We start from the raw sequence: 115,343 nt of genomic DNA on the forward strand, positions 1-115,343 counted from the left end.
GGCGTAGGCTCGCCCGGCTGCTTCGCGGCGCGAAGCGCAGCGCTGCTGCTGCGCTTCGGCCGCGGCAACCGCTTCGAGCGCCGGTACCAGGCGCTCTGCCGCCTGCAAGCGCAGCAGCTCCGCTTCGAGCGCGGCCACCTTCGGCTGGTCCGCGAGCAGCTTCGTATGCTGCTCTTGCTTCACGCGCAGCGCTTCCTGCCGCTCGCGCACTTCCTTCAGCTCCGCATGCACGCGCTCCGCTGCCTCCAGCGCTTGCCGCGCAGCAGCCGCTTCAGCTCCGGCTTCGCTGCATCTCAGCTCCGCAGCGGCTAATGCCTCTGATGAAGCATCACCCAGTCCTTGCTGCTCAGCAGCAGCTTGGTTCATAGCAGCCTCCGCTGCCTTAACTCTCTGCTGCAACCGGAGGGCAAGACCGTCACCGAAGCGTTCCAGCCTGAACAGCCTCTGCAGCATAGATCGGCGATCCTTGCCGGTAAGTGACAGGAATTCAGCGAACTTCCCTTGGGGAAGCACGACGGCTCTTGTGAAGTCCTGCATTCCTAGTCCAATCTGCTGCTCTACACATCGTGTCACGTCGGAGAGCTTGTCAGCCAGGACAACTTCACCGCCATCTGTTATCTCAATGAATCTGGAGACGGTATTGCTTACCGTCACATCTCCAGAGCGCTTGAACTGCCGCTCGACACGGAACCTCTTGCGGTCATCTCCCGCATGAAGCTCGAAGGTGAAGGAGACCGCTAACGTCTTCTCGGACTGGTTCATGATGCCTTGGGTGCCCCCTGCTGCGCGCTCTACCTTGCCATATAGAGCTAGAGTTATCGCATCCAGCAGGCTTGACTTGCCGCTCCCAGTCGGACCGAATATGCCGAACACGCCTGCTTCCGTTAGCTGTTCGAAGTCGACCTCCTGCTGCTCGCGGTAGCTCTGCAGGCCGGACAGCTTAAGCTTAATTGGCCTCATATCGTATCCTGCCCCTTAGCTGGCTCTGCAGCCTCCTGTTCCATGTACTTGTCCTCTTCTTCAGCGACCAGCTCCATGAACAGTTGAACGGTATCTTCATCCGGCTCTGCTCCGCCTGTCTGCTTCCGATAGAATCTCTCGAACAGCTCATGAACCGGCATGGTCTCTCGGCTGACAGCACTTGCAGCTGAGTCATCCTCCTCGGCTTGCTCAGGATAGATTGGACGAATATGCAGCAGTCCATCTCGAGCACGCCTGAGCTGCTGAATATTTTCCATAGTCATCACCTCGGTCATATGAATCTCAAGATCAATCCAGGCATTAGGATCTGCTTGCTGCTCCAGCCACTCGTATACTTGAGAGATACCGCCCTTCGCCTGCCATCTAACGAGAGGCTTGCCGCTGGATAGGAACAGCTCCTTCGGCTCAGCGTGTCCGCGTGGCGCAAGATCCAGTATCGTCACAGACTTGGCCTGTCCGCTCTCTGAGAAGCTGTACGCTAGCGGAGATCCGCTGTAGCGCATCGACTCATCGCCGTCCACGCGCTGAGGCCGATGCAGATGTCCGAGTGCTACATACTGTGCACCGATCCTAAGAGAGGAAGGATCGACGGTATAGGCGCCTCCAATCTGAATAGGCCTCTCGGAATCGGTCTCTAATCCGCCTAGTACATAGATATGACTCATTGCTAGATTAACCGTATCGGCACGATAAGCTCTGCCTAACTGCTGCATCAGCTTGCCTACCCGCTCCGAATAAGCGCTTCGCAGCAGCTGTTCATCCGCATCTTCGCTCAGCAGCTCCTTAAGTCGGGACTCCGATGGATAAGGCAATGCCGCAATGACAGCCGTCTCCTCTGTGCGAGGCACATAGATCTGGAGCGGCTCTGCGCAAGGCATCCCCACTAGATGTATGCTTCTCTGCTCGGCTAACGGCGCCGCGGCAGCGACCCGGTCCGGATGATCATGGTTGCCGGCGATGACAGCAACAGTGCGCCTGCCTCCATCTGCTAACCGCGTAATCGCCTCATAGTAGAGCTGCTCAGCAGCTGCCGGAGGGTTCACGGAGTCATAGACATCCCCTGCCAGCATGATGAGATCCACTTCTTCATCGTTCACGATCTGGACCATCTCTTCAATCATAGCAGCCTGTTCCTCCAGCCGGCTCCTACCCTCCAGAGACCTCCCCAAGTGCCAGTCTCCCGTATGCAATATTCGCATAGTACCTCCTATAAGTTTTGCGTAGCAAAACTGGCTTCGTAAGCATTATCTTAAGTTTTGCACAGCAAAACCAGCTTCGTTAGCATTATCTTAAGTTTTGCGCAGCAAAACTATCTCCCAAAGCCTCTTCTTGAATTTTTGCGAAGCACAACTCACTATCTAATCTGAACCGACTGACCGCCGTCGAAGAAGAACACGTAGCTCTCGTCTATCTGAGCTCCCAGCACTTGCTCGATTGCCTCGGCATACAGCTCCAGCTGGAAGCGATGCCGCTCAGCGGCCTGATCCCAATTATTCATATAGATTCGGTCAGTCTTGTAATCTAGCAGCACTAATCCATGCTCATCCTTGAACAAGCAGTCAATTACCCCTTGAATGAGAATCAACTCGCCTTCAAGCTGCTGCCCTTGTTCCGGGTATACCCGTTCCGCGGGGAACATACAGCTGAACGGAACCTCGCGTCGTACCCACTCTGCTGAGCGAAGCCTCTGACCGAGCTCTCCTTCCAAGAAATCAGCGATCATACGAGCATTAACCGCTTTGGCTTGCGCAGCTGTTAATAATCGTTGTCGGACTAAGTCGTCTATTAATTGCTGGACAGTTAGCTCGTCCATCATCGCTTCGAAGTCCACATGCTGCATGATTAAGTGACTAACCGTCCCTCGCTCAGCAGCGGTCACGGACTTCTCCTCCATGAAGGCGGGACGCCGAAGACGGAAGGTATCATTCCCTGGCCAGGATTCTTCGTCTCTACTCTTAACACCTGAATCAGAGTTCGACTGCCCCTGAAGCACAGACAGCATGGAGCCTCCCGACTTGTCTGAATTCCAAGCATCAGCTATCGAATCCGAATGCAGACGCTTCATCTCGGTAACGGATGATTTGGCAGGCACCGTTGTCGACTGCTTATATGGATACTGCCATTCCAGTCTGTCTCGCAGATCTTCCTCCAGCTCAACGTCGTCAAGCACGACTAAGGAAGAGATCGCTTGAAGCCGTTCTTCTATATCTATATCGTAGGAATCATCCTCTGTCGATGCCGCTGCTTCGGTACCGAATAGCTCAGAAGGCACTACCGCTGCCTTCCACCTGCGCAGAGGTACTGTTACCGCGTTACCGTTCGTTAAGGGCACAGCTCCCGTAGCATCTTCAGCAACAGCCGCAATCTCCTGATTGTTCCCATTCGGATCTGCCTCTTGGCCTTCGTGCCTGACTGGCGTTGCAACTGCATCCGTACTGTATACATTCACGAGAGTAGACTCTAACAATTGAGAAGCAAGCGGTCCGAGCCAGTCAAGGAAGGTTCTTGCTGACGCGAGCCGGTAATCCGGCAGCTGCCCCTGTGCATCTATAGCGGTCTGCCAGCTCTGTCTCTTCTTCTCTGCATCAGACAATGTCCCTACAAGGTAGAGCTTCTCCTTCGGACGCGTTAGAGCGACGTATAGAATACGCATCTCCTCCGCTAACATCTCCATCTTCATTCGGCGCCTAATTGCTAGATATGGAAGAGTTGGGTAGCTTGTACGCAGGTCTAGATTAATGAACTTCGGACCGAATCCGAGCTCCTTATGCTTAAGGAATGCGCTGCGCACATCTTGCTGATTGAACATCTTGCCTAGCCCAGCGCAGAATACAACTGGGAATTCAAGTCCCTTGCTCTTGTGAATGGACATGATGCGCACGACGTCCTCTTGCTCTCCAAGTGCTCTGGCTGCTCCAAGATCGCCCCCATTATCCTTCATCCGTTCAATGAATCGTAGGAAGCGGAACAGTCCGCGGAATGAGGTCGCTTCATACTGTCTCGCTCGATCATGCAGGGCACGGAGATTCGCTTGACGCTGAACGCCGCCAGGGAGGCCTCCGGTGAAGTCGTAGTAGCCTGTCTCCCTATAGATCGAACCGATCAGATCTGTCAGTGACCCTTGTCTTGCCTCGCTTCTCCATCTATCAAGCTGGTTAAGGAACAAGGAGAGCTTCCTCCGCGTCTCCTCCTCCAGCAATAGGTCCCCTGCTGCTGCCAATACAGCATCGTAGTAAGTTCCCTTGCTTGCTCGAATACGCACAGCAGCGAGCTCTTCCGCATGAAGGCCGAAGATAGGAGAACGCAATATGCCTGCCAGAGGAATATCTTGATACGGATTATCAATGACTCTAAGAAGGGACATGATGGTCTCGACCTCTACCGCATCGAAGTACCCGCTGCTAAGCTCGGCATAGGCGGGAATTCCGGCGCTCTGAAGCTCTTCAATGATAACAGGAGACCAAGCAGAGGTTGCCCGCAGCAGAATGACGAAGTCACGCCATCCAACCTGACGGCTCGCTCTAAGCTTAGGGTCATACACCTGGAACCCCGTACTCATTAATTCATGAATGCGGCTTGCTATCCATCTCGCTTCCAATTGGGCTGTCTGCAGGTCAGCAGCTGATTCCTTGGGAGGACCACTCTCATCCTCTTCAGTAGTCGTCTCCGCCTCTTCCTCTTCAGAGCCAGTTGCTCCTCTATTAATAAGAGCGAGCTCAACCGAGTACTGCTCCGAATCTGCAGGAGGATAGGATGCCCCGCATACAAGCTCAGCCCGCTTGTCATAATCCATCTCAGCGACTGATTCTCTCATGATAGCGCGGAATACATCGTTCACTCCGTCTACGACTTCTTCCCGGCTGCGGAAGTTGCGTGCCAGATCGATGCGCAGTCCAGTTAAGTCAGTTGCAGTCATTGAAGCGGAGGATGAATCTGCTGGAGCATAGCTCTTATACTTCTGCAGGAACAGATTCGGCTCGGCCAAGCGGAAGCGATATATACTCTGCTTCACATCGCCTACCATGAATCGATTGCCTCTTCCAGGCTTACAGATTAGGGCAACGATAGCTTCCTGAACCCGATTCGTATCCTGATACTCATCCAGCAGAATCTCATCGAACTGATTCTGGTAATCCAGAGCAGCTCTTGAAGGAGTCGAACGATCGGGAGAAGAATGAGTGTCTCTTAGTATCCGCAGGCAATAATGCTCCAGATCGCCGAAGTCGAGCAGACCCTTGTTCCTCTTCGCCGCCTCGTATTGCCTGCCGAAGTCAATAACGAGCTCAGCTAACGCCTCCATCAGTGGAGCAAGCTCCGTCAGCTCTTCCGCGAATTCCTCTGCTGTCCGCCCGAACAATTCAGTCGTGAGACTTGTCAGCATAGACTTGGCTCCATCACGCAGTGACTTCACTTGCTCTTGCAATCGCTTATCATAGCTGTCCCCTCGCAGGGGCTTCAGCTTGCCGTAGCTGATTGCTTGGAAGGCTTCGCCGCACTCCAGCCACGAACGTTCGGATGTCTTCTCCACGAGGCTGCCCAGCATATAGAGATCTTCCGTAATAGCTTCTGCATAGGGGGCAGGGCCAGCAGGCAGTCTGGTCAGCTCAAGAGCTTGCACCAGCAAGGATTGAGCTCCCTGGAGGGTCAGCTGAACATCCTGCTGCAGACAGGCCGCCCATTCGCTGCTGCTGAGCTCCTCCGAATGTTCCATTCGGAATGCCGCTGCCGTCGTTCGGAGCCATTGCTCCGGCCAAGGGTCACTATGTGCAAAATCATGCAGCTGCAAGACAAGCCTGTATAGCGGCTCATCACCTCGTTCGCCGCCATAGCGGTCAGCGAGCCGGAGGAAGGCTCCTCCATCGCCTGTTCCCTCGTACCTGGCCTCGAACAATTGATCCAGTACGTCAATCCGCATAAGCTCGCTCTCGGTCTCATTCGCAATCCGGAATCCGGGATCAAGCCCTATGAGCGGATAATAACGCCGAATGACATCCAGGCAGAAGGAATGCAAGGTCGTGATGGAGGCTCTATTCATTAACGCAAGCTGACGCTGCAGGTGCTCTGACCCCGGTTGCTGCTCGAGGGCCTTCTCTAAGGCGATTCGAATTCTCTCCTTCATCTCTGAAGCAGCTGCCTTCGTGAACGTGGCTACAAGCAAGCGATCGACGTCGGTATTTGATGATATTTTACGAATAATACGTTCAACTAACACAGCCGTCTTCCCAGAGCCAGCTGCAGCTGCAACCAGCACGTCTGAGCCCTCCGTCACGATAGCTCGCCATTGGTCATCCGTCCACGTGCTGCCCTCAGGCTTGGCCATGACCGCCATTGCTCCCATATTCACTGCCTCCTTACTTATCTTCAAGCTGCTGCCATAGCTCTTCCTTGCCTGGCTTCTGCAGCGTCACATAGTCGTTGCCGTCGAATTGCGGATCGAATTGACAGACGGGCTTGTAACTACAATACTGGCAAGGAGACTTCCCTCCTAGGCGATATGGCTCAATCGCAACCTTGCCCTGACTCATCTCATCACCAATTCGGCCTATCGTCTTGCGCACCGAGCCTCGAAGAATAGTCCACTGCTCGTCCGTCACGACGGATGAGTTGCTGTAGAAGGTTCCGTCACTCTTCAGTGCTGCCGGTAGCAGCTCCGAATGCCCCGTCTCCAGCTCAGCGTCCATCATGCGCACCGTCTCTGCATCAGCCGAGATGAGCCCCTTGGTCTTGAATCTCTTCCTGAGCTGAGCTCTCGATTCAGCCTCACTGAGTGCATTAGCAGCTGACAAGAGCGGATTATGCACGTGAAAATATAACACACCCGCCGGCTTCGCCTTCTGCCCCAGCCACTCGGAAGCATGGGTAATAAGCACGTCCAGATACGTGAGCATCTGGAGGGAGAGTCCATTGACTACCTCATCCAGACGCAATTGTGTCGAGCTGGACTTATAATCAAGAACTCTAAGAAGCAGACCTTCATCCGTCTCAGCAGCATCCACTCGGTCAATTCGGCCTATAATCTCGATGGATCCTCCATCGGATAACGGAAGGACTAGAGAAGGCATAAGGCCGCCGGGGCCAAAGTCGACCTCTACTCCAACAGGCTGGAACTGTGCCCTTCTCGCATGCTCTCCGAGCATAATAGCGGACTGGCTTACAATATCTGTAAGCTTACGCGCAATGTATTGGAATCTTGCACTGCTAAGCAGAATCTGGGATTGAAGCTTCGGAATAATGTCCTGAACTGTTCCAGCAGCAGCGGCCCGGAGCTCGGCATGATTCATACTGCCCCAGCTATTCCCCAGCTTACCGGACAAGCGGCTCAGCGCTGCATGATAGAGCTGGCCTACATCTGGCGCAGCCAGTCGATACAATCTTCGTTCCTTCAGCTTAAGGCCATAGATGGCGAAGTGCTGGAACGGACAAGATACGAACCGTTCCATACGGGATACACTGACACGAAGCCTCTCCCCGTATAGATCTCGGGCTGTGCTTGCTCGCAGCAGCGGCTCCTGGTTCACATATCCAAGAGAATTCATGAGCAGGGACAGCTTACCCTGCCATTCCGGGCGGATGGCGTACCAATTGTAGAGCTCCCACCAGAAGGGAGCGATATCCTCACCCGACCTCCAGGCTCTTAGCTGCGTGAGCAGATAGGACAGCGCTCTGCCTGGATGGGCAAGGTAGCTCTTCTGCTCCTGAGGGGGCATCTTCGGAACAGGCTCCCCCGCAAGCGTGCTCGGTGTAAGCCCAGGGAACAGCTGTCTAAGCTGCCTAACCACTTCAGAGGGGTGAAGACTCTTCCCTTCTTCGTCTGCAAGTGCCCAGCTCATCCATAGGTGGCGGCTTGGCGAGGTCACTGCCTTGTAGATAAGGAACCGTTCATCCAGCAGCCTTCTCCTTACGCCAGGAGCCATCATGATTCCTTGCTCAGCTAGCTGCTCCCTCTCCCCTTCGGTCAGAATCCCGTCTTCCTTCACCCGCATAGGCAGAATGCCGTCATTAGCTCCCAGAATATAACAAGCTGCGAGCTGCCCGGAGCGAGTCCGATCCATACTCCCTATAAGCACTTGATCTAGCGCGGGAGGCACAGAGGCCAACTTCAGACTCTCTAGACCTGTCTCTACCATCCCGGCGAACAGCTCTGGTGTCATCGCTTCATCGCCAGTCATCTCTACGAGCTGGTCAAGCAGGAGCATCACACCGTCCCATAGCAGACGATGGCTTCTCGCACGCTCCGGCTGGCCAGCTGCGAGGTCATCACGGCTCCAGCGCTCTAGACGGCTAGCTGCATTCGATTGATCCAGCAACCGGTATAGCGCCTCGCACATATGCCGCACAGTTCCTGCTCCGGCAAGCGCCTGTCCGAATCGGTTAAGCGGAGGAACGATAGCCTCTCGCGCTGCCATCATCTCTTCATACTCGCGCCCAGACTCTCTGCTGACAGTCCCTTCGTCCCCTTCATCTTCAAGAGATTGAACGGAGAAGGGCTGCCAGCGCTTCTTGTCCAGCCACTTCCAGCCGTCTATTCCAGCCGCAAGGACATAGTTCTCTAACCGGTCGAACAATTCACGCGGCAGGCTGGCATCCAGCGGGAATAATAGCTCTGTCTTAATGCAGCGGAATACCGCCTCATAGTGCCAGCCATGCAGCACGGTCTCCAAGGCAGAACGGATGAATTCCACGAGCGGATGATGAACCGCACTCTTCTTCTGATCAAGGAAATAAGGAATGTTATATTCCGTGAATACAGACGCTATGTAGTCCGTATAATCCTCTGCATTCCTAACCATGACAGCCATATCCCGCCAGCGAAGTCCATCTTCGCGCACCCTCCTGAGCATATCTCTCGCTGCGCCCTCCACCTCTGCCCGGCGATTCGCTGCGGCATGCAAGGATAGTCCACAATCGTGCAGATGAGGATCAAGTACTGGATTAGACATAGCTGTTCGAGTTCCGTAATGACGCTCCAGATGGGCTAACATTGGTGAATGCTCATACCTTGGAGGAATGCAGTTGCCTAATATAATTGGTTCCAGCAGCTCCGCTCCAGTCTTCTCAGCGAGCTCTGTCAGCGTAATATAAGTGGAGGCCGTCGGGTGATACAGCTCCAGCTCATGAGGTGTAAGACCCTGATCATACGGCCGGTCCAGCGTTAAGGCAACGGTAACTTCAGCTGCGGAAGCGATGAGAGCTTCGAGCGCTTCGTACTCCTTCGGAGTGAAGCCGTTGAAGCCGTCGATCCAGATTCTAGCTCTCTTCATAGATGGAGCGATTCCGAAGCCCGAAGTCAGATAAGTCAAGTAATCTTCCGAATCTATATATAGTCCGTTCAGTTCTTGCTCTACATGCTCATAGATTAGCCTCAGGTCATGAAGCTTGCTCCCGAGCAGGGAAGAGACATGCCCGTCAGCAGATGCCGCCCCAATTGCTGGGAGAGTAGCTGATTGTATTCCATATCTCTTCCATTCCGTCAACAGCTCCTCAAGTCTTGCTATGAAGCCCGGCTGCTCTGCTCCATTCTGGAACAGCAGCAGATTGTCCCGCAGACGGTGGACCAGCTTATACAGCAGCATACTCTTGCCGTTATCGCCAATTGGAACCAAGGATGTGCCCCCCGTCTCCTGCATGACCCGGAAGGCTAATCTTCGGAAGCTCAAGGCTTGCGCGCGAATGGTCCCTCCCAGCCTGCCATCCTGCAGGAGAGCATACTCCGTCTGGAATGTAGCCTGCTCCGGAACCAGCATGATAAGTGGAGGGCCATCAGGACGAGCCATGAGCTCAGCTCTTATCTGTTCCGATATATAAGTAGATTTGCCTGTGCCTGAACGGCCGAGCACGAATTGAAGCGACATCAGGGACTCCCCTGCCTTTCCGTTGCGATGATTCTATTATTCTATCACACTGCTCTATATTTTTCACCGAAAAACAAACATATGTTCTATATTTATATTTACCATCAGAGCTTAAAAAAAGGCTATTGCAATTACCTAAATTCCAAGTATAATACTTGGTATATAGACGGAAATGGAGACAGTGCCATGACAAATGCCCGCTTCTTCACAGAGCAATGGATGAATGATTACTTGGACCTATATAACTACGCCGTTCAGAGCGGTGACGAGCAGTGGCAGGAGGATATTCTTCTGAAGCTGAAGTCCAGTGGCAGCATGATTGAGGAAGAATTGCGGAGCATTCGCCGGAATGCGTTATGGCAGAGCTTCGATCTCATTAACCGAAGAATGCTGGAGCTATATAACCAGATTAAGTCTTCCGAACACCTGAACGACGTTCATCATCTTCAGGAAGCGGTGTGGGAGCTCAAGATGCTAAGAGTAGCCATTTCAAGCAAGATTAACGGGAATGAACGATAGAATGTCATTATATACAAAAAAAACCCGCATGCGGATGTCCGCTTTGCCGGATTGTACGTAAGGGCGGCATGCCGTTCACGGCTCTGCCATATGAATAACGGCTGCATGCAGTCTCTCTGCTCTGCAGATATCCTTCGATTCAATGGCTAGATTGAGTCGAAGAGGGAACAGTCTTACATCGCTGTTTGCTTCATCTCACGCATCATACCCATCATCATCGTCATCATCTCATCACATTGCTGCATCTTGGACATCATCATATCCATATCCATGTCCATGTTGTTCATCTCCATCATGCCGTCCATCATCATCTTCATGTTGTTCATCTTGCACATCATCTCTTCCATACACATGGCCATCATCATCTTCATGCTCATGTTTTCCATGAATGTACTCACTCCTTTCTTTAGTGTTTTTCTTTCATTTTTCTTCCTCTAGTAGAATACCTTACCTTTATATATATTTCAAGCTTTTTGTTGCATTTAATCTTCACAATATGATATATTTATTAATTCATATATTTCAGGTAGGTTTTATGAGAAGAAGCTCCCTATTCTTATCGGAATAAGGAGCTTCTTCTCCTTGCACCTCTTACATACGGCTTCGCACTTCGAATATCGCGAACTTCAAGTAATGGCCTTCACTCACACCGAGCAGCTGCGGGTGATCCTTGCCAGCCGTACGCCATTCCACTAGGCGAAGGAGCTTGCCGGCATCGGCTGCAGCCTCCTGTATCGTCTCGAGGAACAGCTCAGGCCGCATATGGTAGGAGCATGAGGCGGTGACGAGATATCCTCCCTCGTTCACAAGCTTCAGTCCCTGCAAGTTAATATCCTTATAACCCCGGCAAGCCCCGGCTACAGCATTCTTCGTCTTGGCGAAGGCGGGCGGATCGAGAATCACTACGTCCCATGTCCGTCCTACAGCTGACAGAGGCTTCGACGTATCCACTCCAGCCTTGCTTCGCTGCACCCTCTCTTCCAGTCCCTTCGACTGTGTCCTCAGGTAATCGAAGGCGTCAGCCACCACGAATTCAACTCGATCGCTGAAGCCATTGCGCTCCACATTACGGCGGGCTGTCTCAATGGCATGCTCCGATACATCAAGGCAAGTAACCCTCTTCGCCCCGTATTTGCATGCGTGCAGCGTGAAGCTTCCAGTATGTGCGAAGCATTCCAGCACAGTAGCCCCGTCCCAATAAGGGAAGGTCACGATCTTGCCATTCGCATTGACAGGCAAGCGCTGACCAGTTGGCTGCTCCTCGACCTGAATGCCGCTGCGCGCTCCCCATCCTGTCATGAGCGGCTCAATAGACGCTCTATTCTCACGCTGATCGTAGAAATATCCAGTCTTCTGCCCAAGCGCAATATCCACCTCAAGGTGCAGGCCATTCTCTTCGATCTCGATAATGCCAGGGCAATCCCCGTACAGCACGCCCGTTCTCTCCTCCAGCCCTTCCAGACGACGCACGCCGACATCACTGCGCTCATAGATTCCCTTAGGCTTGAACACTTGGACTAGAGCAGCCACAATGTCGTCCCGGCAGCGATCCATTCCCAAGGTTAGCAGTTGAATGACGAGAACTTCTCCGAAGCGGTCAACCGTAAGACCCGGCAAGTAATCCCCTTCCCCGTATACGAGCCGGCAGTCCTGATCTGGAACGAACCTGCGCCGATAATCGGCACATTGCTGGAACCTCTCTGTGAAGAATTCGACCGACATTGCTTCGATTGGCTTATAAGCTATAATTCTTACCGTAATCTGTGACTCCGGATTCCAATAGCCGGTCGCCATGTACATTCCCTGATGGTTGACAACCTCAACGAGCTGTCCAGACTCAGCCGTTCCCTCCATCTTGTCGATCTCACTCTTGTATATCCAAGGATGCCCTTGCTCTAGCCTCTTCTTCCTGCCGCGAGCCAGCCATATCTTCGCTGTATTCATTGTCATTCGTACACCCTCTCTGCATGCTTGTCTTAGCCTTCGCATATGTATAGTTACGCTAGATCATTGTGTCACTTATGTCAATTCACTAAGGAGAACTCTCTATGCTCTTATCTATAGTAATGCCCATGCTGCTTGGCTTCGCCATCTTCCTCGCGGGAATGAAGCTCATGGAACTGGCGCTTCATCGATTCGCTGGCCCCCATCTTGCCCGAGTATTGCGGCGGTCAACGTCAACGCCTATTCATGGGTTAGTTGTAGGTACGGCAGCCTCTGCCGTACTTCAGAGCAGTACAGCCGTTACCGTGATTACAATCGGACTAGTCAACGCTCGGCTGCTTACCTTCTCAAGGACACTTGGTATTGTGCTTGGCACGAACGTGGGCACCTGCTTGACGACGGAGCTGATTGGGCTGAACTTAAGCAGGTGGTCCATGCCGCTTACCCTCATGTCTCTAGCACTATGGCTGCTGACTGCCTTGCTAGGCGAGATGAGGCTAATTCCCGCTGCCTACAGCATGCCATGGCTAGCGCCTCTTCGTTCCTTGTCACTCGTATTATGCGGATTCGGTCTGCTCCTATTCGGAATTGCTATGATGCAATCAATTGGTCCAGCTGTTCAGAGCAGCTCTATGTTCAGCTGGTTCGTGAATCGCGCGGATGACAGCTTGTTATGGGGAGTTGCCGCAGGAACAGTCATGACCGCCATCGTGCACAGCAGCGCTGCTGTAATCGCCATGATGATGGGACTTGCTACGATAGGAGCCATTCCACCTGAACTCGGCATAGCCGTTATTCTAGGCTCGAATATCGGCACCTGCTTCACTGCGCTGCTAGCTTCGCTTGGAGGCTCCAAGCCTGGACAATTCGTCGCTTGGTCCCATATCGCCTTGAATGCAGGAGGCGCAATCTTATTCCTGCCGCTTATCGGCGAGCTGACTGCTGTATCAGACTGGATCTCAGCCACGCCATCTTCCATGCTGGCTCATGCTCAGACCCTGTTCAATGTTGCCTGCTCGCTCATCGCCCTTCCTCTCTGCTACCTCCCTATAATGCAGAGGTTGGATCAGAGAGAAGGATGATGGGGGCTGCCCTAGTAGCAATCCGGTCAGCTCCGGCTGCGAGCATCTGATAAGCGCTCTCTCGGTTCAGGATGGCGCCGCAGGCAATAAGTCCCATTCCTCTGGTCTTGGCTTCGCCAATTCGCTTAAGATCGATGAGAGATACGCTGCCCTCATAATAGCTCGATTCATTCTGAATGTAACTCGCTCCTGCGGCTTCAGCAATAGAAGTGACTTCAGAGAGCTGCTGCGCTGTGAGCAGATGCGCCTGTATGGCAACCTTGATAGCCGCTCTGCCCTCTGCAGCTCTTACGACGGCCGTTATATCATTCGACAATAGGCCGAAGCGGCCTTCCTTGACTGCACCGACCGGGACTGTCATCTCAATCTCATCAGCACCATCATCTATCGCTTCCATGGCCTCGTACACCTTAACACGAGTAGTGGAGCCTGTTGGCGTTCCGCATACAGCGCTTATGAATACATTCGTTCCTGATAGCTGTTCCTTACAGGCATAGACCCAATAACCGCTTATATTAAGGGACCTGATTGCATAGGTTACTGCTTCTTCACATACTCTTCCCATCTCGATTGCAGTTGCACTAGGCTGCAGGCAGATATGATCAATAAACCGGGCGATCGAATCGCCCGGCTTCCATGTCTCCCGCATGTTATTCTACCTCCACACCCAAGAGCCGCAATGCTCCAGCAACGATTCGGTCGTTGTTGTCATAGCCGGATTGCTTCTGCTTCCTCCAAGCCTCGCGAGGCTCGAACCAATCGACCCCGCGAATCTCTTCTACTTGCGCTTGCAGAGAGCCTCCAGTTGCTTCGACGAGATAATAATGCACTTCCTTGTCGACAATCCCTTTGGACTCATGCTGATACTGATACTTGATCTGATTAATAGGTGAGATAATGACACCCTGAAGACCTGTCTCTTCCCTAATCTCCCGAAGAGCAGTCTGTTCAACGGTCTCTCCAGGCTCCATCTTGCCCTTAGGCAGCGACACCTTGCCATAACGGTCTTGGATAAGTTGAATCTGCAGCTTGCCTTCCTCTAACTTGCGATAGACAACGCCGCCTGCTGATATTTCCTTCACAACTGCTTCCCCCTTACCTTACGCTCTGACTGCCCCAGACTCGCTGCGCAGACTTACCGTCGTCTCATCCCATACACGGATAAGATCAGCACGGCATTCGTTCACGCCTGCCTCGGTAATCTTCACTCGGCACAGCTGTCCGATGAATTGCTCAGAGCCTTCGAATACGACCTGGATATAATTATCCGTATATCCCATAATGAGTCCGCTGCCCGGTGCTCCCTTATAGTCTCGCTCCGGAATGACATCCAGCACTTCTCCTACATATCGCTTCGCATAATTAAGCTGCATTCGCTCCGACAGGTCAATCAGCTTGTGAACACGTTCGTTCTTCACTTCCTCATCCACCTGATCTTCCATTCGAGCTGCCGGTGTCCCTGTCCGCTTGGAGTAAGGGAAGACATGCATCTCAGCGAACCCGAGGTCCTCCATGAAGCGATAGCCCTCCTCGAACATCTCCTCGGACTCACCCGGGAATCCGACGATGACATCGGTAGTAATAGCTACGCCGGGCATCGCCAGCTGGAGCTTCTTAATGGTCGCTCCGAACTCCTCTGTCGTATACTTGCGGCGCATGCGCTTCAGCACGGAGTTCTCACCGGCCTGCAGAGGTATATGGAGATGACGGCACATCTTAGGCGACTTGTTCAGCACCTCAATCATGGCGTCATCAATCTGGCTGGCCTCTATAGAAGAGATCCTTACCCGCTCGAGTCCTTCCACCTTATCCAGATCCCATAGCAGACTAGTCAGATTGTATCCTTCAAGGTCATCTCCATAGCCGCCAGTATGAATGCCTGTTAATACAATCTCCTTGTATCCAGCTTCTACTAGCTGGCGAGCCTGTTGAAGGATCGTCTCTGGACTCCGGCTGCGGGATAGCCCTCTCGACCAAGGGATAATGCAGAAGGTGCAGAAGTTGTTACAGCCCTCTTGAATCTTCAAGAAAGCTCTCGTCCTGTCGGCGAAGTCAGGTACATCCAGCTCTTCGAATTCACGTGTCTTCATTATATTCCGCACCGCGTTCACTGGCTTGCGATCGGCCTGAATCTGCTGAATATAGCCCATCAGCTTATCCCTATCCTGGGTTCCAATAACGAGGTCCACTCCGGGTATAGCGAGGATCTCTGCCGGTGAAGTCTGTGCGTAGCAGCCGGTTACGGCTACGACAGCATCCGGGTTCCTGCGAATGGCTCGACGAATAATCTGTCTGCTCTTCTTGTCTCCTGTGTTCGTGACGGTGCAGGTGTTGATGAGATAGACATCCGCCGTCTCCTCGAAGTCAACTTGCTGATAGCCTTCATTCTTGAACAGCTGCCAGACGGCTTCTGTATCATAGAAGTTCACCTTACAGCCAAGTGTATATAATGCTACTGATGGCGCCAATGCTATGCTCCTCCCATTTCTCCAGATTCGTAGAGCAGACAGGTTAGACCGACTAGACCTGCTGTCTCCGTCCGCAATATGCGGCGGCCAAGCCCCACTAGGACTGCTCCTGAAGCAACTGCTTCCTCCGCTTCCCGCTCTGTGAAGCCGCCTTCCGAGCCGACTATGAGCAGTATGCTAGGTTCGGCTGGCCGTGTCTCTCTAGCCTTCCACTCTCGAAGCACATCGCCAAGCCCTTGGCCTGTGCTCTCATGACCTTCTCGTTCGTAGCAGAACAAGACTAGGTCGTACTTAGGATAGGAAGCCGTTAATTCACGCCAGCTGCGCACGGGTTCAATGGATGGAATGCGGTTGCGATGAGCTTGCTCAGCCGCTTCCTTCGCAATCTTGCTCCAGCGCTCTAGACGCTTCGCTTCCTTCTTATGATCATATTGAACAACCACTCGCTCGGATTCGAACGGGATGAAGGCGCAGGCACCAATCTCCGTTCCCTTCTGAATGACAAGCTCCATCTTGTCACCCTTCGGTAAGCTCTGAGCAATCGTGACCCTCCATGCCGGCTCACTGCTCATCTCTAACCATTCAATTAGCTGTGCATCAACTCTAGCCGGGCTAGCTTCTGTCACTTGAACAAGTGCCGTCCGCTCCGTCCCGTCGCTGACGATGAAGGAGTCACCTTCGCTCATTCGCATGACGCGAGCCGCATGATGAGCATCCTCGCCTGTAAGGAACGCACCAGCTTCAGTAAGCTGCTCCTTGCTTACGAAATAACGCTGCATAGTATCTGTTCAACCACCTTATATTCCTATTCCTGCAACAGTAATCGTCCAATTTCCAGCCTACATCATATCATGCTTCAGGATGCTGAATCTACGGCCAACTATATGAAGCCCAGCGGTGTGAAAAAATGTCCAAACCAAGCAAAAATACTAGACGTTAACTTCACTGACAGTCCCAAGTAAGGATCTAATGTAGCTGCTCTAAGCGGCGGGATGAACACCAACAAAAGGAAGATAAACATCCCCCATTGCAAGTTCTGATCGACCTTAATTCGTGTCTCTAATGGAAGCAGCTCATGTACAATACGGAATCCATCAAGCGGCGGAAGCGGAATTAGGTTGAAGAAGAACAGCAGCATATTAATCGTCCACATATAGTAGAAGAAATGAATAAGAGCAGCGTACACTCCTCTTGAGCCCGCATGCAATAGTCCCGTCTCGTTCAAGATGTAAATGGACAAGATACTAAGCACAGCCAGTATCAAATTACTGACTGGACCGACCGCAGACACGATAATGCTCATCAGCCTGGGATTCTTGAAGTTGCTAGCCTTGACCGGGACAGGTCTCGCCCAGCCGAAGCCAGCAATTAATATGAGTATGGTACCGAATACGTCCAGGTGGACGCGCGGATTAAGGGTAACCCTTCCCTGGTCATATGCCGTGGGGTCTCCGAACTTATAAGCGGTATAGGCATGAGCGAACTCATGCACCGTGAATGCAATAATTATCGTTAACGCAATGAATGGCAGATCTTCAATGGGATACCACAGGAATTGTTCCAGAGCTATTCACTCCCTTGCGGTTTTCTCGCAATGATGGCTAGCCAGTTCTCATCCCGGCGCTTCTCAACAATCTCGAATCCACCCTGAATGAGCCCCTGTTCGACGGCCTCTTCCTTGTTCATGAATATTCCGGACGAGATGTAGAGACCTCCAGGCTTAAGCGCTGCGTATACATCATCAACGAACATAAGGATGACATCTGCCAGTATATTGGCTACAACCAGGTCAACAGGCAGCTTCACTTGAACAGCTTCACCTGACTCCTTGAAGTCTTCTCTAAGCACACCTAATAGATCGCTTAGTCTAACCTCTACGTCATTCTGCCAACCATTCAGGCGGACATTCTCAGTTGCACTGGATACCGCCACCGGATCCAGATCTAGGGCAAGCACACGCTTCGCGCCCAGTAGCATGGAGCCGATCGCTAATATGCCTGAGCCCGTCCCTACATCGATGACTTCTTCCCCGCCCTTCATGACGGACTCTAACGTCTGCAGGCATAACGATGTCGTCGGATGTGTTCCTGTTCCGAAGGCCATACCTGGATCAAGCTCGATAATCTTCTCTTCCGGCCCAGGCTCATACGCCTCCCAAGTCGGCTTAATCGTTAAGTGATTGGTCACCCGTATCGGCTTGAAGTACTGCTTCCATGCATTCGCCCAATCCTCTTCATCTACGATACTAACCGTAATCTTGTAGTCGCCTGGATCAATGCCGAACTCACGAAGTTGATCAATGGAAGGCTTCAGCTGCTCAACAAGCGGAGCAGGATCAATCCCCTCGGAGAAATACCCCTTAATGACCGCATGTCCCTCCGGAATATCATTAAGCGGCGTTTCATACCATTGACCGAATGACGTATCCCGCTGTTTCTTCAGTGTGCCTGATTCTTCTATAGATACACCGCCGGCGTCCATCTCATGAAGAAAGTTAGATATCATCTCTATGGCTTGCTCCGTTGTTGCAATCGTTATCTCGTGCCACTTCATATACGTGCCCCCTCATTGCTTGAAACCTAACCACTATTGTACACCAGAATGGCACCTCGGTTCAAAAAAACAAGCCAAAAGAGCCCACTAGACCACTTCTTCGTCTAGGGGCTCTATTCGTGTAACCCGCTGCTATTCCAAATATTCTCCATCCGTCTCAAGGTGACCGCCGGTCTCCCTAATCAAGTGGAGTGCCCGATCTGCAACCGCCTCATCCACCGTTGCGGTCAGCATGCCGCTGTCCAGCAGTCCCTTCACTTCGAATGCTCGCAATGCCTGCAGCTTACTCAACGCTTCGCGAGCTCCTCCAGCTTCATTATAAGTCGCTTTGATCTGTACCATAATGCTGCCTCCTACGATCGCTCTGCTCGAGCATCTGCAGCCTTAGCCCGTTCATTCGCTGTCTGGTCATCGCGATCTGCCAGCTCTTCAGAGAATTCCACGTCTTCATTTTTGGCAATTGGCAGTTCTGCGAAGTTTTGCTTCTCCAGGTCGTTCTTGCCGTTATTATGCTGCTTATCCATGGCATACAGCCCCTTCCCATAACATTCGTGACTACATCCAGCACTTCACTAGGATGTACCGCATTAGGAAGAATTATGCCTTGTCATCTATTAGGGTTACCCTTGGAACGTGAAGTTCATCTCTGCATCGGCCAGCAGCGGATGCTTGTTGTCCTTATCAGAGACGATAGGATCAGAGGTTGGCCAATCAATGGAAAGTGCTGGGTCATTCCAAGCAATCCCGCGATCATGCTGTGGCGAGTATAACTCATCCACCTTGTACTGAACTTCGGTATGGTTCACAATCGTACAGAATCCATGAGCGAAGCCTCGAGGCACCAGCAGCTGACGCTTGTTCGCACTGCTTAGGATGAACCCCTGCCACTGGCCGAATGTGGGAGATCCACTTCTAATATCAACCACTACATCATAGATTGCTCCTGCCGTTACTCTTACGAGCTTCGTCTGTGCCTTGGGATTCAATTGATAGTGCAGCCCTCTAATAACACCGGCTTCTACGGACAGCGAATGATTATCTTGTTGATAAGCATACATGATTTGGTTAGCATGTGCCGTGTGCTCGTTGTAGCTCTCCATGAAGAAGCCTCGATGATCGCTGAATACCTTCGGTTCAAGCAGCTTGACACCTAACAGCTTAGTTTCCATTACTTTCATTCAGACAATCTCTCCTTCTCTCATAACCTCTCTTCTATGCGATAGAATATGCGACTCACACCCTTCTGGCAATATGCCTTAGCTCCTAAAATAAAGAAAAAAAGGCATTCCGGGTTATTCACCCCGGAATGCCTTCTTCATCTTCTCAAATATCGTCTCGTGATGCTCGCCGCCGCCGTTGCTGCCACTCTCGCCGGCTATGCCGCTGAATTGACGGAGCAGGTCCTTCTGCTCGTCGTTCAGAGACGTTGGCGTGACGACCGTCACCTTGACATGCTGGTCGCCTTGGCCGTAGCCGCGCAGCTTCGGAACTCCCTTGCCCTTGAGACGGAAGTAAGTGCCCGTCTGCGTACCCGCCGGAATCTTCAGCTTCACCTTCTCCGTTAACGTAGGAATCTCAATCTCATCGCCTAGTGCAGCCTGAACGAATGTCAGCGGCACCTCGCAATAGATATCATCTCCCTCGCGCTCGAAGAACTCATGCGACTTGACGCGGAGTACGATATACAGGTCGCCAGCTGGACCGCCGCGCAGGCCGCCTTCACCTTCGCCTGTCATTCGAATCTGTGCGCCTTCGTCCACACCGGCTGGAATCTTGACGTTAATCTTGCGCTGGCGCTTCACCTTGCCCGCACCGTGACAAGTCCCGCACTTCTCCTTAATGATGCGGCCAGAACCGCTGCAATTGGAGCACGCACGACGATTGACCATACGTCCGAATGGCGTGTTCTGTACGACTTCCTGCTGTCCGCTGCCCTTACATACCGTACAGGTCTCCGGCTTCGTTCCCGGCTTGGCGCCGCCGCCATGACAGGTGTCGCAGGTCTCGGTCCGCGGAATCGTAATCTCAGCATCCTTGCCGAATACTGCTTCCTTGAACTCGATCGTCATCGTATATTGAAGATCATTGCCGCGCTGCGGGGCATTAGGATCTCTGCGACCGCCACCGCCGCCGCCGAAGAACATGTCGAAGATGTCCCCGAAGCCGCCGCCCATGTCACCTTGACCGCCGAAGCCTTGATTCGGATCCACATGGCCGTATCGGTCGTACGTGTCACGCTTCCCGTCATCGCTTAGCGTATCATAGGCTTCCTTGACTTCCTTGAACTTATCCTCTGCATCGGCTGCCTTGTTCACATCCGGATGGTATTGACGCGCAAGCTTGCGATACGCCTTCTTAATATCATCCGCGCTTGCGTCCTTGCTTACCTGCAGTACGTCATAATAATCCCGCTTGTCTGCCAACGATTACTCACCCCATGAGTTCATTCTAATCGCAAAATGAGAGGTCACAAGCCAGGACACGCCTGCCTAATGACCTCTCGCCTGCTATCTTATTTCTTGTCGTCTACCACTTCATAGTCAGCGTCAACTACATTATCTCTGCCCTTCGCTGCACCGTTGTCACCCTCTGCTCCGCCTTCAGCCGCTTGCTGAGCCTGAGCAGCTTGCTCATAGAGCTTCACAGATAGCTGCTGTACAATCTCGGTAAGTGCTTCTGAAGCTGCATTAATTTCTTCAATGTTGTCTGTTTCAAGAGCTTTGCTTACTTTTTCCTTCGCTTCGTTCGCTCTGTCAATCTCCGAAGCGTCCACCTTATCGCCAAGATCCTTAATTGTCTTGTCTACAGAGTAGATCAGCTGATCCGCACTATTCTTCGCTTCAACCAGCTCACGGCGCTTACGGTCTTCCTCTGCGTTCAGCTCCGCGTCCTTCATCATCTGCTCAATCTCAGCATCGCTTAGACCGCTGGATGAAGTAATCGTAATCTTCTGGCTCTTGCCCGTACCCTTGTCAAGCGCAGATACGTTAACGATACCGTTAGCATCAATGTCGAACGTAACTTCGATCTGCGGAACGCCGCGCGGTGCGAGAGGAATATCACCAAGCGTGAAGCGGCCCAGCGTTTTGTTGCCGTTAGCCATGGAGCGCTCACCTTGCAGGACATGAATCTCAACGCTAGGCTGGTTATCCGCATAGGTGGAATAGACTTGGGACTTGCTTGTAGGAATCGTTGTATTGCGGTCAATCATCTTGGTGAATACGCCGCCCGCCGTCTCAATACCAAGGGACAGTGGAGTTACGTCGAGCAGAACGACGTCCTTCACATCACCAGTCAGTACACCAGCTTGAACAGCTGCGCCAAGCGCAACCACTTCATCCGGGTTAACGCCCTTGTGAGGGTCCTTGCCAATTAGCTTCTTGATCGCTTCCTGTACCGCAGGAATACGAGTTGAACCGCCAACAAGCACGACCTTGTCGATCTCGCTAGTAGACAGGCCGGAATCGCTCAGAGCTTGACGAGTAGGACCTAGCGTACGTTCTACAAGAGGTGCAGCCAGCTCTTCGAACTTCGCACGGGAGAGGTTCATCTCCAAGTGCTGAGGAACGCCGTCTACCATCGTGATGAACGGCAAGGAGATCGTTGTCGACAATACGCCTGACAGATCCTTTTTCGCTTTTTCCGCTGCATCCTTCAGACGCTGTACCGCTGCCTTGTCCTTGGACAGGTCGATACCCTGATCCTTCTTGAATTCAGCCACCAGGTGGTTGATGATTACTTGGTCGAAGTCATCTCCGCCCAGCTTGTTGTCGCCGCTTGTCGCTTTTACTTCGAAGAAGCCATCGCCGAGCTCAAGGATGGATACGTCGAACGTACCGCCGCCAAGGTCATAGACGAGAATCGTTTGGTCTTCTGTTTTCTCAAGTCCGTAAGCAAGTGCTGCAGCCGTAGGCTCGTTGACGATACGAAGCACTTCAAGACCGGCAATTTTGCCCGCATCCTTCGTGGCTTGACGCTGGCTGTCATTGAAGTAAGCTGGAACAGTAATAACCGCTTGAGTAACAGTCTGGCCAAGATAAGCTTCTGCATCGGATTTCAGCTTCTGCAGGATAATCGCAGAGATTTCTTGCGGTGTATATTCTTTGTCGTCGATTTTTTCCTTATGGTTCGTACCGATATGGCGCTTGATGGACATAACCGTACGATCTGGATTCGTAATCGCTTGGCGCTTAGCTGTCTCTCCTACAACCCGCTCTCCATCCTTCTTGAAGCCTACAACTGACGGGGTTGTACGGTTGCCTTCCGGGTTAGGAATAACAACGGCCTCGCCGCCTTCCATTACTGCTACACAAGAGTTTGTTGTACCAAGGTCAATCCCGATTACTTTACTCATTTGCTAGAACCTCCTATTGGTCGTTATACGTATTTTTTAAGAGCTTACCTTAACCATAGCTGGACGCAGAACCTTATCCTTCATCATATAACCCTTCAGCACTTCCTCCACCACGATACCTTCTTCATATTCCTCCGAATCCACCTGCATAATCGCTTGATGGAACTCTGGATTGAACGGCTCGCCTACGGCTGCGATGGCCTTCACGCCTTCGCTGTCTAAGATCTGTTCGAACTGTCGAAAAATCATCTCTACACCCTTGGCAAGCGACTCATAGTCCTTATTCGTCGCAGCGGAAGTAACGGCACGGTCGAAGTTGTCCACGACCGGCAAGAGCTGAGTAACCAGCTTCATGGAAGCATACTGGCCAAGCTCTTCCTTCTCCTTCATCGTGCGGCGACGGAAGTTGTCGAAGTCCGCCTGTACGCGTAAGTAACGTTGTTGATTCTCCTCCGCCAGCTTCGTCAGCTCGGCAAGTCTCGTCTCTTCCTGAGAAGATCCTTCTCCAGCAGCGGTCTCCTCGTCAAGCTTAGCGTCTTGAGTTACAGGCTCTTGCTCTGTATGTGTTGGTTCTGCCATATCTTGTTCATTGGTGTTAGCTTGTGATTGGGTCACGTCGATCTCCTGCTCCTCTGCGATGTTCTCGTTTGAACTCAAGATGTATTCACCTCCTTATATTCATGGGGCTGCTCATTGGTTATTTGTACCACCTTGCCATCATGACGGCCATATCCTTCGATATGACATCCAGCAGGGAGATGACCTTCCCATAATCCATTCTAGTCGGACCGAGTATGCCTATCGTACCGAGCGACTTACCGTCAGCAGAGTAGGTTGCGGTGATCAAGCTGCAGTTGGCAATGGCTTCATGAGCATTCTCTGTCCCGATTCGAACCTGAATGCCGGATGGCAGTGCAGTGAACATCTTCATAATCGTTGGTGTCTCATCAAGCAAGTCGAGTATAGTCTTTACTTTGTCGACGTCTTTGAATTCAGGCTGCGTCAGCATATTCGTTGTTCCGCTGAGGAAGACTCGGTGATCGTTATCATTCTGCAGCGCTCTGCCTAACACGTCAATGATGTCTTCGCAATGGTCCACATATCGCTCAAGCTCCTGACCTACTTCAGAATGGAGCTTAGACTTCAAGCGGATGAGCGGAACACCAATTAGCTTCTTATTGAGCACTTCTACAACCTTCTCCATATCTTCCATCTTCACGCCAGGTGGAAGGGAGATCGTCCTATTCTCTACATGACCCGTATTCGTAACGATAATGGCAACAGCCGAATCATCGCCAAGAGGAACGAGACCGAAGTGCTTCAGACTGTTGCTGAACATCTCTGGACCGAGCAGAATGGAGGTGTAGTTCGTCAAGTTCGACAGGACGCTTGCCGCATGCTGAATGACTTGCTCCATCTGGTTCATCTTGTCGGCCATGAACGATCGGACCGCGTTCAGATCATGATCATCGACACCCAGCTTCAGCAGATGGTCCACATAATACCGATACCCCTTAATGGAAGGAATACGCCCGGCAGATGTATGAGGCTGCTCTAGATAACCAAGCTCTTCCAGATCGGCCATCTCATTACGAATCGTAGCCGGACTGAAGCCAACATCTCCCCGCTTCGATATGCTTCTGGAGCCGACAGGTTCAGCTGAACGGATATAATCATCCACAATGGCGTTAAGAATCATGCGTTGTCGATCAGAGAGCATTCGAAATTCCTCCTTAAGTGTAGTACAGCGCGAAGGCTGCCCATCATAGGCTGGCTTGGATGTGTTAGCACTCATATGAGCCGAGTGCTAATCGTTAATACAAAAATACCAAACCAACTTGGGGTATGTCAAGTCAGTTCAGCATTTTAAGTACAGCTATTTCGTCACAGGCATGCTGCTTCGGGCAGTTCACGCAATCCTTCCATACCTTCTCGGGGAAAATCTCCTTATCCACGATCTGAAAGCCGTTCTTCTGGAAAAAAGGAACCTCATAGGTAAGAGCCATAATCTTCGGCACACCTTGCTCTCTGGCCTGTTCAATCAAGCTGTCAACGAGCTTGCTGCCGATGCCAAGACCCTTGTAGTCGTCCGAGATACCAAGGGATCTTACCTCTACCAGGTCATTGCCTAGCCTGCAGAGCGAGCCGCATCCTACAACAGTCTCGCCTACCTCAGCCACAACGAAGGTGTCGATGAGATGCTCCAGCATCTCTCTGCTGCGAGGCAGCATAATCCCTTGTTCTGCATAGCCCTTAATCAAGTCATACAATACGTCTACGTCCTCTGCAGTCGCTCTTCTGCACGATGCGTGCATCGTCGCTCCGCCGGCCCCTCTGCTGCTCACTGCCCCCGCCCCCATCCGCTGCCCGTTATCCATAGATTGCAATATGAATAAATATACAACAGAATGCATGTTATCTCAACAGTTTTTTGCAAGGCGTAATCGAGATGTGGTTAGAGGTCGTTCATTATAATCAGCCGGGGGATGAGGTCTCTGTCAGCCCGATGAAGGACCCGAACACTTCATTGCCAAGCAGGATGCCCTTGTTCGTCAACCGATAGCGGCGGTCATCCTGTTCAGTAAGCCTCTCGACTAATCCATCCGCCATGACTCGGTCCAGAATATCGCCGAAGTAGTCTTCAAGCTTCTTCCCCTCGAACTGTCTCTCGAAGTCTGAAGCGCGTACGCCATCAAGCAACCGCAGGCCCACCATCATGAAGTCTTCGATGGCTTCAAGCTCTGACACCTCCGACACATCCAGGCGAGGTAATTGCTGTCTTGCTGCATCAATATAGGCGCCTACGCCCTTCACATTGACGTGACGCTGTCCCTTCGCATAACCGTGCGCTCCTGCGCCGAGGCCATAGTAGGGTTCATTCCGCCAGTAGGTCGAGTTATGCTTGCTCTCATAGCCTGGCTTCGCGAAGTTGCTGATCTCATAGTGGGAGTAGCCTGCTCCCTTCAGCCGTTCGATCAGCAGCAGGAACATGTCAAGCTCCTCCTCCTCGGGAGGGAGAACGAGCTCATTGCGCTCATATAAGGTATGGAAGAGTGTATTCTCCTCAACCTTCAAGCTATAGAGCGAATAGTGAGGCAGCCCAAGGGCAAGCGCCTTCTCTACACTCTCAGCCAGCATCTCCAAGGTCTGACCGGGCAGATTGAACATGAGGTCGATGGACAGATTGGAGAAGCCTGCGGTGCGGGCATTGTCCAGGCTGCGATACACATCCTCTACATTGTGAATCCGGCCGATTCGCTCCAGCAGTTCATTATTGAAGGATTGCACTCCGAAGGACAGACGGTTCACTCCTCCTGCCTTCATCGCTTGAAGCTTCTCCAGATCGGTCGTTCCAGGGTTCGCCTCCATCGTGAATTCTACGTCAACCGCCAATGGGAAGTATCGCTGAACCGATGCCAGGAACCTCGTCATCTGAGGTGGGGTAAGTACGGTCGGCGTCCCTCCGCCTACGAACACCGTGTGGATGATGTCCGGAGGCATACTCTCTACCGTCCTCTTCATCTCTTCCTCTAGGGCGTCCAGATAGTCGTCAACAGGCTGACCCTTCAGTACGAAGGAATTGAAGTCACAATAGTGGCACTTGTTCGTACAGAAGGGGATATGAATATAGAGCGCTCGCGGCGCATGCATTAGCATTGGTGAATTCACTCCTTACAAATAGAGAAAAGGGAGAGCCTCGCTCCCCCTCTTCCGCTTAATCTTCGTCTATCTTCAGAACGGCCATGAACGCTTCCTGAGGAACTTCAACGCTGCCGACTTGCTTCATCCGCTTCTTGCCTTCCTTCTGCTTATCAAGCAGCTTCCGCTTCCGGCTAATATCTCCGCCGTAGCACTTGGCAAGAACGTTCTTGCGCATCGCCTTAACAGTCTCACGGGCGATAACCTTCGTACCGATGGATGCTTGAACGGGCACCTCGAACATCTGACGAGGGATAAGCTCCTTCAGCTTCTCACAGATTAGGCGTCCGCGATGATAGGCGCGATCCCGGTGGACGATAACTGACAAGGCATCCACTTGTTCGTTGTTCAGCATAATATCCATCTTCACCAGATTGGATCTGCGGTAGCCGGACACTTCATAATCGAAGGACGCATACCCCTTCGTGCTTGACTTCAGTTGGTCGAAGAAGTCATAGACGATCTCTGAGAGCGGAATCTCGTACGTGATCGTAACCCGGTTCGTATCCAGGTACTCCATATTGACGAATTCGCCGCGCTTGTTCTGACAGAGCTCCATGATTGCTCCAACGAAGTCGTTCGGAACGATAATCGCAGCCTTCACGTATGGCTCTTCCACGTAGTCCAGCTTGCCTGCTTCCGGATAGTTGGATGGGTTGTCAATCTCCATGACATCGCCGTTCGTCAGGGTCACGCGATAGATAACGCTTGGAGCTGTCGTAATGAGCGGAATGTTGAATTCCCGCTCAATCCGCTCCTGGATAATCTCCATATGAAGCAATCCGAGGAATCCGCAGCGGAAGCCGAAGCCTAGAGCCGTCGAGGATTCTGGCTCATAGCGCAGGGAAGCGTCATTCAGCTCAAGCTTCTCGAGTGCCTCGCGCAGGTCGTTATAATCTTGGGTCTCGATCGGGTATAGCCCGCAGAATACCATCGGATTAATCCGGCGGTAGCCCGGCAGCGCTTCCGGGGCAGGACGCTTCGCTTCGGTGACGGTATCCCCCACCCGGGTGTCCTTCACATTCTTAATGCCCGCGACGACGAATCCAACGTCACCTACAGCCAGCTCGTCAACGATCGACATCCGAGGCTTGAACGCCCCAACTTCGATGACTTCGAACTCAGCGCCCGTTGCCATGAACCGAATTTTCTTGCCTGCCTTAATGCTTCCATCCATGACCCGTACATAGACGATAACACCCTTGTAGGGATCATAATGCGAATCGAAGATTAGTGCCTTGAGGGGCTCATCCGGATCGCCTGTCGGGGCTGGAACCTTCGCGACCACCTGCTCCAGTATCTCCTTAATTCCAATGCCGGCCTTCGCTGAAGCAAGCACTGCATCACTCGTATCGAGACCAATGACATCTTCAATCTCTTGCTTCACCCGCTCGGGCTCTGCGCTTGGCAGGTCAATCTTATTAATAACCGGAATAATCTCTAAGTTATTATCTAATGCCAGGTACACGTTCGCTAGCGTCTGAGCCTCGATGCCTTGCGCCGCATCGACGACGAGCAGTGCGCCTTCGCAGGCAGCCATGCTCCTCGACACTTCATACGTGAAGTCTACGTGTCCCGGTGTATCAATCAGATTAAGCAAGTACTCCTCGCCGTCATCGGCGCGATAAGACAAGCGAACCGCTTGCAGCTTAATGGTAATGCCGCGTTCACGCTCCAGATCCATCTGGTCAAGCACTTGCTCCTGCATCTCTCTTGAGGATAATGCCCCGGTGAATTCGAGAATTCGGTCAGCTAGTGTAGACTTGCCGTGGTCGATATGAGCTATTATGGAAAAGTTTCTAATCTTCTTCTGTCGTTCACGAACGTCAGTCATGCTTCGGCCCCCACACATTCCATTTGATGCTAATCATTCTTTCTATTATATCAGCAATGGGGATGCCCAGCAATGCGTCATTCGGTGACAGAATCGAACAGCGATACGATGAACCGGATTCCTCCACTTGATACGGACTGCAGCAAGCCAGCCGTTGAGTCCGCAACCTTGTTCACAGCAGGCTCGTATACTTCACGAGGAATGCCCGGCAAGTGTTCGTTCCCGTTCTGCACGGGCGCAGTGTCCTCCATAGCAGCCAGCTGCTTGACCCGCTGGAGCTCTTGCTCCAGCTCTTCCACCTTCTGTTCAAGCTCAGACTGAGGAGACTCCTCCTTCTGAGGGATAAGTCCGGCTTCCTCATCCTGGACGATGGCAACCGGGGCTGCCTCGTTGTCAGCCAGTGGACCATACACACGTTCAATGCCAGTTGTCGTCAGTTCAATGCCATACATAATAATGATTACTAGAGCTCCGCCGAGCAAGGCCCATTTCCACTTGGATTTTCTCATCGTTAGACAGCTCCCTTCCTATTAGCTTTCTTTTGGAACAGCCACTTTCTCTGCATCCCAATAGATATCCGCTATGACCTTAGCCAGCACATCTGCTGTCCGGTAGCATTCCTCAAGCGTATTATCTACGCCGCCAATCTCAATTAGCACACTGTCACTCGCGAGTGATTGATTATATTCTCCATTACCTGTTGCGGACGTTTTTCCCCATATGCCTCTAGACAGTCCTGCGTAATTTTTGTCCAACGCTTTATGAATTTGGGTGGCGAACTTTTCGTTCTGCTCCCAATTTGGATTTTTGTGACCGATGATGAAGTACACTTGTGCATAATCCTTGCCGCCGATGGTCGTTGTCGTCAGCTTCCTGTGCTGGGAATCACGGTGGATGTCGAAGAGGAACTTGATATCCTTGTTGCTGGCGAGCGCCTCCTTGACCGTCTTGTTGGAGTACTTGTAGGACATTACCCATCGATAATCCTTAATTGACGTTGGATAGTCTGTGTTCGAATGCATCGCTCCGATGCCTTGCTCCTCCAGCTTCTGAGCGAGCCGCTTGCCTACGAGCGTAATGTTCCTCGTCGTTGAATTCGGATCCTTCGACCCCGACTTCACCTCAGGATAGAAGGATTCGCGGTTATGCGAATGATAGATGAAGGCGATCTTACGGCCTCCGGTCGTCGGCTTGCTCGGTTCCGCCTCAGGCTCGCTGGAAGGTACAGGATTCGCACTCGGCTGAGGAGTTGGCAGCCCCCCGCTAGAGGGATCCTCGATTCCGCTCCCCGGCTCAACACTTGATTGATCTGGGATTGGTTCATTATCTTCAGGCCCTACAGCTGTATCTGTGCCCGTCCCTCTCCGAATTAAGAAGGAATCATTAAGCCCCATGCCAGGCAGCTCACCCGCGAGCAAGCTGTGAGGGTCGCTTGGATTAATGTCTGTCAGCAATCGGATGATGAAGGAGCTGACCTGCTTGCCCGAGAAGGTCTCCTGCTCGCTGCTGCCCTGGAACGAAGGCATCTCCATCTCCAGCATATCCGCAAAAAAACCGCTTGATACCGAAGCGGCAAAGCCTCTCATCGAGGAGACAGGTACAGATGACGACGGCTTGCCCGCAGCAGCGGCTACCGCTACCGCGATGAACAAGATCATAGAGCAGCCTGTAAGCAAGGCGAAGGTACGCCCTGTAACGAGCAGCCCTCGGATTTTTCTGCTCTGGCGAGCCAGATCAAGTGTTATCATTGTTCGCTTCATTCGTAGACCTCCCGTTAGCATAAGCTCCAGTTGCCATTAGCCAGGCACTATTAACTTATGAGAGAGTCGGAATTCATAGAACGAGGAGGAGCTGTTTTTTTCACTAGATTCATAGATTGAGTTAGGTGCAAGAGCGGTTGGCAATGCAAATAAGGGCCGCCCATCTCGGACAGCCCCTCTTATTAATGCGTATATGCGGCAACGTTGGACGTATCTACCGCTTCATGAAGAGCTGCGTTCAGCCCGCTGGCGATAATGTTCGCAATATCCTCTATGAACTCGTCGATCTCCTTCGGCGTAACGAGCAGATCATGTCCGAGTGGATTCAGCACTTCCTTCACTAGAAGCAGCCGTTCATCCTCCGCAATCGTGTTCATCAGCCCGAATACCTGATCATTGTTCGCCTTCTCTGATTCCATATGCTGGCGCATAAGGTCGAACGCATTATTCACTATGGTTGAAGCATAGACGACAGTCGGGACCCCGATTGCGATGACGGGCACCCCTAGAATCTCCTTCGTCAGCCCTCGCCGCTTGTTGCCGATGCCGGAGCCAGGATGAATACCCGTATCCGCTATCTGAATCGTCGTATTCACCCTCTCCAGCGACTTCGAAGCTAGAGCATCGATGGCGATAATAACGTCCGGCTTGGACTGTTCGACAATCCCTTGCACGATCATGCTTGATTCAATCCCTGTTATGCCAAGCACTCCAGGTGCAACCGCGCTGACAGCCCGGTAGCCAGGCGCAACCTGATCAGGCATGAGCTCGAAGAAGTGACGCGTAACCATAACATTCTCCACCACGAGCGGCCCGAGCGCATCTGGCGTCACATTCCAGTTGCCAAGACCAACAATGAGCACCTTGGACATAACCCCAACCCCGATCTGCTGGAGAAAAGCTTCAAAATGCTTCGCAAACTGAGTAGCCACCCGGTCCTGAAGCCCTGTATCCTGATTGCGAAGACCAGGAACCTCCAAGGTCACATAGTTCCCTTGTATCTTCCCAATCGCTCTGGCGCCTTGCTCATTCTCAACCTGAAGTACCGTAATCGTGATGCCGTCTTCCTCATGCGTCTCACTCTTAATTCCTGGAATGGGGTTCGTTCCTGCCGCGGACTGCGCCATCTCCTTCGCCTCTAGAGCAAGGTCTGTTCTTACGTTATATTGCTGCAGGTCAAGCTCCGACATACTCACTCAATCTCCCTTCACACTTTGCGCTATAGGATATTGTCTGCAATAGGAGCTTTTTCATACTTTGCCTTTCCTGTCCGCACTGTGCTTTCTATTGCATTTTGAATAGGCGCATGGTAATATATTTTAAGTTGTGTTGTTAAGTACAGGAGGTGAAATCCATGCCAAACATTAAATCTGCAATTAAACGCGTCAAGACGAGCGAAAAACGTCGCGCTCTTAACGCTTCCCAAAAATCCGCTCTTCGTACGGCCGTTAAATCTGCTGACCAAGCGATCGCTGGTACCGATGTTGAAGCTGCAAAAGCTGCATTGATCGAAGCGACCAAGAAATTGGACAAAGCAGTAACGAAAGGCCTGATCCATAAAAATGCAGCTTCCCGTAAAAAATCACGTCTTGCTAAAAGACTGAACGCCCTGTCTGCACAAGGCTAATTATGGGAAGACAAGCGTAATGGCTGCCGCCCTCATAGGTCGGACAGATTATGCGGTAAAAAAAAGCTTCACGATCCTTTAGGAACGTGAAGCTTTTTTTTTTGCTATTTGAATATCATCTAGTTGGCTGTTGGGCGCTTCTCCGTCCCCAGAGCTAGTAAGTACAGCTCCAGCCCTAGAGTCTTGTCCACCTTACCCGTCTTCATCCGATAATCCAGATCTGCTATGTCGGCGAGGTGAGCGCCAAGCTTGGCTGGGGTGAACTTACGGCTCTTCTCTGCTGCTAGCTTAACGGCATACGGATGAAGCCCAAGCTGTCCCGCCATCTGCTGAGGGGAATAGCGATGCTGCTCCAGCTCCTTGATCTGCAGCATAATGCGCAGCTGCCTGGCAATTAGCGCGGCAATCTTAATCGGCTCTTCCTTCCTCACGAGCAGCTCTCGGTACATCCTCAGCGCCCGGTCAATCTGGAGCATCGCAATCGCATCCACGAGCGCGAACACATCCTCCTCTACCGTCGAGGCGATGAGATCCGACGCTGCCTGTACGGTAATCGTCCCGCCTTGGCCAGCGTGCAGGCAGAGCTTGTCCACTTCAAGCGCGAGCTGCCCCATATTCGTACCTACCCGGGCAAGCAGCAGGTCCGCTGCATCCACAAGCAGGGTGCGATTCTGCTCTGCCGATCTTCGAATCACCCACTGCTTCAGCTGACTTGCATCCATCTCCTGGAAGGCAATGAGGCAATCTCGGTCCTTCAAGTACTTCACTATCTTCCGACGTTCATCCAGCTTCTCCGCATGCACCACGAACAGCAGCACGGTGGAATCCAGCGGGTTCTGTATATAATCAAGCATCCTCTCAGCGGTATGCTGTACCTTCCCGCCTTCCTTGCCTCCAGCTGCGAGCACCATGGAGTCTCGGACAATAATTAACTTCCGTTCCACGAAGAACGGGAGAGTCTCTGCTTCAAGCGCCGCTTCCTCAATAGGTGTCTCTGCGGTATCGAACTTCACGACTCCGAGCTCTTGCTCGTCCGCGCTGAAGAGCGAGGAGGCCAGCCCCTCGGCGAATTGCCGAATGCGGTAACGGTCCTTGCCGTAGACCACATAAGCCGGCTTCATCTGTCCCTTCTTAATTGCCTCTGCAGCTTGCTTCGCGTCCACGTACATTCCCCCTGTTCCTAATATTATAACCGATTCAGACGCTGGTGTAAGCCTGGGGACGGCAACAAAGGGATGACGCCGGCTTGCGGCTTCATCCCTCTGTCCCTGAACATCTATATAAACATCCGTATGGCGGGTCCATGGTACCGCCCTAGAGATGGTCATACGACGTCAGCTTCGTCGCAGACTTCCTTATACCTTACTATACGCACATGAACCGTCAAGTGTGCGAATATCCCCGCAACATTCGCGGCAGAAGGCCTTAAGGAGTTGCTCTGGTCTCCTTGCCTTGGGCCACATCTATAATGAACTTCTGCGTACTGCCGCCCTGCAGAGCAGAGATCTCATAGGTTAGCTGCTTGCTGTCATCAGACCAGATCAGGTTCGCGAACTTGCCGTTCTTCCTCTGGCTGTTGAACAGCTCTTCATTCGAAGCGGTATAGATACGAAGGGAGTTGTCAATAATCTCAGCACGAAGCTTACCATCAGGAGAGACAGCTAGATGAATTGGCGGACTTGGTACCGCTTCGCCGCTCCCACCTGAAGATTGTTCATCCATGGAGGTAATCCCAGGTTGATCCACTCTCAGCTTATCGCCTTCTGCAGACCCTTGGTCGGGAGCGTCTGCTGGGCCGCCTCCCTCATTGCCCATATCCGTACTGTTCTGTTCAATCTCTTCTATACTGTCCAGCATGAAGCTTCTGCTCCCTTCATCCGAGCTGAGAGGCTCAGACTTGTCTGTTGCGGTCGCCTGCTTCTTGAATGCGTACGTATCCACATTAGCCGACTCTTGAGTAGAAGCGGTATTCATGGCTGCATCATTCGAATCGCCCTTCATGGAGGTCAGATTCGGAATCTGCGGGCTAAGCACGAGGAATGCCGCTGCTACTAGACCCGCTGCCGCCACTCCGCTTAGCGCCTTCCAAGAGAAGCGGCCAGTCGCCTTACGGGCAGGAGCTTCCTGTCTGGAAGGGACGGCTGTCAGAGTACTATTGCCGCTCTCCTCCAGTTCTTGAAGCCTTGGGAGTATGGCATCTACAAGCGAGTAGCTGGGTGTTACCTTAGGCAAGTTGTCTAGATCCGCTGACAACTTCTGTAACCGTTCATACATGGCTGCACAGTCCGGACAATGTCTGGTATGCGAGCGCAAGAGCTCTGCTTCACGCTCGTCGAGATCGCCATCTAGCTGTCTATGCATATATTCCATCACCTCTTGGCAATTCATCCCCGGACACCACCTTTCTGATAATCATGGAGTAATGCTTGAAGCTGCTGTCTCGCTCGGAATAGATAAGACTTCACCGTATTAAGCGGCAGATCAAGCGAGTCTGCAATCTCGTTATAAGAGAAGTCCTGTAAGTAACGAAGGACGACGACTGCTCGATGATGCTCAGGCAGCTTGTCAATCGCGTTGCGGATGTCTTGCACCGCATAGGAAGACAGAACTTCCTCTTCCACATTCTGCTTCTCATGGAACACCATATCGTGCTCGTCAATCGAGACAGTCGGCTTGGTGCGTCTGAACTTGTCGATGCATATATTCGTTACGATTCGCTGGATCCATGTCTTGAACTGAGCCTTCTCTTCATAGGAGCTGATCTTGGTGTAGATACGAATGAGCGCCTCTTGGGAAGCATCCATCGCATCCTGCTCGTTATTCAATATATAGTAGGCTGTCCGATAGACATGGGTTTCAATCTCACGCAATAGGGTTATTAGTGCGTCGCGATCGCCCGACTGAGCGGCTCTAATGAGGCCAGGCTCTACCACGAAGGATCCCCCTCTCTTGCATACATACAGACGAGACCACTCTTCTATATGTTGCACTTTGTCTGAAATAAACAATATCAAAAATTAAGAGAGGCGTATATAGTGAATTGGAGTCAGCGATTATCCTTGAAACCCTTGACCAGCAACGTATGTCGAGTGACCCGATAGGCAATCTCTCCCTGCTTGTCCGTCCGGAAGCTATGTGATCCGTATTCGCTAAGCTTGCGAAGCACATCGGGATGAGGGTGTCCGTACGTATTCGAAGCCCCAGCTGATATGACAGCTGACGCGGGCCTCAACCGGGACAGCCATGCCTCAGAGGTAGAGAACCGGCTGCCATGATGCGCTACCTTAAGCATATCTATGCCATCTGTATCAGGAGGATAAGCTAAGGCTGGATGATCCTCCAACTGACCAAGCACCGCAGTCTCTGTCACCGAATTAATATCCCCTGAGAACAGGAAGGTTCGTCCGTACATGGCCAGCTCAAGAACCACACTCTCTTCGTTCTGTTCCTCCAACTCACGGACGGTTGATTCGCTGCTAGCTGCCTTCGGCGGAGGCCATAAGATACGAACAGCCGCATGTCGCTCTGGCTCCCAGGTCTGGCCAGCATGTACGCCGTACATCGGTATGCTCATAGAAGCCGCTAGCCGGAGCAGAGCTTCAGCATCATCAGAACGCTTAATGGTCCCATTCCACCATATCTCCTTCACGGGTATGGATTGCAATACAGCCGTCAAGCCGCGAATGTGGTCACTATCGAGATGAGTGATCACTAGCACGTCGAGCTGATGGACTCCCCGCTTCATGAGGAGAGGCACGATGACCTTGCGTCCCACCTCATACGGATCCCGCCGCTCCTTCCACTCTTCCCCGGGCTTGCGGAAGGATAGCGTGCCTCCGCCATCTACTAGAATGCTGCGAAGTCCGGGTGTACGAATATAGATGGCGTCCCCTTGACCGACATCTAATACACTGACTCGGCCGGTTCGATCAGCGAAGTCCGGATAGTACGCATAAGCAAGCAGCAGCAGGGCAGCAAGACCGGCAGCTGCAAGCGCCTTATTATACCTGGAAGCCTCACTATTACCAACGCTTCCTGGCTGGGTATAGCCGCTTCCATCCGAATTCAAGGGGAGTGTATCGTCGGCATCCACAGCCGCATCGAGCGAGCTCTGCCTTCGGCGAAGCAAGGCCAGGACGGTGCCGAGCAGCCCGTACCAGCCTACCATCCACCAGAGCGAAGGGGTTCTCCATATGCTGCGAAGCTTGTCAGCATGGCTAAGCCAGTCAATAGCCTTGAAGGTCCAATCATTCGCATACATGCCGGCAGCAGCGAGCAGCACTCCAGCAGGCTCCCATATCTCGCCCAGCAGGAGCGCTGCCGCTCCGAGAGGCATGACGACGAAGCTGATGAACGGTACGAGCACGAAGTTGGCTGGAAGCGACAACAAGTGGAACTGGTTGAAGTAATAGATCGTAACCGGGAAGGAGAACAATTGCGCAGTTAGCGTTACCGCTCCTAGGTCAAGCGCCCACTTCCCTCTGCGCCAGCTTGGCATAGCTCGTCGAATCGGCGGAACTCCTATGATTAATCCTCCTGTTACGATGAAGGACAGCTGGAAGGATACATCCTCGAGATAATAAGGATCCCACACTAACATGAGGAGGGCCGCTGCCGCTAGAATGTGCAAGCCGTCCTTCAGCATGTGCATCCGGGCGGCCAGCAGCCCGAGCATCGCCATGATGCCAGCCCGGACGACCGAAGGGGTTAGTCCGGATAGAAGGACGTAGAACGGCACTGCTGCGATGAGTACGAGCAGCAGCCGCTCCCGCGTGAAGCGGAGCAGCCGCAGAGCGCTCCCCAGCACGTAGAGGAACACCGCTACGTGCAAGCCAGAGATGGCCAGTATATGCGTGAGGCCCAGCCGCGAGAACTGGCTGAACTGCACAGGGTCCAGGTCCTCGCGGATGCCGAGGACCAGACCCTTCATGTACCCGGCCTGCTCCGCCGCCGGGTACAGCTCATCCATGCCCGCGCCCAGCCTCGCGCGGGCTTGGTCCACGCGGCCGAGCAGTGCGGCCGCGGTCCAGGGCGGGCCCGGCGCGGCTTCCACAGCGCCGATGCCCGTGGCCTTCAGCAGCCAGTGGGTCCCCTGGCTGCGGAGATAGCGGCGGTAGTCGAAGCCGCAGCTATTGCTTGCACCCGCCGGCCGCGCCAGCTTGCCGGCGACGACGACGCGGTCGCCGCGCTGCCAGCCAGCGGCGATGCTCTGGTGCGGCTGCTCTGCAAGCCGCACCTGCACGAGCAGCCGCTCGCGGAGCTCTCGCGTCGAAGGCTCGCCTTGGACGCGGACGGTGTCGGCCGTCATGCTGAACTCGGCGCGGTCGCCATCGACGTCGACCGCGGACATAATCGTGCCCGCTGCTTCCACTTCTATAGCGGCAGCGGCGCCCTCAGCCTCGGCGGCAGCCAGCAGGTCCGGCATTGCCGTCACATTGCGGGCATCTACCCATGCGCGTTCGCAAGCGGCGAGCAAGAGCGCAGCCGCGCAGACAGCAGCCAGCCTACCGGTCACACGCCCAGCTAGAGCCCACGCTAACAGCAGCAGCATGCCCGAGCCGCAAGCTAGCAGCATTCCCTCTCTGTTCAAGGCCGCGGCTGACGCGCTGCCCGCTACATAATATACCGTGAACCAGACGAGCGGTCGACGGTTCATCCTATCCCCTCCTTGCTCTAGAAGTCTGCTTCACTGCTCAATAACCCCATACAAAAAGAACCTCCCGCACGCATCGCCCCAATGCGCATGAGAGGTTCTTCCTCTATAAGATATGCAGTTCGTTCCTTAATGGTTAAGATAAGCGCCAGCAATTGCTGACTAAGCCTTAATCATTCACTGACATGCTGTCTTGGGACATCGGCTTAGCCATACTCATTCACTGTCCTATTGTCTTGGAGCTGCGGCATGAGCCATACTCATTCACTGACATGCTGTCACGGGACAGCGCCTGGAGCCCTACTCATTCACTGACATGCTGTCACGGGACAGCGCCTGGAGCCCTACTCATTCACTGTCCTATTGTCTTGGAGCTGCGGCATGAGCCTTACTCACTCACTGACATTCTGTCTTGGGACAGCGCCCGGAGCCTTACTCATTCACTGTCATGCTGGCCTGGGACGGCGGCTCGTATTGAGCCAGCTCGCGGAACAGGATGCCCCGCTGGACCATAAGCTGAACGACCTTGTCGCTGTCCTTCGGATAGGACCGGTGGTACACGATCTCCTGAATTCCGCTGTTAGCCAGCATGTTGGCACAGGTCCAGCAAGGCTGGTCGGTTACATACACCGTAGAGCCTTCACGGTCGGCACGGTCGGTGAACAGCAGCAGATTCTGCTCGGCATGAATGGTACGAATGCAGCGCTGCTTCTTCACCATGAGCTGCTCTCCGTCGACTAGCTTAAGCTCCAGCTCCTCAGCGATCATGCAGCCTGCCTCAGAGCAGTCCTGAACGCCCATAGGGGCGCCGTTATAGGCTGTTCCGAGCAGCTTCTTCCCCTGCACGAGCAAGGCTCCTACATGACGCCTTGGGCATCTTGAGCGAGTGGATACCATATAGGCGATATCCATGAAGTATGTGTCCCAATCCTTGCGGATGGCGTCTCCCGCAGCTCCGTTCATTCCCATCCATCCTTCCCATTCGGTGTTAAGCTTCTAAGTTGTGTGCAGCGGCTGCCGTTGAACCGGTCTGGCTGGCCTTCAGCGCTTGTTCAAGATCATATAAGATATCATCAATGCCTTCGGTTCCAATCGATAGACGAATCATTCCCGGCTTAACGCCAGCTGCGAGCTGTTCCGCCTCCGACAGCTGCTGGTGGGTCGTGCTGGCCGGATGAATAATGAGCGACTTCGAGTCGCCTACATTCGCCAGATGGGAGAAGAGCTCTACTGCGTTAATCACTCTCTTGCCCGCTTCAAGTCCGCCCTTAATGCCGAAGGTTAGTATTGCACCCTGGCCTCGCGGCAAGTACTTCTGGGCCAAGTCATACGAAGGATGACTTGGCAGTCCCGGGTAACTCACCCACTCGACCGCTTCATGACCTTCCAGGTATTCGGCTGTTCGCTGCGCATTCGAGCAGTGCCGCTCCATCCGCAGATGCAGGGTCTCGAGACCTTGCAGCAGCAAGAAGGAGTTGAACGGTGACAAGGCAGCTCCGAGATCCCGGAGCAACTGCACTCGCGCCTTAATAATATAAGCTATCGCACCTACAGCTTCTGTGTAGACAACACCGTTGTAGCTTGGATCCGGCTCCGTAAGGCCAGGGAATCTTCCGCTGGCTGCCCAATCGAAGGTTCCGCCATCGACGATGACTCCGCCGATTGATGTGCCATGGCCGCCGATGAACTTCGTAGCTGAATGTACGACAATATCCGCGCCATGCTCAAGCGGGCGGCACAAGAACGGACTCGGGAACGTATTGTCAATAATGAGAGGAACGCCATTGTCATGCGCAGCTTCAGCCACTGCGGCAATATCTAGCACATCCCCGCGTGGATTGCCGATGGATTCCGCGAAGACGGCCTTCGTGCGATCATTAATGGCTAAGCGGAAGTTGTTCGGATCGGATGGATCAACGAATCGAACGGTAATGCCAAGCTTAGGCAGCGTAGTAGAGAATAGATTGTAAGTTCCGCCATAGAGAGAGGCCGATGCGACGATCTCATCTCCTGCTCCAGCGATATTAAGGATAGAATAAGTGATTGCCGCTTGTCCAGATGCTACGGCAAGTGCAGCCGGCGCCCCTTCCAATAGAGCGATACGCTTCTCGAATGTGTCCGATGTCGGATTCATAATTCGGGTGTAGATGTTGCCGAATTCTTGGAGAGAGAACAGGTTCGCCGCATGGTCCGTATCCCGGAATCCATAGGATGTGGTCTGGTAGATCGGTACCGCACGAGCGAGTGTAGTCGGGTCTAGTTCTTGGCCTCCGTGGACGGACAGCGTTTCGAGAGAGAGCTTGCGATCTTCTGGCATCTTGAACACTCCTTCATCTTTTATCAGCTGGGACAAGTTTCCTTCGCCGTCTCTATTCTCTCACAATCAAGGAACGGCGACAATGCTGTCTTTGATCCCCTCGAACAGCTTCTCACCAATGCCCTTCACCCGCGTAATCTCCTCAATTCTCGTATAGAAGCCATGCAGCTCCCGATCGTCCACAATCGCCTGCGCCTTGGAAGGACCTATCCCCTTCAGCTCGTCCAGCTCCTCGGCTGTTGCCTGATTAATATTAAGCTTGCCCGCGCCGGCCGCAGCAGCTCCTTGAGCAGAATTGCCCTCCCCCATCTGACCCTTCCTCTGTCCGTGTACCCCTTCCTCATTCAGCCCCTCATTCGGCTCATGCCCCCCCTCCTTCTCTCTCTCATTCGGTCCCACCATCTCCACCTCATTCCCCCCTTCCTTCTGAGTCCCGCTCACCTGGTGCTCCGCCTCTCCGTCGCCAAGCACATCAGCAACCTGCCGGTCGAGTCGAATCCAGTCGGTCGTCTTCTCTTCCTTCGGCTCCTGCAGCGCAGCGATGAACAAGCAGCCTGCCGTTACAGCCAGCACAGCAATAAGCAGCAGTCTGCTGCTGCTTGGTTTATTTGTATATTTTCCCATAGTGGGCCTCCATTCGTTCTTATAGATCTTGCTTCTTGAGAAATATGTCATATGAGCCAAGCAAACGCGAATAGTTCTATAAGAGGATTCTGTTAATCGGAAGGGGCAACTGAGATGAAGGTCGGATTGATTGGAACGGGCTCAATGGGAAGCCTGTTAGTCGAAGCACTCGTTGAATCGGGAGCGCTGGCGCCTGAGCAGATCAGCATTAGCAATCGCACCTACGGGAAGGCCAAGGCCATCGCAGACCGACATCCTGGCATGAGAGCGTATCACGCCAATGTAGAGGCAGCAAGAGGCGCAGACATCGTCTTCCTATGCGTGAAGCCGCTCGAGTTCAAGAAGGTCGTTGATGATCTGAGAGCGGTGCTGCAGCCAGAGCAGATTATCGTCTCTATTACGAGTCCCGTTCTCCTGTCCCATCTCGAGGAATGGCTGCCTTGCAAAATAACGAAGGTCATCCCGAGCATCACCAATCTCGTCTGGAGCGGCTCGTCGCTGTGCATCCACGGCTCTCGAATGCTTGAAGAGGATTGCGATGCGCTGGAAGCGTTGCTCTCTCACATTAGCGAGCCGCTGAGAGTGGAGGAAGGCTATACGCGAGTCGTCTCCGATCTATCTAGCTGCGGGCCGGCCTTCCTCTCCTGCATCCTTCAGCAGTTCATTGATGCTGCCGTTGAGGAGACGGGCATCGACCGTAGAGAAGCTACGGCAGTAGCGAGCCAGATGCTGCTTGGAACAGGACTGCTGCTCACCGAGGGCGGACTTACGCCAGCGCAGATTCAAGAGCGAGTAGCCGTTCCCGGAGGCATCACGGCCCACGCACTGAATCTGCTCAGCCGTGAGACGGAAGGTCTATTCCATCAGGTTATCCGCACGACACATGCTAAGTATCGCGAAGATGTAGCTAAGGTGACGGCCGCTTTTTGCGCAGAAGAGGTGAACGGCCAATAGCGTTCTTCGCTAAGGGCTGCCCACCTCTTCCTGCTCAACCTATCCTATTAATTAGCTACGATATTGACCAGCTTGCCCTTCACGGCAATCAGCTTCCTAATCGTCTTGCCTTCAATTAGTTCCTTGACCTTGTCGAGCTCCTTGGCGATTCTCTCCATTTCCGCTTGCTCGGTATCCGCGGCAATGGAGATGCGCTCAATAATCTTGCCATTGACCTGAATAACGATCTCTACTTCCTGGTCAATCGTCCAAGCTTCCTCATACGACGGCCAAGGCGCATAAGAGATGGATTCATTATGTCCAAGCTTCTCCCACAGCTCTTCGGCCATATGAGGAGCCAGCGGCGACAGCATCTGCACGAAGTGATTCATCGCTTCACGCGGCAGGCTCTCCGCCTTGTACGCCTCATTCACGAAGATCATCAGCTGCGAGATAGCGGTGTTGAAGCGCAGATTCTCGTAGTCATCCGTAATCTTCTTAATCGTCCGATGCCAGACCTGCTTGAACGCCGTGCCTGCTTCCTCTTCCGAGAGCTTGCTGCTCAGCGAGCCGTCCTCTGCGACGAATAGACGCCATACCCGGCTTAAGAACCGGTACATGCCTTCTACCCCGTTCGTGTTCCACGGCTTCGTCGCCTCGAGCGGGCCCATGAACATCTCGTACATCCGCAGCGTATCTGCTCCGTATTCCCCTACGATATCATCCGGATTAATGACATTGCCGCGTGACTTCGACATCTTCTCATTGTTCGTCCCGAGAATCATGCCTTGGTTCACCAGCTTGTGGAACGGCTCCTTCGTCGCCACGACACCAAGATCATAGAGCACCTTGTGCCAGAAGCGTGCATAGAGCAAGTGAAGAACCGCGTGCTCAGCTCCCCCGATATAGAGGTCAACCGGCAGCCATTCCTTCTGCTTCTCCGGCGAGCAGATCTCCTTGTCATTCTTCGGATCGATGAAGCGCAGGTAGTACCAGCAGCTGCCCGCCCATTGCGGCATCGTATTCGTCTCGCGGCGTGCCTTCATCCCCGTCTCTGGATCTACCGTATTCACCCAATCTGTTACATTCGCAAGCGGTGATTCCCCAGTGCCCGAAGGCTTGATTGCATCCACATCAGGCAGCACGAGCGGCAATTGGTCTACCGGTACCGTCTTCATCGTGCCATCCTCCAGGTGAAGAATTGGAATCGGCTCCCCCCAGTAACGCTGGCGGCTGAACAGCCAATCACGCAGACGGTAAGTAACCTTGCCTTGGCCGGCTCCCTTCGACTCCAGGAATTCAATCATCCGAGCGATAGCCTCTTCATTGTGAAGGCCGTTCAGGAAGTCCGAGTTCACGTGAGGGCCGTCTCCAGCATAAGCTTCCTTGCTCACCTCGCCGCCGCCAACAACCTCAATGATGTCGAGAGAGAATTGCTTCGCGAATTCCCAGTCCCGCTGGTCATGGCCAGGAACCGCCATGATTGCACCTGTACCATACCCCGCAAGGACATAGTCGGCAATCCAGATCGGCACCTTCACTCCATTGACCGGGTTAATCGCATAAGCGCCAGTGAATACACCGGACTTCTCCTTCGCCAGATCGGTGCGCTCCAGATCGCTCTTCCGCGCTGCCTTCTCTTGGTAGGCGCTGATCTCAGCCTGCTGCTCTGGTGATGTAATCTGCGCAACCAGCTCATGCTCCGGTGCGAGTACGCAGTAGGTTGCTCCGAAGAGCGTATCTGGACGAGTGGTGAACACAACCAGGTTCGCATCCTGTCCCTCGATGGCGAAGGTGACTTCCGCTCCCTTGGACTTGCCAATCCAATTGCGCTGCATATCCTTAATGCTCTCCGACCAGTCCAGCTCCTCAAGATCCTCAAGCAGACGCTCGGCATACTCTGTTATTCTCAGTATCCACTGACGCATCGGCTTGCGGACGACCGGATGTCCTCCGCGCTCGCTCTTGCCATCGATGACTTCTTCATTAGCAAGTACAGTACCTAGTGCCGGACACCAGTTCACCGGTACCTCAGCGACATAAGCCAGCCCCTTGTTGTAGAGCTGGATGAATATCCACTGCGTCCACTTGTAATAATCCGGATCCGTCGTACTGAATTCACGGTCCCAGTCGTAAGAGAAGCCAAGCGACTTAATCTGACGGCGGAAGTTGTCAATATTCTTGAACGTAATATCACGCGGATGCTGACCGGTATCGAGCGCGTGCTGCTCTGCCGGCAGGCCGAACGCATCCCAGCCCATCGGATGAAGCACGTTATAGCCTCTCATCCGCTTGTAGCGGGATACGATATCGGTTGCGGTATATCCTTCCGGATGGCCGACATGAAGCCCGGCTCCAGATGGATAAGGGAACATATCAAGGGCGTAGAACTTCGGCTTGCCCGGATCCTCGGTTGTACGGAAGGTCTTGAACTCATCCCAGTACTTCTGCCACTTCGGCTCTACGACTAGTGGGTTATAGCCTTGATTCTGCTGCTCTTGGCTCATGAATACTACTTCCTCTCTGCGATAACTTACGATATGGCTGCACATAAAAAAAGCCTCTCATCACTAGCGACTAATCGCTAGGGACGAGAAGCTGCTGCTCCCGTGGTACCACCCTAGTTAGCGTATGGCATACTCTGCCTATAACGCTCACTCCATGCCCTTAACGCGGGCGAGTCGGTGCGCTTCCCTTGCCGATGCGGCAAGCTGATCACACAGCTCCAAGGCGAGATTCACTTCTTCGCAGGTCCGGCTTCCACCAACCGCCGGCTCTCTAAGCCATACGAACAAAGCTACTGCTCCTTATCAACGCCAAAATATCCATCAAAATGGTTAGTTCTGATTATAAAGAAGGACCTCATCCCTGTCAAGACGACACGCGTACGACGATGCTGTCGAACAGCTTCCCGTCTACGTAGATCAGTAACCGCCACATCCCGCTCTCAGGCAGGAGTATGGAAGAAGGGAACATCCGATCTGCTCCATAGCTCGCCGCGCCTGTTGATGAAGCAGAGAAGACATCCATCATGTCATAGCTTCCTTCCTTCACTGCCTTAATAACCAATTGTCCATCCAACCGGTCTTCTTCTCCCCACAGGTACCACATATATTTATTAGAGCGATTAGCAAGGAATGGTATGTCTAGAATAGCTGCCCTTCCCTCCTTGCCTCTTAGCGTATACTTAGTACCATTGCCTAATTGGAACGAGGGGCTCTCTCCCCATGAAGGCTCCCCAACCTGAATAATGACATCCCCGTAGAACTCTCCATCAAGCTTGAACTCATACCTCCACAGCCCGCTAATAGGCAGACCGCATGAGAAGGTATATCTCCCTAGCGTGTCATACCCGCTGCTAGGCTCCGAGATCCGGCTCTCATCTGCCGCTTGAACTTGCAGCCCGCTCTCTAAGTGAGTGGCTATGATTGATAATGTCTTGTCCTTGTACTTCTCGAAGGGCTCCTTGAACGAGACCATATACCCCGACTCGCTCCCAGCTGCAAGGTTAGGATCAGGGAACATCTGGAATAATGGCACGTTATGCTCGCTATAAGTACTTCTAACCTCTTCCTGAGGGCTTATCGTATTCTCTAGATTCCATGTAAGCACAAGGACAATGGATACAACTACAGCGGAGATAGTAACGAATGATAGCCTTCTTCTTTTCATTCGACGAGGGGTTGATTGCCTAGTACGATGGACTACTTGATCTGATATAGCACGAGTGAAGGGATGCTTGGCGAATGGCGTATCTTGCAATTCCTTGGCCCAAGGGGGATGCTCATGCCTCATAGCTGTCTTCTCCTTCCAGTATGGAGGATATCCTGCGCCGAGCACGGTGCAGCCTTGACTTCACAGTACCCTCAGATAGATGAAGCAATTGAGCCATCTCCTGCATGGACATGCCATAATGGTACTCAAGCAAGATGACTTCGCGGTAAGCACGAGGCAATTCGAGCACGATGGTCCATATTCGCTTCGATCTCAGCTGGTCCAGCAGCTCGCTCTCTGCAGATGGTACCGAGCCTGTGGCTGAGATGAATGACATAAGCGTAACCTTGCGTATATAAGAACTCCTCATATAGCTTAACGCCTTATTCCGTGTGATCGTCAGCAGCCAGCTCTTCATGCTGCAATCCCCTCGGAAGGAGAACATGTGGTTGAATACTGCTATGAACGTCTCCTGAGACACATCATCAGCCGCTTCCCTGCTCTTGGTTATGAAGTAAGCGAAGTTCCAGACGTCTTGTCCGTACTGCTCCATCAGCTCCTGAAGAATACGCTCTCTGTCTGTACTGTGAGCTAGATGCTGTAGGTAGTGCAGCGTCAATGGTGTCACCTCCATGAATTAGACGCTGATTAACCCCATAAGTTCCCATTCCCATTAAAAAAATTAGCCGCAAGGGGTATACTATAAGTCAATCAAGATGGATGCAACCAGAGGAGGAAGAAGTCATGCTGTTCGTTAGTAATGAGAATCATACCGATCCTGCGCTCAATCTAGCGCTCGAGGAGTACATATTGAAGTCACTGCCTGGAGAGGAATCCTATCTGCTCTTCTATATCAATGAACCTTCTATTATTATTGGCAGAAATCAGAATACAGTTGAAGAGATCAATTCGGAATATGTAGAGGATGCCCACATTCACGTCGTTAGACGGCTGTCCGGCGGCGGAGCTGTGTATCATGATCTGGGTAATCTTAACTTCAGCTTCATTACGAAGGATGATGGCCAGTCCTTCCATAACTTCCGCAAGTTCACCGAGCCGGTCATTAAGGCGCTCCGGAAGCTTGGCATTGAAGCGGAGCTGACAGGGAGGAATGATATTCAGGTCGGCGAGCGCAAAATCTCAGGCAACGCCCAGTTCGCGACGAAGGGCCGTATGTTCAGCCACGGCACCCTGCTGTTCAGCTCCGAGATCGACAACGTCGTCTCCGCTCTGAAGGCAAACCCTGAGAAGTATAAGTCCAGGTCAACGAAGTCCATTCGGAGCCGGGTCGTCAATATTACAGAGCTGCTAGAGGAGCCTATAACGATTGAGCAGTTCAAGGAAGTGCTGCTGCAATCCATATACGAAGGTAAGGATGTTCCACACTATACCCTTACATCTGAGGACTGGCTCGCCGTTGAGGCGCTGGCTAACGAGCGGTATCGCAGCTGGGACTGGAACTACGGCCGCTCGCCTTCCTTCAACCTGCGGCAGAACAAGAGGCTGCCTGCCGGAACCTTCGACGTTCGGCTGCAAGTGGAAGAAGGTCGAATTACGGCCGCTTATGTGTACGGGGACTTCTTCGGCGTGGGAGATGCGAATGAATTCGCGGCAAGGCTAAGCGGAGTCCGCTATGACACAAGTGAAGTCAGCGATCTGCTCGATTCCATTGATCTTACCTATTACTTCGGCCCTGTGACGAAGGAGGAATGGATGGGGTTGTTGTTCTAAGCGAACATCCCCTTCACGGTGCGGTACACCCAGCAGCCGATGCTTGCACCTACCGTATTCAGAATGACATCGTCTATATCGAAGCTTCCCCGACCCGATCCCATCTGGAGCAGCTCGACCAAGGTAATCCCAATGATGAAGAACAGGATCGTCCGCCAGTAGCCCCACTTGAAGATGATTGGGATGGCGAAGCCGAAGGGGATGAACACCGCTATGTTGCCGCCTATGTTAATCAAGAGTAATTCCATATTGAAGTGGTCGTGGTGGATGAAGTATCTCTTAATCGTCGCAAGAGGCTTCAGATTGTATCTCAGCGTACCGTCATGAGACTGTCCCGATCTCCCGAAGCCTACGAACATCCAATAACCGACGAGCAGTCCGTAGGCTGCGGTGACGGCTGCAGTGAATGATCGGAGGAAGAAGGACAGCCACGGATGAAGCGTTGAATGAGATCTCTCTGTCTTCATAGGCTTGATGCGAACGTCCGCATCTGTATCCCTCCCTAATACGAGTTATAGAATAATTATATCTACCCGGACTTCACAGGGAGAACCGGTTAATGTGATCCCATAGCTGGAGCCGGGTAAGCACTTCCTTCTGCTTCGGACCCATGAGGTCGAAGTGCGGGTATTCGGAGCGCCTATGGATATACTTAGGAGGAAGGCCCTGCTCCTTGCACCACTCGGAGAGCTTGTCCAGATCAGAGCAGCCAACCTTCGTTACCGTCTTCATGCCTGGATAACGGGGATCCAGCCAGTAATGCGTCAAGAAGGCGATCTGTCCGCTGCCTGCTCTCTCCTTCCACTGCTTCATCTCAGCTCTTGTAATACCGAATGCCATGACTGACCGCCGCTCCTTATGAGGGTATGATATCCTTCACCCGGCCGACTTGGCCATCTGTTAATCTTACCTTAATGCCATGCGGGTGGTTCGGGGAATTCGTCAGGATGTCCTTGACAATACCTCTTGTAAGCTTGCCTGTTCGCTGGTCTTGCTTAAGCACAATATGGACCTCGAGCCCAGCTCGAATGGAGGATCGGATCGTTCCGCTCATGATGAATACCTGCCTTCTGAATAGGATCTATTTCATTAATACTGGATCTCTAGAATTCTAATGACGTTCAGTGTCTCAGCATAACATATCGAATGCATGGATGCACTTCTAAGGGACAACTGTTATACTGAACATCAGACGATGTATAACGAAATGAGGAAATAATAACAATGTCAACCGTATTTGGTCAGATGGGCATTATTCCAGAGCTGACACAGCTTCTTCAGAACGACGGAATTACGGAGCCTACACCGGTTCAGAAGGCAGCCATTCCGCTCCTGCTCAGCGGGAAGGACGTCATTGCCCAGGCTCAGACGGGCACAGGAAAGACGATTGCGTTTGCTCTTCCTATTTTACAACGGATTAATGTGGAAAAAGAACAGGTGCAAGCTCTGATCTTAACCCCTACAAGGGAGCTTGCTATTCAAATAACGAGTGAACTCAAAAAGCTGGCTCCTGCCCTTGGAGCAACGATACTGGCGGCCTATGGCGGCCAAGATGTGGATGCACAGATTCGGAAGCTCAAAAATTCCCCTCATATAGTCGTAGCTACGCCGGGAAGGCTGCTGGACCATATGCGCAGAGAGACGGTATCGCTTGGCAAGCTGTCCATGCTCGTGCTCGATGAAGCCGACCAGATGCTGCACATGGGCTTCCTGACGGAAGTGCAGAGCATTATTGAGCAGACTCCGCGCGCCAGACAGACGATGCTGTTCTCCGCAACGATGCCTGAGCAGGTGAAGCAACTGGCTTCAGCCTACATGAAGACACCGGAAGACATTCGAATCAAGAGCTCGAACATTACGCTCGACAGCATTAAGCAATACGTCGTAGAGACGTCCGATCGTGGCAAGGAAGAAGCGATGGTCAAGCTGATCGGCATCCATCAGCCTTATCTGGCTGTCATCTTCTGCCGAACGAAGGCTCGTGCGAAGAAGCTGAATGAAGTGCTGCAGGATGCGGGCATCGCATCGGACGAGCTGCATGGCGACCTAACCCAGGCGAAGCGGGAGCAGGTCATGAAGCGGTTCCGCGATGCGAGGCTGCAGGTGCTCGTTGCGACCGATGTCGCAGCACGCGGACTTGATGTGGAAGGCGTCACTCATGTATTCAACTTCGATGTACCGCAGGACGGCGAGCTCTACATTCACCGAATCGGCCGGACAGGCCGGGCAGGTGAGCAAGGCATTGCGATTACGCTAATGACCTCTCACGACCGTGGAGCTATTGCTCATATCGAGCGGGCAATTAACGCGAATCTGGAGCGGCGCGATCTCGAGACGAACCGCGTGCTGCAGCGTCCTGCTGAGAGTAAGAGCAGAGCGAAGGGCAAGGGCGCTCGCGGAGAGCTGGATGGTACGCCGGACCGCCAAGGCTGGCGCGGCTCCGTTCCAGCTGGCAAGTCGGCTGGTCGCGGTCGGTCAAGCGACAGAGGCGGCCGCAGCGGCGGCAGAACCTCTGCAGGTCGCGGCGGTCGCTCCGCTGGTGGTGCTGAGACCGCACCAGCTTGGGGACAAGCAGCTGACGGCGCCGCTCGCGGCAGATCCACTGGCGGTCGCAGCGGTCGCTCCGCTGGCGCGGCTGAGACCGCACCAGCTTGGGGACAAGCAGCTGACGGCGCCGCTCGTGGAAGATCGTTAGAGGGTCGCGGACAAGGCGGGAAGCCAGCTCGAGGCGCAGCAGCAGGCCGCAGCAGAGGCCAAGCCGGTGAGCGCGGCCGCCATGCTGATGCTGGCGGAGGTGCACGAGCTGCTCGCCAAGGTGCAGCAGGCCGGTCAGCAGACGGAGCAAGTGCTCGCGAGGCGATCCCAACGGCAGGCTTCGCACCTCGGGATGCGGTTCCGAACCCTTGGTCCAGAGAGAAGCGCTCAGAGAGCTCTTCCTCCGGCGGTCGTGGAGGCCGCAGCAGCAGCGGCGGATCCGGCTCCCGTCGGAACAGCGATGCTCCTTCTAACGGCAGCCGCCGCAGCGGCGGTCCAGGGTCTGGCCCTAAGCGCGGAGACCGCGGCAGGTAACAATTCCGCTCCTGCGAATGTATGGGGAGCGTCACGCTCTTATTGCGCAATAGGGTCCGTACATCTGAAAATTCACAAACTCAGAATTTAGAATATCTACAATCCGACACGATTTCTTAGCGTCGTTCAAAAGCCAACCATTGGTCCTATTTGTTTGGATAGCATAAATAAACCTGCAGAGTTTTTTTGAAAACTTCTGCAGGTTTATTACTAATAGTAGGATCCCTCAATCATAAAATTGAGCTAATTAACGCTCTGTAACTAATAGATCATCAAACTTCGAATGCGCCCGGCTGCTGTAATAACCCATGCCACCGCTAACAAATTCGGTATCCACAGCGGACACCTTTGGTACAGAGCCTCCCCAAACATATAACTCCAGTGTGCCATTGCTGCCGAACACACCCTTGATTTGATAGATCGTTCCCAGCACCCAATTAAAGCTTGCTTCATTCAACACCTGCTCGACACCGTTCTTGATCTTAACGATCTGCAGCTTGCTCGTGTTCTGATTGTAACGCATCAAATAGTAGTTGCTATTGTTTTGGTATTTACCGATAATCCCTATTTGTCTGTTGCCGCTTGTGCCCCAGGCTTCCACCTTCATAGGTGAATATACGATATAGTCATTGCTGCTGTAGGTTCCTACATAACCGCTTGAATCCGTACTCGACTGGATCTGTAAAACAGCATCCGGCTGCGTGGTGCTTCCATTCCAAGTTGGTTCGGTCGTGACTCCTGCCCATGGTGCTGATGTATTTATTCTCGTCCAGCCGTTGTAGTTGCCGCCTTCAAAATTGTAATGATACAGTACCTTTTGGGATAATTCATATCCCTGGGCAAGACTCAGCCCGTAGTCGAAATAACCATCAGGTTCATAAATATTATAGGATGCACTGCCGTTTGCATAAGTCCAGTAGCCATTGTACAGCTTGCCAAGAAGATCGCTGAAGCCCACCTTCATCCGCTTCTCCAGATCCGCTTTCTTGGCGGTCTGAGAGCTGCTGGACCAATTGCCCATAAAATCAATGAGATACACATTGCCCAGCATGTGATTGGCTCCATGCTCAGCGTAACCGAGTGAATCACGTAATCCATAAGCATCAACACTGTCAAACTCTTGTGCCATGCCGAGCTGTCCAATGTAGTCACCTTCGGTCGCTATTTTATTGAAGGTATGCTTACCCACTGCTTCATAATAAAAATCAAATGGATCTGAGACAAACGAGCTAAGCTTCATGCCGCGGAAAAACGGTTTGTTAGCGCTATCATTATTCACAATGTTCTTAACATACGATTCAATTGTTGCGTTAGCTGTCATGTTGAAGGTGTTATATACATTGCTGAGACCACGATTTGACAGCTCTGTTTTGAAGCTGGCATGGCTGTAATTTGTAAGGAAACCGCTTACATTTTCAATCCCCATCATATAGGCACCCGCCATAAAAGAACCTAGCACTGCCTCTGTCCAATTGGGGTTGCCTTGCGGCCAGCTATTGGAATCCAAATCCAACGTCGTACGTGTATTCGCTGCTCTAAGCTGACCTGCGGAGTTATAATCAGCGCTCACATAGGCTGTTGCTGCTACTGCTGCCTTAGCCATCGTCAGCATGGCATTTTGTTCCGACGCTGTAAATCTGGATTTCAAGCCAGGTGTGTGCCAAATCATGTTTAATGTCAACAAATAAAATTGCTGCTGGCGCATATCAATGCCGCCATGCATATCAGGCATATGATTGGTGTTGTTGAGTGTTAACTTGATCCATTCCACCATCTTGTCGGTATGCCGAGTGTCTGTAATCCCGTTTGCTGCATACGCCCTGGCAATGGTAAACAAGGATTGCGCTCTCTGAAGCTCTGGCTCTGATCCGCCATTTGTATTTGCAAAGAAATTAGGAATGCTGTAATTAATACTGTAGAAAGCTCTTGTCATGATGGGCCCTTCTGGAGCGGGTACGTTTAAAGGCAATGCATAGGTGGTTATTGGTGCTACTGTTGCAGGAAAGCCAATTGCAGCAGCTACGGTAACACTGCTAATCACTGCGACTAATTTGGTTTTAAGACTATTTTTTTTCTTGTCTTTTCTCATTACGATCACCTCTTCATTTTTTTTCAATACGGTCATCAGGTTTGAAATGATTATGTGTAAAGATTATGAATGACGGATCACCTCCTTAAAGGTATCTTCAATCCCCTCAAGGAATGAGGGGATTGAAGGATATTAACAAAAAGAATACTAGTGGTTAAACACTCTGAACAGCATAACTGCAGCTTCAGCGCGAGTAGCATAGCCGTTTGGATTCAACTTATACTGATCGCCTTCCACCAAGCCGCTTTTCACAAGAGCAGCAATACTTGCTTTTGCGTAAGCTTGCACGCGGGCCTGGTCCTTAAACACTTCCAATTCCTCCTCCTCAGCAGCTTCAAGCTCCTTGCCTGCGATTTGCATAGCTCTCTCTACCATGACCATCATATCTTGGCGTGTGATCGAAGCTTTTGGATCTAACAGATTGTTCCCGACACCTGTGCTGATTCCCAATTGCTTGGCGATACCAACAGCTTCATAATAGTAGTCTGATTCGGAAACATCATCAAATTGACTAACTACATCCGCTTGCAAGCCAAGTGCTCCGACCAGCAGCTTCAAGAAATCAGCGCGAGTGACCTGCTGCGAAGGCATAAAGGAGGTAGCGGAAACGCCGTTAATAATTCCTTTGGATGCCAGTACTTCGATTTGGTGTTTAGCCCAATTCAGATTTGTGATGTCGTTAAACGTCTTGATTTCAAAGACAACAGCATACTGACTGAAATGATTGGTGCTGAACACGACTTTTCCTTGAGAAGCGTCATATTTGCCTGTTGGTATGCGAGCAATAAGACCATTACCGTCAATATACCAAATGTTGAGATGCTCCAGCTTCTCTTTCTCGGCATCCGTTGGCTCGTAATCCATACTCACGCGTACAGGCGCAGAACCATTCTTCCAGTTAAACGGGCTGCCATTAAGCAGAACCTGCAACTGAACAACAGGGTGATTACCAATTTTCCCTTTAAGCTCGTTAGACAAGCTGGCTGGATCAACCTTTGCAATCAAAATCTCAATCTTTTGATTGTTGTTGATATCTTTTGATTTGAACATATCATTTGGAATCAAGATCGTACCGGAAGCCGTCCGTATTTCAATTTGCTTAGCCGGCTGATTCCCTTGCTTAGCTTCATTAAAGAAAGCATTAGGCAGCTCTTGTCTGAATGCAGTGACAGGATTTGCTGCTTCTAGCTCAAGAATTACCGTTTTTGTCCCTTTAGCATCTGCTGTTGTTAGTTCAAAAGCAGAGTTAAGCCGTGATAATTCTACCATTCCATACGCCGTATTATCGATTACTTCAGTTACAATCTCCAGCTTCCCTGAATCTGATCCAGTTCCTGAACCAGTGCCAGGGCTTGGGCTTGGGCTTGGGCTTGGGCTTGGGCTTGGGCTCGGATTTGTATCTGGATCAGCCAGTGTTTGCACGGATATGGTGTTGCTTGGCGTAGAGCTCTTGCCTGTCGACAGCTTAGCAACGACGTAGAAGCTATAGCTTGTATTCGGCTCAAGCTCAGTGACTGTATACGCGTTGCCCGTTACGTCCGCAGCGTTGACTTTCACTTCATTTCTGTACACATCGTAGCTGATTTCACCATCGCCTTGATGTACAGAAGCATTCCAGGTTAGTTGAACTCCATCCTTAGTAATACTGTCAGCGGTTAAGCCTGTTGGCTTCGAAGGCGCAGCACCAAATATTTGGGTTTCAATGATGCTGTTCCATCCCAAGCCTTTGCCTGCAGCAGAGTTACCAAAGCACACGATACGAACATATCTAGCAGAGGTTGTATCAAACGAGTGGACTTCCAAGCCTTGTGTCGTTCCGCTCGTTTCCCCATCTGCTATTACTTTTGTCCAGTTCACACCATCATTGGAAAGCAGAATTTCGAAATAAGATTTTCTAATATGGCCATTGAAATAGGCAAGAGCGACTGCATTAATTTCTTGCTCAGTGCCGAGATCATATTGAATCCATTGCGGTTCCTGGCCAGCTCTATTCTCAGTAGACCATCTTGATTCCACTCTCAAATCTCCGTCAATCGTATTGGTTAACGGTTCAGTGACAAGACTTGCTGTAATGTCCTCAACATACAGGAATGGGGTATTGAGCACGACTCTCACTTCCTCCGATGCCACACCGAGACCATTGCTATTGCTAGGCACAATAATAAAATAATAAGGTTGTACAGTCATAGGCAAGGTGACTTGATAACCTGTATCTGTGACGTTCTCGATGATTTCGGTATACGCTCCGCTGGATTTTCCATACTTGATCACATAGGACGTATTCTTCGGATCCGTCGTAAATTGAAGGGTAACTTTGTTTCCATCAACTATGACATCTTCAATATCCGGTGTCACTGCATCGGGCTCTCTAGGTGCAGTAGACATTTCATTTGATTCTGCACTTTCTCCAATCGCGGTTTCGGCTGTCACTGCCACGTAATACACCGTATTGTTTGTCAGACCCTTTAATGCCGTCGTAGTCTTGTTCGTCACTACACTCGTTGTGTAGACACCAGGCTGAGTACCATACTTAATGTTGTACTGCATAGCTCCCTTTACCGCTTCGAACTTGACAATCAGCTCGCCGTTACCAATCTGGAGCTCCTCCAGCACCGGCACATTAGGGATCGTATTCTGAATAAGCACCGCGTCAAATTTGGAGCTGCCGCCTCTATTGAATAGACCAATATTCCCTTCTGTAAACATATCGTCTGATGTGCTTAGCTCGAGCACTCCATCCACATAAAACTTGATTTCATTGCCTGTGAAGGAAGCTTGAAAGCGATATGCTTGATCTGCTGAGAGAGTCATAGCCTTTTCCTCAAGCACGCTCATCGTTCCATTCACATTTTTCTTAATCGCAAGCTTGCCGTCACCATAGGACAATAGATAGTAGTTGTCTGCATCGGAAGCCCGGCCGATCAACCCTGCTTCTCCCGTGGCCGAAGGCTCAATCCACACCATATGGCTGATATCCTTAAACCTCATCTTCGTGTACGCAACAGCAGGTGTTGAAGAAACGCCGCTTTCTGATAATACCTTCTCGTTAGGATCAAATGGCTTTGCCCCTGCTGCGCTAGTTAATGGAACCTTCGTATTAAATGGAAGAATAGTATCATTCACTACGGTCCAATTGCCGCTAGCAAGCACCCACTGATCGGTTATTAATTTCGACGCATCATAATTAAAGGTATCATTAAACACCGCTACATTCATTAACCCCATGCTGATCATCGTTTCGACAAAGTATTTGTAGCTGGTCATGTACTCCATATACGTACCGCTCCACGATTGGGTATAATAGCCGTTAATCGCTTTCGCATAATAGTCTGAGACGCCAACCTTATGCCAGCGGTCAATTTCGGCTGCTCTTTCCTGATTCTCAGGTGAGCTCCAAACGCCATAATAATGAAGCAGAATCCGATTGAGCAGCGACGGATCAATGCCAAGCACGACATAACCTATGCTTTGACGACTGCCGGCCTGATCCGTGGAGAAAAACTCTTGGGCCATTCCACGCTGGCCAATATAATAGCCGTCCTCTGCAACCAATGACCACATGAAACGCTGTGTTTCATGATAAAGCTTGAGCGGGTTGGCAATAAATTCGTCCAGTGTTACTCCCTTAAATGCCCACTTATTGCTGTGTACGATGCTTTCCATCAGATTTGCCTTAGCAGCCAGCGATCCGAAATTCGACGTGGACTCGAAGGACTTTCTAATGGCTGTCAATCCTTGACTGTTCAGCTCTGCATTAAAGGTCTCAAAGTCGTATTCCTTCAAAATCGAATTAACATTCTCCAGTCCGAGTACAAATGAAGCCGCCATGAAGATCGTCACGTTTGGTTCAGAATAATTCGTGTTGCCGCCATTCCATGTGTTGGTGTCTCCATTCACCGCTATGCGTTGCGCACCGCGACGATTGTCATTTTCATCAAAGTCGCTTAAGGTATATGCGGTGCTGATCAAACCTGCTTTGAGCATAGTAATCAGCTTGGAGATTTCAGCTTCTGTAAACTGAGACATGATCTCCTGATCGTTCCACAGAATCGCAATCGCATAGATTAATGGAGACTGCTGCCTCGAATCAAGTCCCCCTTGCAAATTCGGCATATTCGCTTCGTTCGTGATGGCTTTCTTGATCGTACTTACATAACGTTCGATGTACGCCGGATCACGATCTCCGGATGCAATAGCCATGGCGATAGTTGCCAATGCGCCAGCTGCCATTGTCTCTGGCTGAGAGCCTGAAGCTGAAGCAAGATTGCCAAACACGACACCTGCTGAATCAATCATAGCTTGATCCAAATAATACTCACTTGGCGGCGCATAAGGAAATGCGGTCTTTTCACTAGTAATTTGTCCGCTCTCTAGAACACCCGCTATATTCCCTGACAGATCCTTGATCGCCTCAGCGTCAATTCGGAAAGTATTACTTCCGCCCTGAAGCGGCTGTGCCAGAATAATAGTCAAGGTATTGGTACTAAGCTTGACTTGATCTTGAGCTCCCAGCTCCACATACTGGCTTCCCCCGTCACTGGAGCGGTTGACAGCTGCTTTCAGCTCTTCCTCATTCAACTCATTGACGGTAACGTTCTCATTAAACACCAATACTACTTTTTTGTTAAAGTTAATGACATAGGCTCCTTCAATGACAGGGGCAATTTGGTCTGATGTAATTTCCCCCGAAATCCATTCTAAGATAACCACATTTCCTGCGACATCCTTTAACGTGTTGGCAGCAAGCTTTACTTTGCTGCCGGAAGCTAATTTATCAGCCATGGAGACCACTAGCTCTCCACCTGATAGGCTTACGGTATCGGATACATCAAGAGCTTCAAAGTTCTCACCGTCCTCAGCGTACATAACGGCGTCTTTCAATTGTGCAACATTATCCAATGCAAGGAGTAATGGCTCATTCGCTTTGATCGTGTAGATTTTGTTCGTTGCATCAAGCACACCAGCATCATTAATCAGCGGTGCCGCAACGTCATAGCTCAGCACCTCAGATGTCCATTCTGTATCTTGTACATTCCCTAGCTCATCTTCCAGTAGATTAGCATTGAACATCAGCTTTGCGCCTGCTGTCGCTAGACGTTCATGTAATTGGATGACCAAATGGTCATTCATCACAGACACTTCATCCAGCTCATCAAGCGGCTCCCAATTTTCATTTTCTCTTGCCAGCTGAATGCCGGATTTAAGAGCAGCTTCGTCGGCCGTATGATTTACAATTCTTTCATTAAAAGCAACTGTGACTGACTTATTCTCATTGGTTACTGTAACCCCTTCCACCTCAGGTGCCGATTCATCATAGTTCAGCACAAGCTGTGGAGCGTTGACTCCGTTTTCCTTCGTTGATACAAAACGGTTTGCACTGTTATTGCTGCCAAGGAGCAGGAGTGATACTACTTGGTCTCCAGTAGCTTGTTCGTTGACATACTCCGTCAGATCCCACTCATACCAGTAATCCGTGCCACCAACCTGAGTCTCACCAACGATTAAATCAGGTGTAGGTGCAGCTAATGGCTGATTGGTATAAGTCAGACCACTCTCCGTCCAACTATCATTAGCAACCGCATATAAGCTAAGCGGCTCAGGCGTTGTCAACGCAGTGGGAAAATGAAGTCGAACCTTCGCACTGTTGAACTGCTTTGCATTGGCAACGTCAAACTTCACATAGAATCGACGATTAAACGTGTATCCTCCTTCTTTGAGCATCACTGTAGTTGCAGATCCATAATTGTTATTCACATTTGCAGCGCCGCTATCTACTCCAGCGTCAGCAGCAGGAAGGATGACACGATTGTTTTCGTATTCAGGCGGTGCATCATTACCTTGCAGCAGACCACTGGTAGTATCCGTGGCAATTACATTACCAGACTTATCCTGCAGGGCACCTCCGAGTATCTTGATGCGGTTCTTATTACCAGATAGCGGGCTTGCAAAGGTTATCGTCAGGCTGTTTCCGTTTATGGATACGATTGCCGATTCACCAAGCTCAGCAAAGTCCACATCATTAGCACTAAACGAAATACGGCTCTTCAAGGCACCGCTAGTAGCATCTTGAATGGGTTCATCAAAGACCAAATTCACCGTTTCAAAGCTGCTGTTTAGGGATGAGGATTGAATGACCGGAGCCACTTCATCCGTTGTTACCACAAGATACGGCTGTCTTTCCGGATTTCCGGTTCTCTCCCGGTCAATGAAAGCTCGCCAGTTGGCCGCTTGACTCGTAATTGCCAAGCTTGCGAATTGTTCGTTGTTCGCTTTCTCCTGCTTAATATAATCTGTAACATCTACCTCAAGGATTTCCCCTGCGGATGGAGAAAGAGTAAGAGGAGTTATTAAATCACCCAAAGGTTCTCTCGTCGTCCAAGTCATCGCAGTTTCTGACCAGCCGTCACCTGGAACCGCATACACATTTGCTGCTACTGTACTGGCAGAGGAAACATTCCAAAGTCGCAGCTTAATCGTGGCGTTATCCAAATTAGCAGGAAGAACTTCCAAATTGAATTTAAAATAAGGATATCGAGTATCGTCCGGACCGTTAGACATGATATCCAACTGATTGTAATTGCTTGGGTTTTGAACATTTAGATTTAAATCCTTCTTAGCAGGCTGGCTTGAAACCATAACATCCGCTACGGGCAAATACTTCGTCTCAGCAGCTTCAGCAGCTGGAATCGATCCTGTTATTAACCCGCCATACGAACCAATCAACAATGATGCAACAAGCAGCTTGCTGATCCCCTTTTTCATATTTCTTCTTAACAAATGCACTCACTCCTTCAATGAAAATAATCTATTTAAAAACGCTTACAAATATTGGTGTAAGCGTTATCAAATCAACTTGCCCTTATCGTATAGTAAATGAATTTTTAAAACACTCCAAAATCGCTACTTTTTTCTGCATATTTTATACATTCCAGCTTCACTTTTTGTAGGTGAATCTTAATTCATGAATGAATCCAATACAACAAGCAAGTTCTTACGCCTGAATTGCTTGTTGTATTGACGTTTGTTCTCCTAAAACAAAGCACTGTCCCGGTTATATCGCTTAACTGCTTCATTGACGATAATAATGATGACAAAGTTTAGAACGGACTGATAAACCCCTACAGCAGAAGACATTCCAAATTCCTGAAGCTCAAGGAGCGCTCTAAAGGCATAAGTGTCAATCACATCCGTTTTGTCAAACAGGATTCCGTTATTGCCAATAAGCTGATAGAACATGCCGAAATCCCCCCTTGCAATACTGCTGACTTTCAGGAGAATCAGGATAATGATGGTCGGGATAAGGTACGGAACAGTAATATGCATAATTCTCTGCATCAGATTAGCCCCATCGATCTTAGCCGCTTCGTACATCTCGGAATCAATCGCCGTAATGGTAGCCAAGTAAATAACCGTACCATAACCTACAATTTTCCAAGCGCTGAAGAAGGTAAGGATATACACCCAATAGTCCGGATTGTTATACACATCAATGGGGTTCAAACCAAGTGATTTCAAGAACGTGTTAACGGCACCAAATTCATAGTTCAACAGATTATAAACAATGGCGCCAGCCACAACCCAGGAAATAAAGTACGGCAAGAAAATGGCGGATTGCAGAAACTTTTTAAAATACTTGCCGGCCAACTCAGACAAAATAATCGCAATGATAATTTCCAGGAGATTGTTTACAATCATAAAGATAAAATTGAAGATTACCGTGTTCTTCGTAATGAGCCATGCTTTGCCTGATTGGAACAGAAACTCAAAGTTGGAGAAGCCAGCCCAGGGACTTCCGAATATACCGTCCGTATACGAATACGATTTAAAGGCAATGACCATGCCCGCCATCGGTAAGTAGCTGAAAACCAAAAAAATCAGCACAGCTGGCATAATCATTAGGAACAAACTACGATTTTTGGCGATCTCGTCAAGGAATCCATGCTTTTTCAATCGATAAACCTCCTACATATGTTTTTCTATCTCGTAAACCAATCATAGTAGGAAAATTGGCTCTCGTGAACTCAACTTATAGGGAAAACTATTGCTAAATCGAACATTAACGGACTGAACATTTTATACTTCACTCGATTATTTGAACTTGATGGAGTTGATACAAAATGATACGCCTATTCATTCAATTTTTGTAATTTTTATTAAAAAAGAAGGTGTCTCTTCGTCATTTCACATGACGGTCGAGACACCAGCTTCCTTCTAACTAACCCTTACTTTTGGCTTGCAAGAAACTCATCAACCTGCTTCTGAGCTTCGGCCATTACTTTTTCGATTCCAGCCTCTTTATACTTCTGATTGAGAATCTTAACAGCCTCTTCAGCATCACCCATTGCGCCAACGCCTATTGCATTACGATATTGTTCGGAAACGTTTTTCAGAGCCGCCAGCTCATTTTTAAAATTAGTTCCATCGAATACAAAATTAAGCAGCGGATTTGTTACAGATGCTTTGTTAAAGCTCCCCAGAATATCCCCGTACTCTGCTGGCGCGTCAGCCATTACTTTATAGAGAGCAGGTGTTCTCCAGCCCCACGGACAAGCAGAGTCAGGCTTGAAGCCAGATTCGGTTCCATTCAATGTTTTTACTTTGTTGTCTTCTGTCAATTCATAGTGTGTACCTTCAATTCCGTAGGTCGTAAGGTTGAAATACTCCTCGTTGTTACGGAACAGATCCAGCATCATTAAAGCTCTTTCTGGATTTTTAGAATTTGCGTTGATTGCCATTCCGTTACCGTTATAGGAGTTAGGGAACGTCGTCTTTCCATCATACAGATTGAACAATTCAACTTTCCAGTCTGGATTCTGTTGATTTGCCAAGCCAACGTTTTGGCTCATGCTTGTCAAGTTGCCAGCCATGGCTGCACTCTTTCCGCTAAGGAAGGAGTCCGTATTCGTCGTTTTATTTGTCATAACGCTCTTCGACCAATACCCTTTATTGTTCCAATCCTGCATTTTTTTTGCGAACTCCAAGTACTCGGGCTCTGCAACATAATTGAACAGCTTGCCGGATTGATCTTTTACATCAAAAGCAATACCTGTGCTGCTCACCAATACCTTCCAGCTTTGATCAGGGATTAGGTTCATATCAAAAAGTTCGTAAGCGTTAGGACCTGCATCATAAGGAAGCATTTCTGGTTCGTTCTTCTTAATGGCATCGAGGTAATTCTCATAGTCTGCAAAGGTTTTGATTGGCGGCAGGTTATATTTCTCACGAAGATCGCCGCGCACAGCACCTACAACCATACCGAAATCTTTGTTGGAGGCAGGCATCATATACACTTTGCCTCCAACCTTAGCTTGCTCCCAAGCTTCAGCAGGCATTTCTGCCATTGTTTTTGGAGCATATTTGTTAAGCATATCCGTTGTCAATTCCATGAAAGCGCCTTTAGAGGCTTGCTCGCTGTATTTAATCCAATTCGCAGCATACACGAGGTCAAAATCTTCAGCGGTTGCGAACAGCAGCGGGTACTTCTGCGTATATTCGCCCCATGACAGGAATACGGGCTCTACCGTTGCGTTAATATCTCTCTTAAGCAACTTGTTAACTTCATCATATACGAGTGCTGTATCCTTAGGTTGATCGCCAATCAAATACATTTTCAGCTTAACTTCTTTGGAAATATCCGGAGCATCTGCATCCGTTGTATTTCCTGAAGCATCTGGTGATGCGCTAGGGCTGTTGCTAGGAGCATTGTTGCCATTGTTGCTGTTGTTGCCGCATCCTGCCACAATAATCATGATGGCTAGCAAAGCAATCAACCACGTTAAACCTCTTCTTTCCATTGTAAATCCTCCCCAATTTCTAATTAAATTTATAATAAACCGGCAATTGCCGTGTTTATCCCTTGACTGCGCCTACCGTAATCCCTTTAACAAAGTATTTCTGTACAAACGGATACAAGAGAATAATAGGTCCTGTCGCCACTACTGTCATTGCCAGCTTAAATGACTCCTTAGGCATGGCGACTACAGCTACACCAGCTTGAGCTGCAGCAGAATTGGCAAAGCTGATACTGTTAAGAATGTTATACAAAAAGTATTGTAAAGGGTACAAATCTCTAGTCTCAATAAAGAGCAGAGCGTGGTACCAGTCATTCCAATAATTTAAAGCGATGAACAGGCCAATTGTAGCAAGAGCTGGCTTGGATAGAGGCAGGATAATGGATACAAAGATTCTAAAGTCACCTGCTCCGTCAATCTTGGCTGACTCGCTTATGGCATCTGGAATAGTTGAGCTCATAAAACTTCTCATAATAATGATGTAGAAGACATTAAGCAGCATCGGCATAATGATGGCGAGCAAGGAATTTTTGAGATCCAGATAGGTAACTATGAGTACATACCAGGGTACCAACCCGCCTGAGAATAATGTCGTAAAGAAAAAATAAAAGGCAAATGCATTTCTGAAGCGAAAATCTTTGCGTTGCAGCACATATGCTGTCATTGCAGTGAGAAATAATCCAACAATTGTACCTACCAGCGTTACAATAATAGTAATGCCGTAAGATTTTAAAATTTGAGCAGGCTGCTTAAATATAAATTCATAAGAAGAAACCGAGAATGTACTTGGGATCAAGGTGTAGCCATCTCTCAGAATGGATTTCTCATCCGTGAGCGAGCCTGACAGAATTAATAGAAACGGGATAATACACAATGCCGCAAAAGATGTAATCAATAAGTAACCGATTGTGTTGAACGCGACTTTCTCCAAAGTCCACTTATTTTCCATAAAAAGCGCCCTCCATACTCTCTCTGATTGCTGCAACTGTTGTCGTTTGCTTACGTCCAATCATAGAATTTCCTGAGGTCTACTGTATACTCCAAAAACTGATTAAATGACTGTATAAATTGTTCCAAGCGCAACTGCACTTTTTATACATCCGTATACTTTTCCTATAAATACAGGCCTTACCGGCTACAGCTGTTCCACATTAATAGGGAGTATGATATAGTGTTGCTACATTATAGACACTGCTTCACATCTTGAAAGGAGCTTTATGGAATGATACAGATCAAGGGAACCAGACAGACAAATAAGCTCTATGCCAACATCTTTCTTTCATTGACCATTTGTATTATCGTGACTATGGTTTCACTGTCCTTGATTCTATATATGAATTTCGAGAAAATAACGCTGTCCAATATATATGCATCCGAGAAAAACAGCTTGTCTCAATCCAGCTACAGCGCCAAGGCGATGATGACTTCGGCAACAAATTACGCGGTGCAAATTTATTCTGACCCTCAATTCGACAAGCTTCTTTATTATGAAAAGCCTACGCCAAACGATATTAATTATTCTCTGACTCGCTTGAACACCTACTTAAATATGAACTATTTCTTCTATTCAATTTATATCTACAACAAAAACGCGAATTCGTTTTATACGCTGCCGGATACAGCCACGAGTGTCTACCAGAAGGAGTTGTTCTATGACAAGGAGGCCGTTCAGCTAATCAATCAGTTCAAAAATTATAAACGACTCACACCTATACCAAGAAAAATTCCGGTACAGGTTTCCGGGCAAGAAGGCAACTTTGCTAACGCTTACACGTTTATGTTTTACGATCTACCGGGCATGTCCAGTAATCTCGACCATGTCATTATGCTTAATATTTCTGAAAGATGGATGAAGGACACCATTCGAAATTTGGATATAAACGGTCAGGGCAGCACTTTTATTGTTGACGACAGCGGTACCTTGGTAACGAGCACAGATAAGTATTCCTTTATGACAAACCTGAGTAAAGAGTCTTATATGAAGAAAGTACTTAACGCAAATGACAATTCCGGCTATATGGTTCAGGAAGTAGATGGCGTCAAATCCCTTGTCATCTATTCCAAATACGATCCCTCCAACTGGATTTTTCTGCGTGTCCTTCCTTACGATGGAATTATGAAGCAAATCGATTCCATGAAATTCAACGTCCTTCTTGTATGCATGATTATCCTAATCATTGGTCTTGCTGTCTCCAGATCCTTATCCAGATCACTTTACAAGCCTATCGAAAGCATGCTCTCAAATATGAATCTGCTCGCTAAGGAAAAACGCGACAATCAGTTCAAGCTGAAGCAAAACTACTTGAGTAGATTAGTGCACAATTTGGGAGAAGAGAAGACTCATGATATTGAAGGCAAGCTGAAGGAGTACAATATTCAGTTCAATGCTAACACCGAGTTTATAATTCTGCTCATCAGCATAGACCGCTATCAGGATTTCAGTAATAAATTCAATTATAAGGATCGCAGCCTATTGAAATACGCTGTGATGAATATTGCTACGGAATGTCTTCAAGGAATTGCTGTTAGTGAATGTGTGGAAATGGATGAGCGAACTATTACCGTTATATTAAATGGTCACTTAAAGCCTCTGCAAGCAGACCGTAGTATGTTGGACGGAGTATTAAAGGAGATACAGGAAGCTGCAATGCATCATCTCCAGCTATCTGTGTCGATTTTTGTCAGCGAAACCGGCGACAGTCTTGCCATCCTACACGAACTGTATGAGGAAGCGCAACAATTGATGGAGAAAAAATTTATTAGTGGCTACGGCAGTATCCTCTATAGCAGTCCAGAAAACACTCAATCGGGGGACCCTTTTCATTATCCTTCAATTCAGGAAAAGTCTCTGATTGAAGTCATTAAGCTGGGAAAAGCAGAAGAAGCCAAACAACTAATTGTTGATATGTCTGCTTCCCTCAAGAATCCTACTTATCTGGTCTACAATATGTTCTTTAGCCAGCTTGCCTATACACTCTGTACAACAGCTATGACTATGGAGAAGTCCAGCGGATCTTCCTTTAAATATGATTTCCATTCCTTTATCTTTCAGCTGCATCAACAAGAGACGCTTCAGGATACGATTGCCCGTTTCTCAGAGATGATTGATGCCATTGCTATCGGCATGAGAGACCGCAAGAGCAGCAAGCACGATCATCTCATCGTAACAATTGATGGCATTATTCAGAACGATTTCTCTGATCCCGAGCTTTCCCTATACAAAATTTCGGAATCCATTGATATGTCACCGGCTTATCTAGGCCGCATTTTCAAGAAAATGACGATGAAGTCTGTCCCTGACTATCTGAATGAATACAGGATGGAGAGGGCAAAAGAAATGCTGACGGGAACCAACCTGTCGATCGAGGACATTTCACAAAAAACCGGCTACAACAACAGCACCTACTTCTACAAGGTGTTCAAGAAGTACAATGGCATTACCCCAAATGAGTATCGGCAAAATGCTCCTTCGGTGGAATAAGCCGTTATCTATCTCTACCGGACACTTGACCGGCAGATAATGATCACGATTCGCTTATGCTTCAGCCATGGCAGATGCCCAAATATACATAAACCGTGATAACTGTCCAATCGAATATGGTCGTTTCACATACTATACTGTATACCGAGCGGCGGGACATATGGTTTAGTTATAACAGCCCGGTGCCGGAAAAAATACCTTTCTAGGAGGAATTTGCATGTCCGGCGTTCATGGAGGTTACGGTGGGTACTCATCGGTAGGCTTTATCCTTGTACTTTTCATTCTTCTGGTTATCATCACCAAAGGAATCTGGTACTAATCCCTATCTAACATCTTGACAGCATACAACAACGAAGAACCGCCGAGAGCTCTCGGCGGTTCTTCGTCATGGCTGCGGCCGCCTGGACTCTAGGCAAATGCATATTCACGCAGAGCATGCTCCACGCCATCCTCTTCGTTCGACAGACTAACATATTGCGCCGATTCCTTCACGAGGTCCGGTGAGTTGCCCATAGCGATGCCTGTCCCAGCATATTGCAGCATGGAGATATCATTGTAATAGTTCCCGATCGCCATCACTCGCTGAGGGTTCAAGCCACGCAGCCGCACCAGCTGCTCGAGCGCCTTGCCCTTGCTCGCATCCGGATGCTGCACATCGATGAAGAAGTCACCACTCCGAATGGTGCTAAGCGACGAGGTTAACCTCCCCCAGTCCTGCTCCACGTCATCCATATCTTCCTTGCTGCCGAATACAGTGAACTTCACCAGTCCCGTTGGCAGTGGATCATGCTGCAGGCGAAGCTCAGGCCTAATCAGGAAACGTTCATACATCTCCTTCGCCTCAGCTGTCATTCCCTCCACAAGCATCTCGAAGGCGGTGTTCACGTCGAAGTGAACCCGCTTCACTCGGCTGTAGCTGATGAAGGCATCCAGCTGCTCAGCCGCTACTTCATATTGATGAAGGATGGACCGGCTGGCCGCATCTATCGTCGCTGCTCCGTTATGGGTAATGAGCGTCCCGCTAAGCCCCAGCTGCTCGAGCACAGGAAGCGCACTGCCAGGTCCCCTTCCGGTACACAGCACGATCTCCGCGCCTCTCTCAGCCGCTTCACGGACGGCATCCCTCGTCCGCTGCGTTAATACATGATGGTCGCTCAGCAGTGTTCCGTCCACATCAAGTGCAATCAAGTCATAATTCATACGCATCGACTCCTTTCCCCTTCTTTCCATTCAAGCAGCCAGATAATCGCTCTCCCAGTTGCTCCTCAGCGATTGCGGAGCGATTCGAGCTCCGCTTCGGTCAGCTCGCGATAGCTGCCTTCCTCTAGCCCTTCATCCAATGTGAGTGGACCCATCGCAATTCGCTGCAGGTAGATGACTTTTTTGCCAACGGCTGCGAACATTCGCTTCACCTGGTGGAACTTGCCCTCCATGATCGTAAGCTGAATTCTCGACAGCACGTCCCCAGCTTCTGCATCTCCAGCCTGCCTAACTCCCTCTTCATAGCTTACAAGCACGAGCCTGCCTGGCATGGTCACATAACCGTCATCCAGCGTCACACCCAGCGAGAAGGCCTTCACATCCTCCTCATCCACCTTGCCTAGCACGAGCGCCTCATACGTCTTCGGGACATGCTTGCGAGGAGAGAGCAGGTCATGAGCCAGCTGGCCATCATTCGTGAGCAAGAGCAGACCAACCGTATCCTTGTCCAGACGTCCTACCGGGAACGGCTCAAGGAGACGGTCCTGCGGCTCCAGCAAGTCAATGACTGTCCGATCGCGGCTGTCCTCCGTTGCCGAGATGACGCCCGGAGGCTTGTTCATTAACAAGTAGATGGTATCCCGGTAGGATACTCTCTCCCCGTCATAGGTCACCTCCGCCGCGAAGGGATCGAGCGTCAGACCGCTGTCCTTGGCCAGCTCCCCATTCACGGTAACCCGTCCTTGCTTCACCGCCTTCTTAATCTCACTCCTCGTCCCATACCCGGTATGGGCCAGCAGCTTGTCCAATCTCATCCTGTTCGTCTTCTGCACCATTATAATAACCTCCATCCGGCAGGAAGCTCATTCTTCACAATCGCTCCATCTATCTTGCCCCAGCCTATCGGATACCCGTCCGTGCATACCAGCACATGGCCCTTAGCCGGCTTCCCTTGCTCCTCCCAAGGCGTTCCATGGGTGAACAAGGTATCTCCCTTCAGATACTTCAGCGTGTCTTGATCCCTTGAGAACAAGTCGAGGGAGCGAAGCGCCTCCTCACGCCGCAGACCTAAGGCAAGCGCCCCCGAGGGGTCGAACCGGTTCGGCTTCACCTCTCCGAGATACCAGCCTGCCCGAACAACATGAAGCCCATCGAGCGGCGGGACGTCGCCAGGCTGCAGATACAGACGTGAGCCATAGCTCATATATTGCCCTTGCCAGTTCACAGCCCCTCGTATCGTCCTCTCGGCAAAAAGAGCCCAGCTCCGCATCGGATCCACCGCTTGCTGCGCGGATAGCACAGCTTGGCGGCCTCGCTCCTCCATCCGGGCACCTCTGTCACGGCGATTGTCCGGACGCTTGCTGCGCTCAGGCTGCAGGGCAGATGCAGGCAGCGTCCCTTCTGCCAGCTGCCGAAGAGCAAGCTCGTACTGCGGATGAGGCTTCGAAGCTGCAGGGGGCAGATCCGGGCCGCTCTGCTTGCTGCTCTGCTTACTGCTCTCCCCGCCGCTTCTCGTCAGCACCGCTGCATAATGGCCTTCTCCCTTGACCAGATGCGGCCATATTCGAACCGTCCCAGCCACACTGTCCCGCCCCTCGCCGGGCTCTAACGAAGATGCCCATTCCGGCTTCCCAGCTCTCCAGCCCTGTCGCAGCGGAATCGGCACTACGCGATAGTCCGTGTTACGTTCAAGGAATCTGGCGATCTGCTCCTCATTCTCCTCAGGGGAGAACGTGCAGGTGGAATAGACAAGGATTCCTCCAGGAGCGAGCATCGAAGCAGCGTGGTCAAGAATATCTCGCTGCATGGCGGAGCACTTCTGAACGGAATGCTTCTCCCACTGGGCAATCATCGAGTCGTCCTTGCGGAACATCCCTTCCCCTGAGCAAGGGGCATCGATGAGAATTCGGTCGAACCAGTCGTCGAACACCTCAGCCAACTTGACAGGCTCATCGTTCAGCACGATGGCATTGCGCACGCCGGCGAGCTCAATGTTCTTGGCGAGCGCCTTCGTACGCTCCCTCGCATTGTCATTCGAGACGAGCACACCGCTCCCTTGCAGCTTCGCTGCAATCTGAGTGGACTTGCCGCCCGGCGCCGCACACAGATCGAGGACACGATGTCCAGGCTGCACGTCCAGCAGTTCAACCGGAGCCATGGCGCTCGGCTCCTGCACATAATAGAGACCCGCATGATAATGCGGATGCTTGCCTGGGCGATGCCCCTCATCATAATAGAGCCCCTCCGCTGCCCACGGAATAGGCTCCGCTCCTTCGGCTATTGGGGAGAGTGCCTGCCACTCCTCCGCACTCAGCTTCAGCCCGTTCACCCGAAGTCCGTATACGCGCGGCGCCTCATAGGACGCCATGAAGGCATCGAACTCCTCCCCCAGCAGCTGCCTCATCTTCTCTACGAATCTATCTGGCAGATCTATCGCCATGATGGTCTCCTCCCCTTGCGATGCATGCAGCTGACGTATTGCTCATTGAGATCAATACGAAAGGGCAGCCATCTAGGACTGCCCGCTCTTCTTCGCTCTATGAATAGCATTCTGTATCTCACTTGACAGCTGCTTCAGGCCGAACAGGTCTTCCTTCTCCCATAGCTCGTTGAACTTCAATTGGAATTGCGCCGCTTCCCTGATGCGGTGGTAGAAGTACAGGTCCTGTATATCTCCAAGCACCTTGGATACGACATTCGAGCGTTCCTCGAAGTCCACCTGTGCATCCAGAATCTCATGCCGGATCGAGGACATCTCCGTATCCAGCTGGAACGCCGCTTCTGCCGCCTTCTTCAGCCGCTCTCTCACCTCATCAGGCAGGCTCTCCTTATACTTATAGTTAAGGGAATGCTCGATGGTCGCCCAGAAGTTCATCGCAAGTGTACGAATCTGAATCTCAGCCAGCACGTTCTTCTGTCCCAGCGCGGTCTGCACCGGATATTCCACGATCATATGGTAGCTGCGGTAGCCGCTGTCCTTGTAGTTCGTAATGTAATCCTTCTCATAGACGAGCGACAGATCCTTGCGCGTACGAATGAGTCCGGCTACCCGGTGTATATCATCCACGAACTGACACATAATGCGAATTCCGGCAATGTCTTCAATACCTGTCTCGAGCTGATCAGGGGGCACGTTCAAGCGCTTAGCCTTCTCCAGCACGCTGGACACCTTCTTCACCCGGCCGGTAACGAACTCTATAGGAGCATATGCTTCTCTCATCTTCAGCTCGACTCTCAGCGTCTTCAGCTTCACCTTCAGTTCCTCAACCGCTTGTTCATAGGGTTGGAGGAATAGGTTCCAATCTCTACCGTCCATCCGGCCGCCTCCTGTTCCATTCATCGGTGATCTGCCCCTACCGCCTCCGTCAGATTGCGGTATCCGTCTCGTTGCAGCAGCTGCTTCAGCCCTGCTGTCATTTCTCTTAGGACGCCAGGTCCCTTATAGATTAATGCCGTATAGATCTCCACGAGCGATGCTCCTGCGCGGATTTTATCGTATGCGTCTTCAGCTGTGAAAATACCTCCAGAACCAATAATTGGAAGAGTTCCACCCGTCTGTTGATAGATCGCACGAATAACGTCTGTCGAGCGCTCCCGGAGAGGCTTGCCGCTAAGTCCACCCGCTTCACCGGCATGACTGTGGGTTAAGCCTGTCCGAGAGAGCGTAGTATTCGTCGCAATGATGCCAGATACGCCGCTCTCTTGTATCGTATGAACCGTAAGCTCAAGTTGTGCATCCGTCATGTCCGGTGCAATCTTCACAAGCACGGGCTTGACTGGCTCGCCTCTGCCCTGCTTGGCAGCTTGTACAGCCATCTCTTCCTTCACGGCATGTAGGAGCGTTCTTAATTCATCTCCATGCTGCAAGGCGCGCAGATCCGGCGTATTCGGCGAGGAGATGTTGACGACGAAGAAGTCACCGTGCGTATACAGCTGCCGAATGCAAGCCTGGTAATCCTCATGTGCCAGCTCATTAGGCGTCGTCTTGTTCTTCCCAATGTTGACTGCAATCGGAATGCGGCGAATGCGTCGCTGAGCCAGCTTCGCCGCCATCTGTTCAGCCCCCTGGTTATTGAAGCCCATTCGATTAATGAGCGCTTCATCCGGCGGAAGACGGAACAGCCGGGGGAGCTCGTTGCCCGCTTGTCCGACTGGGGTTACCGTCCCTACCTCGGCGAAGCCGAATCCGATCGAGGAGAAGCCGTCTGCGGCGACTCCATTCTTATCTAGACCTGCAGCAAGTCCAATCGGATGCGGGAAGGACAGGCCGAACAGATTCATCTGAAGCTCAGGGGATTCGTTCACTCCGTACAAGGAATGAAGCATACCGGTCATTCCCGGAATCCGTCCTGCCGTATGTAAGCCGTCTATGACCAGATGATGAGCCTTCTCCGGATCCATTTGGAATAGCAGCGGCTTGAGTAATGAGGTATAAAGCAAGTGACACACTCCGTTCTACGTGTTAGTTCTATCGAACAGTGTATCTTTTTTGACGCAAAAAGAAAAGAGCCCTGCCCCGAGGGGAAGAGCTTCTCATACTTGCAGGAGGCTGGGTAAACGGTTACAATGTGACTATTCCAACTCTATTGTGAAGAAAGGTTGATCGCCCGTGAGCACTGCCAAACGCATGCCTCCCGCTCGGAAAACAAAACCTAAAGACGAAGTCAACAAAAAAGCATTAATCTGGATCGGCTCTATCGCTGGTGTTATCATTATTGCGATCTCAGCACTTCTCATCATTAATCAATAACGATATATAATGATTAAGTTAACCAGCGATATAACTTACCGGGATTGCTCTCTGTCCGCCTAGGCTCCAGCTTGAACCTCTTCGCTGATGCACCTGAATCGGAAGGGAGCGTCCCGTTCCTGATCCTTACCTCTGTTCCAAGAGGCACGATATCGTATAGCTCCTCCAAGTCCTCTCGCAGCATCCGAACGCAGCCCTTGGAGTTGTCCTCTCCGATGCTATCCGGTTCATCTGTGCCGTGAATGGCATAGAGACTGTTCGACAGTGTCATTCCTCTGCTCCCGTAAGGCCCTTCATCCGTTCCATTCGGATTCTTCACCTTCTCACTGATGCGGAACTTGCCCTCGGGCGTGCGATCCCCGCCAAGACCAACCGGATAGCTCCGAATGATAATATCACCGCTGACGACAGCCAGCCTGTGCGTATCCTTATCGACGATAATAGCAAGCGGCCCAGTCAGGTAGTGCTCTGAGATCTGCGAAGCAGCGCTGCTGCCTGGCTGCTCTTGTCCCGCCTTCCCGCCGGTACCGGCTTGCGCATCCTCCCTCAGCTTCATCTGCTGCAGGACAGTGGCGAACATAGCCTGCATGCCTGGTGCTTCACCCGCCATCACATTCAGCGGATAGCTCTTCATGAGATCCCCCAGCTTAACCGGCCAACGGCCGTATAGACTGTGATATTGATAGATAGCACTGCTAAGGGTGAGCCTATCCTCTTGCTCTCTGCTCCACTTCTGTACGGCCTCATATGCGCTCCTTGCATCGGAAGGCTGGCAATGGCACAGCTTCTCATCATACATCTTCAAGGTGAAGACTCCGCCCTCATTCGTTCTCCTGGCCGACATCAGTACCCTAGTCCTTCCTGTCCACTTCCGCCAGCCCTCCTCTTCCTCCAGCCTCACAGCAATGGACCATACCGGCTGATCAGGAGCAGAGAGGATGGCCTGCCAAGCTTCTCCGATTGGACGAGTCTGCCCGTATGGGAGGAGCCACACCCCAGTCTGCTTCCAACCCTCCCCCTGCTCGGCTGTCATAACCTCATCCTTACTGCCAGGTGTATTCGTGAAGGAGGGTCCCCACAGGACGATCAATAAGAGTACCAAGGCAAGCCCCGCTGCTCTCGAAGCCAGCCTTCTATGGCGCTGTCGTCTTGCCCAAGCCCGTACGAGCACTTCCGGCTCACCGGCAAGCGGATGACGCTTCTGTTCGAAGGCTTCATAGACTTCACCTGCCTGCAGGAAGCAGTAGTTCGCCTTCGCTTCCTTATTAAGCGCCACATACTGCTTGCCGAGCAGATACCAGGCCATCTGGTTATCCGGATGCCTCTTCACATATTGCTTGAGGTATAGATTCTCATGGGGTGTCTCCATGTCTCCGCCTCCTTATGAATCCGTTCTATTCACATTATCGGTCAGGAAGACATAGTTGAAGAGCCTCCCTTCTATGCAGCTGCATAGAAGGAAGGCTCTTAGGTGTGCTCTTATTAGTTGAACGGCACGTCTGCAATCTTAATTGAATCAGTCGGACAACCGTCGCAAGCATCCTGTAGATCGTCGAACAGATTCTCAGGAATTTCCTTGACGCCTAGATTGCCGTCGCCATCGAAGATTACTTCAGCCAAGCCTTCATCATCGTAGTCATAGATATCTGGAGCTGTTGCTCCGCATGCTCCGCACGCGATGCAAGTGTCTTTGTCTACATACGTGAACTTACCCATGGATTTCCCTCCCCTTATGAAGTAGAAGTATAACTCCCCAAGTACAGCAAGCAGTGACTTGCTCTACCTTTATTGTAAACCTTCATTCATCAATATATAACAAATCATCATCCTTTTGCAAGGATGTCCCGCGAATTCTCTTATTCCTAATTAAGGTCGAAGGATCGTCGCCAAGCATGCCTGCCGTTAGAACGGCGTCTTCACCGAACTTGTCTCTTAGCAGATCCATTGCCTTCGTGAGCGCCTCCTTGCGCGGCTGCTCTTCATAGCTGAAGAGGTCGAGCTGCACCGCTGTCTCTTCCTTCAGCGTGAGGCTCTGCAGCGTAATGCCCAGCAGCCTGACCGGATCCCCAGCATGCCAGTGCTTGTCGAACAGTCGGCAGGCTTCCTGATAGATCTGATCGGCCGAATCGGTCGGCGCTCTGAACGTATGAGAGCGTGAATACGTCGTCATATCCGGACGCCGGATTGTAATCTGAACGACCCGAGCCATGAGCTTCTGATGCCTGAGCCTGCGGCCGGTCTGGTCCGCAAGATTCAGCAGCACCCGATAGGCGGCATCCCGCTCTGTAACGTCGGCAGGGAGTGTAGTTGTATGTCCGATAGACTTGTTCGGCTCGTGGCCTCCATTAACGGGGGAGTGGTCTATGCCATGCGCCGCCTTCTTCATCCAAGTTCCCATGACGCCGAACTGCTTCAGCAGGAGTGGCTCCTCTGCCGCTGCAAGCTGGCCTATCGTCTGGATATTGAGTCGCTTCAGCTTCTCGGCTGTCTTGCGGCCGATACCGAACAATTGGTCGCAAGGCTTAGGCCATAGCAGCTGCGGAACATCCCGGATGCGCAGCACCGTGAGCCCGCTTGGCTTATGCATATCAGAAGCCATCTTCGCGAGCAGCTTGTTCGGCCCAACGCCGATGGAGCAAGGAAGCAGCAGCTCGGACAGCACTCTCTCCTGCAAGACGGCTGCGATATCCAGAGGCGTTCCGAATATTTTCGAACCGGTTATATCCATGTAGCACTCATCGATCGAGGTCGCTTCCACGAGCGGGGTATATTGCCTTGCGATGTCCATGAATCCGCGGGAATACTTGCGATACAGATGGAAGTCCGGCCGAATCAGGAGCAATCCAGGACAGATCCGGGTCGCTTCCCGAACGGTCATGCCTGTCTTGATGCCCAGCCTCCGCGCAACGTAAGAGCATGTGACGATAATGCCCTTGCGGAGCTCCGTACTGCCTGCTACTGCAGTCGGCTTGCCCTTGTACAGCTCAGGCTCCTCTGCCTCATGAACCGAACAATAGAAGGCATTCATATCAATATGAAGAATAACTCGGCCTCTAGCCGGATAATATTCAGTAGACTGACTCATGCTTGTTCACCACCTAATGTGTACGAGGGTGTCGTCCTGACCCCCTCAGCATACCCGACCCCCTATCGGCGGTCAACCTGAGCCTATTGCTCGCCCAAAAAAATTGGCATCCCGCTCTCTACAATCCTAGCTACAAGTGTTATAATAGGAAATTATGATTGTTTGGATGCAGGAATTGATGAGGAGGCTTCCCGATAATGACTACGAACATCTCGATCTTTGATACGACGCTGCGTGACGGCACACAAGGCGAAGGAATCTCCCTCTCAGCAGACGATAAGCTGAAAATTGCGCAGAAGCTCGACGCTCTAGGCGTTCATTATATTGAAGGCGGCAATCCTGGCAGTAACAACAAGGATATTGAATTTTTCCAACGGGTGAAGTCCTTGAATCTATCTGCTAAGATTACCGCCTTCGGAAGCACTCGGCGCAAGAACTCACTGGCTGAGCAAGATTCAAGTCTGCTCCGTATTGTTGAATCCGGCGTTCCTGCCGCTACGCTGGTCGGTAAGTCATGGGACTTCCACGTACATACCGCGCTCGGAACGACACTTGAAGAGAACCTCTCCATGATCTACGATTCTATCGCTTATCTGAAGCACAATCAGGTGGAAGCGCTGTTCGATGCCGAGCACTTCTTCGACGGCTACAAGAACAATCCCGAATATGCGCTCGCTGTCCTTCGCAAGGCACAGGAAGCCGGAGCAGACTGGCTGGTGCTCTGTGATACGAACGGCGGGACCTTGCCTGGAGAGATTCACGAGATCGTCTCCCTCGTCCGCAGAGAGCTAAGCGTAGAGATCGGCATCCATACGCACAATGACTGTGAGCTTGCGGTTGCGAATGCTCTGGCCGCGGTACAGGCAGGTGCCCGCCAGATTCAAGGTACCATTAACGGTTACGGCGAGCGGTGCGGGAACGCCAACCTCTGCTCCATTATTCCCACCCTTCAGCTCAAGATGAATTATCCTTGTCTGCAGGAGGAGCAGCTCCGCTCCCTGACGAGTACAGCAAGGTACGTCAGTGAGATTGCGAATGTGAACATGCCGGTCGGTCAGCCTTATGTCGGCAATGCAGCGTTCGCACACAAGGGCGGCATTCACGTCTCCGCGATTATGAAGGATTCGAAGACGTATGAGCACATTCAGCCGGAGCTGGTTGGCAACAAGCAGAGAATACTCGTATCTGAGCTTGCTGGTCAGAGCAACATCATATCCAAGGCTCAGGCGCTTGGACTAGATGTGAACGCGAATAACGACAAGACGAAGGCGATTATGGATCGAATTAAGGATCTTGAGCATCAGGGCTACCAGTTCGAAGGGGCGGACGCTTCCATGGAGCTGCTGCTGCGCGAAGCGTTCGGGGAAGAGCCGAAGGAAGTGTTCCGGGTCGAATCCTTCAAGATGCTGGTTGAGAAGACCGTTCATGGCTTAATTACGGAAGCCATTGTCAAGATTCATGTCGGCGGCCAGCAAGTATATACGGCTGCGGAAGGGAACGGCCCGGTCAATGCGCTCGACAACGCGCTGCGCAAGGCGCTCGTCCAGTTCTATCCGAACATCGAGAATATTCATCTTACGGATTATAAGGTTAGAGTCATTGATGAGAAGGATACGACGGCCGCGAAGGTTCGCGTGCTCGTGGAATCATCCAATAGGGATAATACGTGGAGTACGGTCGGAGTATCCAGCAATGTGATCGAAGCGAGCTGGGAAGCACTAGTTGATTCTATTCGTTATGCCCTTCTTGGCACCGCTAAGATAGACTCCCTTCCTTCTGATCCGCTCGAGCGATTAGGACTCGTGAACCATTAATAGAGATGATTAGTTAACTTAAAAAGTCGTGGACCCAGCTGCAACTGGATCCACGACTTTTTGTTATGTGCCGCCTATTCTTCTTCGAACTTGCAGTCCTTCAGATCGACAACCTTCGTCCGCTTCGTAATCTTGTACCCAAGCCAGATGACAAGGAAGACCGGTACACCCAAGTAGGTGGCTATCAGGCTCTCCCAGTTCAAGCTATCCGCTGTGAAGATGCCGTAGCCTTGACCAACGATAACGATCAGACAGACAATGATTGCGAAGATGGGGCCGAACGGATACCACTTCGCACGATACGGAAGATCGCTCAGCGCGTTGCCTTGAATCATATAGGCCTTGCGGAACCGGTAATGGCTAATGGCAATGCCCAGCCAGGCGATGAAGCCAGTCATGCCCGATGCGCTAAGCAGCCAGATATACACCTGTCCGTCCCCATACAGCGATGCGAAGAAGGCAAGCATGCCGATCGCTGCTGTCAGCATCAGCGCATGGATAGGAACTCCCCTCTTGTTCAGCTTGGCGAATAGCTTAGGGGCCTTGCCCTCCTTCGCCAGCACCCACAGCATGCGGGTAGAGGCATACATGCCAGAGTTGCCTGCAGACAGCACGGATGTGAGGATGACGGCATTCATGACGGATGCTGCGAAGGCAAGTCCTGCCTTCTCGAACACGAGGGTGAACGGGCTCATCAGGATGCTGTCGCTCGCCAGATTCTCATTCGTATAAGGAATGAGCAGACCTATAACGAGGATGGCGAGAATATAGAATAGCAGGATGCGCCAGAATACTTGCTTGATTGCTTGAGGGACCGTCTTCTGCGGGTTCTCGCTCTCCCCTGCTGCAATGCCTACGAGCTCAGTCCCCTGGAATGAGAATCCAGCTGCCATGAACACGCCGAGAACCGCCCAGAACCCGCCATGAATCGGTCCGCCGTCAATCGTGAAGTTCTGGAAGCCAACCGCATCTCCCGTGAATACCCCCATAATCATGAGCAAGCCGACCCCTAGGAACACAATAACTGTGATGACCTTAATCATGGAGAACCAGAATTCCGACTCTCCATAGCCCTTAACGGATAAGAGGTTGAGTCCGAGCATCAGCAGCAGGAATAAGGCACTCCATAGGATAGACGGGCTGTCTGGCAGCCAGAACTTGATGAGCAGCGTAGCTGCGACAAGCTCAGCCGCAATCGTAATTGCCCAGTTATACCAGTAATTCCACCCTAGAGCGAAGCCTAACGACGGATCGACGAATCTGGAGGCATAGGTGCTGAAGGAGCCCGACACGGGCATCTTAGCTGCCATCTCTCCCAAGGAAGTCATTAAGAAGTAGACCATAATGCCGATAGCCAGATAGCCGATTAGAGCCCCGCCGGGACCCGCCGAATGAATTGCCCCTCCGCTTGCCAGGAACAATCCTGTTCCAATGGATCCGCCGATTGCAATCATAGACAGATGACGTGCCTTCAGCCCTCTTCGAAGGACGCTCTGTTGTGCAGCCCCTGCATCAGGCTTGCTGCGGTAGATAGAATGATCGTTGTGTGATGACATGATGTTCGTACACTCCTAATAATGTAAGGTTAATAGCCATATAAAAAAAAGAAACCGCCAGGAATCTAATCTTCCAAGGCGGCTTCTCATCAATCAACACCATATACCTTCCATGAAGATAGCTCAACACACGAGCCTTAAGCCCATGTGACAGTTCTGCACCTTATCGTATGCAGCCCCAGCCATCCGTCCAAGAGAAGAACGGAATGCTTCGGCGGTATTGCCTTTCCTCCGTTATCCATGGTGTCTCTAACACCTCACCCGGAATACTCATCAAGCCCGCGACCTCTACCTCATCGAATCGTAATGATGAGGGTTACTTATTCAATTCATGTGTGAACGTCCAAGCTACACTATAGCCGAGCAGCCGACCCCTTCGCAAGTAACAATATGTGGAACCGTACAGCCAGAGCCGCTCCTCTACAGCCACTTCTCGATGAGGCGCTCCCATTCCTCGATCGTAATGACGCCATTCACCCGTTCGCGAATCATGCCATTCTCATCAATAAGGAAGCTCGTTGGAAAATTATTCACCTTGAACTTCTTCGTCATTGCCCCTTCGCGGTCCATCAGAATCGGGAATGTGAATTCATGCTCCTTCACAAATTCTCTCGCGGAGCGCTCCTTGTCATAGCTTGTAGCGTTGAGCCCAAGCAGCTGCATTCTATCCCCGTACTTCAGGTGCAGCTCCTGAAGGTCCGGTGCTTCAAGCTCGCAAGGGCCGCACCAGGAAGCCCAGAAGTTGACGAAGGTCAGCTTCGATTGCTTGCCGCCTATTGAATAAGTCTGTTCATCAAGCCCAGGAAGCTGTTGAGCAGCTACGGTGCTGCCAGGCTTCGGCTTGAAGTCTGCAGAGGCAGTCGTAGCTGAAGCAGAGTCGCGCGCCATATATTGGTACACTCCCAGCCCTGCAAGCAATACAGCTACGATTAGAAAAGAAACTGCGCGGTTCATAGGTAAGTCATCCCTTCTACTGCTGTTCGCGTCATTGTGAATGTGCCTTACATGTTACCATGAGGAGAATGGATGCTCAAGCAGCTGGGCACATTAGCCATGAAACCGTCACGATTAATGAAGGGGACGAATCTGAATGGCAGCAGACCGCAAGCAATCAGCAACTGATTCCAAGAGCAAGGGGCTTCAATATGCCGCCTTCGCCTCTGTTCCCCTCGTTCTCGTACTAGGCAACTCTATGCTTGTTCCCATCCTTCCCGATATGGCGAAGCAGATGAAGCTTAGCGAGCTTCAGGCTAGCTTGGTTATTACGATATTTTCGGTTGCCGCCGGCCTTTTCATACCTATTACAGGTTATTTGTCCGATCGCTACAAGCGTAAGTTCATTATCATCCCTTCCCTGGCAGTGTACGGAGCGGCTGGCGTGCTTGCCGGCTTCGGAGCCCTATGGCATTCCTACCCGATTCTTATTGCCTCCAGAGCTCTACAAGGGCTCGCTGCAGCAGGAACCTCCCCCATTGCTATGGCCTTGGTCGGAGATATATATAAGAGTGAGGCCAGTGAAGCGCTAGGATTAATTGAAGCTTCGAACGGCTTCGGCAAGGTCATTAGCCCTATCCTTGGGTCCTTGCTTGCGTTAATCATATGGTATGCGCCCTTCTTCGCTTTCCCTATATTCTGCGCGGCTTCCCTGCTTGCTGTACTCTTCCTAATTAAGGAGCCTAAGGATGATAAGAAGAAGGTGCCTCTGCCCGAATACCTTCAAGGAATTAGAGGGGTGTTCCGAGACAATGGCAGGTGGCTGCTGCCTGCATTCGCTTCCGGCGCGCTTGGCTTATTCATCCTGTTCGGGGTGCTGTTCTACTTGTCTGACACGTTGGAGAAGGCCCCCTATTCCATTGACGGTGTCGCTAAGGGAGGGCTGCTGGCCATTCCACTGTTAGGCCTTGTCATTACAGCCTTACTCACCGGACGTTCCATTAAGAACAATGGCAGAATGATGCGTACCCTTATGCTTGTTGGACTGGCTATCATGACGATAACCTTAACTGGGGCAGCATTCAGCTATCGTATCATGCCTCTGCTCATTGGACTGTTGACGTTCAGCAGCGTCGGAACAGGACTATTGCTTCCCTGTCTGAATACGTTAATTACGAGCTCCGTGGAACGAGCTCAGCGAGGGATGATTACTTCCTTATATAGCTCCTTACGCTTCTTCGGAGTGGCTCTCGGTCCACCGTTATTCAGCTGGCTGGGAGATGTGTCGGTGCTTGTATTGTTCAGTGTCGTAGTCCTGCTATCGGCTTCAGCCTTCGTACTCGTGCGTCAGCTCATTCATCCTGCAGACCAGCTCAAGCAGTCATAGTGGATTAGGCTATGACTATTCCATTGACTCACGTCTAATTCTGCTCGCTCAGCCTGTCCCTATCTCGTATACTTATATTAGGAGGGATTAGCGCAGATGAATGAGCAACCAATGAACCAGGCTGCTGCAGCCATTACAGAACATGCCTATAAGAAGCTGATTACAGCTTGCCAGCAAGCTTATCCAGATGAAGCTTGCGGAGTGCTCGTTCAAGATGCAAGGAATGGACCGCTTATTACCGATGTCATCCCAATTCAGAATGCCTCACCTCATCGCCAGCGTCACTTCAGCTTCGATCCAGCCGAATGGATTGAAGTGTATTACCGCATACAAAAAAACCGACAAACCATTGTCGGCATGTATCATTCCCATCCTGCGACTGCTGCAAAACCCTCCCCAGCAGATCTGAGAGGCGCGCTTCCTATGGATGGTTGTTCCTATTGGATTGTGTCGCTCACAGAGCTTAATAACCCTTCATTATCCTGCTACCAGATTAGTACGAGGAATGGTCTTATTCCTCTAATGCTTGCTAAGATACGCGTATAAGTCACCTAGAGTGGTAATATTGCGTTCAAGGATGAGATGAATGTAGGTCTGCCATAGCTTAGCCGTCATTATAGAATCTTCAAGGGCATGATGCCGCGTCGTAATCGGAATGCCATTCTCCTCCAGCAGCTCATCCAGGCCATATGAACCTCGCTTGGGCTGCAGCCACTTGGCAATTAGAATCGTATCCAGCACACGATGGTTCAGATTGACCTTGGATGTCCTCCATAAGGCCGCGTTAAGGAATTGCTTATCATGCCCAGAAGCATGGGCCACGAGCAGCCGCTTGCCAATGAATTCCATAAAGTCATGAAGCACCTGCATAAGGTCCGGCGCATCTTCGACCATATCATTCGTAATGCCCGTTAGCTCTACGATATGCTTAGGTATTCTCCGCTTCGGATTAACTAAGCTGTAGAAGGTCTTCTCTTCTTGCAGCTCTGCGCCGCGAAGCACAACCGCGCCGAACGAGATAATCTCGTCTCCATTCGAGGGGTAAAAGCCTGTAGTCTCCAGGTCGAAGACGACAACTTCCAACTCTTGCAGCGGCGTATCCAGCATAGATTGCTTGCGCTGCTCCTTATTCACCGAGCGGATGAAGGCCATCTGTTGAGCATTCTGTGAACCTAACATCGATGCAATGGCCGGAGTGAAGCCACCCATCTTATATAGACTCCACATCCGCCCTACTCCCTTTTGTTCCTTCAATAGCTATCACCGCCTTACCTAGAGCCTTCCGATCGTCTGCTTATAGATCTTGCGCTGCAGCTTCTTGCCGACGCGGAGACCGCTCTTCAGTTCATCAATCATTTCCTTGCTCATGTTGTGACTATGCAGCTTACCGTTGTTCGCATATAGCTTCCCATCATAACGTTCGGTCGTCATTAGCCTCAGCCTCAAGAAGAAGCGGAAGGCATGCACGTATGAAGCGGCTTCCTCTGCAGTAATCTTACCGGCACGCTTCAAGGATTCAATACGGTCGAGTGTAGAGGTCTCCCTCATTCCGCTCTGAATCGCCAGCAATCGAACGGCATTCACCATAGGAATATAAGCGCCATACTTAATATCCAAGCTGCCAGCATCTTCGCCGTACTGCTCCTTCAGCAGCTGTCCGAACACACCTATGAGCACCTTGTGGCGCATCGTGTTGTCCAGCATGCGCTTCACAATAATCGGATGATTGAGCATGTCGCCATAATAATGATCCTTCAGGAGAATGAGTAAGGATGCCTCTCCATAGACACAGCGTCCATCCGCAACGATGAGCAGATAGCGCACGGCCTCCCATACGGGATCATCGAACCAGCTGTCCAGCTTCGTTGTCCAATCCGTTACGGACATACACCATTCGGGATTACTGCTTAGTACATTGCCTTCACAAGGCGGGTAGCCGACAATCTGCAAGTACTGAACGATGAGCTCTGACAGCTCATAATAATAAGTCTTAATGTCTTCAGCTTGCACAGATGATTCGGAATCATCATAGATAAGTCCGCTGTCTTGATCGCTCGATAAGGTCTGCTCTAATCGACCGCCGCTGCCGAACAATACATAAGCATAAGGCACGGGGGGAGAACCCTTCCCCAACCGTGCCATTTCTGCTTCTGCGAGTCGTATCGTACGCTTGATAATTGCGTCATGCGCCTCGTTTAGCTGTTCATTGAATTGTTCGACAGGACGTGATCCCAGGAGAGCTTCCATTCGCTCGTGCATCTGATCCCGCAAGCTGCGCAAGCCTTCGGCATGATCGGCGGCGCCAATCTGCTTAAGTAGCTGCACACGTACCGGATCCCCCATACTCGCGTCCTCTCCCCTCAATCAATATGCATGAAGCGTTTAAGCTTGAAGGTTTTGGCCGGCTTTTTTCATTTGCTCTGGATAGCCGTATGCGCCATGCTCACTCAGGTCAAGACCGATAATCTCTTGTTCTTCCGTAACACGGAAGCCCATGACCAGCTTCATTACACCAAGGATTAGGAAGGAGGCACCAAGTGCATAAGCACCGCATACGACTACGCTCTCGAATTGAACCCATAGCTGATGCCAGCTGCCTGTATCAATTAGACCGCCTTGGCCGATGGCTACCTTCTCAGCTAGTGCTTGTGTCGCGAAGATACCGTTAGCCAGTGTGCCCCACACGCCTGCAGCACCGTGTACGGACATCGCATAGATAGGATCGTCAACCTTGATCTTCTCGAAGAACTTAGCGCTGAAGAATACGAGAACACCTGCTACTAGACCGATAACTACAGCAGCCCATGGTTCTACGAATGCACAGGACGCTGTGATTGCAACTAGACCAGCTAGTGTACCGTTCAGCATTGTTGTAATATCTGCCTTGCCTAGTACAGCCCATGAGATAAGAAGGGCAGCTACACCACCGGCACCGGCGCCAAGCATCGTGTTGAATGCTACATAGCCGAAGAATCCATCACCCACTCCAAGTGCGCTTCCTGCATTGAAGCCGAACCAACCCACCCACAGCAGTAGTACAGACAATGCGCTGAACACTTGGTTGTGGCCTTGAATCTCATTGGCGGAGCCGTCCTTGTTGAACTTGCCGATACGCGGCTTCAGGAGGACAGTTGCAGCGAAGGCTGCTAGAGCACCTGTTAAGTGAACGACAGTCGAACCCGCATAGTCTTGTGCTCCATCCTTAGCGAGCCAGCCGCCGCCCCAGATCCAGTGAGCAATGACAGGATAGATGATAGCGGTGAAGAAGATGGTGAAGATTAAGTATGAGGACAGCTTAGCGCGCTCTGCGAATCCGCCCCAAGCGATGGATAATGAGATCGTTGCGAAGGCTAATTGGAATAAGAAGAAGATCGTTGTAGGATAGCCAGCCCCTTCAGCGGCTGCTATGTCTGGATTGAAGAAGAAGTCGCCGATGCCGATGAACTTAGCTAGAGTCGTATCTGCGTTATCAGTACCGAAGGAGAAGCCATAACCTACTGCCCAATACACTAATGTACCAAGTGCTACAGTGAAGATTGTCTTACCGGCTACATGACCTGCATTCTTCATTCGGGTGGATCCCGTCTCTAGCAGGATGAAGCCGCCTTGCATGAGCAGCACGAGTACGAAGGCAACCATGATCCAGATTGCGTTCAGACCCATGTTGAGTGTTCCAGCAGACGGATCATCTGCGAACGCCATTGCTGGGAACAACATCAGCATTGCACTCAGACTTAACATCAATTTCTTAACCATTACGACCACTCCCTAAATGTGATGTTTCCTAACATGTGAGGAAAGACTTAATGTCATTATAGTCAGAAGTACTCAGTTTGACAATAACCTTTCTTCTATTTTGCGAAAAAAATCTAACGTTCGTGTACAGAAACGATACGAATGTTAAGTTTTTTCACAAATACGATGTCGAATGAACCAACTTCCCTTCATTTTCTTCGTCTTTTTACCATACTTCAACTAGATTGATAGGTCTGAATACATGCTTATGTAACACGTTTGACTGTATGGTTGCTTGCTATTATCATATTAATAGGGTTGCTTATTTAGATGTAAAGATTGTGAAGAGAAAGCAGGTGGAGGAATTGGGGATAGGCCGATGTATCGTATAGGAGAGCTGGCGGGACTGGCCGAAGTAAGCGCACGGACAATTGATTACTATACTTCCTTAGGCCTTATTGCACCCGCTGCCCGTTCAGACAAGAATTACCGATTATACAATGACGAAACTTTGGAGCGGCTGCAGCGTATTGAACAGTTGAAAAAAGATAAATATACGTTGGATGAGATTAAGGCTAATCTGGACAGCTGGAGCAAGGTTACACCAGAGGAACAGGTATCTCGCAGATTAACTGACCTGCAGCTGCATCTAAGCCAATTGGAGCGGGAGGTCAAGGAGCTCGAGCCCGTCATTAAGAAGCTCAAGCCTAGGCAAGCCAATCATCTCTACACCCGGCTTATGCCACAGACCGCTGCCTGCATTGAAGCCTTGATGATCCTAATTAACAAGGGCCCTCTCATGTAACGACGTATATATTCACTACATTATAATTGGAGGGAAACCTAACATGTTCTTTCACCCTATGGACATTCTAATTATTATCGCGTTCATCCTCTCGATCTGGGCGCAATTCCGCGTGAAGGGCACCTTCAACAAGTGGTCAGAGGTTAGAACCATGAGCGGACTGACCGGATACGAGGCAGCAAGACGAATGCTCGATTCCAACGGTCTTCACGATGTTCCGATTGAGCCGGTACGAGGCCGATTGACGGACCATTATGATCCGATTCATCGCGTCGTAAGATTGTCAGAGCCCGTCTACTATGAGAATTCCATCTCTGCCATCTCCGTCGCGTGCCATGAAGTAGGTCATGCCATTCAACACAGCGTACATTATCCAATGCTCGTGCTTCGCCACCGGATCTTCCCAGTCGTGAATATCGTCTCCGGCATCGCTCCCTTCTTGCTAATTGCCGGCTTCCTATTCAATGCACTTAACCTGATCGGCTTGGGAATTATATTCTTCTCTGCGGCAGTAGCGTTCCAGCTCATTACATTGCCTGTAGAATTCAATGCATCAAGCCGCGCCAGAGACCTAATGGTGGCAGAGGGCTTCATCTCGAATGAAGAAGAACGAGGGGTCGCGAAGGTGCTTAATGCAGCTGCGTTAACTTATGTTGCAGCAGCGCTCATCTCCTTGCTGGAGCTGCTCAAGTACATTATGATCTTCTCATCGAGAAGCGACGATTAAGACTGCCTAACATGAACAATGGCTATCCGACACGACCTGAAGGTCAATATCGGATAGCCATTTTTGTTAATCCACTAATGATCACTTGGGACGGTTCGCAAAATAGTCAATCAAGAAGCTATGGAACACCTTAGCGACTAAGTTCAGCTTCTCATTCGATCGATGAATAAGTCCAATCGTACGGTTAACCTTAGGATTGCGAATTCTAACCTTGGCCGGCTGGAGCGGTCCTGCGTGATCCAGCGCCATCTCTGGCAGCAAGCTCACTCCCATGCCTGCAGCGACGAGCCCTCGAATCGTATCGGTCTCTTCTCCCTCGAACCCAATCTTCGGAGTGAAGCCTGCCTCCAAGCACGCATCCCACACAATCGGCCGCAATGAATAGCCTTCGCTGAACATGACAAAGTGATCATCCTTCAGCTGATTAAGGTCTATAATCGTCTCTCCCGCTAGTTCATGATTGAACGGGAGAATCGCATACAACTCCTCGGTCAGCAGAACTTCCCCACACACGAAGTCATGCTCGTCCGGCAATGGAGAGATGAAGGCAAGGTCAATCTCGCCCTTCACCATATCTCTAAGCAAAGTTGGATACATGCCCTGCTTGAATCGGAACCTTACATTCGGATGCTGCTTACGGAAGGCAGCGACGACTTGCGGTATTAATGAAATCCCGAGACTGTGCGGGAAGCCGAGCCTTATCTCCCCTTTATCAGGATCGAGAAACTCATGGATCTCAATTACCGCTCTCTCCAGATCGGCTAGAATCACTTCAGCCCGCTTAAGGAACAACTGGCCGACGGGAGTCAGCTGAAGATTACGCCCCTTCTGCAGGAACAGCTTCACTCCCAGTTCTTCTTCTAACTGATGGATCTGCCTGCTTACTGCAGACTGCGCCACATGAAGCTCCTCTGCCGCTTGCGTCACATGCTCTTTGCGGGCCACCTTTACAAAATAATAGAGCTGCCTAAGTTCCATAATGGTAAAAGATCTCCCCTATATCTAGTCGATTTATTTGTGCACAGCTATCTCCGATTCCATGTCACCTTACGGCATAGAAGCAGGAATAATAAGAATCCAGCAAGAGCTCCGCCCAAGTGAGCCCACAGGTTAATGCCAGGAGATAAAATGGAATAGACCACCCCGAAGCCAAGAATAATATAAACCGTCTTGCGCGAGCCCTCATCAAGCCAGCTCTTGCGAAGCAGTGCTAGGTAGAGGAAAGCGCCATACACCCCGTATATGGCTCCAGACGCTCCTACGGACAGCAAGTTGCCATCCTCGAGAGCAAGGTAGCACATTGCACTGAACGCATTAGCAAGCACACCGCAGAGCAGGTAGAACACACTGTATCTCAACCTGCCAAGCAAGCGCTCAAGCGGTGGAGCAAAGACGAGAAGGGCGAACAAATTATAAAATAGATGCTCGAATCCCGAATGCAGGAATAGAGAAGTCATATATCTCCACGGCTCTTCTAAGCCGAATGGATCTGTATTCTCCACGGTATAGAATGCACCGCTTCGATACAAATGCTCTCCATCCAATGTAGAACCCATGCTTGCTACAAACAGGTAATATAAGAGGTTCAATCCAATTAGTATGGAGGTAACCGGGTACGACCTCAGATAACCGCGGAAGCTCTCATATCTTAAAAATATCATTACATGATCCTCCTTCCATGGATTGGACAATACAGACAGCAAACGATTATAATGAAGCAGGTAATGACTATATCCATATGAGGAGGACGAATACATATGTCTCAAGAGCGCACAGGAATTGCAACATTGAAGGGCAACCCTATTACCCTTATCGGTCCAGAACTGAAAAAAGGTGATGCAGCGCCAGACTTCGAGCTGAACAAATCACTGGTTGATACAGTATCCCTGAAGGATTACGCGGGTAAGGTGAAGCTGATCAGCGTCGTGCCTTCTGTTGATACCGGCGTATGCGATGCGCAAACTCGTCGCTTCAATGAAGAAGCGAGCAAACTGGGTGACAATATTGTTATTATTACCGTAAGTGTAGACCTTCCGTTCGCCCAAGCTCGCTGGTGTGGAGCTGCTGGAGTTGATCAAGTCGTTCTGCTCTCCGATTACAAAACTCGTGCCTTCGGACAAGCGTATGGGGTCTTCATTAAGGAGATTGCACTCGATATGCGTTCAATCTTCGTCCTTGATGCGAATAATCAAATTCAATATGTGGAGTACCTGAAGGAAATGACGGAACACCCGAACTATGAAGCGGCTATCGCTGCGGTTAAGGAACTTCTGTAGTCTTCTAATCATAAACAAAGCGAGTGAAGGATATCCTTCCTCGCTTTGTTTGCGTGATGACGGCTTATGCTCTAACTGCAGCCAGCTTCTTGTCCAATGTCCGATAAATATCGAGAATCACTCTATAATTTGATCCCAAATCCCCGAAGGAGCCTCTTGAGGCTGAATAGACATCGACTGCTGAAGTAACAGGACCTACACTTATAACGGACACCGTAATATCCATCGTACGTCCAAGCGCCGTTCTCTTCTCAAGCACAATCTCTCCGACGGAAGGCACCTCATGCAGCACCTTATAGCCCTGCATTTTTTTTAGTGTGGATACTACCTCGTCCCACGCCTTCTCCTTCGATAGCTTGTAGAAACGGGATTTCAACGATGGATCCTTGGCTTTGTCGCCTGTCTGTTCCTGACTGCGCAGCAGCCCGATTAAGGTCCGCTTCAACAACAACAATCTCCCCTTCCGGCCATTCTATGTAAGTATACATTCCTATGATAACACTATTATCTCCATGAAAAAAGAGCTCTGACAGACTAAGCTAATCAGAGTTCTTCGTCATAAACAATATAGAACCCGCGAATGCCGTCCAGCTCACATGTTTCTGAACCCGCTCTCGCAGGTGGGTGTCCGCAGAAACGTTTTTGAGGTCCCCTTTAGAGGGCATGTCAGCCGCGTTCCGATCTAGGTCTCCCGTGAAACAGCCATTGGTTCAAAACAACGAAGAGCTAAAAACGAACATCGCAGGATGTATTGCTTATTATAGACGCATTCGACATAAAAGTAAACGTGAGTGGTGCTGTTATTTGTTGGAAGATCCTTCCGTGTCCAGCATCTCCAGATCTTCTGAGCTCTCTGCATTGTCCGCTTCCTGCTTCGCTCTCTCTGCCTGTTCCTGGAGCTTCTGATAGATCATGTAGAAGTTCCAGAAGGTCAGGTAGGCGATGACCGCCATCATGAAGAAAGGAATGAGGAATGTGAACCTTGTGCTGAAGAATACGACAGCTCCTGCCATAATAGCGGCCGATATAGAACGGAACGGCTTGCCGATTGTTAGCAGAATGGCATTCTTAAGCAGCTGGAGCGTCTTCATATGGTAATGCACCATCATCGAGAAATAGTTGAACATGGATACGAACAACAAGGCAATAAGAGCAATGAATACATAGGACAGAAGATTGATTTCTTTTTGATACACATAGAAGTCAACAGCCAATATCCCTATGAGGATCGTATAAAGGATACCGCCAAGCATGCTTTGCTTGTAGTTCTCCTTATAGCCTCGAAAAAACGTTTTCAAAAGCGGAACGTCTACTTCCCCCATAACCCACTTGCGGGCAACGGTGTACATGGCTCCCGTAGCCGGGAACAGCGTGAATGGCGCAACGATTGCCATTGGCAGGAAGGCTGCGTATACCTCGCCTGGTGTACTGGCCTGCAGAAGGACAATCGAGAAAAACCAAAAAGGAATAGAGCAAATAATCCATAAGACATTCGTTACAGAAAGCCGCATAATCCACTCAGAGATTCGGTAGAATCCCCCCATCATGCCTCTCATTTCCATGGCTATAGTCCCCCTCAGCTGCATTATATACCGAGCAGCAACGGCTGTCGCCGTCCTCTGCGGCAAGAAAAAACCGGTGAAGCCGGTTGCCCGTAAGGCAAAACGGACTTCCCCGGTTATGTTCTGTTCCTTAGTTATTCACGAAATCGTTCGGACGACGATCGCTGCTGTTGCTGCTGCTCGGACCGCGGCTAGGGCCTCTGCTTCCGCCGCCGTCACGGCTACCGTAGCTGCCGCCTGTACGCTTGTCATCCCTACCGCGATAGCCGCCGCCGCTGGAGCTGCCGCCACGGTATCCACCGCCGCTGCTGCCGCTGCCGCCGCGATAACCGCCGCCGCTTGAAGAACCGCCTGAACCCGTGTAACGACGGCCGCTCGAACGAATGTCCGGCTTGCGCTTCTTAGCACGCAATGGCTCTTCAGGAGTAAGTTCGATGTTCGCTGCATTCTTCTCGCCGCCGGTAAGCAGCTTGATTGCAGATGCCATCAGATGAACGGAATCATACTGCTCCAGCAATTGAATTGCAATAGCCTTGTATTGGGAGAAGTCATCATTCTGTACGACTTCCAGAATACGTTCAGCTGTAATGCGCTGCTTGCCTTCAATCGCTTCTGCAATGCTTGGAAGCGGCTTGCGGTTGATCTTCTGTCCTGTAATCTTCTCAATGAAGTGCAGATGATCTGTCTCTCTAGGAGTTACGAATGACCATGCTGTTCCTTCCTTCCCTGCACGGCCGGTACGGCCAATCCGGTGAACATAGCTCTCAGGATCTTGCGGTAGGTCGAAGTTAAGAACGTGTGTAACGCCAGATACATCAAGTCCGCGAGCAGCAACGTCAGTAGCTACGAGGACATCGATGCTGCCGTCACGGAACTTGCGCATGACGTTATCACGCTGATTCTGCGACAGATCGCCATGCAGGCCGTCAGCAGAGTATCCACGCTTCTGCAGTGCCTCACTCAGTTCATCAACCCGGCGCTTCGTACGGCCGAAGATGATAGCAAGCTCTGGTGATTCCATATCAAGCAAGCGGCTTAGCGCTTCGAACTTCTGGCGCTCATGCACTTCGATGTAAGCTTGAGCAATCGTTGGCGCTGTAACCTTGCTTGGAATGACGGATACATGCTCTGGATCCTTCAGGAACTGTTGGGCAAGTCTCTTGATGTTCGCAGGCATTGTGGCTGAGAACAACAGCGTCTGACGCTCATCAGGAACTTGCTTTAGGATGGACTGGATGTCCTCCATGAAGCCCATGTCAAGCATCTCATCAGCTTCATCAAGAATAACCGTCTGTACATCCTCAAGACGAATCGTCTTGCGGTTAATATGGTCTAGCAGTCGTCCTGGTGTTCCGATAATGATCTGGGGCTTCTTCTTAAGTGCACGGATCTGACGGCCGATCTCTTGTCCGCCATAGATTGGCAGCGAACGAAGACCTTTGTATCGAGTTAACTTTCCGATCTCATCTGCCACTTGAATGGCAAGCTCACGAGTTGGCGTCATGATTAGAGCAACGATGCGGTCCTCGGTGGTCGGAATTTTATTAATCAATGGAATTCCGAATGCGGCAGTCTTACCTGTACCAGTCTGAGCTTGACCGATAAGATCTCTTCCCATCATAGCGAATGGGATAGATTTGTCCTGGATTGGGGTTGATTCCTCGAATCCAAGCTCCGTAATTGCCTGAAGCACTTTAGGCTCCAAGCCAAATTCAGCAAATGTTTTCAAACTTTCTCAAACTCCTTTTTATCTGCAGCCTACTTTTTAAAAAATATCCTAACCATTATAGCACAAATGCGAACACGAATACCAGCTATGACCAAACAGCCATACTATCAGGGTACAGGAGCCCCGGAAAAAGGACTGATTCCGATGACGATATTCCGTCCATTCATGATTGGCATTGCGATGACCGCAGGCGCTTTGCTAGTAGCTGCAGGTTTCAATTTTTTCTTAGTTCCTCATCAAGTGCTCAGCGGCGGTGTATCCGGAATCGCCATGATGGTCGGTTATATATTTGGCGGTAATATCGGACTGCTCTATTTTGCACTCAATGTACCCGTCTTAATCTGGGGCTGGCTTACGGTGGGCAAGCGGTTCATTCTGTGGAGCCTCTATTCAGTCGCAGCGTCCACCCTATTCATGCAAGTCATTCCAGTGATGGAGCTAGTCGTTGATCTATGGCTCGGCGCTGTTTTCGGAGGAATACTGTTAGGCTTCGGAAGCGGCCTCGCCCTGCGGTATGGCGGATCATCCGGAGGATTCGACATCATAGCCTCCATCCTTACGCGCAGACGCGACCTGCCTGTCGGGATGATGATCTTCATCCTGAACGGCCTTGTCATTGCCATCCTCGTCGCCTTCACGCGCAACGCCGATCTCGCCTTGTATTCCCTCGCTTCTATCTTCGCAGCAGGCAAGGTTGTCGACGTCATCCATGTCCGTCATGTGAAGATTACCGCCTTCATCGTGACGACCAAGACCGAAGAGATGCTGAGCGCGCTCCTTAAGCACCCTCGAGGTATTACCGTGATCAAGACTCGCGGCGCTTACTCTGCGGCTGATCGGGATATGCTCATGACTGTCAGGACGAAGTATGAGCTGGCTGATCTGCGCAAGACCGTTGCATCGATTGATGCCAAGGCCTTCGTCAATCTGGTTGAGACCGTTGGCGTAATGGGTGACTTTGCGAAGCGCAGAGAGACCTAGCTTCTTCTTCTAAGGACATTACCCTGCTCCGCTTACTGCCCTATGTTTTTCAATATATTCCTGCTATACTATACGCATCCCGTTACTCAAGTTTCATGCCATATGCTTTACCCTGAACATTACGATGAGAGGGTGGATGCTCCAATGGATATCGAAACGGTCAAATTGTCATTGATAGTGGAAAGGCTTGCTCCAGAGCTGATCTCCTTCCTTACTGAACACGAGCTGAGCATCAATATCGTATTAAGGGATGGACTTGCTCTATTGGAACCAGAAGATGCGATGGAAATCGTACAACACAGCATTTGCCAGCATCAGAAAGAAGCTTTGCTCCAATGACTACGGGAAGTTATAAATACCTGCAAGCCTGTCTGAGCCTGTCTCAGCGGGCTTTTTTGTTATATTACCAATTAAATCACGAAGAAATACCTACTGTTGTCGATGCCTATTGTGCATTATAATTCATATAGATGAGGGGACGGGAGAGTGCACAATGGACATCATCTTGGCAACGCTTATGTTACTGTACAATCTCATGACGGGCAACGGGGAAGAGAGCATCTCCGCTAAGCAGCTTGGAGCAGCCTACCTGAACGCTTCTGCAGGCAAGGCCATTGTATCATCCGATCTGGGCGTATTCGGCCCAGCACAGCCTGCGCCGGCTGGAGAACCGGGCAAGAAGGCAGATCCACAGCCGGCTACACCTCCGATCAAGGGCGTCTATGTGACGGCTCACAGTGCCGGCGGGGAACGAATGAAGAGCTTGCTCGGGCTGCTGGATAACACCGCGCTGAACAGTATGGTCATTGATATCAAGGATGATAATGGTTATATTACGTATCCAACCAAGACACCTGAGCTGCTTGGCCTAGGAACCCCGCAGAAGTACATTAGAGATATCGGAAGTCTAATGACAACCTTGTCCCAGCATCGGGTATACCCAATTGCCAGGGTCGTCGTATTCAAGGATTCTGTGCTCGCCCGCAAGCAGCCTGACCTATCCTTCCGCTACAAGGACGGAACACTGTGGAAGAACGGTAAGGGCGAGGGCTTCGTGAATCCGTATCGGAAGGAAGTATGGGAATACAATGTCGCAATCGCCAAGGAAGCCGCTAAGCTTGGCTTCAAGGAGATTCAATTCGACTACGTTAGATTCCCGGAAGGATTCGAGAAGAAGGCCGACGCACTCGTATTCGATAAGACGGAGTTATCTCGTGTAGATACCGTTGCAGCATTCGTGAAGTATGCAAGGGAGCAGCTTGAGCCGCTTGGCGTTCGCGTGTCCGTCGACATATTCGGCTATGCGGCTTCTGTGCCGGCTGCCGAAGGAATCGGCCAGGACTTCACTAAGATCTCAGAGGAGGTGCATGTTATCTCTCCGATGGTCTACCCCAGCCACTACAGCACCGGATGGTTCGATCAGCAGAATCCAGACCTAAGTCCATATGAGACGATTAAGGGCGCCATGGTCGACACACATAAGAAGCTAGACCCGATCGGGGAGACGAAGCCGATCATTCGCCCATGGATTCAAGACTTCACGGCCAGCTGGCTCGGAACCGGACACTATACGAAGTATACGAAGGCGCAGGTCGACGCTCAGATACAAGCATTGGCAGATACCGGGATTAACGAGTTCCTGCTCTGGAATGCGGGTAACAAGTATACAGCAGGCGTTAATTATCGTTAGCAGCATCGATAACAACAAGGGCTCCTCAGCATCTGTCAGCGCTTCAGGCGCGATACTGGGGAGCCCTTCTCTCCTTACAAGCCTTCTATTATATAACCCGACCCGGACTCCGTCCGCTTCTTCTCCACAATCGCACACGACTTCACGTCCGGCTGCTTCAGGAAGTGACGAGTAATATGGGATTCCACAGCCCCGAATGCTCTCTCATCATTCTCAGCCAGCAGAATCAAGTAAGCCATCTTGTCGGGCAGTTCAATCTCAATCTTGTACAAGAACATGCTGAATACCCCCTAATGATCATAGTGCCCTACACCCGCCCCTATGCTAAGGGATTAGGTCATAAGGCTGCCCATGATATTCCGTTACCTTGCCCTGCCTATTGGGACAGACGAAGAGCGAGATCGTACATCTCCATGTTGAATGGCTTCTTCGTATTGACGACTAAGTCGATATCCGTCGTAATCAGCTCACCCTTCACGATGCCGCATGCCTTGCCTGAATCGCCGGCAATTAACTGACGTACTGCATAATCTCCGAGCTTGCTAGCAAGGATTCGATCTACAGCAGTCGGTGTACCGCCTCGCTGAATATGGCCAAGCACCGTTACCCGCGGCTCAAGACCGCAGCCTTCCGTAATAGCCTCCGCGACATCATGCCCCTTCGCTGCACCTTCAGCTACCACGATAATACTATGGCGCTTGCCCTTGGCGAAGTTAGCTGTCATCCGGGAAGAGACCTCATCCAGGTCGTATGGAACCTCCGGCACGAGGATCGTCTCTGCACCGCTGGCAAGTCCCGCATACAAGGCAATATCCCCGCAGTGGCGCCCCATTACCTCTACAACGGATGAACGCTCATGCGAGCTCATCGTGTCGCGGATCTTGTTAATCGCATCCACAACGATGCTCACCGCCGTGTCGAAGCCAATCGTAAGATCTGTGAACGGAATATCGTTGTCAATCGTTCCCGGCAAGCCCATCGTCTTAATTCCGAGCTTGCACAGCTTGTTGGCGCCTTGATAGGAGCCGTCCCCGCCGATGACGACAAGTCCGTCAATACCACGCGCTCGCAGAATATCTGCCCCGCGCTGCTGACCTTCAGGCGTCATGAACTCCTTGCATCTGGCGGTCTGAAGAATCGTTCCTCCGCGCTGAATAATATCTCCTACACTGCGCAGATCCATCGGTCTAATGTCATCATTAAGAAGCCCTTGATAGCCTCTCTGAACCCCATATACCTCAATCCCGTGGAAAATCGCGCTCCGAACGACGGCGCGTACCGCCGCATTCATTCCTTGTGAATCTCCTCCGCTGGTTAATACAGCGATTGATCGAACTGCAGACATGTGTAATTCCTCCAAATGTTAAATATATCAATCTAGGCCTGCTGCTTGCGTATCCATATCGAGTTCATGAGAAAAAATAGACGTGTCATCGGACTGTTCTTCATTAGGCGTCTGGATACATCCTTAACCTCAGTTTGGCCGCTCACCTTCGGATCCGATAAATACAGAGCAAGCAAGCCCTCTATTATTAATCGGTGGAAACGTGACGCGGGCAACAGGGATACATCTTCTCTAGCTCTCGTTACAATCGTCCCAAGACGCTCGGTAAGCAGGCTCTGATTATCATAGTAGTTGCAGAAGTTCAGATCTCCTCCTGCGACATCCTCTTCCTGATCGATGAGGTAATCAAGCAAAATATGCAATCCGCACACATGCGGGAAGTACGCCCGCTGAATAGCCGAGGCATCTTCATCCGTTAATCCCTCTTCGCTTGCAGCAAGGAACAGCATGAACATGCCGAGTGTGGAGCCTGTCGCTGCAGCGAATTCATTCCATTCCAGCTGCGGATACTTCAATCGATGGGTATCCCACCAGGCCAGCAGCTGCGGCTCTCGCAGATCATGCCGAATGTGCTTGTACACTTGAAGATCTCCGTACAATCCGACCAGCTCAGAGACATAGCTCTGAACGCGCGCGTATGAAGGCAGCTGCCTGACATTGTACTGACAAGTCTTCACCAGATGATGCAGATATCCCCCATCATCCTCTTCCTTACGATGCTCGTAATAATTCCGAACAGGAGCATCTGGATCAACGGCATCGAGCATAGACTGATGAAGCAGCCGGAAGTCATTCGGATCGAGCGAGGTGCTGCGATCGCATAGATTGTCCAAGTAATCGCTAATGGTCTGCAGCGCAACGATTAATGGAATAAGCAGATGCCTCTGGCTCAGATTCGCAGCAGCGTAGATGCCGCCTCCCTGGCAATGGAACTTCTTGGTGTCCATACTGCTAAGCGCTTGGGTGCGAAGCTCATCATCAGGAATGCTCTCTGCCCGCTCCCGAAGCGCAGCTAACTCTCGATTCACTTCAGGCAGGACATACTTGTATACGCGGTGCATGAGCTTAATTGGGCCTTGGGGCACCCGGGAGCTGAATATGGTTGATCTTCTCATGTTGGGGCCCTCCTAGACACAGGCTACTTCACTATAAGGAATTGGATTAGGCATGAAGCCGCGATTCTACCTCTTGGTTCATCCTATACCAGATATGTAGGTCGTTAATACGGCTCGCGTATTCGGCTATCTCTGCATTAATGAGACAGGATCTCTCGAAGTTATCTTCCTCGCTTAACTCCGCCAGCTTCAAGTTAATGATGCGCTCGAAGGCCATCACATGATTCGGGATGGTGCCTCGAATAGACTCCCACTGTTCAATAATGTTCTGCCGGTCAGCCATACTATAACGGTCCCACTCGGAATCAAGGACAGGAATCGATATACGAAGCCGTTCATTCCATGCAAAATGATATGATGCCATAGCTAACCTCCACACATAAATGTATCATTTCAACCCGCAATAATCCAGTCTGCAATTCCAACTATGCCGCTGTAAGCGGTTCACCATCTGCATGGCCATCAATCGTGGTATAATTTTTTTACAATACCTTAATCTAACCATCCTGGAGTGAGTAGACAGCAATGAGTACGAATCATGATTGGACAACGGAGCGGCAGGCCGAAGCAGCCAAGGAGACGCTTGCGTTAAGAGCCTTCAGCTTTGCCGCTTATTCGACGACTGCGGTTATTATCACATATATCCCTCTATACTTTCTTGATCAAGGGTATACGAAGCAGCAGATCGGATGGATTTATTCTTCGGGACCGTTTATCTCTATTTTTGCCAACCTGCTAATGGGAGTGATTAGCGATCGATATCAGACGATCAAGCTCCTCCTGACCCTCATACTAGCCGGTCAGCTTGTTATGATTGGCTTACTGACGCAAGCCGAGCTGTTCAGCACCGTCAGCCTGCTGATGATCGGTTTTTATTTTTTTCAGACACCAGTAACTCCGCTCAGCGACAGCCTCATTCTGCTATCCAGCAAGCATACTGGGCGGCCATACGCACTCATTCGAATATATGGTTCGCTCGGATTCGCCGTCTCTGCCCTCATGATCGGCTATGTGCTGGGGGAAGCTGGCTCGCAGTGGACGCTAGCGGTTGCACTCGCCACGATTGCAGTCACCCTATGCCTATCCTTGCTGCTGAAGGATTATCAGGGAACCCTCCGCAAGATGGACTTCTCCGGCCTCTACAAGCTGCTTCGGCAGCGAGAGGTCGTGACCTTCTTCACCTTGATCCTCATCATCTCGGTAGCACATCGTATGTATGACGGCTTCATTGCCGTCACCCTTAGAGGGATGGGCGCCAGCAGCTCATTAGTCGGCCTTGCCTTGCTCCTGTCAGCCGTCAGCGAGATTCCGATCCTGTTCCTGCTCGGCAAGTATGGGCATAAGTTCAAGGAGCTCCCCCTCCTCATGCTGGCCAGCATGCTATATGTGATTCGCTTCCTTCTCATCAGCGTGCTGTCTGACCCTCTCTGGGTTGCAGCCTCACAGATCATGCACAGCGTTACATTCGGCATCTACTTCTCTACCGCTCTGCGCTATATCTCTCAGATCATTCCTGACGAATATCGGGCATCCGGACAAGCCGTCTATGCGATTGTCTGGTCTGGGCTTGCGGGACTGATCAGCGGCACGATGGGAGGGGCTATCTACGAGCACTTCGGCCAACGCGCGTTCTTCGGGACAGCAGCAGCTCTTGCTCTGCTTGCTTGCATCGGATTCATGCTGAAGCACCTGTCGGATCGCAGAAGATTAGGGTAAGATGACGTTGATACTAGTATGCAAAAAAAGCGATAGCCGAGGGTCTGAATGACTTCAGAACCCCCGCTACCGCAAGCAGAAAATCTTATATGACAATTATTCTTCATTCATCTCGAAGTTGCTGTATACGTCCTGAACATCGTCATTATCCTCGAACGCGTCCATCATCTTAAGCAGCTTGTCGGCGTTCTCGCCTTCAACCCGCACAATCGTCTGCGGCAGCCATCTCACTCCGGCTGTAACGAAGTCGAAGCCATCGGCTTCCAGCGCATTCTTCACCTTCTCATACTCGTATGGACCGGTCAAAATCTCATAGCTCTCTTCGTTCACGATAATATCTTCCGCTCCCGCTTCCAGAGCCTGCATCAGCATCGTGTCCTCGTCTACCTCATGCTTCTCTCGATCCACGACGAGAAGCCCCTTATGGTCGAACATATAGGATACACAGCCGGATTCGCCCATGTTGCCGCCGCGCTTGTTGAAGGCGGAACGAACATCAGCCGCGGTACGGTTCCGATTATCGGTCAAGCAGCGCACCATAATAGCAACGCCCCCTGGGCCGTACCCTTCGTACATAATTTCCTCGTACTCGACTTCATCTCCGCCGCCCGTTGCTTTTTTGATCGCCCGTTCGATATTATCGCTGGGCATCTGCTCTGCTCTTGCATCGGCGATCGCGTTTTTGAGCCCGAAGTTGGAATCCGGGTTAGGTCCGCCCTTACGGGCTTGTACGTAGATTTCACGCGCAAGCTTGACGAACTTATTATTTTTAGCCTGATCGGCCTTGCCTTTCCGGTCTTTGAACAATTTGAATTTCACACGAACCCGCTCCCTCAGGTGTAGTTATCAACCAACAGTCTATCACCCGTAAGCCGTTCAGGTCAAAGCGTTCATTCCGATATGGAAATAAAGTGGAACTGACCAGAGCCCGTTGCGTACTAGGAGTACGATTGCAAATCACAGTTGAACCGGGAGGAACCATTGATGTCGATATTCAAACGAATGCGCGATCTAACTCTGTCCAACCTCTACTCACTTATAGAAAAAGCCGAGGATCCAATTAAGCTGACCGATCAGTATATCCGTGACATGCAGGAGGATCTGTCCGACGCTGAGAAGGCAGTTGCCGCACAGATTGCCCTTGAGAAGAAGTTCAAGCAGCTCTATGAAGAGCAAGCCGCACTAGCCCTGAAGCGTACCGAACAGGCTCATCTTGCCGCATCTGCGCAAAATATCGATCTTGCTCGACGCGCCCTAGAGGAGAAGAAATCCGCTGAACAGAAAGCAGCAGAGTTCAAAACCTCCTTCGATCAGAACAAGGAGTTGGCAGATGGACTTCGCTATAAGCTGGAGGAAATGCGCAAGCAGCTAAGCGAGATGAAGAGCAAGCGCGAGACGCTCGTCGCCAGATACAGCGCGGCTAAGGCGCAGCACGAGATCAACAAGGCGATGGCCGGATTCGGATCAGACACTGCCTCGGCTGGTCTTAAACGTATGGAAGAAAAAATGCTGCAGATGGAAGCACAGGCTGAAGCGTCGAATGAAATGTCAGTCAAAGGCAAATCACTGGATGAGGAATTCGCACTTCTTCACAAGGATGCAGCAGTAGAAGATGAATTAGCTGCTCTCATGAAGCAGTATGAGAAGAAATAAGGGCTTATGAGCTTGCTAAGCAGAATAAGAAGCTTAATGTCGAAGGAAGAGACTCCAAGGCCAGAACGCAGCATACTATCGCTCGGATCAGGAGATGTATGCGAGGTGTCCCTCGTCACTTACGGAGTGACAGGCCGAACGCACAATTATAGTCGCAATGCCGTCACCCTCACGCTGCAAGACGGTACTGCCATCAGATATCTCCATATAGAGGAACGGGAGGCAACCCTCTATATGCTCTATACTCCGATTGACGGCAGGCTTGACTCGCCCACTGAGGTGCCGACAACCATGGAGCTGGACGGCAAGATCTATCTGCTGGAGGAACATTATTCAGGCATGATGACCGCCTCAGGCAGAACTCCGTTCATGCAAGGCGGCGAACAGATGGTATGGCAATACCAATCCGATGACAAGAAGCATCTGCGAATTGAGTGGCAGAACGGACGCTTCATGCTGTATGAAGGGGAGCGCATCCTCCCTGCAGATGTCCAGGTGCTGCGAGGGTCGTGACAATCGAACAGGGGCTGCCCAGCTGGTCTTGCGACCAGCGGGCAGCCCCTGTCTTGTGCTAGCTCTGTCTATTATAAGCTCTCGTTCTTATAACTTAATGACGTTAGCCGCCTGCGCACCGCGGTTACCTTCAGTAATATCGAACTCTACCGCTTGCCCTTCATCCAGTGACTTGAACCCGTCTCCTTGGATGGCAGAGAAATGTACGAATACATCCTCATTGTTCTCGGCTTGGATGAATCCATAGCCCTTCTCTGCGTTGAACCACTTCACTGTACCTCTCAAACCAACTACCTCCTATAAATGACCGCCGTTCGAACGGCGAGTAAAGCTATTATAAACGTATGGCCGAGCAATTGCAATTCATACCCTTATCTGTAATAAACTTGATGATCCAGGTATAAAAGGAAGGCTCGATGGGCAAGCGAGCCTTCATAATAAGTGGACGTAAGTCCCTCTTGGCGCCGATGCTGCTCGAATAGACACAGTGAATGCATTCGTCCTTGCCGATGCTTCGTGAGATCCCCATAATAACTCCAGTCGAACCGGCTCTGCAGCGTCTCAAGCTTGGCGGTCGATGCTTCAATCTCTTGGGATGCTTCTGAGATCAGATTATCCAATGTATTCCCATACCTCGGATCAACTGCCGATATCCGATAACCTCTCGCGCTTCCTTCAGCAGTGAAGGACGACGCTCCTGCTGCGATGTCGAGGGTCTCCCCTGCTGTCAGCAGCTCCTCCGTTAAGTCGAACATCCGCCTGTACTCCTCGAATCCTCTGCATGTCATGGCTACGCCTGCCTGCTCATAGTACTGGCTCATCTGGAACACTCTCCTCATCTCATCTCTTCTTAACTCTGCTCAGCTCTGCTCATCTGAGAGCAATAATAGCCACACATCCCTAACTAAGGATGATATTCCCATCGTAACATGGGTTAGGATTGATTTCCACCTGGATAATTGGCTATGATAGCTAAGAATGAACCAGGAAAGGTGGACATCCTCTATGTTCAAAAAACACGAAATATACAAAACCGATAAATACAACATGCTTACGGTTGAAGTGCAAGGCAAGACGCTCATCGTTCGCGAGATCTCGGACCAATGGGGAGAAGAATGCCACACCTTCGTCAGCCGCCCTGAGATGCTGCACTGGGCTGAGCAGCGATTCCGCGCCGCCGATTATGCCGGACGTGAAGATGAGCGAAGTGCCATTATAAGCGCGTTCAAGGAAGTGTAATGGGATAGAAGGAACTTCCAGCTTGGACGGCGAACATATCGTCTAAGCACCCCGCACAGTTAATGACAGGAGGCTTCACCCTAACGATGGATTTGTCCGCTACTCTTATTTTCATTATTGCCGCCTTCTCTCTCGGGGCTGTACTCATCATGAAGCGTGACTCCATTGCCCCCGGCTTGCGCCGCGGAATGGCGATCGTTTCAATCGCTTTTATTGCATTTGCTTTCTTCTTAATTGTATTCAGCTTCTATAATATGGGAAAATAGCTATAAAGCTCGAAAGCAGGGACATACTATAGGACAAAATGCGCGAGAGGCGAGTGAGTCCGATCAATGAAATGGCTGTCCCTGCTGCTAGCTGTTAGCCTCATTCCAGGCGCCGCAGCTCCTCCACAAGCTGCGAGCCCCCCCGTTCATGGAAGCGGAAGTGTTCAATCATCTCTTACCATACCAAGGAGGAATTCGATGAATCACGTGCCGAAGCGTTCCGAGACTGCAGAAGAGAACCGTTGGAGATTAGAGGACTTATTCGTGGATGCGCAAGCTTGGGAGCAGGAGTATGCGGAAGCGAAGGACGGCCTGAAGAAGTTCGCAGCCTTCCAAGGCAAGCTCACCTCTCCACAACAGCTTCAAGCGTGCTTCGAGCTTGAGGATGAAGTATCCCTCAAGGTAGAGAGGCTCTATGTCTATGCCAACATGAAGCATCATGAAGATACAGCTGAGCCCAAGTATCAGGCATTGTCCGAGAAGTCGAAGAAGCTTAGCGTAGAGACAGGCGAAGCTCTCTCCTTCATTACACCAGAGGTGCTGAGTCTATCGGATGATGAGCTGGCGAAGATGATCGAGCAACCCGACCTGAAGAAGTTCAAGCATACGCTCGAGGAGATGCGCCGTCAGAAGGCCCATATTCTCTCTAAGAACGAAGAAGCTCTGCTTGCCGGCGTCGGCAATGTATCCTCTGCTCCAGGCACGATCTTCAATATGCTGAACAATGCCGATCTGAAGTTCCCGAAGGTGAAGAACGAGGATGGCGAAGAGGTCGAGCTGACTCATGGCCGGTACATACAATTTCTTGAGAGCAAGAATCGCGAGGTGCGGCAGGCAGGCTTCAAGGCGATGTACGATACGTATGGCAAGCTTAAGAATACGCTCGCGTCGACGCTCAGCGCGAACGTGACTAAGAATATTTTCTACGCGCGGGCTCGGAAATACCCTTCAACCCTGGAGATGTCGCTGTATGGCGACAACATATCCAAGGACGTCTATACGAATCTGGTCGATACGATTCACAAGCATCTTCCGCTCATGCATCGCTATATGAATCTTCGCAAGAAGCTGCTGGGCGTTGACGAGCTGCATATGTATGACCTGTTCGCACCACTCGTGGATGAGTTCAAGATGGACATTACGTTCGAGCAAGCGAAGGAGACGGTTAAGGAGAGCTTGAAGCCGCTGGGCGAGGATTATCTGACGGTGCTGCAGGAAGGGTTCGACGGAGGATGGATTGACGTCTATGAGAATGAAGGCAAGCGAAGCGGCGCCTATAGCTGGGGAGCTTACGGCACGCATCCCTATGTACTGCTGAACCATAATGACAACCTCAACAGTATGTTCACGCTGACCCACGAGATGGGCCATGCGCTTCATTCCTATTACTCGGATACGAATCAGAATTACCGCGATGCGCAGTATACCATCTTCTTGGCGGAGGTAGCATCCACGCTTAATGAAGCGCTGCTCATGGATCACTTGCTTGGCAAGTCTACAGATCCTAAGGAGAAGATGTACCTGCTCACTTACTACGCGGACCAATTCCGCACAACCGTATTCCGGCAGACGATGTTCGCCGAATTCGAGAAGATTATTCACGAGCGTGCGGAGGAGGGCGATTCCTTGACGCCGCAGGAGCTCAGCAAGATCTACTATGATCTGAACGTGCTCTATTACGGTAAGGACATGGTTGTGGATCAGGATATCGAGATGGAATGGGCTCGAATTCCCCACTTCTACAACTCCTTCTACGTCTACAAGTATGCAACGGGCTTCTCCGCTGCAACGTCCTTCTCCAAGCAGATTCTGGAAGAAGGCGCACCCGCCGTTGACCGCTATCTCGGCTTCCTGAAGAGCGGCGGCAGCGACTTCTCCATCAACATCCTGAAGAAGGCCGGCGTGGATATGTCCAGTCCAGAGCCGATCGAGCAAGCGATGAGCGTGTTCGAGGATCTCATTGGCCAGATGGAAGAGCTGACGAAGTAGCAGCGGCTTGATGGTGGAGGGCTTCAGCTTCAACGACTGTTAGAATAGGTTGATCATATAAGTAGACAAAAACCGCCGAGAGGCGGTTTTTTGTTCGTTGTGACTATTGAGGAAGGAAGGAAAAAGGTAGGCCAATTACTATGCAACTAATGTCCCAATGGCCCAGCCCAGCAAGCCAGCGGCCAGCGAGGACAGGAGGTTCACCCTGTCATTGTTCAGCCAGGCGAAGCCGCGTATACGCTCGGCAGCGGCGCCGCAATGGACGGCGCGCTCCGTATCGCTGCCGCAGAGGCGGCAGCGGTACATGGCCTGGCCGCTTGCGCCGAGCAGGGAATCTGCGAAGGCGCCGGCCAGGCCTGCGGCCGAGGCGGCGAGGAGGAGCGCCGCCGGGGCAGCTGCAGCGACTGCAGCGGCGGGAGCCGGCTGCAGGAGCGCGAGCAGCGCGCAGACGGTGCCGATGAAGGCGGCGCCGGCGAGCGCAGCGAGGGTTCCGAGCGGCGTGACACCGCCGCTCGTGCCAGGGGCGACGCGCTGGGCGGTCAGCACCGAGCGGGGCATGCTCTTGCTCAGGGCGCCGATCTCCGTCGCCCAGGTGTCGGCGCAGACGGAGGCCATGACGCCGGCGAATGCATATACCCAGCCGGAATCAGGCCATACGGCATGTGCGGCGCACAGGGCAAGGCCCGCTCCGCCGTTCGCCCATACCTGACCGGCATCGCGGCGGCTTGTCTTCTCATAATGGGCTTCTGCCGTCCGCTTCGCTCGGTGATGCTTCTTCCATCTCGACCACATCGTAGAGGAGATGAAGAAGGCAAGAAGCGCCCCGTACCAGATCGGTCCGCCCAGGACATAATAGCCCGTCCCCATCAGCACAGCTGACCAGGCGCCGGACCTGGACAAGGCTCCCTTACGCAGAGCAAGAGCGGCTATTAAGCCGCTCCCAATAATCCCTATTAATAATTCCGACCCGTACACATTCGACCATTCCAACACTCGCGCCTCCTACAGTTGTTCATCTAATCAGAGCGGGTTAGACTAGCTTCAGCACCGCATCACGCCAGCGGTCCGGATAATTCGTGCAGATCATCAGCTCCGAATCCAGCCCTGCAACCTTGCTGATCGTCCGGGCATCATTAAGTGTCCAAGCCATCACCTGAATATCCGCTTGCCGCAGCAACTGCATCCTCTCTCTATTCAACCGGGAATAACCGATCGAGAGGAAGGAAGCACCCATCGCCTTCAGCTCCTGCGGCAGACTTGGCCGCCAAGCGTCAAGGATTAGACCCGTCCGAACGTCTTGCGTCAACGCTCTGACCTTGTGAAGAGTCCCGCTGTGGAAGGAGGTAATGACGGCATCATGCTCCAGCTTATAAGCGTAGATGAGCTCCAGCACGCGATTCTCAATAGCCGGGTAGCGAATGCCGTCCGTCTTCAATTCAATGTTGAGGCGGCACCGGCCGCAGGTTGCCTGCAGCACCTCTTCCAGTGTAGGAATATGTTCCCCCTTGAAAAAAGAAGAGAACCACCCTCCCGCATCCAGCGACGCAAGCTCCGCTGCCGTCCAATCCTTCACTTCGCCGCGGCCGTTAGTCGTTCGCTTCAAGTTATAATCATGGATGACGACGGGAACTCCATCCTTGGACAGCTGAACATCAATCTCGATCCAGTACAGATCCGGTTCGCTCATCGCCAGCCGAATAGCTGCCAGTGTATTCTCTGGCGCACGGCCTGACCAGCCCCTGTGGGCTACACACGGATTCCTCATGCCTGCACTCCCTCCGGCTTACTTCGTTACAAGAGTACCGTCATTCTTCAAGGTGACGCCGAAGGAGATGGAGCTAAGCCTTGTGAGCAGCGCCTTCGCCGCGGCCGCTTCCATCGGCCTCGGCTGCGCTCCGGCCCCCTGCATCGGATGGAATTGCAGCTGGCATTGCCCATCCTTCGAACAGCTCGCATCGAGGACGCCGGTCTCTCCGGACCGCCCCTTCGGGGTTACACTGAAGATGAAGTTACCTAAGCTGTATGCGATCCACTTGCCCTTGTACGTCTCGAAGCCTTGAAGCACATGCGGATGGCTGCCGATGACGAGGTCTGCACCGGCATCAATGTATTGTCTGGCGAAGTCCCTCTGGTAGGGTTCAGGCTGATCTGCATTCTCCCTGCCCCAATGCACCATCACCACAACGACGTCCGCTTGCTCCGAAGCTCGCTTAATTGCTGCAATCGCTCGAGTCGTATTATACGTCTCTGCGACGCCCGGCTTATTCTTATCTGCCTTCCACTCTACAGTAGGCACTACCTTGCTAAGCCCGATGTAAGCGACCTTAACGCCGCCGGCTTCCTTGATGACAGGAGAGAACGCCTCCTGATCATTGCGTCCTGCTCCCATATGCGACAGCTTCGCCTTATTCAGGTGCTGTATCGTATCGAGTAGTCCTTCTACGCCTTGATCCATCGTATGATTATTCGCCAGGCTGAGTACATCGAACCCCGACTCCTTCAAGGCAGGAAGAGCTTCCGGAGCACCCTTGAACACATATTGCTTGTTCTCAGCTGGAGTTCCTCGGCTCGTAACCGGGAATTCCAGGTTGCCTGCGGTAATGTCCGGCTCGCTCAGATACAAGAGCGATTCGGCATAAGGATAATCGTACCCCTTCAGTTCCATCTGCTTGGCCACCGATGAGGCCAGCAGCAGGTCTCCTACGAAGGCAAGGTTAACCTTCTCGCCTCCACCAGCTCCATCTCCCCCTGAATTGCCGTCGCCTGCCGCACTAGGCCCGGTGGAGCCGTCAGAGGTCCCTTCGTCCGAAGGAGTGGGAGGCGGCGTTCCCGAAGGCTGCTCTTCAGGTGCTTCTTCACCTGTCTCTGTCTTCTCGTCACCATCCACATTAGGAGGCGCAGCATCTGGATCTGTCGTCTGCTTCGGCTCATCGGTATGCGCCGTTTGTCCGCTGTCACCAGCTGGGCCAGTCCGGTCCGCACGGTCCTGCCCCGTCCACAGCCATATGGCCGCAATCAGGAGCAGACTTGTGAACAAGGTCAGATTAAGGATAACCAGTTTTTTCATCTTTTGTTGCCGTTTGCGTTTTTCATGCTGATGCGACTCGGATCGGGATAAGGGCATGATGAGGCTCCTTTATTAGCTGATAATAGAATTGTGAGTCTTTTCCATTATACCAAGCATTGTCCCGATAAGAGAAGTCAATGAAGAGATTTTAATACCGCCGCTGCTGCTTCCTTGCCCTGTCTGATGCAATCCGGCAGACCGACTCCGCCATAGGCAGCGCCTGTCACATAGATGCCTGGAATCTCCTGCTCCATACGAGCCCGCAGATGTGCAATATGATCGACATGTCCAACCGGATATTGCGGCATGGACTTCATGAGTCGTGTAATCTCGGTGAAGATCGGCTCCGCTGTAATCCCCATCGTCGTCAACATGTCCTGTCTCACTGCGCGAATCAATTCTTCATCCGGCAGAGACACTGACGCCTCATCCCCAGCACGCCCGACATAGAATCGGAGCAATACCTTATCATCAGGGCTCGAATGCAGCCACTTGCTCGAAGTCCATGTACATGCCGTAATATGAAGCCCTTCCGAGCGGGGAACGAGGAAGCCTGAGCCGTCGAAGTCAACGCCGAGGGTGCTCTTGTCGAAGGCCATCACGACGTTGGCCACGGACACATATTCCACCGCACGCAGCTCAGGAACTTCCATCAACGGCTCCAGCAGCTCCGCCGCATCGTAGGCCGGGGCAGTGAGGATGATGCCGTCTGCCGGCAATCTCTCCCCGCTGCTAAGCACAACCTCGTACCTCGAAGCCACTGAGGCTCCTTCCGCTCCCGCTCCTACTCCAGCAGTATGTCCCTCATCACCACCAGCTCCGACTCCTGATTCGAATTCGAATCCAGTGCCCTCCCCTGCTCGGGCTCCTGTGCCTGCTTCAACCTTCCGCTTCACAATGTCCGTCACCTTCACGCCAACCCGTCGATCAGCCCCGCTCAACGCGTCTTCAAGACGCTGGACGAGCGAGGACAGTCCTCTGCGGAAGGTCAGGAAGGTTCCGCCCTTCGCTGCAGCTGGAAGGCTATTGTTAACCGCCGCTGCCTTGCGGCTCATCTGCATGCCTCGAATGAGGCTCCCGTACTTGCGCTCCGCCTGCTTGAACTGAGGGAAGGTCGCATTCAGGCTAAGCTTGTACAGATTGCCTGCGTAGATGCCCGCCAGCAGGGGCTCAGCCACGCGTTCAACGACTTGACGTCCCACTCTGCGTGCGAGGAAGCCGCCAAGCGATTCATCCCCGTCCTCCCGGCTGGCAGGTATGACGAGATCAGCCAGTGCACGCAGCTTGCCTCGCCACGTCATGAGACCCGTCCTCGCGAAGGGAGCGATCTCCGTAGGAATGCCCAGCACGAGACCAGGTGGCATCGGATGAAGCTTGCCCCCCTTCATAATATAGGTCTTCTTCGCACTCGGATTCGTGGCCGTCAGTTCGCCCTCAAGCCCGAGCTCCTTCGCCAGCTCAATGATGGGAAGCTTCCTCGCGAGGAAGGAATCCGGTCCCTTCTCGATAACGAAGCCTTCCCGCTGCAGCGTATTGATCTTGCCGCCAAGTGCAGGGGAGGCTTCCACAATCGTAATCTCCACCTGTCTGCCTTGGCGCTCCGCTTCCCGCTGCACATAAAAAGCGGAGCTCAGCCCGCTGATCCCTCCGCCGATAACGACAATTCGATCAGACATTCCGACTCTCCGCATCATGATTGTCATCCTCTCTATCTATAGGCCGCTGCTATTGCCAGCGGTGTTACAGGTCTCTCTTCGCTTCTATAATAGACTCAGCCAGCGTCTCCATGTATAGCGGATCACGATTGAGCATCGCAATACGCTCAAGCGTCATTCCAAGCTTCGCTGCAGCCGACTTCGCCTCCAGATCCAGATCGTACAGCACCTCCAGATGATCGGACACGAACCCGACCGGTGCGACGAGGACACCCTTGACCCCCTCTTCATTAAGCTCTTGCAGCGTCTCCAGAATGTCCGGCCCCAGCCAAGGCTCTCTCGTACGGCCCGCACTCTGCCACGTGAACTGCCAGTCGGCAACACCAGCCTGGGCAGCTACTTCACGTGAAGTCGCCAGCAACTGCTCCTCATACGGATCATTAACCTCTCGAATCCGAACCGGCAAGCTGTGAGCGCTGAACAGTACCTTCACAGGCTCCGCCCCGCCGGAGGAGACTGCGAGCCTCTCCAGTCCGTCCTTGACGCGCTCAGCAAGCGCCTGAAGCAGCTTAGGGTGAAGATGGTATTGCTCTACGAATGACATGCGGATGCCCAGCTCTTCGGCCTGCGCTTGTGCACGCTTGATATAGGTTCCGACACTCATCGTAGAATAATGTGGTGCTAGTACAATGCCAACTGCCTCGACAATGCCATCTGCAGCCATCTGCTGGACGCCATCTTCAATATATGGGACAGCATGCTTCAGCCCTTGATAGCATACATACTGTCCTGGCGCCAGCTGCTCAAGCTTATCCTGAAGGCTGGCAACCTGACCATCTGTATTCGCTCTTAGCGGGAACACTCCACCTACGATCGCCTCGTAGCGCCCCTTCAGATCTGCAAGCATCTCAGGAGTCGGCGCGTTGCCGCGGCGAATGTGCGTGTAGTAAGCCTCAATATCATCCAGACTCTGAGGTGTGCCATAGGACATAACAAGTACGCCGATTCTAGACATGACTGGTCTCCTTCCGGGTCCGCTTCGCGATCGCTTGCTCGGAATACGCATGCACATAGGCGGTCAGTTCACGCAGCTTATCCAGTGAAGCTTCCGGGAACAGGCCATGACCCAGGTTGAAAATAAACCCAGGCTCCTCCATGCCCCCGTCAATCACACGACGGGCATAGGATTCAATCACTTCGGATGGTGCGGTAAGCACGACGGGATCCAGATTGCCCTGAACGGCGAACTTGCCTCCTAATCTGCGACGGCCTTCTGGTATAGAGACTCTCCAGTCCAGGCCGATCACGTCGGCTTGCAGTGCTCTCAGCTCTGGAAGGAGCTCGCCCGAGCTTACTCCGGGGAAGTAGATCTTAGGCTGAGGCAAGTCACTCAGCTCAGCGAAGATCCGCTCGATCGTAGGCAGCACATATTGCCTGAAGTCTTCAGCCGTCAGTGCGCCAACCCAGCTGTCGAACAGCTGGAATGCCTTGCCGCCTGCCGCCATATGCGCCCGGAGGTAAGTGATGACCATATCCCCCAGCTTGTCCATGAGGAGCTGCCAAGTCTTAGGATCACTGTACATAAGCGCCTTCGTCTTCAAGTAGTTTCTTGAAGGGCGGCCTTCAATGAGATAGCTCGCGATGGTGAACGGAGCTCCTGCGAATGTAATGAGCGGTACCTCAAGCTCGCGATCCAGGATGCGGATCGTCTCCAGCACATGGCCGAGATGGCCCTCCACATCGATTGGCTTCAGCCTGGCCACATCCTCGGCAGAGCGAATCGGGTTGTCGATGACTGGTCCAATATTCGGTACAATATCGAATTCAATTCCGATCGAAGCGACCGGATTCATAATATCGGAATATAAGATAGCGGCATCTACGCCTAGCTTGCGAATAGGCATCATCGTAACCTCGGCTGCGAGCTCCGGCTGCTTGCATATTTCAAGCAAGGAATACTTCTCCTTAATCTTACGGTATTCGGGATCGTAACGTCCCGCTTGACGCATGTACCATACAGGCACGCGGTCCACGAGTTCGCTGCGGCATGCCCGGATGAAACGGTCATTATAACTCATCGCCGTTCCCCATTTCTCTAGTTTTTCCTACGTTTCCATTATGCCCGTTTTCACCACCTCTAACAACAGCCGCAGCAGCGCTTCCTATGACAATAGTATGACAATCGGGACTTCAGGGGGAGAGAGGATGAAGCGGTCACTCGGTGCTCTCTCGAGATTTACATGATCTTATTACCGGCTTAACGCCGCGTTGAAGCTGCCGCATTATAGTGAAGTCATGGATTCACGATTCGTATTCAGCAGGGAGGCACCCCCATGTACCTTACCTCTTATTACCCTAGGAAGCCGGTCCTTCTAAGCCGCTTCCTCTTAGCGACTTCGATTATTCTAGCGATGCTCCTCCTCCTCTTGCTCAGCAAGGAGAGCGTGATGCTCCGGCAAGATGACTCCTATGGCCCGTTCACCTTGCAGATTCTGCCAGAGGAAGGGTCCTCCCAGCACGAACCCTGGACGGAGGACGTCCTGCATGCCCTTGCACAAGAGGACGGGGTAGAGTCTGCTTACGCGGTATCCACGCTTGACCGTTACGAGGATGTGCCCATTGTCGGCGTGAACCCGGATTACTTCTCTGCCCGTTACGGCGAGCTGGAGCTGAACAAGGGACGCCTCTATGAGCAAGCAGGTGAAGTCATTATTGGCGCAGCGGCAGCGGCGCGATTGAAGCTGCAGATTGGCGATGAGCTGGAAGGTGCGGAGTCTGCTTATATCGTCACTGGAATTCTTCCTAAGCTTAACCATACGGATGACGAGACCGTCTATACGCGATATCAGCCATCTTCCATGACGAGTATCCTCATCAAGCCAGCTACGCTGTATCGCGCGCAAGTCCTCATGCATGCTTATAACCAGATGGATGGCATAGCTGTTCATATGACTAGCAGCGAGGCATCCAGCCTCCTGACCATCATGATTACCGGCACGAAGGTAATTGCTGTTCTCTTCGCTGCTTTGTTGCTATGGCTGATGATGGCTGCTATCCTGCCCCTGCTTCTCCCACGCAAGACAGCAGGTTAGGAAGCCCGTTATTCGTATGCTATACTTATTTTTATGGAACAGTGGAAAAAGAATCTAGTCGTCTTATGGTTTGGTCAATTTCTCGTCATGGCGGGGATGACCATGATTATCCCCTTTCTCTCGCTCTATTTGCAGTTTAATCTGGGCCTCACCGACAAGCATGAGATTGCTTTGTGGGCGGGGTTTATTTTTGCCGGCAACTTCGTCACTTCATTCTTATTCCAGCCGCTGTGGGGCAAGCTGTCTGACCGCTATGGACGCAAGCTGATGCTGCTGCGCTCCGGCTTCGGAATGGCGATCGTCATGGTGATGATGGGCTTCGCTACTGAGCCATGGCATCTGCTCGCGCTGCGTATGCTGAATGGGACCATCTCGGGGTTCAATCCGGCGGCGGTCTCGCTCGTATCAGCCACTACGCCGAAGGATCGGATGGGCTTCGCGATGGGAAGCCTGCAGTCCGGCGGGCTGGCCGGCACGATCCTCGGTCCGCTCATGGGCGGACTGCTGGCCGATGTGATGGGCTATCGTCCAATCTTCTACCTAACCGGAAGCCTGCTCTTCACGGCATCTCTGCTAGCGCTGTTCATCGTGAAGGAACGGTTCGACCGTGCACAAGCAGCTGCTCGACCGCAAGTATCGGTCATCGCCGGCTTCCGTAAGCTGATTACGATTCCGCAGCTGACCTCCTTGTTCGCCGTCACGTTCCTCATCCAATTCGCCATGCTGAGCCCCATGACGCTCATCCCGCTCCATGTGCAGGAGCTGCATGGCACGACGGCCAACTTGGCCTTCTGGGCTGGCTTCGTCGGTTCGGTAACGGGCATGTCGAACATGGTCGCGTCGCCCCTTCTAGGCCGGCTCAGTGATCGAATCGGTGCCGAGCGGATACTCGCAGTCGCGCTCCTTGGCTCTGCTGTCTCCTTCATTCCGCAAGCGATGGCAAGCACCGTCTGGCAGCTGCTGCTCTCAAGGTTCCTGCTTGGCATCTTCCTCGGAGGATTAATTCCATCGGTCAATGCGTTAATCCGCAAGTATACCCCAGACGGTATGGAGAGCCGCGCTTACAGCTTCAACAGCTCGACCCTCAGCTTAGGCAATATGGTTGGACCGATTACGGGAGCCGCGCTATCAGGCTGGATCGGCATCAGCGGTCTGTTCCTGCTGTCTGGCGGACTGATGGCGGTCAATGCGATATGGGTGAGACAATCGCTCCTTCGGAGAGAATCGCCCTCTAATTAGATATAGGCTGGGTATGAGGTTGAACCTCATACCCAGCCTATATTCCACACATGCCGCCAGCTCTGGACGCTGACAGCATCTGTAGGAGCTCAAGCCCGCATCATCACCTGCCGTTCACGACCGCTATAGCCAGCCCGTCGTACCCTGGAAGCACCGTACTCGTCAGCCGCTCGTCCTCTGCAATCCGCTTGTTGAACTCGCGCATCGCCGCCACCGACGGCCCCTGCTTCTCCTCATTCGTTACCCTGCCCCGCAGCAGCACGTTGTCCCCCACAATAATGGCACCGGGTTCCGCCAGCTTCAGCGCCCAGTCCAGATAGACCGGATACCCTTCCTTATCCGCATCAATGAAGAAGAAGTCATAGCGATGCCCTTCCTCAGCCAGAGCAGCCAGAGTAGCCTTCGCATCTCCGACTCGGTATTGCACCTTGCCGCCTAGCCCCGCTTCCTGCAGATGTCTCCCCGCCACGTCCGCGTACTTCTGCTCCAGCTCCAGAGATGTGAGCATGCCGCCCTCGCTAAGGCCTCTCGCAATGCATATGCCGCTGTATCCGCCCAATGCTCCAATCTCCAGCGCCGCCTTGCTTCCAGACATTTGCACGAGCATCGTCAGCAGCCTTCCGTAGCCGGGCGAGATTGAGATTTCCGGCATCCCCTCTGCCTGAATGCCTTTTTTCACCATTTCCAGCTGACTATCTTCCTTATATAATCCATTCGCATACTGTTCGTTATCCACTCGCGATCCCTCTTTCCATCTTCCTATTTGTAAAAAAGCTTCGCTTTGCCTATACTTGATTGTATGATTTTGGCCGGAACGATACAAGGAGTGAAGTTGAACAGATGAAGCTGCAATTGATTGCAACATCCCCTATGGGACTAGAAGCGGTAATCGCAAGAGAACTGAAGGAATTAGGCTATGAGGACCTGATTGTAGAGAACGGACGCGTCATCTTCACAGGAGGGCCTGCCGATATATGCCGTACGAATCTATGGCTCAGAACGTCAGACCGGATTCTTATTAAGATGGGAGAGTTCCCGGCTACGACCTTCGATGAGCTGTTCGAAGGGACGAAGGCGATTGACTGGCCTTCCTTCATTCCAGGAGACGGCGAGTTCCCGGTGGAGGGACGGTCCCACAAGTCGCTCCTGTCGAGTGTCCCGGCTTGTCAGAAGATCGTCAAGAAGGCTGTTGTAGAGAAGATGAAGGAGCAGTACCATACGGAATGGTTCCCGGAGGACGGCGGACGTTATGTCATCGAGGTATCGATGCTGAATGACCGCGCACTCATCACACTGGATACTACTGGCCCTGGGCTTCATAAGCGCGGCTACCGGAAGCTCGTCACGGAGGCGCCAATTAAGGAGACGATGGCCGCGGCCCTTATTCAGCTCAGCAGGTGGAGCCCTGAACGGCCGCTGTATGATCCGTTCTGCGGATCAGCGACGATACCGATTGAAGCAGCCATGATTGCTTGGAACATCGCACCGGGCCTGCGTCGCAGCTTCAACAGCGAAGGCTGGCCGCTCGTGCCGGACGAGCTGTGGGACGAGGCGAGAGAGGAAGCTTATGATTCGGTGAAGGACGATATTCCGCTGGAGATTACCGGCTCTGACATCGATCCTTATGCTATTGAGATAGCGGAGGCTGCCGTGAAGAAGGCCGGCTTCGCCAAGGATATTAAGCTGCGAGTCATGCCGGTTGCGAAGGTTCGGCCGGAAGGCGATTACGGATGTATCATTACGAATCCGCCTTACGGAGAGCGTCTTGGCGATGAGGATGAAGCGGACCTGGTGCTTAGACAGCTCGGACTGGCCGCCCATTACTTGCCGACGTGGTCCTTCTTCGCCTTCTCCCCTGCCAAGTCGCTGGAGCATTACTTCGGACGCAAGGCAGACAAGAAGCGCAAGCTCTTCAACGGACGCATAGAGTGTCAATACTACCAATTTTTCGGCCCTCTTCCTCCCCGGAAGTAAGCCCAATAGCCATTTCCACAAGCTGGTATGAGAATGTTACATTCTTATACCAGCTTTTCGTTTGAATTATAGGTCTGTGCCCCCTATAATGAGAAAGGTACTCTTTTTTATATTTTTTGTAAACAGAAAGGAACATGCTCTTATGTCAGGACCGCTGCAACTCGCACGCAGCAGCATGCGTCTCTCGTTGCGTCTTACTCAGCGACTGATGGCTGCAGACGTGTTATTATTCTTTGCTGCAATGATGATGAAGTTATATCTATTCGATCGATTTATTAATGTGAAGAACATGAGAATGAATATGGACGATATGATTGTGGCTGTAGGAACGATCGCACTCATCTGCTTCTGGACGATCTGGCTCCCTACACGAGGCCGAATCGTAGCGCTGGTCGTCCTTGATGTGCTGCTGACGTTAGTCCTCTATTCCGATCTCATCTATTACCGTTACTTCCAAGATCTCATCTCCGTCCCAGTCCTCATGCAAGCCAGTCAGATTGATTCGCTGGGAGGCAGTATCTCCACACTCATTAGTGCGAAGGACTTCGTCTTGATGGCGGATTGGCCGTTCATCATTCCGTTCGCCGTCTATGCGATCTGGCTCGGCCGGCATGATCTGAGGGAGACAACAGCGAGCCGGACGCCGCTATGGCGCAAGGCTGTGCTTCGAATCTCATTAAGTGTCATTCTCTTCGTCGTAGGGTCCAACCTCGTATTCGGACATATCAACGAAGTGAAGCGCTCCGGCGGCGGCGCCGTATTCACTGGTAACTGGTGGAATCTGTCTCTCTACAATGTGACAGGTGTGCTAGGCTTCCACGGGTATGATATCTATCGTTACGCGAATCAGAACTGGCTGAATGACAACAAGCTGTCTGACGAGCAGATCGCCCAGACGAAGCAATGGTCCGAGTCGCTTGGCGGAGTCCGCAAGGGACTTCAGAGTGACAGCTTCTTCGGCGCCTATGAAGTCAGCAATGTCATTATGATTCAAGCTGAAGCCTTCCAGAACTTCATGATCGGCAAGTCCATTGGCGGGCAGAAGATTACGCCGAACTTCGACAAGCTCGCAGCCGAGAGTGCGTACTTCAACAACTTCCACCACCAAGCGGCTCAAGGAAGAACATCGGATGCTGACTTCCTCGCGAACTGCTCGCTGCAGCCGCTGACGAATG

At 51.5% G+C, this 115,343-nt stretch carries 103 protein-coding genes, 1 other RNA gene, 1 riboswitch and 1 other annotated feature (1 of these 106 only partly in view); of the genes, 28 read left to right on the forward strand and 76 right to left on the reverse strand.

The features are described 5' to 3' along the window. From ACFO9Q_RS17175 to addB, 4 genes are all read right to left on the reverse strand, one after another. Window positions 1–960, reverse strand: a 960-nt coding sequence (locus ACFO9Q_RS17175; protein WP_379184273.1) for an AAA family ATPase, incomplete at its 3' end; no start/stop codon positions are given. After that, window positions 957–2,180, reverse strand: a complete 1,224-nt coding sequence (locus ACFO9Q_RS17180) for an exonuclease SbcCD subunit D (RefSeq protein WP_379184275.1) — start codon at window positions 2,178–2,180, stop codon at window positions 957–959. The genes ACFO9Q_RS17175 and ACFO9Q_RS17180, both read right to left, overlap by 4 nt. Before the next feature lie 155 nt (window positions 2,181–2,335). Further along, a complete protein-coding gene (gene addA, locus ACFO9Q_RS17185; protein ID WP_379184277.1) occupies window positions 2,336–6,319 on the reverse strand; it encodes a helicase-exonuclease AddAB subunit AddA in 3,984 nt (1,327 codons plus the stop codon). Window positions 6,320–6,332: 13 nt separating this feature from the next. Beyond that, window positions 6,333–9,833 carry a helicase-exonuclease AddAB subunit AddB gene (gene addB / locus ACFO9Q_RS17190; protein ID WP_379184279.1) on the reverse strand — a complete coding sequence of 1,167 codons (3,501 nt, stop codon included), beginning with the start codon at window positions 9,831–9,833 and terminating at the stop codon, window positions 6,333–6,335. Window positions 9,834–10,019: 186 nt separating this feature from the next. Between addB and ACFO9Q_RS17195 the strand changes: the two genes are divergently transcribed. Continuing rightward, window positions 10,020–10,352, forward strand: coding sequence for a hypothetical protein (locus ACFO9Q_RS17195; protein WP_379184281.1), 333 nt, complete (start codon window positions 10,020–10,022; stop codon window positions 10,350–10,352). A gap of 173 nt (window positions 10,353–10,525) precedes the next feature. Here ACFO9Q_RS17195 and ACFO9Q_RS17200 read toward each other — a convergent pair whose 3' ends face one another. Both ACFO9Q_RS17200 and ACFO9Q_RS17205 read right to left on the reverse strand, forming a co-directional pair. Next, the gene (locus tag ACFO9Q_RS17200) at window positions 10,526–10,738 is read right to left on the reverse strand and encodes a hypothetical protein (RefSeq protein ID WP_379184283.1); all 213 of its coding nucleotides are present in this window, start codon (window positions 10,736–10,738) and stop codon (window positions 10,526–10,528) included. Window positions 10,739–10,943: 205 nt separating this feature from the next. Further along, the gene (locus ACFO9Q_RS17205; protein ID WP_379184285.1) at window positions 10,944–12,302 is read right to left on the reverse strand and encodes a class I SAM-dependent rRNA methyltransferase; all 1,359 of its coding nucleotides are present in this window, start codon (window positions 12,300–12,302) and stop codon (window positions 10,944–10,946) included. 98 nt (window positions 12,303–12,400) lie between these two features. On the opposite strand from ACFO9Q_RS17205, the gene ACFO9Q_RS17210 reads away from it, so the two are divergent. Continuing rightward, entirely contained in the window at window positions 12,401–13,378 is a 978-nt protein-coding gene (locus ACFO9Q_RS17210) for a Na/Pi cotransporter family protein (RefSeq protein ID WP_379184287.1), read from the forward strand. Here ACFO9Q_RS17210 and deoC read toward each other — a convergent pair. The 19 genes from deoC to gpr all read right to left on the reverse strand — a co-directional run bounded on the left by deoC (window position 13,344) and on the right by gpr (window position 31,236). Next, entirely contained in the window at window positions 13,344–14,027 is a 684-nt protein-coding gene (gene deoC, locus ACFO9Q_RS17215) for a deoxyribose-phosphate aldolase (RefSeq protein ID WP_379184290.1), read from the reverse strand. The two genes, ACFO9Q_RS17210 and deoC, sit on opposite strands and share 35 nt — an antisense overlap. 1 nt (window position 14,028) lies before the next feature. After that, on the reverse strand, window positions 14,029–14,460 hold the full coding sequence (locus tag ACFO9Q_RS17220; protein ID WP_379184293.1) for an NUDIX hydrolase: 432 nt from the start codon (window positions 14,458–14,460) through the stop codon (window positions 14,029–14,031). Between the two features lie 18 nt (window positions 14,461–14,478). Next, window positions 14,479–15,846 carry a tRNA (N(6)-L-threonylcarbamoyladenosine(37)-C(2))-methylthiotransferase MtaB gene (mtaB, locus tag ACFO9Q_RS17225; RefSeq protein WP_379184295.1) on the reverse strand — a complete coding sequence of 456 codons (1,368 nt, stop codon included), beginning with the start codon at window positions 15,844–15,846 and terminating at the stop codon, window positions 14,479–14,481. Between the two features lie 2 nt (window positions 15,847–15,848). Next, on the reverse strand, window positions 15,849–16,625 hold the full coding sequence (locus ACFO9Q_RS17230; RefSeq protein ID WP_379184297.1) for an RsmE family RNA methyltransferase: 777 nt from the start codon (window positions 16,623–16,625) through the stop codon (window positions 15,849–15,851). Between the two features lie 101 nt (window positions 16,626–16,726). Next, window positions 16,727–17,338 (reverse strand): site-2 protease family protein, encoded by a 612-nt coding sequence (locus ACFO9Q_RS17235; protein ID WP_379184299.1) that lies wholly within the window; start codon window positions 17,336–17,338, stop codon window positions 16,727–16,729. 74 nt (window positions 17,339–17,412) lie between these two features. Beyond that, a complete protein-coding gene (prmA, locus tag ACFO9Q_RS17240) occupies window positions 17,413–18,399 on the reverse strand; it encodes a 50S ribosomal protein L11 methyltransferase (RefSeq protein WP_379184301.1) in 987 nt (328 codons plus the stop codon). 132 nt (window positions 18,400–18,531) lie between these two features. Beyond that, window positions 18,532–18,741 (reverse strand): hypothetical protein, encoded by a 210-nt coding sequence (locus tag ACFO9Q_RS17245; RefSeq protein WP_379184303.1) that lies wholly within the window; start codon window positions 18,739–18,741, stop codon window positions 18,532–18,534. A gap of 11 nt (window positions 18,742–18,752) precedes the next feature. Then, window positions 18,753–18,923 (reverse strand): YfhD family protein, encoded by a 171-nt coding sequence (locus ACFO9Q_RS17250; RefSeq protein ID WP_379184305.1) that lies wholly within the window; start codon window positions 18,921–18,923, stop codon window positions 18,753–18,755. A 96-nt stretch (window positions 18,924–19,019) separates the two neighbouring features. Then, window positions 19,020–19,577 carry a dTDP-4-dehydrorhamnose 3,5-epimerase gene (gene rfbC, locus ACFO9Q_RS17255; RefSeq protein WP_379184307.1) on the reverse strand — a complete coding sequence of 186 codons (558 nt, stop codon included), beginning with the start codon at window positions 19,575–19,577 and terminating at the stop codon, window positions 19,020–19,022. A gap of 114 nt (window positions 19,578–19,691) precedes the next feature. Beyond that, window positions 19,692–20,822, reverse strand: a complete 1,131-nt coding sequence (gene dnaJ, locus ACFO9Q_RS17260) for a molecular chaperone DnaJ (RefSeq protein WP_379184309.1) — start codon at window positions 20,820–20,822, stop codon at window positions 19,692–19,694. An 89-nt stretch (window positions 20,823–20,911) separates the two neighbouring features. Continuing rightward, a complete protein-coding gene (gene dnaK, locus ACFO9Q_RS17265; RefSeq protein WP_379184311.1) occupies window positions 20,912–22,753 on the reverse strand; it encodes a molecular chaperone DnaK in 1,842 nt (613 codons plus the stop codon). 36 nt (window positions 22,754–22,789) lie between these two features. After that, window positions 22,790–23,413: a nucleotide exchange factor GrpE gene (gene grpE, locus ACFO9Q_RS17270; RefSeq protein WP_379184597.1), complete on the reverse strand. Its 624-nt coding sequence runs from the start codon at window positions 23,411–23,413 to the stop codon at window positions 22,790–22,792. Between the two features lie 37 nt (window positions 23,414–23,450). Continuing rightward, the gene (hrcA, locus tag ACFO9Q_RS17275; protein WP_379184313.1) at window positions 23,451–24,473 is read right to left on the reverse strand and encodes a heat-inducible transcriptional repressor HrcA; all 1,023 of its coding nucleotides are present in this window, start codon (window positions 24,471–24,473) and stop codon (window positions 23,451–23,453) included. A 133-nt stretch (window positions 24,474–24,606) separates the two neighbouring features. Further along, window positions 24,607–25,068: an N-acetyltransferase gene (locus ACFO9Q_RS17280; RefSeq protein ID WP_379184599.1), complete on the reverse strand. Its 462-nt coding sequence runs from the start codon at window positions 25,066–25,068 to the stop codon at window positions 24,607–24,609. 160 nt (window positions 25,069–25,228) lie between these two features. Beyond that, window positions 25,229–26,410, reverse strand: coding sequence for a radical SAM family heme chaperone HemW (hemW, locus tag ACFO9Q_RS17285; RefSeq protein ID WP_379184315.1), 1,182 nt, complete (start codon window positions 26,408–26,410; stop codon window positions 25,229–25,231). A gap of 58 nt (window positions 26,411–26,468) precedes the next feature. Continuing rightward, the gene (gene lepA, locus ACFO9Q_RS17290; protein WP_379184317.1) at window positions 26,469–28,286 is read right to left on the reverse strand and encodes a translation elongation factor 4; all 1,818 of its coding nucleotides are present in this window, start codon (window positions 28,284–28,286) and stop codon (window positions 26,469–26,471) included. Window positions 28,287–28,363: 77 nt separating this feature from the next. Beyond that, entirely contained in the window at window positions 28,364–28,795 is a 432-nt protein-coding gene (locus ACFO9Q_RS17295) for a hypothetical protein (RefSeq protein WP_379184319.1), read from the reverse strand. 21 nt (window positions 28,796–28,816) lie between these two features. Then, on the reverse strand, window positions 28,817–30,046 hold the full coding sequence (gene spoIIP / locus ACFO9Q_RS17300) for a stage II sporulation protein P (protein WP_379184321.1): 1,230 nt from the start codon (window positions 30,044–30,046) through the stop codon (window positions 28,817–28,819). Between the two features lie 182 nt (window positions 30,047–30,228). Beyond that, the gene (gene gpr, locus ACFO9Q_RS17305) at window positions 30,229–31,236 is read right to left on the reverse strand and encodes a GPR endopeptidase (RefSeq protein ID WP_379184324.1); all 1,008 of its coding nucleotides are present in this window, start codon (window positions 31,234–31,236) and stop codon (window positions 30,229–30,231) included. A gap of 164 nt (window positions 31,237–31,400) precedes the next feature. On the opposite strand from gpr, the gene rpsT reads away from it, so the two are divergent. Continuing rightward, window positions 31,401–31,673, forward strand: coding sequence for a 30S ribosomal protein S20 (gene rpsT / locus ACFO9Q_RS17310; protein WP_379184326.1), 273 nt, complete (start codon window positions 31,401–31,403; stop codon window positions 31,671–31,673). A gap of 119 nt (window positions 31,674–31,792) precedes the next feature. Here rpsT and holA read toward each other — a convergent pair whose 3' ends face one another. The 7 genes from holA to ACFO9Q_RS17345 all read right to left on the reverse strand — a co-directional run bounded on the left by holA (window position 31,793) and on the right by ACFO9Q_RS17345 (window position 40,267). Further along, window positions 31,793–32,836, reverse strand: a complete 1,044-nt coding sequence (gene holA, locus ACFO9Q_RS17315) for a DNA polymerase III subunit delta (protein ID WP_379184328.1) — start codon at window positions 32,834–32,836, stop codon at window positions 31,793–31,795. A 262-nt stretch (window positions 32,837–33,098) separates the two neighbouring features. Further along, the gene (locus ACFO9Q_RS17320) at window positions 33,099–34,061 is read right to left on the reverse strand and encodes an anti-sigma factor family protein (RefSeq protein WP_379184330.1); all 963 of its coding nucleotides are present in this window, start codon (window positions 34,059–34,061) and stop codon (window positions 33,099–33,101) included. Further along, a complete protein-coding gene (locus ACFO9Q_RS17325; protein WP_379184332.1) occupies window positions 34,058–34,606 on the reverse strand; it encodes an RNA polymerase sigma factor in 549 nt (182 codons plus the stop codon). The genes ACFO9Q_RS17320 and ACFO9Q_RS17325 overlap by 4 nt, the downstream gene beginning before the upstream one ends. 113 nt (window positions 34,607–34,719) lie before the next feature. Then, a complete protein-coding gene (locus tag ACFO9Q_RS17330) occupies window positions 34,720–37,329 on the reverse strand; it encodes a ComEC/Rec2 family competence protein (protein ID WP_379184334.1) in 2,610 nt (869 codons plus the stop codon). Between the two features lie 429 nt (window positions 37,330–37,758). Further along, window positions 37,759–38,289 (reverse strand): deoxycytidylate deaminase, encoded by a 531-nt coding sequence (locus ACFO9Q_RS17335; RefSeq protein WP_379184336.1) that lies wholly within the window; start codon window positions 38,287–38,289, stop codon window positions 37,759–37,761. 25 nt (window positions 38,290–38,314) lie between these two features. Beyond that, window positions 38,315–39,643, reverse strand: coding sequence for a homocysteine synthase (locus tag ACFO9Q_RS17340; protein WP_379184338.1), 1,329 nt, complete (start codon window positions 39,641–39,643; stop codon window positions 38,315–38,317). Window positions 39,644–39,709: 66 nt separating this feature from the next. Next, a complete protein-coding gene (locus tag ACFO9Q_RS17345) occupies window positions 39,710–40,267 on the reverse strand; it encodes a ComEA family DNA-binding protein (protein WP_379184340.1) in 558 nt (185 codons plus the stop codon). Between the two features lie 114 nt (window positions 40,268–40,381). Here ACFO9Q_RS17345 and comER point away from each other — a divergent pair, with 114 nt between their 5' ends. Continuing rightward, entirely contained in the window at window positions 40,382–41,221 is an 840-nt protein-coding gene (gene comER / locus ACFO9Q_RS17350) for a late competence protein ComER (RefSeq protein ID WP_379184342.1), read from the forward strand. A 47-nt stretch (window positions 41,222–41,268) separates the two neighbouring features. Here the strand turns inward: comER and leuS are convergent, their stop codons facing one another. From leuS to ACFO9Q_RS17365, 3 genes are all read right to left on the reverse strand, one after another. Next, window positions 41,269–43,707 (reverse strand): leucine--tRNA ligase, encoded by a 2,439-nt coding sequence (gene leuS / locus ACFO9Q_RS17355; protein ID WP_379184344.1) that lies wholly within the window; start codon window positions 43,705–43,707, stop codon window positions 41,269–41,271. Between the two features lie 76 nt (window positions 43,708–43,783). Beyond that, window positions 43,784–44,023: a binding site (T-box leader), on the reverse strand. Between the two features lie 48 nt (window positions 44,024–44,071). Beyond that, on the reverse strand, window positions 44,072–44,995 hold the full coding sequence (locus tag ACFO9Q_RS17360) for a DUF4871 domain-containing protein (protein ID WP_379184346.1): 924 nt from the start codon (window positions 44,993–44,995) through the stop codon (window positions 44,072–44,074). Then, window positions 44,985–45,533: an RNA polymerase sigma factor gene (locus tag ACFO9Q_RS17365; RefSeq protein ID WP_379184348.1), complete on the reverse strand. Its 549-nt coding sequence runs from the start codon at window positions 45,531–45,533 to the stop codon at window positions 44,985–44,987. Before ACFO9Q_RS17365 ends, ACFO9Q_RS17360 begins: the two co-directional genes overlap by 11 nt. Before the next feature lie 125 nt (window positions 45,534–45,658). Between ACFO9Q_RS17365 and ACFO9Q_RS17370 the strand changes: the two genes are divergently transcribed. Continuing rightward, window positions 45,659–46,645: a lipoate--protein ligase gene (locus ACFO9Q_RS17370; RefSeq protein WP_379184350.1), complete on the forward strand. Its 987-nt coding sequence runs from the start codon at window positions 45,659–45,661 to the stop codon at window positions 46,643–46,645. On the opposite strand, the gene ACFO9Q_RS17375 is transcribed toward ACFO9Q_RS17370, so the two are convergent. From ACFO9Q_RS17375 to ACFO9Q_RS17385, 3 genes are all read right to left on the reverse strand, one after another. Continuing rightward, on the reverse strand, window positions 46,642–47,112 hold the full coding sequence (locus ACFO9Q_RS17375; RefSeq protein WP_379184353.1) for a VanZ family protein: 471 nt from the start codon (window positions 47,110–47,112) through the stop codon (window positions 46,642–46,644). The two genes, ACFO9Q_RS17370 and ACFO9Q_RS17375, sit on opposite strands and share 4 nt — an antisense overlap. Window positions 47,113–47,185: 73 nt before the next feature. Then, a complete protein-coding gene (locus ACFO9Q_RS17380; RefSeq protein ID WP_379184355.1) occupies window positions 47,186–47,485 on the reverse strand; it encodes a hypothetical protein in 300 nt (99 codons plus the stop codon). 16 nt (window positions 47,486–47,501) lie between these two features. After that, on the reverse strand, window positions 47,502–47,699 hold the full coding sequence (locus tag ACFO9Q_RS17385; RefSeq protein WP_379184357.1) for a YwbE family protein: 198 nt from the start codon (window positions 47,697–47,699) through the stop codon (window positions 47,502–47,504). Window positions 47,700–47,869: 170 nt separating this feature from the next. Between ACFO9Q_RS17385 and ACFO9Q_RS17390 the strand changes: the two genes are divergently transcribed. Continuing rightward, window positions 47,870–49,714: a DEAD/DEAH box helicase gene (locus ACFO9Q_RS17390; protein ID WP_379184359.1), complete on the forward strand. Its 1,845-nt coding sequence runs from the start codon at window positions 47,870–47,872 to the stop codon at window positions 49,712–49,714. A 247-nt stretch (window positions 49,715–49,961) separates the two neighbouring features. Here the strand turns inward: ACFO9Q_RS17390 and ACFO9Q_RS17395 are convergent, their stop codons facing one another. The 4 genes from ACFO9Q_RS17395 to ACFO9Q_RS17410 form a co-directional block, all read right to left on the reverse strand. Then, window positions 49,962–51,803, reverse strand: a complete 1,842-nt coding sequence (locus tag ACFO9Q_RS17395) for a hypothetical protein (RefSeq protein ID WP_379184361.1) — start codon at window positions 51,801–51,803, stop codon at window positions 49,962–49,964. Window positions 51,804–51,950: 147 nt separating this feature from the next. Beyond that, the gene (locus ACFO9Q_RS17400; RefSeq protein WP_379184363.1) at window positions 51,951–58,580 is read right to left on the reverse strand and encodes a DUF7594 domain-containing protein; all 6,630 of its coding nucleotides are present in this window, start codon (window positions 58,578–58,580) and stop codon (window positions 51,951–51,953) included. Between the two features lie 252 nt (window positions 58,581–58,832). Further along, entirely contained in the window at window positions 58,833–59,753 is a 921-nt protein-coding gene (locus tag ACFO9Q_RS17405; RefSeq protein ID WP_379184365.1) for an ABC transporter permease subunit, read from the reverse strand. A 272-nt stretch (window positions 59,754–60,025) separates the two neighbouring features. Continuing rightward, on the reverse strand, window positions 60,026–61,411 hold the full coding sequence (locus tag ACFO9Q_RS17410; protein ID WP_379184601.1) for an extracellular solute-binding protein: 1,386 nt from the start codon (window positions 61,409–61,411) through the stop codon (window positions 60,026–60,028). 102 nt (window positions 61,412–61,513) lie between these two features. On the opposite strand from ACFO9Q_RS17410, the gene ACFO9Q_RS17415 reads away from it, so the two are divergent. Further along, window positions 61,514–61,561 carry a hypothetical protein gene (locus ACFO9Q_RS17415; protein ID WP_379184603.1) on the forward strand — a complete coding sequence of 16 codons (48 nt, stop codon included), beginning with the start codon at window positions 61,514–61,516 and terminating at the stop codon, window positions 61,559–61,561. 91 nt (window positions 61,562–61,652) lie between these two features. Here the strand turns inward: ACFO9Q_RS17415 and ACFO9Q_RS17420 are convergent, their stop codons facing one another. Next, entirely contained in the window at window positions 61,653–62,543 is an 891-nt protein-coding gene (locus ACFO9Q_RS17420; RefSeq protein WP_379184368.1) for a carbohydrate ABC transporter permease, read from the reverse strand. Between the two features lie 273 nt (window positions 62,544–62,816). On the opposite strand from ACFO9Q_RS17420, the gene ACFO9Q_RS17425 reads away from it, so the two are divergent. Further along, on the forward strand, window positions 62,817–65,075 hold the full coding sequence (locus ACFO9Q_RS17425) for an AraC family transcriptional regulator (protein ID WP_379184370.1): 2,259 nt from the start codon (window positions 62,817–62,819) through the stop codon (window positions 65,073–65,075). Window positions 65,076–65,292: 217 nt separating this feature from the next. Continuing rightward, a complete protein-coding gene (locus ACFO9Q_RS17430; RefSeq protein ID WP_379184372.1) occupies window positions 65,293–65,394 on the forward strand; it encodes a YjcZ family sporulation protein in 102 nt (33 codons plus the stop codon). Between the two features lie 89 nt (window positions 65,395–65,483). On the opposite strand, the gene ACFO9Q_RS17435 is transcribed toward ACFO9Q_RS17430, so the two are convergent. The 8 genes from ACFO9Q_RS17435 to ACFO9Q_RS17470 all read right to left on the reverse strand — a co-directional run bounded on the left by ACFO9Q_RS17435 (window position 65,484) and on the right by ACFO9Q_RS17470 (window position 74,110). Then, the gene (locus ACFO9Q_RS17435) at window positions 65,484–66,275 is read right to left on the reverse strand and encodes a Cof-type HAD-IIB family hydrolase (RefSeq protein WP_379184374.1); all 792 of its coding nucleotides are present in this window, start codon (window positions 66,273–66,275) and stop codon (window positions 65,484–65,486) included. A 65-nt stretch (window positions 66,276–66,340) separates the two neighbouring features. After that, window positions 66,341–67,111, reverse strand: coding sequence for a pseudouridine synthase (locus ACFO9Q_RS17440; protein ID WP_379184376.1), 771 nt, complete (start codon window positions 67,109–67,111; stop codon window positions 66,341–66,343). After that, entirely contained in the window at window positions 67,111–68,715 is a 1,605-nt protein-coding gene (locus ACFO9Q_RS17445; RefSeq protein WP_379184378.1) for an RsmB/NOP family class I SAM-dependent RNA methyltransferase, read from the reverse strand. Before ACFO9Q_RS17445 ends, ACFO9Q_RS17440 begins: the two co-directional genes overlap by 1 nt. Before the next feature lie 72 nt (window positions 68,716–68,787). After that, a complete protein-coding gene (locus tag ACFO9Q_RS17450) occupies window positions 68,788–69,591 on the reverse strand; it encodes a GTP pyrophosphokinase (protein ID WP_379184605.1) in 804 nt (267 codons plus the stop codon). 20 nt (window positions 69,592–69,611) lie between these two features. Next, a complete protein-coding gene (locus ACFO9Q_RS17455; protein WP_379184380.1) occupies window positions 69,612–70,715 on the reverse strand; it encodes a quinone-dependent dihydroorotate dehydrogenase in 1,104 nt (367 codons plus the stop codon). Between the two features lie 323 nt (window positions 70,716–71,038). Further along, window positions 71,039–72,394, reverse strand: coding sequence for a L,D-transpeptidase (locus ACFO9Q_RS17460; RefSeq protein ID WP_379184382.1), 1,356 nt, complete (start codon window positions 72,392–72,394; stop codon window positions 71,039–71,041). A gap of 113 nt (window positions 72,395–72,507) precedes the next feature. After that, window positions 72,508–72,741: a ferredoxin gene (locus ACFO9Q_RS17465; RefSeq protein ID WP_379184384.1), complete on the reverse strand. Its 234-nt coding sequence runs from the start codon at window positions 72,739–72,741 to the stop codon at window positions 72,508–72,510. Between the two features lie 82 nt (window positions 72,742–72,823). Next, window positions 72,824–74,110: a DNA polymerase IV gene (locus ACFO9Q_RS17470; RefSeq protein WP_379184386.1), complete on the reverse strand. Its 1,287-nt coding sequence runs from the start codon at window positions 74,108–74,110 to the stop codon at window positions 72,824–72,826. A gap of 197 nt (window positions 74,111–74,307) precedes the next feature. Here ACFO9Q_RS17470 and cimA point away from each other — a divergent pair, with 197 nt between their 5' ends. Continuing rightward, entirely contained in the window at window positions 74,308–75,924 is a 1,617-nt protein-coding gene (gene cimA, locus ACFO9Q_RS17475; RefSeq protein WP_379184388.1) for a citramalate synthase, read from the forward strand. 74 nt (window positions 75,925–75,998) lie between these two features. Here the strand turns inward: cimA and ACFO9Q_RS17480 are convergent, their stop codons facing one another. Beyond that, window positions 75,999–77,378, reverse strand: coding sequence for an amino acid permease (locus tag ACFO9Q_RS17480; protein WP_379184608.1), 1,380 nt, complete (start codon window positions 77,376–77,378; stop codon window positions 75,999–76,001). A 213-nt stretch (window positions 77,379–77,591) separates the two neighbouring features. Beyond that, window positions 77,592–77,779: riboswitch (Lysine riboswitch) on the reverse strand. 121 nt (window positions 77,780–77,900) lie between these two features. Next, a complete protein-coding gene (locus ACFO9Q_RS17485) occupies window positions 77,901–78,434 on the reverse strand; it encodes a TlpA family protein disulfide reductase (RefSeq protein WP_379184390.1) in 534 nt (177 codons plus the stop codon). A 136-nt stretch (window positions 78,435–78,570) separates the two neighbouring features. Here ACFO9Q_RS17485 and ACFO9Q_RS17490 point away from each other — a divergent pair, with 136 nt between their 5' ends. Then, entirely contained in the window at window positions 78,571–79,800 is a 1,230-nt protein-coding gene (locus ACFO9Q_RS17490) for an MFS transporter (RefSeq protein WP_379184392.1), read from the forward strand. A 96-nt stretch (window positions 79,801–79,896) separates the two neighbouring features. Next, the gene (locus tag ACFO9Q_RS17495) at window positions 79,897–80,346 is read left to right on the forward strand and encodes a Mov34/MPN/PAD-1 family protein (protein ID WP_379184394.1); all 450 of its coding nucleotides are present in this window, start codon (window positions 79,897–79,899) and stop codon (window positions 80,344–80,346) included. On the opposite strand, the gene ACFO9Q_RS17500 is transcribed toward ACFO9Q_RS17495, so the two are convergent. The 3 genes from ACFO9Q_RS17500 to ACFO9Q_RS17510 are packed head-to-tail and all read right to left on the reverse strand — an operon-like array spanning window position 80,320 to window position 83,556. After that, entirely contained in the window at window positions 80,320–81,054 is a 735-nt protein-coding gene (locus tag ACFO9Q_RS17500) for a 3'-5' exonuclease (RefSeq protein WP_379184396.1), read from the reverse strand. The genes ACFO9Q_RS17495 and ACFO9Q_RS17500 overlap by 27 nt on opposite strands. 18 nt (window positions 81,055–81,072) lie before the next feature. Continuing rightward, window positions 81,073–82,143 (reverse strand): DUF294 nucleotidyltransferase-like domain-containing protein, encoded by a 1,071-nt coding sequence (locus ACFO9Q_RS17505; RefSeq protein ID WP_379184398.1) that lies wholly within the window; start codon window positions 82,141–82,143, stop codon window positions 81,073–81,075. Between the two features lie 39 nt (window positions 82,144–82,182). Beyond that, entirely contained in the window at window positions 82,183–83,556 is a 1,374-nt protein-coding gene (locus tag ACFO9Q_RS17510; protein WP_379184400.1) for an ammonium transporter, read from the reverse strand. A 358-nt stretch (window positions 83,557–83,914) separates the two neighbouring features. On the opposite strand from ACFO9Q_RS17510, the gene ACFO9Q_RS17515 reads away from it, so the two are divergent. Next, complete coding sequence (locus ACFO9Q_RS17515) at window positions 83,915–84,340, forward strand: MerR family transcriptional regulator (RefSeq protein ID WP_379184402.1); 426 nt, start codon at window positions 83,915–83,917, stop codon at window positions 84,338–84,340. A 43-nt stretch (window positions 84,341–84,383) separates the two neighbouring features. Beyond that, window positions 84,384–85,067 carry a zinc metallopeptidase gene (locus tag ACFO9Q_RS17520; RefSeq protein WP_379184404.1) on the forward strand — a complete coding sequence of 228 codons (684 nt, stop codon included), beginning with the start codon at window positions 84,384–84,386 and terminating at the stop codon, window positions 85,065–85,067. 81 nt (window positions 85,068–85,148) lie between these two features. Here the strand turns inward: ACFO9Q_RS17520 and ACFO9Q_RS17525 are convergent, their stop codons facing one another. Then, the gene (locus ACFO9Q_RS17525) at window positions 85,149–86,045 is read right to left on the reverse strand and encodes a LysR family transcriptional regulator (RefSeq protein WP_379184406.1); all 897 of its coding nucleotides are present in this window, start codon (window positions 86,043–86,045) and stop codon (window positions 85,149–85,151) included. Window positions 86,046–86,092: 47 nt separating this feature from the next. After that, on the reverse strand, window positions 86,093–86,728 hold the full coding sequence (locus tag ACFO9Q_RS17530; protein WP_379184408.1) for a rhomboid family intramembrane serine protease: 636 nt from the start codon (window positions 86,726–86,728) through the stop codon (window positions 86,093–86,095). A gap of 96 nt (window positions 86,729–86,824) precedes the next feature. Here ACFO9Q_RS17530 and tpx point away from each other — a divergent pair, with 96 nt between their 5' ends. Next, on the forward strand, window positions 86,825–87,343 hold the full coding sequence (gene tpx, locus ACFO9Q_RS17535) for a thiol peroxidase (protein WP_379184410.1): 519 nt from the start codon (window positions 86,825–86,827) through the stop codon (window positions 87,341–87,343). A gap of 64 nt (window positions 87,344–87,407) precedes the next feature. Here the strand turns inward: tpx and ACFO9Q_RS17540 are convergent, their stop codons facing one another. The 4 genes from ACFO9Q_RS17540 to ACFO9Q_RS17555 form a co-directional block, all read right to left on the reverse strand. Beyond that, window positions 87,408–87,791 (reverse strand): DUF1499 domain-containing protein, encoded by a 384-nt coding sequence (locus ACFO9Q_RS17540; RefSeq protein ID WP_379184412.1) that lies wholly within the window; start codon window positions 87,789–87,791, stop codon window positions 87,408–87,410. Window positions 87,792–87,910: 119 nt separating this feature from the next. After that, window positions 87,911–88,094: non-coding RNA, 6S RNA (gene ssrS / locus ACFO9Q_RS17545), on the reverse strand. Window positions 88,095–88,143: 49 nt separating this feature from the next. Beyond that, window positions 88,144–88,905 carry a YesL family protein gene (locus ACFO9Q_RS17550; protein WP_379184414.1) on the reverse strand — a complete coding sequence of 254 codons (762 nt, stop codon included), beginning with the start codon at window positions 88,903–88,905 and terminating at the stop codon, window positions 88,144–88,146. A gap of 130 nt (window positions 88,906–89,035) precedes the next feature. Beyond that, on the reverse strand, window positions 89,036–90,634 hold the full coding sequence (locus ACFO9Q_RS17555) for a DEAD/DEAH box helicase (RefSeq protein ID WP_379184416.1): 1,599 nt from the start codon (window positions 90,632–90,634) through the stop codon (window positions 89,036–89,038). A gap of 165 nt (window positions 90,635–90,799) precedes the next feature. Between ACFO9Q_RS17555 and ACFO9Q_RS17560 the strand changes: the two genes are divergently transcribed. From ACFO9Q_RS17560 to ACFO9Q_RS17570, 3 genes are all read left to right on the forward strand, one after another. After that, window positions 90,800–91,615, forward strand: coding sequence for a YitT family protein (locus tag ACFO9Q_RS17560; protein ID WP_379184610.1), 816 nt, complete (start codon window positions 90,800–90,802; stop codon window positions 91,613–91,615). A gap of 144 nt (window positions 91,616–91,759) precedes the next feature. Then, the gene (locus tag ACFO9Q_RS17565; RefSeq protein WP_379184418.1) at window positions 91,760–91,954 is read left to right on the forward strand and encodes a hypothetical protein; all 195 of its coding nucleotides are present in this window, start codon (window positions 91,760–91,762) and stop codon (window positions 91,952–91,954) included. A 154-nt stretch (window positions 91,955–92,108) separates the two neighbouring features. Beyond that, window positions 92,109–93,305, forward strand: coding sequence for a putative glycoside hydrolase (locus tag ACFO9Q_RS17570; protein ID WP_379184420.1), 1,197 nt, complete (start codon window positions 92,109–92,111; stop codon window positions 93,303–93,305). Window positions 93,306–93,379: 74 nt separating this feature from the next. On the opposite strand, the gene ACFO9Q_RS17575 is transcribed toward ACFO9Q_RS17570, so the two are convergent. From ACFO9Q_RS17575 to ACFO9Q_RS17590, 4 genes are all read right to left on the reverse strand, one after another. Then, window positions 93,380–93,583, reverse strand: coding sequence for a DUF3906 family protein (locus ACFO9Q_RS17575; protein ID WP_379184422.1), 204 nt, complete (start codon window positions 93,581–93,583; stop codon window positions 93,380–93,382). A 98-nt stretch (window positions 93,584–93,681) separates the two neighbouring features. After that, the gene (pfkA, locus tag ACFO9Q_RS17580) at window positions 93,682–94,650 is read right to left on the reverse strand and encodes a 6-phosphofructokinase (protein WP_379184424.1); all 969 of its coding nucleotides are present in this window, start codon (window positions 94,648–94,650) and stop codon (window positions 93,682–93,684) included. A 32-nt stretch (window positions 94,651–94,682) separates the two neighbouring features. Further along, a complete protein-coding gene (locus ACFO9Q_RS17585) occupies window positions 94,683–95,765 on the reverse strand; it encodes a tetraprenyl-beta-curcumene synthase family protein (protein ID WP_379184426.1) in 1,083 nt (360 codons plus the stop codon). Between the two features lie 46 nt (window positions 95,766–95,811). Further along, window positions 95,812–96,129 (reverse strand): hypothetical protein, encoded by a 318-nt coding sequence (locus tag ACFO9Q_RS17590; protein ID WP_379184428.1) that lies wholly within the window; start codon window positions 96,127–96,129, stop codon window positions 95,812–95,814. 161 nt (window positions 96,130–96,290) lie between these two features. Here ACFO9Q_RS17590 and ACFO9Q_RS17595 point away from each other — a divergent pair, with 161 nt between their 5' ends. Further along, window positions 96,291–97,481, forward strand: coding sequence for an MFS transporter (locus tag ACFO9Q_RS17595; RefSeq protein WP_379184430.1), 1,191 nt, complete (start codon window positions 96,291–96,293; stop codon window positions 97,479–97,481). Between the two features lie 96 nt (window positions 97,482–97,577). Here the strand turns inward: ACFO9Q_RS17595 and ACFO9Q_RS17600 are convergent, their stop codons facing one another. Continuing rightward, window positions 97,578–98,300, reverse strand: coding sequence for a YebC/PmpR family DNA-binding transcriptional regulator (locus ACFO9Q_RS17600; protein ID WP_379184432.1), 723 nt, complete (start codon window positions 98,298–98,300; stop codon window positions 97,578–97,580). 165 nt (window positions 98,301–98,465) lie between these two features. On the opposite strand from ACFO9Q_RS17600, the gene ACFO9Q_RS17605 reads away from it, so the two are divergent. Both ACFO9Q_RS17605 and ACFO9Q_RS17610 read left to right on the forward strand, forming a co-directional pair. After that, a complete protein-coding gene (locus ACFO9Q_RS17605; protein ID WP_379184434.1) occupies window positions 98,466–99,134 on the forward strand; it encodes a PspA/IM30 family protein in 669 nt (222 codons plus the stop codon). Window positions 99,135–99,140: 6 nt separating this feature from the next. Beyond that, window positions 99,141–99,647: a DUF4178 domain-containing protein gene (locus ACFO9Q_RS17610; RefSeq protein WP_379184435.1), complete on the forward strand. Its 507-nt coding sequence runs from the start codon at window positions 99,141–99,143 to the stop codon at window positions 99,645–99,647. Window positions 99,648–99,734: 87 nt separating this feature from the next. Here the strand turns inward: ACFO9Q_RS17610 and ACFO9Q_RS17615 are convergent, their stop codons facing one another. Together ACFO9Q_RS17615 and ACFO9Q_RS17620 are read right to left on the reverse strand one after the other, a co-directional pair. Beyond that, window positions 99,735–99,932, reverse strand: a complete 198-nt coding sequence (locus tag ACFO9Q_RS17615; protein WP_379184436.1) for a cold shock domain-containing protein — start codon at window positions 99,930–99,932, stop codon at window positions 99,735–99,737. A gap of 86 nt (window positions 99,933–100,018) precedes the next feature. Beyond that, window positions 100,019–100,468: a hypothetical protein gene (locus ACFO9Q_RS17620; protein WP_379184437.1), complete on the reverse strand. Its 450-nt coding sequence runs from the start codon at window positions 100,466–100,468 to the stop codon at window positions 100,019–100,021. Window positions 100,469–100,652: 184 nt separating this feature from the next. Here ACFO9Q_RS17620 and ACFO9Q_RS17625 point away from each other — a divergent pair, with 184 nt between their 5' ends. The 3 genes from ACFO9Q_RS17625 (at window position 100,653) to pepF (ending at window position 103,141) form a co-directional block, all read left to right on the forward strand. Beyond that, entirely contained in the window at window positions 100,653–100,886 is a 234-nt protein-coding gene (locus tag ACFO9Q_RS17625) for a hypothetical protein (RefSeq protein ID WP_379184439.1), read from the forward strand. Window positions 100,887–100,972: 86 nt separating this feature from the next. Beyond that, the gene (locus ACFO9Q_RS17630; protein ID WP_379184441.1) at window positions 100,973–101,152 is read left to right on the forward strand and encodes a hypothetical protein; all 180 of its coding nucleotides are present in this window, start codon (window positions 100,973–100,975) and stop codon (window positions 101,150–101,152) included. Window positions 101,153–101,350: 198 nt separating this feature from the next. Continuing rightward, complete coding sequence (gene pepF, locus ACFO9Q_RS17635) at window positions 101,351–103,141, forward strand: oligoendopeptidase F (RefSeq protein ID WP_379184443.1); 1,791 nt, start codon at window positions 101,351–101,353, stop codon at window positions 103,139–103,141. A 138-nt stretch (window positions 103,142–103,279) separates the two neighbouring features. On the opposite strand, the gene ACFO9Q_RS17640 is transcribed toward pepF, so the two are convergent. From ACFO9Q_RS17640 to hemE, 6 genes are all read right to left on the reverse strand, one after another. After that, window positions 103,280–104,131 carry a DUF92 domain-containing protein gene (locus ACFO9Q_RS17640; protein ID WP_379184445.1) on the reverse strand — a complete coding sequence of 284 codons (852 nt, stop codon included), beginning with the start codon at window positions 104,129–104,131 and terminating at the stop codon, window positions 103,280–103,282. Window positions 104,132–104,171: 40 nt separating this feature from the next. Further along, window positions 104,172–104,906: a glycerophosphodiester phosphodiesterase gene (locus ACFO9Q_RS17645; RefSeq protein WP_379184447.1), complete on the reverse strand. Its 735-nt coding sequence runs from the start codon at window positions 104,904–104,906 to the stop codon at window positions 104,172–104,174. A gap of 18 nt (window positions 104,907–104,924) precedes the next feature. Then, on the reverse strand, window positions 104,925–106,208 hold the full coding sequence (locus ACFO9Q_RS17650; protein WP_379184449.1) for a CapA family protein: 1,284 nt from the start codon (window positions 106,206–106,208) through the stop codon (window positions 104,925–104,927). Window positions 106,209–106,342: 134 nt separating this feature from the next. Then, window positions 106,343–107,902 carry a protoporphyrinogen oxidase gene (gene hemG / locus ACFO9Q_RS17655; protein ID WP_379184451.1) on the reverse strand — a complete coding sequence of 520 codons (1,560 nt, stop codon included), beginning with the start codon at window positions 107,900–107,902 and terminating at the stop codon, window positions 106,343–106,345. Window positions 107,903–107,948: 46 nt separating this feature from the next. Beyond that, window positions 107,949–108,878 carry a ferrochelatase gene (gene hemH, locus ACFO9Q_RS17660; protein ID WP_379184453.1) on the reverse strand — a complete coding sequence of 310 codons (930 nt, stop codon included), beginning with the start codon at window positions 108,876–108,878 and terminating at the stop codon, window positions 107,949–107,951. Further along, window positions 108,871–109,941, reverse strand: a complete 1,071-nt coding sequence (hemE, locus tag ACFO9Q_RS17665) for a uroporphyrinogen decarboxylase (RefSeq protein ID WP_379184455.1) — start codon at window positions 109,939–109,941, stop codon at window positions 108,871–108,873. Before hemE ends, hemH begins: the two co-directional genes overlap by 8 nt. A gap of 255 nt (window positions 109,942–110,196) precedes the next feature. Here hemE and ACFO9Q_RS17670 point away from each other — a divergent pair, with 255 nt between their 5' ends. Beyond that, window positions 110,197–110,955, forward strand: a complete 759-nt coding sequence (locus ACFO9Q_RS17670; RefSeq protein WP_379184457.1) for an ABC transporter permease — start codon at window positions 110,197–110,199, stop codon at window positions 110,953–110,955. A 33-nt stretch (window positions 110,956–110,988) separates the two neighbouring features. Continuing rightward, window positions 110,989–112,194 carry an MFS transporter gene (locus ACFO9Q_RS17675; RefSeq protein ID WP_379184459.1) on the forward strand — a complete coding sequence of 402 codons (1,206 nt, stop codon included), beginning with the start codon at window positions 110,989–110,991 and terminating at the stop codon, window positions 112,192–112,194. A 103-nt stretch (window positions 112,195–112,297) separates the two neighbouring features. On the opposite strand, the gene ACFO9Q_RS17680 is transcribed toward ACFO9Q_RS17675, so the two are convergent. Next, entirely contained in the window at window positions 112,298–112,930 is a 633-nt protein-coding gene (locus ACFO9Q_RS17680) for an O-methyltransferase (RefSeq protein ID WP_379184461.1), read from the reverse strand. A gap of 104 nt (window positions 112,931–113,034) precedes the next feature. Here ACFO9Q_RS17680 and ACFO9Q_RS17685 point away from each other — a divergent pair, with 104 nt between their 5' ends. Together ACFO9Q_RS17685 and ACFO9Q_RS17690 are read left to right on the forward strand one after the other, a co-directional pair. Then, entirely contained in the window at window positions 113,035–114,168 is a 1,134-nt protein-coding gene (locus ACFO9Q_RS17685) for a THUMP domain-containing class I SAM-dependent RNA methyltransferase (RefSeq protein ID WP_379184463.1), read from the forward strand. A 142-nt stretch (window positions 114,169–114,310) separates the two neighbouring features. Next, window positions 114,311–115,343 carry the 5' portion of an LTA synthase family protein gene (locus tag ACFO9Q_RS17690; protein ID WP_379184465.1) on the forward strand. Its footprint extends 968 nt past the window's final position, so only the first 1,033 of its 2,001 coding nucleotides appear in the window; it begins with the start codon at window positions 114,311–114,313; the stop codon falls past the right edge of the window.

Origin of the sequence: Paenibacillus sp. GCM10023252 (assembly GCF_042653305.1) — a bacterium.
Lineage (GTDB): Bacteria > Bacillota > Bacilli > Paenibacillales > Paenibacillaceae > Pristimantibacillus.

What these genes read in the sequence shown, in the direction of transcription:
- ACFO9Q_RS17180 (WP_379184275.1), bottom strand. Translation starts at nt 2,180, where the DNA reads ATGCGAATATTGCATACGGGAGACTGGCACTTGGGGAGGTCTCTGGAG.
- addA (WP_379184277.1), bottom strand. Translation starts at nt 6,319, where the DNA reads ATGGGAGCAATGGCGGTCATGGCCAAGCCTGAGGGCAGCACGTGGACG.
- addB (WP_379184279.1), bottom strand. Translation starts at nt 9,833, where the DNA reads ATGTCGCTTCAATTCGTGCTCGGCCGTTCAGGCACAGGCAAATCTACT.
- ACFO9Q_RS17195 (WP_379184281.1), top strand. Translation starts at nt 10,020, where the DNA reads ATGACAAATGCCCGCTTCTTCACAGAGCAATGGATGAATGATTACTTG.
- ACFO9Q_RS17200 (WP_379184283.1), bottom strand. Translation starts at nt 10,738, where the DNA reads ATGGAAAACATGAGCATGAAGATGATGATGGCCATGTGTATGGAAGAG.
- ACFO9Q_RS17205 (WP_379184285.1), bottom strand. Translation starts at nt 12,302, where the DNA reads ATGACAATGAATACAGCGAAGATATGGCTGGCTCGCGGCAGGAAGAAG.
- ACFO9Q_RS17210 (WP_379184287.1), top strand. Translation starts at nt 12,401, where the DNA reads ATGCTCTTATCTATAGTAATGCCCATGCTGCTTGGCTTCGCCATCTTC.
- deoC (WP_379184290.1), bottom strand. Translation starts at nt 14,027, where the DNA reads ATGCGGGAGACATGGAAGCCGGGCGATTCGATCGCCCGGTTTATTGAT.
- ACFO9Q_RS17230 (WP_379184297.1), bottom strand. Translation starts at nt 16,625, where the DNA reads ATGCAGCGTTATTTCGTAAGCAAGGAGCAGCTTACTGAAGCTGGTGCG.
- prmA (WP_379184301.1), bottom strand. Translation starts at nt 18,399, where the DNA reads ATGAAGTGGCACGAGATAACGATTGCAACAACGGAGCAAGCCATAGAG.
- ACFO9Q_RS17245 (WP_379184303.1), bottom strand. Translation starts at nt 18,741, where the DNA reads ATGGTACAGATCAAAGCGACTTATAATGAAGCTGGAGGAGCTCGCGAA.
- ACFO9Q_RS17250 (WP_379184305.1), bottom strand. Translation starts at nt 18,923, where the DNA reads ATGGATAAGCAGCATAATAACGGCAAGAACGACCTGGAGAAGCAAAAC.
- rfbC (WP_379184307.1), bottom strand. Translation starts at nt 19,577, where the DNA reads ATGAAAGTAATGGAAACTAAGCTGTTAGGTGTCAAGCTGCTTGAACCG.
- dnaK (WP_379184311.1), bottom strand. Translation starts at nt 22,753, where the DNA reads ATGAGTAAAGTAATCGGGATTGACCTTGGTACAACAAACTCTTGTGTA.
- hrcA (WP_379184313.1), bottom strand. Translation starts at nt 24,473, where the DNA reads ATGCTCTCTGATCGACAACGCATGATTCTTAACGCCATTGTGGATGAT.
- ACFO9Q_RS17280 (WP_379184599.1), bottom strand. Translation starts at nt 25,068, where the DNA reads ATGCACGCATCGTGCAGAAGAGCGACTGCAGAGGACGTAGACGTATTG.
- hemW (WP_379184315.1), bottom strand. Translation starts at nt 26,410, where the DNA reads ATGCTAATGCATGCGCCGCGAGCGCTCTATATTCATATCCCCTTCTGT.
- lepA (WP_379184317.1), bottom strand. Translation starts at nt 28,286, where the DNA reads ATGACTGACGTTCGTGAACGACAGAAGAAGATTAGAAACTTTTCCATA.
- ACFO9Q_RS17295 (WP_379184319.1), bottom strand. Translation starts at nt 28,795, where the DNA reads ATGAGAAAATCCAAGTGGAAATGGGCCTTGCTCGGCGGAGCTCTAGTA.
- spoIIP (WP_379184321.1), bottom strand. Translation starts at nt 30,046, where the DNA reads ATGAAGCGAACAATGATAACACTTGATCTGGCTCGCCAGAGCAGAAAA.
- gpr (WP_379184324.1), bottom strand. Translation starts at nt 31,236, where the DNA reads ATGTCGGAGCTTGACCTGCAGCAATATAACGTAAGAACAGACCTTGCT.
- rpsT (WP_379184326.1), top strand. Translation starts at nt 31,401, where the DNA reads ATGCCAAACATTAAATCTGCAATTAAACGCGTCAAGACGAGCGAAAAA.
- ACFO9Q_RS17320 (WP_379184330.1), bottom strand. Translation starts at nt 34,061, where the DNA reads ATGAATTGCCAAGAGGTGATGGAATATATGCATAGACAGCTAGATGGC.
- ACFO9Q_RS17330 (WP_379184334.1), bottom strand. Translation starts at nt 37,329, where the DNA reads ATGAACCGTCGACCGCTCGTCTGGTTCACGGTATATTATGTAGCGGGC.
- ACFO9Q_RS17335 (WP_379184336.1), bottom strand. Translation starts at nt 38,289, where the DNA reads ATGAACGGAGCTGCGGGAGACGCCATCCGCAAGGATTGGGACACATAC.
- ACFO9Q_RS17340 (WP_379184338.1), bottom strand. Translation starts at nt 39,643, where the DNA reads ATGCCAGAAGATCGCAAGCTCTCTCTCGAAACGCTGTCCGTCCACGGA.
- ACFO9Q_RS17345 (WP_379184340.1), bottom strand. Translation starts at nt 40,267, where the DNA reads ATGGGAAAATATACAAATAAACCAAGCAGCAGCAGACTGCTGCTTATT.
- comER (WP_379184342.1), top strand. Translation starts at nt 40,382, where the DNA reads ATGAAGGTCGGATTGATTGGAACGGGCTCAATGGGAAGCCTGTTAGTC.
- leuS (WP_379184344.1), bottom strand. Translation starts at nt 43,707, where the DNA reads ATGAGCCAAGAGCAGCAGAATCAAGGCTATAACCCACTAGTCGTAGAG.
- ACFO9Q_RS17360 (WP_379184346.1), bottom strand. Translation starts at nt 44,995, where the DNA reads ATGAGGCATGAGCATCCCCCTTGGGCCAAGGAATTGCAAGATACGCCA.
- ACFO9Q_RS17370 (WP_379184350.1), top strand. Translation starts at nt 45,659, where the DNA reads ATGCTGTTCGTTAGTAATGAGAATCATACCGATCCTGCGCTCAATCTA.
- ACFO9Q_RS17375 (WP_379184353.1), bottom strand. Translation starts at nt 47,112, where the DNA reads ATGAAGACAGAGAGATCTCATTCAACGCTTCATCCGTGGCTGTCCTTC.
- ACFO9Q_RS17380 (WP_379184355.1), bottom strand. Translation starts at nt 47,485, where the DNA reads ATGGCATTCGGTATTACAAGAGCTGAGATGAAGCAGTGGAAGGAGAGA.
- ACFO9Q_RS17385 (WP_379184357.1), bottom strand. Translation starts at nt 47,699, where the DNA reads ATGAGCGGAACGATCCGATCCTCCATTCGAGCTGGGCTCGAGGTCCAT.
- ACFO9Q_RS17390 (WP_379184359.1), top strand. Translation starts at nt 47,870, where the DNA reads ATGTCAACCGTATTTGGTCAGATGGGCATTATTCCAGAGCTGACACAG.
- ACFO9Q_RS17395 (WP_379184361.1), bottom strand. Translation starts at nt 51,803, where the DNA reads ATGAGAAAAGACAAGAAAAAAAATAGTCTTAAAACCAAATTAGTCGCA.
- ACFO9Q_RS17410 (WP_379184601.1), bottom strand. Translation starts at nt 61,411, where the DNA reads ATGTATTTGATTGGCGATCAACCTAAGGATACAGCACTCGTATATGAT.
- ACFO9Q_RS17420 (WP_379184368.1), bottom strand. Translation starts at nt 62,543, where the DNA reads ATGGAAAATAAGTGGACTTTGGAGAAAGTCGCGTTCAACACAATCGGT.
- ACFO9Q_RS17425 (WP_379184370.1), top strand. Translation starts at nt 62,817, where the DNA reads ATGATACAGATCAAGGGAACCAGACAGACAAATAAGCTCTATGCCAAC.
- ACFO9Q_RS17430 (WP_379184372.1), top strand. Translation starts at nt 65,293, where the DNA reads ATGTCCGGCGTTCATGGAGGTTACGGTGGGTACTCATCGGTAGGCTTT.
- ACFO9Q_RS17435 (WP_379184374.1), bottom strand. Translation starts at nt 66,275, where the DNA reads ATGAATTATGACTTGATTGCACTTGATGTGGACGGAACACTGCTGAGC.
- ACFO9Q_RS17440 (WP_379184376.1), bottom strand. Translation starts at nt 67,111, where the DNA reads ATGGTGCAGAAGACGAACAGGATGAGATTGGACAAGCTGCTGGCCCAT.
- ACFO9Q_RS17445 (WP_379184378.1), bottom strand. Translation starts at nt 68,715, where the DNA reads ATGGCGATAGATCTGCCAGATAGATTCGTAGAGAAGATGAGGCAGCTG.
- ACFO9Q_RS17450 (WP_379184605.1), bottom strand. Translation starts at nt 69,591, where the DNA reads ATGGACGGTAGAGATTGGAACCTATTCCTCCAACCCTATGAACAAGCG.
- ACFO9Q_RS17460 (WP_379184382.1), bottom strand. Translation starts at nt 72,394, where the DNA reads ATGGAGACACCCCATGAGAATCTATACCTCAAGCAATATGTGAAGAGG.
- ACFO9Q_RS17465 (WP_379184384.1), bottom strand. Translation starts at nt 72,741, where the DNA reads ATGGGTAAGTTCACGTATGTAGACAAAGACACTTGCATCGCGTGCGGA.
- ACFO9Q_RS17470 (WP_379184386.1), bottom strand. Translation starts at nt 74,110, where the DNA reads ATGAGTCAGTCTACTGAATATTATCCGGCTAGAGGCCGAGTTATTCTT.
- cimA (WP_379184388.1), top strand. Translation starts at nt 74,308, where the DNA reads ATGACTACGAACATCTCGATCTTTGATACGACGCTGCGTGACGGCACA.
- ACFO9Q_RS17480 (WP_379184608.1), bottom strand. Translation starts at nt 77,378, where the DNA reads ATGATTGCAATCGGCGGATCCATTGGAACAGGATTGTTCCTGGCAAGC.
- ACFO9Q_RS17485 (WP_379184390.1), bottom strand. Translation starts at nt 78,434, where the DNA reads ATGAACCGCGCAGTTTCTTTTCTAATCGTAGCTGTATTGCTTGCAGGG.
- ACFO9Q_RS17490 (WP_379184392.1), top strand. Translation starts at nt 78,571, where the DNA reads ATGGCAGCAGACCGCAAGCAATCAGCAACTGATTCCAAGAGCAAGGGG.
- ACFO9Q_RS17495 (WP_379184394.1), top strand. Translation starts at nt 79,897, where the DNA reads ATGAATGAGCAACCAATGAACCAGGCTGCTGCAGCCATTACAGAACAT.
- ACFO9Q_RS17505 (WP_379184398.1), bottom strand. Translation starts at nt 82,143, where the DNA reads ATGGGGGATCCGGTACGTGTGCAGCTACTTAAGCAGATTGGCGCCGCC.
- ACFO9Q_RS17510 (WP_379184400.1), bottom strand. Translation starts at nt 83,556, where the DNA reads ATGGTTAAGAAATTGATGTTAAGTCTGAGTGCAATGCTGATGTTGTTC.
- ACFO9Q_RS17515 (WP_379184402.1), top strand. Translation starts at nt 83,915, where the DNA reads ATGTATCGTATAGGAGAGCTGGCGGGACTGGCCGAAGTAAGCGCACGG.
- ACFO9Q_RS17520 (WP_379184404.1), top strand. Translation starts at nt 84,384, where the DNA reads ATGTTCTTTCACCCTATGGACATTCTAATTATTATCGCGTTCATCCTC.
- ACFO9Q_RS17525 (WP_379184406.1), bottom strand. Translation starts at nt 86,045, where the DNA reads ATGGAACTTAGGCAGCTCTATTATTTTGTAAAGGTGGCCCGCAAAGAG.
- ACFO9Q_RS17530 (WP_379184408.1), bottom strand. Translation starts at nt 86,728, where the DNA reads ATGATATTTTTAAGATATGAGAGCTTCCGCGGTTATCTGAGGTCGTAC.
- tpx (WP_379184410.1), top strand. Translation starts at nt 86,825, where the DNA reads ATGTCTCAAGAGCGCACAGGAATTGCAACATTGAAGGGCAACCCTATT.
- ACFO9Q_RS17550 (WP_379184414.1), bottom strand. Translation starts at nt 88,905, where the DNA reads ATGGAAATGAGAGGCATGATGGGGGGATTCTACCGAATCTCTGAGTGG.
- ACFO9Q_RS17560 (WP_379184610.1), top strand. Translation starts at nt 90,800, where the DNA reads ATGATTGGCATTGCGATGACCGCAGGCGCTTTGCTAGTAGCTGCAGGT.
- ACFO9Q_RS17565 (WP_379184418.1), top strand. Translation starts at nt 91,760, where the DNA reads ATGGATATCGAAACGGTCAAATTGTCATTGATAGTGGAAAGGCTTGCT.
- ACFO9Q_RS17570 (WP_379184420.1), top strand. Translation starts at nt 92,109, where the DNA reads ATGGACATCATCTTGGCAACGCTTATGTTACTGTACAATCTCATGACG.
- ACFO9Q_RS17575 (WP_379184422.1), bottom strand. Translation starts at nt 93,583, where the DNA reads ATGTTCTTGTACAAGATTGAGATTGAACTGCCCGACAAGATGGCTTAC.
- pfkA (WP_379184424.1), bottom strand. Translation starts at nt 94,650, where the DNA reads ATGTCTGCAGTTCGATCAATCGCTGTATTAACCAGCGGAGGAGATTCA.
- ACFO9Q_RS17585 (WP_379184426.1), bottom strand. Translation starts at nt 95,765, where the DNA reads ATGAGAAGATCAACCATATTCAGCTCCCGGGTGCCCCAAGGCCCAATT.
- ACFO9Q_RS17590 (WP_379184428.1), bottom strand. Translation starts at nt 96,129, where the DNA reads ATGGCATCATATCATTTTGCATGGAATGAACGGCTTCGTATATCGATT.
- ACFO9Q_RS17595 (WP_379184430.1), top strand. Translation starts at nt 96,291, where the DNA reads ATGAGTACGAATCATGATTGGACAACGGAGCGGCAGGCCGAAGCAGCC.
- ACFO9Q_RS17605 (WP_379184434.1), top strand. Translation starts at nt 98,466, where the DNA reads ATGTCGATATTCAAACGAATGCGCGATCTAACTCTGTCCAACCTCTAC.
- ACFO9Q_RS17610 (WP_379184435.1), top strand. Translation starts at nt 99,141, where the DNA reads ATGAGCTTGCTAAGCAGAATAAGAAGCTTAATGTCGAAGGAAGAGACT.
- ACFO9Q_RS17620 (WP_379184437.1), bottom strand. Translation starts at nt 100,468, where the DNA reads ATGAGCCAGTACTATGAGCAGGCAGGCGTAGCCATGACATGCAGAGGA.
- ACFO9Q_RS17625 (WP_379184439.1), top strand. Translation starts at nt 100,653, where the DNA reads ATGTTCAAAAAACACGAAATATACAAAACCGATAAATACAACATGCTT.
- ACFO9Q_RS17630 (WP_379184441.1), top strand. Translation starts at nt 100,973, where the DNA reads ATGGATTTGTCCGCTACTCTTATTTTCATTATTGCCGCCTTCTCTCTC.
- pepF (WP_379184443.1), top strand. Translation starts at nt 101,351, where the DNA reads ATGAATCACGTGCCGAAGCGTTCCGAGACTGCAGAAGAGAACCGTTGG.
- ACFO9Q_RS17645 (WP_379184447.1), bottom strand. Translation starts at nt 104,906, where the DNA reads ATGAGGAATCCGTGTGTAGCCCACAGGGGCTGGTCAGGCCGTGCGCCA.
- ACFO9Q_RS17650 (WP_379184449.1), bottom strand. Translation starts at nt 106,208, where the DNA reads ATGAAAAAACTGGTTATCCTTAATCTGACCTTGTTCACAAGTCTGCTC.
- hemG (WP_379184451.1), bottom strand. Translation starts at nt 107,902, where the DNA reads ATGATGCGGAGAGTCGGAATGTCTGATCGAATTGTCGTTATCGGCGGA.
- hemH (WP_379184453.1), bottom strand. Translation starts at nt 108,878, where the DNA reads ATGTCTAGAATCGGCGTACTTGTTATGTCCTATGGCACACCTCAGAGT.
- hemE (WP_379184455.1), bottom strand. Translation starts at nt 109,941, where the DNA reads ATGAGTTATAATGACCGTTTCATCCGGGCATGCCGCAGCGAACTCGTG.
- ACFO9Q_RS17670 (WP_379184457.1), top strand. Translation starts at nt 110,197, where the DNA reads ATGTACCTTACCTCTTATTACCCTAGGAAGCCGGTCCTTCTAAGCCGC.
- ACFO9Q_RS17675 (WP_379184459.1), top strand. Translation starts at nt 110,989, where the DNA reads ATGGAACAGTGGAAAAAGAATCTAGTCGTCTTATGGTTTGGTCAATTT.
- ACFO9Q_RS17685 (WP_379184463.1), top strand. Translation starts at nt 113,035, where the DNA reads ATGAAGCTGCAATTGATTGCAACATCCCCTATGGGACTAGAAGCGGTA.